Origin of the sequence: Kribbella sp. NPDC051586, assembly GCF_044453965.1 — a bacterium.
Classification (GTDB): domain Bacteria; phylum Actinomycetota; class Actinomycetes; order Propionibacteriales; family Kribbellaceae; genus Kribbella.
Genome location: NZ_JBITDF010000005.1, coordinates 1 through 111,636, shown reverse-complemented (window position 1 = coordinate 111,636; position 111,636 = coordinate 1). Strand labels below are relative to the sequence as shown.

Sequence of the window (111,636 nt, the reverse complement as noted above, 5' to 3'; positions counted from 1 at the left end):
AGTGGTGGCGGCGCAGCGACCGCATCACCCACGTCGGGCCGAAGGCGTTCGGGCTCGCGTGTGAACCACAGTTGCTGGAGGCCTCGTGATTCTGGCTCCTTCGCTGGCGGCGATGCTCGCATCACCCGGCTGGCGCGACGTGGTGGTGCTGGGCGGCGCTGCGGAGCCTGGACCGCGGCTGACCGGGTCTCGGGTGTCGCTGGACGTGTCTGTGCATCCAGAGCCGATGGACAACCAGTTGCTCGTCGTACTGCTGGCGAATGATCACACCGACTGGCGGATCGACGCTCTGATCAGTCGAGCGTCCGCTGCGAAAGCAGGAGCGGTACTGCTGGCCGGCGTGGAGCCCCTAGGGCGCGGAGCGCAGCTGCTGGCCGAGCGGTTGCAGTTGCCGGTCCTGGGCTGTTCAGATCCGCTGGCCGCACACGAGCACCTTCGCCGGGTGACAACCGAGCCGGAGGTAGTGCGGTCGGACCTGGTACTGCGAGCGGTCGCCGCACTGCGCCGTACGAACGGTGACCTGGCCTCGGTACTGCGGACGACGGCAGGCGTACTGGAACGGCCTGTCACGCTTGCGGGCGCTGACGGCGGCACGCTGGCCGGTGAGCCGCTGGAGCCCGAAGAGCGGACCGCGCTGGTCGCTGCGTTGCCGAGGGTGCCGATCGGATGGGCTGCGCCGTACCGGGTGGATCTGTCGAGCGGTGCGGTGCTGATTGCCGTTGCTGTGCTGGGTGTTGGGCCTGTGTGCTGGTTGGTGGCCCGTTTGCCCGCAGTGGTGCCGGCCGAGGTCGCCGCCGTACCTGAGGTGCTGAGTGTGGTCGCACCGGCGGTGGGGGAGCGGTTGGCATTGCGGCGCTTGGAGCTGGAGCGGGATGCGCGGCAACGTACGTCGCTGCTTGGCGAACTGCTCCATGGCGAGCCGTCCGAGGCCACCCGCCGCCGTGCGGTGGATCTGGGGTGGCAGCTCGACGGCTGGCACACGGGCATCCGGATCGGAGCCGACGGCCAGGTAGACGTTGCGGGTCGGCGTACGGACGTGGTGGAGGCGTTCGACGCTGAGGGACTGCAGGCGGTCGTGGTGGAGCAGGGCGACGGGTGGTCCGCGTGGATCACCGCGGTCAGCGAGCCGACTTCGGCGGAGGTGCAGGAGCAGGCCGCGGCCATCCGGCGAGTGCAGCGGCGGCTGGTGCAGACAGTCGACGCGTACGTCGGCGTCGGTCGCGTGCAGGCTGGTCCGAGCGGAATCCCCACCACACTGGCCGAGGCTGGTGACGCCGCTGGTCTGGCGCGTGGTCGGGCCGAGACCGGACGTTTCCTGCACGTTGACAGGCTTGGCCTGGCACAGCTGTTGCTGGCGTGGACGCGGACCGACACGTTCCAGCCGGCTGCACAGGCCCTGCTTGCCCCGATCAAGGACCAGCCCGGCGACCTGGTCACCACACTGGCCGTCTACCTCGACACGGAGTCTTCAGTCGCCGAAACAGCCGCTGTGCTGGGTATCCACCGCAACACCGCAGCCGCCCGAGTCCAGAAGATCCAGCACCTCCTCGGCGTCGACCTCACCAACCCGGACGAGCGCCTCGCACTGCACCTGGCCTCCCGCACTACTCCGTCGGAGTAGGGCCGGAGGTCAAGGTGGGAGGTGGGGCGGAGGCCACACCGGCTACGGCGTCGGCGCGTCCTCGCGTAGTAGGCCGGCCGACTTCAGGTCCGACCACAGCGCAGCGGGGACCTCGGCGCGGCCCAGGGCCGCGTTGGTGTGGACCTCTTCCGGAGTGCGGCAGCCAACCGCGATGCCTGCCACCGCGGGGTGAGCCAGTGGGAACGCGAGTGCCGCGGCCGGGAGCGTCGTGCCGTGCGACTCGCAGATGTCCGCGAGCTTGTTGGCCTTGTCGAGCAGGGACTGCGCCGCGGGCTCGTAGTTGAAGGTCGCCCCGGCCGCCGGCCGCGGCTGCGACAGCAGCCCCGAGTTGAAGATGCCAACGGCAACGACCTTGACGTCGTGCTCCAGACACGCCGGCAGTACGTCGTCGAGACCGTCCGGATCGATCAACGTGTACCGGCCGGCCAGCATGATCACGTCGATGTCGATCTCCTGGACGAACCGGGTCAGCATCGCCGACTGGTTCATCCCGGACCCGATCGCGCCGATCACGCCCTGCTCGCGAAGCTCGATGAGCGTCGGGAACGCCGTCGCGACGGCCTCGTCGTAGTGATCGTCCGGGTCGTGCACGAAGGCGACGTCCAGCCGGTCGGTGCCGATCCGCCGCAGCGAGTCCTCGATGCTTCGCAGTACGCCGTCGCGGCTGAAGTCCCAGCGCCGGCGACGCGTGGTGTCGACCGCGAATCCTTCGTCGTCGGTCGCAGCGTCGGAGGCGTCGTAGATGATCCGTCCGACCTTGCTCGACAGCACGTACCCGTCGCGGGGCTTGTCACGAAGTCCGGCGCCGAGCCGCTCCTCGGCCAGTCCGAGGCCGTAGTGCGGCGCGGTGTCGAAGTACCGCCAGCCTTCGTCCCAGGCCGCGTTCACCGTCGCTACGGCCTCGGCGTCGCTGACCTCGCCGAGCAGGTTGCCCAGCGGCGCACCGCCGAGCCCGATGCGCTGGTCGTCCGGGAAGAGCTTCATGAGCGCGCCGCCGGGAGCCGGAGGTTCTGCATGCCGCCGTCGACCGCGAGCGCCGTACCCGTGGTCGAGCCCGACAACGGGCTGGCCAGGTAGGCGATCGCGTGCGCGACCTCGGCCGCGGACACCAACCGGCCCATCGGCTGGCGGGCTTCGAGCGCTGCCCGCTCGGCCTCCGGGTCGGGTGCGACGTCGAGCAGGCGGCCGACCCACGGTGTGTCCGCCGTACCCGGGTTCACGCAGTTCACCCGGATGCCTTCCCGGACGTGGTCGGCGGCCATCGCCATCGTCAGGGCGAGCACGGCGCCCTTGCTCGCGGAGTACAGCGCGCGGTTCGGCAGGCCGGCGACCGCGGCGATCGAGCAGGTGTTGACGATCGCGGCCGCGTCCGACTTGCGCAGGTGCGGCAGCGCAGCCCGGGTCACGCGGGCGATCCCGACCACGTTCACGTCCAGCACCCGGTGCCACTCGTCGTCGTCGTTCGCGGCGACCGTGCCCTGCGCGCCGATGCCGGCGTTGTTCACCACGATGTCGATCCCGCCGAGCTGCAGCGCCGCGGCGGCGACCGCGTCCCGGATCGAGCCGTCGTCGGTGACGTCCGCGGCGATCCCGGTCAGCGGCGCGCCGGCCTCGGGCTTCAGATCGAACACGACCACCTGGGCGCCGCGGGAGGCGAGCACCGTGGCCGCGGCGAGCCCGATACCCGACGCACCCCCGGTGACGATGGCACGCAGACCGTCGAAGTCGGTCACTTGTTCTCCTTAGTCAGGTCGGTCCAGATCTTGCCACCCGGGTACCGGAAGTCGGTCAGCGTCTCGGCATCCATCTCCGCGCCGAACCCGGGCCGCACCGGTGCCACGTAGTGCCCGTCCCGGATCACCACCGGGTCCAGGAAGTGCTCGTGCAGGTGGTCGACGTACTCGATCACCCGGTCCTGCATCGATCCGCTCACGGCGACGTAGTCGAACATCGACAGGTGCTGGACCAACTCACACAGTCCTACCCCACCCGCGTGCGGGCACACCGGTACGCCGAACTTGGCCGCCAGCAGCAGGATCGCGATGTTCTCGTTCACCCCGGCGACGCGGGCCGAGTCGAGCTGGAGCACCGAGAGCGACCCGGCCTGCAGCATCTGCTTGAAGACCACCCGGTTCTGCACGTGCTCACCGGTCGCGACCTTGATCGGCGCGATCGCCCGCGCGATCGCCGCGTGGCCGAGGATGTCGTCCGGGCTCGTCGGCTCCTCGACCCAGTAGACGTCGTACGGCGCCAGCGCCTCGACCCAGCGGATCGCGTCCGCGACGTCCCAGCGCTGGTTGGCGTCGACCGCGACCCGGATGTCCGGCCCGACCGCCTCGCGGGCCAGCTGCATCCGGCGGATGTCGTCGTCCAGGTTCGCGCCGACCTTGAGCTTGATCTGGGTGAACCCCTCGGCGATCGCCTCGTGGCAGAGCCGGACCAGCTTCGCGTCGTCGTACCCGAGCCAGCCGGGCGTCGTCGTGTACGCCGGGTAGCCGCGCTCGCGCAGTACGGCCTCCCGCTCGGCCCGGCCGGGCTTCGCGGCGCGCAGGATCTCCAGCGCCTCGTCGGGGGTGAGCGCGTCGGTCAGGTACCGGAAGTCGACCAGGTCGACGATCTGCTCCGGCGTCAGGTCGGACAGCAGCTTCCACAGCGGTACGCCGGCGCGCTTGGCGGCCAGGTCCCACACCGCGTTGACGACCGCGCCGATCGCCATGTGCATGACGCCCTTCTCGGGGCCGAGCCAGCGCAGCTGCGAGTCGTGAACCAGCGATTTCCAGAACCCGCCGAGGTCGGCCAGCGTCGCGTCCAGGTCGAGCCCGAGGACGTGATCGCGCAGCGCCTCGATCGCGGTGGCCTCGATGTCGTTGCCACGCCCGATCGTGAACGCGAAGCCGTGCCCCTCCAGCCCGTCGCCGGCGTCGGTGCGGACGATGACGTACGCCGCGGAGTAGTCCGGGTCGGTGTTCATCGCGTCGGACCCGTCCAGGTCGAGTGACGTGGGGAAGCGGACGTCGTACGTCTCGAACTCGGTGAATCGTGGCATCGAGGACCCGATCTGCTGCGGTGGGCGGGACTGTCGAGGTGAATCCTATAGGATATGTGGCGATCGGGACACCTCGTTGCGGATCCCCACGCCATCACAATGAGGCGCTCGACGGCCGGCGCCGCCTGCGCCGCCGGTGGGGTGGTGATTGTGATGGCGTGCAGATCCGCCCGTTACAGTCGGTGCCGTGACGGATCAGCGCGACGGGGTACTCCGCCTGGGCGATCGGACGTTCGGGGCCGGTGAGTTCGCCCTGATGGCGATCATCAACCGGACGCCGGACTCGTTCTTCGACCGCGGGGCGACGTATGCCAGTGACGCGGCGTACGCGGCCATCGACCAGGCCGTCGCCGACGGGGCCGATCTGGTCGACATCGGCGGGGTGAAGGCCGGGTACGGCGAACCCGTCAGCGAGGACGAGGAGCTCCGCCGGACGGTGGACTTCGTGGCCGGTATCCGGGCGCGGCATCCGTCGCTGGTGATCAGCGTGGACACGTACCGCAGCGGGGTCGCCCGCCGGGTCGCCGAGGCCGGCGCGGACCTCCTCAACGACACCTGGGCGGGCGCCGATCCCGACCTGGTTCATGCCGCCGCCGAAGCCGGGGCGGGGCTCGTCTGCAGCCACGTCGGCGGCCTCTCGCCGCGCACCGACCCGCATCGGATGGCGTACGACGACGTGGTCGCGGACGTGATCCGTACGACGACCGCCCTTGCGGACCGCGCGCTCAAGGCCGGGGTGCGGCCGGACGGGATCCTGATCGACCCGACCCACGACTTCGGCAAGAACACACTGCAGTCGCTGGAGCTGACCCGCCGCCTCGACGAGCTCGCCGCGACCGGTTGGCCGGTCCTGGTCGCCGTGTCCAACAAGGACTTCATCGGCGAGACGCTGGAGATGCCGCCGGGACAGCGTGGGAACGGGACGCTGGCAGCGCTGAGCGTCTCGGCCTGGCTGGGTGCGCGGGTGTTCCGCGTCCACGACGTACCGGCCGCTCGCCAGGCACTCGACTTCATCGCCGTACTGCGCGGCACCGCGCAGCCTGCCGGAACCCGAAGGAGCCTGGCCTGATGCGCCGAGTAGACGACCTGTCCGACGAGGAACTGATCGCCGCCTACCAGGTCGAGGACCGGGCGACGCCGCATCTGCGGGCGAACTTCGTCAGCAGCCTGGACGGCGCGGTCGAGATCGACGGGCAGTCGAAGGCGTTGTCGAGCGACTCCGACAGCCGGGTGTTCAGCATGGTCCGGCGGCTGGCGGACGTGGTGCTGGTCGGTGCGGGGACGATCCGCGACGAGGGGTACAACCCGCTGCGGCTGTCGAAGGCGGCGCGGGAGTGGAGGACGGCGGCGGGGCTGACGGAGAACCCGACGCTGGCGATCGTGTCGTCGCGGCTCGAGCTGAGCCCGGTGAACCCGGTGTTCCAGTCCGCCGTACGGCCGATCGTGGTGACCCACGAGGCGTCGCCGATGGACCGGCGGGAGGCGCTGGGGGAGGTCGCGGACCTGATCGTCCTGGGTGCGGCCGAGGTCGAGCTGGCCGCGGTCCTCGAGGAGCTGACTGCGCGGGAGATGCCGCAGGTCCTGTGCGAGGGCGGGCCGCACCTGTTGGGAGCCCTCACCGAGGCGGATCTGGTCGACGAGCTGTGCCTCGCGCTGGCGCCACTGTTGGCCGGCCCGGGCTCCGGCCGCATCACAGCCGGCCTTCCGACCACCCTCACCCGCCGCATGAAGCTCCATACATCCCTGACCGCCGCAGACGACTACCTGTTCTTCCGCTACACCCGAGAGGCGTGATCCGTGCCCGTCATCGCCGCCGCGGTCTGCCCCCACCCCCCACTCCTCATCCCCGAAGTAGCCACCGGCGCAGCCTCCGAGCTGGACGCCCTACGCACCCTCTGCCAGGCCGCCCTCGACCCCCTCGCCACGGCCTCAACAGTCGTGGTCATCGGCTCAACCCCGGCCCCGCCCACCAGCGCCACGTCGGCGCGCTCCGCCTCAACCCCCTCCACCGGCTGGAGCGCCCCCGCGTCCGTCCGTCCCACCACCTATCCCGCCGACGCAGGCGGTTCGTTCGCTGCGTATGGCGCTCCCGGTGTCCGGATCGGCTCCGGCGACCCCGTCCTCCCGCTCTCCTTGGCGGTTGGCGGCTGGCTGCTGGAGCAGTCGAAGGCGGCGGGACTGCCTCGCACATACATCGCCGTACCCACCTCGGCAACTCCCGACGAGTGCATCCGCCTCGGCCGAGAGATTGCTGCAGGCAACGATCGTATCGGCCTCCTGGTCATGGGTGACGGCTCTGCGCGCCGCAGTGAACACTCGCCCGTCCACCTCCACCCCCGCGCCGAGATGTTCGACACCACCGTCGCAACCGCCTTGCAGCACGGCGATCTCGACGTACTCGAAGCCCTCGACCCGGACCTCGCCGCCGAACTGGAAGCCGCCGGCCGCGCCCCCTGGCAAGCACTCGCCGGCGCGCTCGAACGTGCGACGCTCACCCCCGACCTGACCTACCACGCCGCGCCGTACGGCGTCGGCTACCTCGTGGCTTCATTCACCTAGATACTGACCGGGTGACTGAGGAACGTGCGGGGTACCGTCGATCGGTGAAGTCGCCGCGTGGCGAGGCGCGGCGGCGGGAGTTGCTGGACAAGGTCGCGGACGAACTCGGGACCAACGGTCTGGTCGACTTCTCGCTCCGGCGCGCGGCACGGGCGGCGGGTACGACGCACAAGGTGCTGCTGTATCACTTCGACGGCGCCGAAGACCTGCTCACCCAGGCAGTCCTCCAACTCCGCGAGCGACGCATCACCCGCGCACTCGCCGCGGCGACCGAGGGGCCGCACGACCGCTCGCTCGCGGATCGCGTCCGCTCGATGTGGCCCACGCTGATCGGCGAGGAGTCGTGGGTGCTCGACCAGGCGATCGGGCTCGCGATGTACGACGCCCCGCGGTACGCCGGTCTCGCCCGGACGGCCTCGCGTCAGTACCTGCCGACACTGCTGTCCCTGTGCCCGGCGGAATGGCCCGAGCAGCGCCGGCAGGAGGTCGCCGAGCTGATCCTGGCCACGCTGCGCGGGTTCCTGATCGAGTGGCGAACGAGCGGCGATGCGGCCGGGATCGAAGCCGGGCTGGCGGCGCTGACGCGTGCGTTGGAGCGTGAAGAACAAGCCCCGTAAAGCCTCCTGGACAGTTTGCGAACCACGTGGTTCACTTTCATCATGCGCGAGAAAGTGAGCTTCATCAGTGGTGGGGTCGCGTGTGCGGCCTGGCACTACCCGGGGACCAACGGCGGGTGCGTGGTGATGACCGGCGGCTTCGGAGTCACGAAGGAGCCGGGGACGGATCGCTTCGCGGAGCGGTTCAACGCGGCCGGGTTCAGCGTGCTGGCCTTCGACCATCGATGCTTCGGGGAGAGCGGCGGTGAGCCGCGGCAGGTCGCCCGGATCGCCGACCAGCTCGACGACTGGCGGGCCGCGATCGCCTATGCGGCCGCGCTTCCGGCCGTCGAACGGGTCGCCATCTGGTCGTTCTCGCTCCCCGGCGGCTACATCGTCAAACTGGCCTCGGAGGACCTCGGTCTCTCCGCCGCCATCGCCCAGTCCCCGAACGTCGACGGCCCGACCGTCACCCGGAACGCGTCCCGCCACCAGACGCCCGGTGCTGCCCTCCGCCTGATCGGCCGCAGCATCCTCGACTCCCTCGTCGGAGGCGCGCCGAGGCTGGTGGCGTTGTCCGGCCCGCCCGGCACAGTCGCCCTGCTGAACACCCCGGATTCCCTGGACACCAACCGGGCCCTGGATCCTGACAAGCGCTACACCGACTGGCAGCAGGCGATCGCGGCCCGGTCGATCTTCCCCGCGATGTTCTACCGCCCTGCGAAGTACGCACCCCAGGTCCGCGTCCCCTTGATGTACGTCGTCTGCAAGGACGACCAATCAGCCCTCGCAGCTCCCGCTCTGAAGGCCGCTGCCCGAACCCCGGACGCCACAGTCCTGCAGGTCCCCGGCGGGCACTACGCGCCGTTCCTCGACGCCCACGAGCAGGTCGTCGCAGCCGAGCTCGACTTCCTCACCCAGCACCTTTCCGGAAAGAACCAGTCGCCCAGCGCGGAGAAGTCACCGCAAATCGCTAACTAGCCTCGACCGGGACGGCCGGCCACCGCGGCGACGTGCGTGCCAGGTCGTCGCGGCCGGCCGCGCGGAGTTGCTCGACCAGCTCGGCGCGTGCCGCTCGTACGGCGTCGACCGCGGCGTCGGCGCTCTCGTGCGGGCCGGACCAGTTGCACACGGCGTCCCCGGCGTACCAGTCGCCCGACGAGGTACGCCGGGCATGGGCCGCCGCCAGCCGCCCCGCCGGAAGGTCGACGTCGGCGAGCCCGACAACGGCCTCGACCGCCACGACCTCGGCGTCGAGGTCGAGGAGCGGCCGCAGTTCGACCGCGTCGGTCAGCACGAACTCGTACCCCGCCGGCGCCCGCTCGCCCAACCAGGCAAGCGCTTCCTGCGCCGTGTCCTGCAGCGACTGAGCGTTGGACGGATCAGCCAACGTATGCACGCCACACATCCGCGTATGCGTAGGACGCAACTCGTTCTGCCAGAGCCGGACCTGCAACTCTTCCCGCCCCGACAACCGCCGCCCGAGAATCCGAGCCAGCCCCACCACATCAAAGTTCAACTCGTCCGGCGTCCGCTTCACCCCAGCCTCGAAGGGCTCACCGGGCCGGCTCCCACGCGTCGTCCACGGACCCACGTGCCACCGCGCCAGAACAGTCACACCAGAACCCTAAACGCCGTCACTCTCCGCAGTGGACGCGACCACGCCGCCCGGACGAGTGGCGTTCCGGAGCGGTGCCAGGCGCCAACGCCAAGGTGTTCGACGACACCGGGCAGCAGTTCGACAACGGGTGTCACCCCACGCGGGTTTTGTTGCCACCTTCGACTTCAACGTGACGTGATCGGGTCGGACCGTAGGCTGGCCGGGTGGCGTACTCCGTGGGTGGGCTGGCGGATGTGCTGGCTGACTCGGTCAGCTGGCTGTCTGTGCGTACGGCGGACGCGGTGCCCGGGCCGGAGTGGATCTCGTGTGCGGAGCTGATCGCGGAGCAGGAGGCAGGCGGCGATCCGACGTACGAGTGGCGGTCTGCGGCGGCTGCGGACTATGCGCGTGACTATGCGATCGATCCGCCCGAGCAGGTTGCCGCGATGTTCACGCTGATGTGGTACGTCCAGGTGCCCGCACTGGTCGCCGGAGTCGCCAGTGCTGTCACCGGAGTGTCTCCTGCGGTTTCACCGGCTGCCCTGGCGTTCAAGCGACACCCGACCGCGCATTACCCGGCTGAGGTGGCCCTGTTGTCGGACGAGGTCGTACCGCTCGAGACTGCGGCTGCTCAGCTCAAAGCCCATGCCGACGCGTTCTTGGACTCCTACCGTCCCGGCGTGAAGCTGGGGACGTTGCAGCGCTTCGGGGCGGTGGACGACGAGGTGCGGTCGGCGATCCGGCTGCCCGAGGAAGCGCCGTACGCGGACCGCGCCGCGACGGCGTTCGGGGTGTCGCTGGAGCAGAAGCTCCGCACGTCGTGCTGTTACTTCTACGTGCTGCCCAACGTGACCGCCTGCACCACCTGCCCGCGCTTCCGCTGAGCGATTTCGCTCAGAGCGAAACCAGCCTGTCCTGATCCGGCCGGAAACTGTCGGTGGCCTCGGGAAGCATGCTGCGCATGATTCGACACGCACCCCAGATGTCACCGACGGGTAATTCCTGGTCGGTTGTCCAGTTTCGGGTCCGGAGCTAGGTTCGCTGACGTGACCTCGCCCGGTGGTTCTCCGGCGACGACTCCGATCGGCTCCCGGGCCGAAGCGGAGGGGTACGTCGCGATGGTCTGTTTCAAGCACGGTCCACCTCGGTTGTACGGCGTCGAGCTCGAGTGGACTGTGCATCACGCGGATGATCCGCACCGGCCCCTCGACGCCGGTCGACTGAGCAAAGCCCTGGGGCTGCATGCCCCCGCGACCCTGGTGAGAGGCAGTCCGCAACTGCCGCTGAGCCGGGGCGCTCTGGTCACTGTGGAGCCGGGTGGCCAGGTAGAGATCTCGGTGCCGGCATCGGAATCGATTCCCCGGTTGATCGACGACACCGCCGCCGACGCCGCCGAGCTCACGGCTCTCCTTCTCGACGCGGACCTGATTCCGGGCGCCCACGGCCTGGACCCGTTCCGCGCACCCCGCCGCATCCTTACCGTCCCGCGCTACGCGGCGATGGAGCATGCGTTCCAGCGGCTCGGGCCGCACGGCCCGCGGATGATGTGCAGCACCGCCGGCCTGCAGATCTGTCTCGACGCCGGCGAGCAGGACCAGACCGCACTGCGCTGGCGCGCCCTGCACGATCTCGGCCCGGCTCTGGTCGGGCTGTTCGCCAACTCCCGTCGTCGGGGCGGCGCGGACACCGGCTGGGCCTCGGCCCGGACCGAGGCGACCTTCGGGACCTGTGCGCCGTTCACCGAGCCACCGCCGCTCGACGGCGATCCGGCCGCCGCGTGGGCCCGGATGGCGATGGAGGCGCCGGTGCTGTGCCTGCGGCGCGGCGACACGTGGGACGCGCCGACCGGACTGACCTTCGGCGCCTGGGCGGATGGACAGCTGCCCGGCGACAGACCGACGTACGACGACCTGGAGTACCACCTGTCCACGCTGTTCCCGCCGGTTCGGCCGCGCGGGTACCTCGAGGTGCGCTACCTCGACGCGCAGTCGGGGGACGGGTGGATCGCCCCGACCCTGCTGCTCACCGCACTCATGTCCGCTCCGATGGACCAGGTGCTGGCCGCGGCGGAGCCCGCCGCCGGTCGCTGGTTCCCGGCGGCCCGCGAAGGGCTGGAGGACAAGCTGGTCCTGCAGGCCGCGCGAGACGTGGTCGACCTGGGCACCGAGGTGCTCGACCGGACCGGTGCGGATCCCGAACTCACCGCTGCAGTCGCGACCCGGCTGCAGCGCATCGTCGACGACACCCACGGAAGGCGAGCTTCATGAACAGCACTGATGGCCGGACCCAACTGTCCGATCTGTCGCCGGAAGGCCTGCGTACGTTCGTGGGCGAGCAGCTGGAGCGGTCCCGGTCGCGGACCGTGCAGCTGACCGACGCCGTCGACACCGACGACCTGGTCAAGCAGCACTCGAAGCTGATGTCACCACTGGTCTGGGACTACGCACACATCGGGAACCAGGAGGAGCTCTGGCTGGTCCGCGACGTCGGCGGCCGTGAGCCGCTCCGCCAGGACATCGACGAGCTGTACGACGCGTTCGAGCACCCGCGGGCGGAGCGTCCCGCGCTCCCGCTGCTCGGCCCGTCCGAGACCCGCGCCTACGTGACCGAGGTGCGCGACAAGGTCATGGACGTGCTGGACCACGTGAAGTTCGACGCCGGTCGCGAGCTGGTGGACAACGCGTTCGCCTTCGGCATGATCACCCAGCACGAGCAGCAGCACGACGAGACGATGCTGGCGACGCACCAGTTGCGTGCCGGTTCGCCGGTGCTCGATGCGCCCGCGCCTCCGCCCGGACATCAGCCGGCCAGCAAGGAGGTGTTCGTCCCGGGCGGTGTGTTCGAGATGGGTACGTCGATCGAGCCGTGGGCGCTGGACAACGAGCGCCCGGCGCACGCCGTACACGTCGCGCCGTACGTGATCGACACGGTCCCGGTGACGAACGGGGACTACCTGGCCTTCGTGCTCGGCGGCGGGTACCAGGATCCGCAGTGGTGGAGCGAGGCCGGTTGGGCACATGTGCAGAAGGCCTCGCTGGTCGCGCCGCGGTTCTGGTCGTCGGACGACGGCGAGTGGACGCGATTGCGGTTCGGGCACCGGGAGCGGTTGCCGCTGGACGAGCCGGTGATGCACGTCTGCTTCTACGAGGCCCAGGCGTACGCGAAGTGGGCCGGGAAGAGGCTGCCGACCGAGGAGGAGTGGGAGTTCGCGGCGCGGTTCGACCCCGCCAGTGGACGGACGCGGCGGTTCCCGTGGGGCGACGAGTCCCCAGGGCCGCAGCACGCGAACCTCGGGCAACGGCACCTCAGGCCGGCGCCGGTCGGGGCGTATCCGGCAGGTGCGTCGCCGCTGGGCGTCGAGCAGCTGATCGGCGATGTCTGGGAGTGGACGTCGAGCGACTTCCACGGCTACCCCGGGTTCCGCGCGTGGCCGTACGACGAGTACTCGCTGGTGTTCTTCGGTCCCGACTACAAGGTGCTCCGCGGCGGATCGTTCGGCACCGACGAGGTCGTTGCCCGCGGCACCTTCCGGAACTGGGACTACCCGATCCGCCGGCAGATCTTCGCCGGCTTCCGGTGCGCCCGCGACCCGCGACCCGAGGAGCTGCACAGCTGATGTGCCGCCACCTGGCCTACCTCGGCCCGCCGGTCACCCTCGCGTCCCTGGTCCTCGACCCCGACCACTCCCTCTACGAACAGAGCTGGGCCCCCGCCGACATGCGCGGCGGCGGCTCGGTCAACGCCGACGGCTTCGGCCTGGGCTGGTACCCCGAAGGCGACGCCGCCGTGTCCGGCGGCCCGGTGCGCTACCGGCGGAACGTACCGATCTGGACCGACGAGAACCTTCCCGGTCTGGCCGGCTCGATCCGCTCCGGCGCAGTCGTCGCCGCCCTCCGGAACGGGACCGTCAACATGCCGTACGGGCAGGCGGCGGTCGCGCCGTTCATGCTCGGCGACTGGCTGTTCAGCCACAACGGACGGATTCCCGGCTGGCCCGGATCGACCCTCAAGCTGGCCGAGCGACTCCCGGTCTCCGACCTGCTCGAGCTCGAGGCACCGGTCGACTCGGCGTTGCTGTGGGCCCTGATCACCGACCGCCTGTCCGAAGGAGTCCCGCCGGCCGATGCCGTCGCGGCCGTCGTCCAGGAAGTCGAGGCCGCCGCCCCCGGCTCCCGCCTGAACGTCTTGCTGACCGATGGCGAGCAACTGATCGCAACCACCTGGTCCCACTCCTTGCACGTCCGCCGCACCACCGACGCGGTGACCGTCGCCTCCGAACCGTTCGGCCCCGGCACCTGGACCGAAGTACCCGACCACTCACTACTGGTGGCCACCGCCACCACCGTGCACATAACCCCGATGGAAGGACGAGAGTGACCCTCATCGACGTACATCTGACGCCTGACTACGTGGCTCGTGCGCTGCGGGAGGATGTTCGGGCGGGGTTGTCGGCGACGCCCAAGTGGTTGCCGCCGAAGTGGTTCTACGACGCGCGGGGGAGTGAGCTGTTCGAGGAGATCACGCGCCTGCCGGAGTACTACCCGACGCGCGCCGAGCGGGAGATCCTGCACGCGCGGGCCGGTGAGATTGCGGCGATCACCAAGGCGCACACGCTGGTCGAGCTCGGATCCGGGTCGTCGGAGAAGACCCGGCTGCTGCTCGACGGGCTGCGCGACAACGGGACGCTGACCAGCTTCGTGCCGCTGGATGTGTCGGAGTCCGCGTTGCGGGAGGCGGCCGACGCCATCAACGTCGACTACCCGACGCTCGACGTGCACGGCGTGGTCGGCGACTTCACCGCGCACCTGGACAAGCTGCCCGGCGATCCGCCGCGGATCGTCGCCTTCCTCGGCGGCACCATCGGCAACCTGATCCCGGCCGAGCGCGAGACGTTCTACACCTCGATCCGCGACGTCCTCGAGCCCGGCGAGTGGCTGCTCCTTGGCACCGATCTCGTCAAGGACCCGGCCACCCTCGTCGCGGCGTACGACGACTCGGCCGGCGTCACCGCGGAGTTCAACAAGAACGTGCTCCGGGTCATCAACCGGCAGCTCGGCGCGGACTTCGACGTCGACGCGTTCGAGCACGTCGCGATCTGGGACACCGACAACGAGTGGATCGAGATGCACCTGCGGGCCACCCGCGCGATGCAGGTGCTGATCCCGGAGATCCATCTGGAGGTCACGTTCGACGAGGGGGAGGAGCTCAGCACCGAGATCTCCGCCAAGTTCCTCCGCGCGGGCGTCGAGGCCGAACTGGACAAAGCGGGCTTCACGCCGGCCGCGTGGTGGACCGACAGTGAAGCCCGCTTCGCCTTGTCACTCTGGCAAGCAGTGTGACGAAATAGCCATAGAAGAGGGTTACTTGAAGGAAAGAGCAAGGAAAGAACGGAGATTTAGAGAGGTGGCTGGCTCCCGTGACCGACCGCAGGATCGACTGCAGGCGGTCCGCGGCGTCGGTCGGCGCTGGGGATAAGGAAGCGATAGAAGAAAGAAGGCTATTCGGTGCGGTCCGGACGTGAGCCACTCAGTAACCGAAGGTAGCCCGGTGGCTCCAGGCGTGCGGCACCTCTCTTCGGTGCCGGTGGCGTGGGTTGCTGAGTGGTGGCGGTCCGCCTCGGCAGGTCGAAGCGGGGTTGGGGAGGATCTTCTACCGGATTCGGCACATAATCCTCCCCAGGTCCGGTCGTCCATCCAGGGCGTAGGTCCGCGCCGCGGTCGACTGACCGTCACCCACGCCTTCTGCATAACCCTCAAAGAGCAAAAGAACAAAAGGGACGTGGTCGCGGGCGGTGGTCGGTCGGGGGTTTGCCAGCGCCACGTAGGCGCCTGGGCAGGCTGCGGAGCTGCAGGCAGCCCGAGGGTGTCAGCTCTCGAGAACCAGGAAGCTCCGACCGACCTCCTCACGGCGACCGATCACCGGAGCCAGCCACTTCTCTAAATCTCTGTTCTTCCTTTGTTCTTTCCTTCAATAGTCTTCTAGCGTGGCAAACCCCCGGTCGGTTCGCCGGGGGTTTGCCGTCACTCCAAGTATCTCTTCTCTTTTCCTCTACTTACTTCTTTGGCCTTCTAGCCGCCCTGCTTGATCAATCCGTTGATCTTGTCGATGTACGCCGGCAGGTCGGTGATCGGCTTCTTACCGCTCAGGATGGGCTGGTAGTTGGCGGTCGTCAGGTCGCCGACCTGCTGGGCCCACTGGGTGGTGAAGCGGACGCCGACCGTCTTCTCTGCACCGAGGTCGGCCTTGACCGTGTCGGCGACGGTGGGCTGCTGGGCCTTGGTGAGTGCGTCGAAGTAGCTCGTCTGGGCCGGCTTGTACGCCGGCGGCGCCACCGGGGAGGCCGGGAGGACGGCGTCCCACACCTTGGTGTTGATGTACTCGAGCACCTTGTACGTCGCGTCCTGGTCCTTCGTGTACTGCGGCGTGCAGATGCCGACCGAGTCGTACAAGGTGGTCGCCGTCTGCGCCTGCGGGAACGGCGCGAACCCGTACTTGACCTTCGGCTTGTCGGTCTGGAAGCCGGCCGCCAGCCACTGCCCGCCGAACGTCATCGGCACCTTGCCCGCCGAGAACAACGACTGCACGTTGGCCGCGTCGTACCCGGGCGGCGCGACCGACCCGTTCTTGATCGCGGCGACCAGCTTCTCGACGCCTTCCGTGTACTTGTCGTCGGCCTCGGCCTTGGTCGGGTGGTTCACGTTGTCGGTGAACGGCGCGCCGCCGGCCGACACGGAGTACATGCTCATCGTGAACGGCCCGTCGGCGGAGGTCAGCTGGTCGGCGACCAAGCCGTACTTCGCGCCGTTCTTGTTGGCCAGCTTCGCGGCGTCGGCGTACATCTCGTCCCACGTCCAGCCGGCCTTCGGCAACGCCAGACCGGCCGCGGTGAACGCGTCGGCGTTGTACCAGACGCCGTACGTGTTCATCAGCGACGGCAGGCCGCCCATCTGACCGTCCGCCGTCTTCCAGTTGTCCATCGCGGACGACACGAAGTTGTCCGACTTGAAGTCGCCGTCGCCGTTCTTGACCTTGTCGGCCCAGTCGACCAGCAGGCCCTGCGAGGTGTACTGCTGCTCGGTGTCGTTACCGCACCAGAACAGGTCCGGCAGTTTCTTCGCCTGGGTCAACGAGGCGAGCTTGTCGCCGAAGTTGCCGGCCGGGGTGTCGAGCAGCTGGACGGTGATGTTGTCGTCCTTGAAGTCCGCGAGCGCCTTCTTGATCGCGGCGTTGGTCTCGGCCGACTCCCACGTCATCACGGTGACGGTGACCGGGCCGCTGCTCGATCCGCCGCCCGAGTCCGACCCGCTGCAGGCCGTTGCCGCCAGCAACCCGGCACAGGCCAGCGCGGTGACGCCCAATGTCCTCTTCACAAGGATTCTCCTTATTTCTGGTTCGTGCTGCCGAGAGCGCCGAGGCCCTGGATGAAATAGCGCTGCGCGGCGAAGAAGATGATCAGCGGCGGCAGCATGTACAGCAGGTTGGTGGCCATGTAGAAGCTCCAGTCCGGCGTCTTCCCGGCGAACGGGGAGATGAAGGACGCCATCCCCACCGACAACGGCCACTTGCCGGACGAGTACAGGTACACCAGCGGATTGAGGAAGTCGTTCCACGACGCCTGGAACGCGAGGATCGCCATCGTCAGCCAGGCCGGCCGGGTCAGCGGCAGCATCACGCTGACGAAGATCCGCAGGTGCCCGGCGCCGTCGATCTTGGCCGCTTCATCGATGGAATAGGGGATCGCGAGGAAGTACTGCCGAGCCAGGAAGATGAACAGCGGATTCCCGCCGAGGAACGCCGGCACGATCAGCGGCAGCCAGGTGTCGTACCAGCCGATGCTCTTGTACAGCTGGAACAACGGGATCAGCCCGACCACACCCGGCAGCAGCATGCTGCCGACGAACAGGTAGAACCACAGCTTCCGCCCGGGGAACCGCAACCGGGCCAGCGCGTAGCCGGCCATCATCGCGGTCATCACGCCGCCGAGCACGCTGAGCGAGGTGATGATCATCGAGTTCAGGAACAGCCGCGGGAAGTGGATCGCCTGCGGTCCCTTGACGAAGTTGCTCCAGTGGAACTCGTGCGGCAGCAGCCTCGGCGGGATGTCGAACACGGCGGTCCGGCTCTTCAGGCCGATGGTGATCATCCACAGCAGCGGCACCACCATCACCGCGCAGATGAAGAGCGCGACGACGTACCACGACGTCGTACCGAGCACGCGGGGTTTCTTCTTGGTCGCGCTCGCGGCCTGGGTCGCGTCGGGCACGGCGGCTTCAGTCGGAAGTGCTGTCACTGTACGTCCAGAGTGAGGAGAACTTCGCGGTCAGGGCGATCACGGCGATGATGATGATGAACAGCACCCACACCTGTGCGGATGCGTACCCGAGTTGCGGGATCCGGCCCAGGGTGGGGAAGCCGTTGTTGTAGATGGAGAGCATCAGCACGTTGGTGCTGAATCCTGGCCCGCCGCCGGTCAGGATCTTCGGCTGGTTGAACGTCTGCAGCGCCGCGGTGGTCTGCAGGATCACCTGGAGCAGGATGATCGGGCTGATCATCGGCATCGTGATCCGGAAGAACACCGACCACGGTCCGGCCCCGTCGACCCGGGCCGCTTCGTACAGCTCGGTCGGCACCGACTGGAGCGCGGCCAGGAAGATGATCATCGTCCCGCCGACGCCCCACAGCATCACCAGCACGACCGATGGCATCGACATCTTCGGGCTCTGCAGCCAGAGGCTGGTCGGCAGCCCGATCCGGTCCAGCACTGTGTTCAGCAGCCCGACCTGCGGGTCGAGCATGAACTTCCAGAGCGTGATCGTCGCGACCGCGGGCAGCACCACCGGCAGGTATGCGAGCGTCCGGACCACCCGCACCCCGGCGAACCGCTGGTTGCAGAACATCGCCAGCGCCAGCCCGAGGACCAACGACAACGGGACGTACAGCAGCACCAGATAACCGGTCGCCCGCAGCGCCGGCCAGAACGCCGGGTCGGTCGTGAACAACCGCCGGAAGTTGCCCAGACCAACGAAGACCGGATCGGTCAGCCCGTTGTACTTCGTCAGCGCGAGGTAGAACGACCGGACCAGTGGGTACCCCACGAAGACGAAGAACCCGATCATCGCCGGCGCGATGAACAGGTACGCCGCCTTCACGTCGGACCCTGCGTTCCGGCTCATGCCACCCCTGGCCGACCGCCGCGTTTTCACCGGAGACGAACTACTCACCCGACCTCCTGGACGGTAACGTTTCCAACGTTTTACTGTTGGGTGACGATGCCGTGTCGCGAAAAGGAAGTCAACCCCGTGCCCGAAACGTTTCCAACCAAGCCGGAAGTACCCCGGCCGACGATGATCGACGTCGCCCGACGGGCCGGTGTCGGGCTCGGCACGGTGTCGCGCGTGGTGAACGGCGGGCACGGTGTCCGGGACGAGACCGCGCAGCGGGTCCGGGCCGCGATCGACGAGCTCGGGTTCCAGCGCAACGAGGTCGCCCGGGCGCTCCGGCCGGGGAAGAAGTCGACCAGTCTGGCGCTGGTGCTGGGCGACCTGACCAACCCGTTCTACGCGACGATCGCGAAGTCGTCGCTCGAGGTCGCGGGGCAGTCCGGCTTCGCCGTCGTCCTCGGAAGTGTCGACGAGGATCCGGAGGGCGAGAAGCGTGCCATCCAGGAGCTCGTCAGCCGGCAGGTGGCCGGGCTGATGATCGTGCCGGACCAGGGCGATCACGCCTTCCTGCAAGGCGCGGGCGTGCCGGTGGTGTTCGTCGACCGTCCGGCGACGGGTATCGACGCGGACATCGTGATGGTCGACAACGAGGGCGGCGGGCGGCTGGCCGCGGAGCACCTGCTGGCGCAGGGGCACGAGCGGATCGCGATCCTGCTCGCCCCGTCGTACTACACGATCGGACGCCGGCTGCGTGGGTTCCGTCGCGCGCACCGGGCCGCCGGGATCGACGTCGACGAGTCGCTGGTGATCCAGCTGCCCGAGGGCAACGCCGAGGCCGCGGAGAAGGCGACGCACGAGGTGATGCTGCGGCCGGATCCGCCGACCGCGATCTTCGCCTCGACGAACTTCCTCACCGAAGGTGTACTGCGGGCTCTGGGTGAGCTCGGCCGGGAGCCCGCGGTGGTCGGGTTCGACGACTTCCGGCTGGCCGACATGCTGCCGACCCCGGTCACGGTCGTTGCCTCCGACATCGCCGAGCTCGGTCGCAGCGCGGCGCGACTGCTGCTCGATCGCGCGTCGGGCGCGGACACCCGTCCGCCGCAGCGGATCGTGCTGCCGTGCGGGCTGATCGAGCGCGGGTCGGGCGAGCGCCCACCGGATTCTGCTGCCAAGAGAAAGCCTCGATGAGCCGCTGACCGGCTGGCTAGGGTCGGAGCGTGTACTACGAGTCTTTCGGCGCGGGACGTCCGATCTTCTTCCTGCCCAGCTGGGGTGGTGACGGCGGTGAAGGCCGCGACGTCCACGAGCCGGTCTTCGCCGAGCGGTCGGGTTGGCGACGGATCTACGTCGACCCGCCGGGCACCGGTCAGTCGCCGGCCGTCCCGTCGATCACCGACCAGGACGGCATGGTCGCGTCGATCGCTTCCCTGATCGACGACCTCGCCGGTGACGAGCCGTTCGCCCTCGCCGGTACGTCGGCCGGCGGCCTGCACGCCCGGGGCATCGTCAAACGCGACCCGTCCCGCGTCCTCGGATTGTTGCTGCGGGCCCCAGGCATCGTCGTCGACCGCGCCAAGCGCACGCTGCCGACCGGCGAGCACCTCGTCCCGTCACCTGATCGGCAACGTCAGCATCAGTACTACGACGCGGCTGAGGCTGCCGCCGATCTGGCGTTCCTCGCCCGGATCCAGAGCGATGTCTCGACCTATTCACTACGTGAAGACCCCGCCACCCGCTTCGAGCGCCCGACGCTGATCGTGACCGGTCGCCAGGACACCACAGCCGGGTACGCCGACGCGTGGGCGATTCTGGACGACTATCCGCGCGCGACCTTCGCCGTACTGGATCAGGAGGATCACCTGCTGCCCGGGCCCGGACTGGCGACGTACCGCGCCCTGGTGTCGGACTGGCTGGGCAGGATCGATGACATCATCCGGACATAGCAGGTCGGCACCCCTGAGCGCTCGCTATAACTCTCGGCATGGAGCCAAGGTCGACCGTCCCGTGGATCGCTGTGATGGTGGGGATGACGATCGTCGTACTGGCCGATCCGCTCATCGCCGCGAACTGGAAGCTGATCCCTCTCGCGGTACTGGTGGCGGGAGTCGGGGGCTATGCGATCTCCAGCGGAATCAACTGGATATCCGCCGCGTCGCCCCGCGGCGCCGCGACGATGGCGGCCGTGGTGCAGGCAGCGGAGTGCATCGCTATCCAGGTCGCGATGGTCTCCAAGGGCGCGTCCGGGGTGCAGTCCCTGGTGATGGCGTTCGGGCCGTTCATCCTGTTCCGGCTCGTGGTGACGTCGATGGATCTGTTCATCGACGAGTTCACCATGCCCTTGCTGGCAGGGCTGATCGGGGCGGCGGTGTTCGCCTGCGCGGTTCCGCTGATCGCTGCCGGGCATCCCGGTCTGGCGATCTGGACCTGTGTGGGCATCGGCGGCGTGCTCGGCTTCGCGGAGGGGTTGGTGTCGGGTGCTCTGCTGTGGCGGATGATTCCGGAGTCCCGCCGCTGAAGGGTCGAGCACCCGGACACGTGAGGGGCGGAGCGCGCGTCCGGGTGCTCGCGATCAGAAGTTGGGCCAGGCCCAACCGAGGTAGCTGTTGAAGTAGGGCAGCGCGCGGGTTCCGATGGCGCCGCTGACGCTGGTGGCCCAGAAGGTGCCGTCTCCCTTGGCGACTCCGACGTGGCCGTACGGCGCGGCCAGGTCCCAGAACACCAGGGCGCCCTTCGGCGGGTTCAGATCGCCGCGATGCGCGACCCCGCGGGCCACGGCGTCGTTCCAGTCGGCCTTGGCGGAGGCCCAGATCGCGGTTTTGCCGTACGAGTTCTCCGCGGCCATCTCGCAGTACCCCTGGTAGGCGGTCGAGCCGCTGCGGGCGGCGTACCAGGCGATCGCATTGTCGGCGCGCGGGTTGCTGGTGCACAGCGGGGCGATCAGGCCGCTGCTGCCGGTGTTGACGTAGGAGTCGGTGATGTAGCCCTTGCCGGGGATGTGGTCCCAGACCAGGCTGCGGCCGTACTTGCCGGTGACGGGCTCGCCGTAGATCTGGCAGTCGATCTCGACCGGTCCGTTCGGCTGGGTGCCGACCGAGCCGAAGCCGGTCGCGTTGCCGGACCGGATGGCGACTCCTTGGCCGCTGTCGGTGACCACGGTTCCGGTGGCGGCGCTGGCGGTCAGGGTGCCGGTGCCGAGGGCGGCGGTGCCGGCGATCAGGGTGGTGAGGGCGACGCGGGCGGTGATGCGCAAGAGGGCGGTACGCATGATGTTTGTCCTTTTCGCTGGGGCAGTGGCGAAGTGACACTGATTTACAGCGAATCAGGACGGCCCGGCGTTGTCGCAGTAGGCAACGGCCTGCTCACCGCCGTAGCTGGGCGCGCGCCTCGACCTCCTCGGCGTCGAGGTAGGTCATCATCGGCACGCCGGGCGCACAGATCATGAAGACGACGAACTTGCTGGCGATGTCGGTGCGCAGATTGGCGGCCTGGTAGTGGACGACGTCGCCGCCGGGCTCCCAAAACGCCTCGCCGGCCTTGATCGGGTACGGCGCCTCGCCCTCGAGCTCGAACAGGATCTCGCCCTCGAGCACGTACCCGAACACCGGCCCGGAGTGCCGGTGCGGTCCCGATCCGGGATCGCCGGGCGGGACGGTGACGGTGGCGACCATCGCGTGCGAGCCGGGGGCGATCGCGGGCGTCTGGGTGAGCAGAGTGTCGAAGGTGTTGGTCTTCGCCGGTCCGATGATTCCCATGCTTCGACGGTAGGGGCCGGATGGCCGCGGCCCATGGGCCAGTTGAGGGTTGTTTTCCTGGACCAGTTGAGATTCGGAGGGTTACCGTGTAGTCGCGGTACGCAACGATCGGAGTGCGGTGTGAGGCCTGCGCAGCTTCGTCTGGTGATCGGGTCGCGGATGCGTGAGCTCCGGGAGGCTTCCGGCGTACCGCTGAGCCGGGCCGCCGCGGAGTCCGGCTGGGACAAAGGGCACCTGTCCCGGGTCGAGCGCGGCCACACCAAACCCAGCCGCGAGCTCACCGAGTGGTACGACGCCTCGTTCGGCGCCGGCCAGTCGCTCGTCAACCAGCTGATGGAGCTGGATGCCGCCGTACGCGTCGGCCGGGACATCTCCCAGCGAGACCTGCGCCGGCACGTACAGCCGATCCTGCTCGGCGGCTCGGTCCCGATCGACCACCACCCGGAGGACCGTGCCGAGCTGGTCGGGGAGACCATGCCCGATGGCACGCGGGTATGCCGCGACGAGCCGTTCGAGAAGACCTGGGAGATCCGCAACAGCGGGGAGCGTCCGTGGCGCGACCGCTGGCTGACCCGCCAGGGCACGCCAGGTACGCCGGGTTGGCTGCGCTCGCCCGCGCGCGAACGGGTGCCCGACGCCGGACCGGGCGAGGTGGTCGTCGTCCGCATGACGCTGCAGGCTCCCTCCCAGGTCGGCGGCTCCACCGCCTACTTCAAGCTCACCGACGAGGCCGGCCGGCTGTACTACCCCGGCCTGGAGTCCCCGCCCATCTACTGCACGATCTTCACGACCTACGACCCCTAGTCCCGTGGTGAGCTGAGACTGGTAGGTGCAACCTGAGACCCGCTATGTCAGGTCTCAGGCTGCAGCATCAGGTCCGAGGTTGCTGCATCCTGCTCGCCGTGGTGTGGGGGTGGTCGACGGTCCTCCCGCCACTTCTCGGCAATCACGGTCCGGCCGTCGTCGCCGTACTTCTGCGCTCCGTCGAACTCGATGATGAGGTCGTCGTCCACCACGAAGTCGACCCGGCCGATCAGCCGGCCGTCCTGATCGCGGATCTCTACCTGAAGTCTCGGCGCGAGAAGCCCAGCGTTCGCCATCAGCACCCGAAGTCGCGACTCGCCGACCGACTCGCTCAGCCCGTCGGCGAACAGTGCGGCCGTCCGGGCCCGGGGGACACCCGGCCAATGCTTGTGCCGTTCGGTGGCCGCGATCAGTTCCATCGGCCTGACCAGCTGTTCGTGCAGAGCGGCATCGGCCAGCACCACACCGACTTCGTACGACGACACGCAGGCTGTCTCGACGATCGCCCGAGCCGCGGAGCTGGTCGGAAGGCCGTCGACCTCGATGATCTCCTCCGCGTCGACGGGCGACCGGTGAACCAGCACCCGGTCGTCCGAGCGCGTCCGTCCGGCAGGTCGGGTAACGTGGATCCGGCTCAGATCCAGGCCCCAGGTCGGTAGGCCGTGCAGTACGGCGGCCGACTGGTGACTGACGACTGCATCTGGTCCCATTCCGGCGATCACGGCCCTCGTCGTCAGGACGTGCAGGCGTCGCGCCCGATGCCAGGGTGCTTCGTTCGCCGGCCAGCCGCTCGGGTCGACGTACGCATTCCGCGAGAGCCGCAGCCAGTGTCCCTGACGCACCCGGAGCCGCAACTCACCTGGGCTGTATCCCGCCCCGATCGCATCTGCCCGCGAGAACCACCCGCCTTGCCCCGCCGCCACCACTTCCAATCTCCGATTCACATCCACAACATGCCGCTCCCACCACCCCCGCCGTACCCGCAATCCCCGGACCTGTGGACAACCCGCGTGGCTACGTGGGACCTCGAAACGCAACCTGACACCTGAAGTAGCAGGTCTCAGGTTGCCCCTTCAGGGCTCAGCACACCCTGTCGGCGTTAGCGCAACCGCCGGGGGCTGGAGTGGGAGCCGTCGTACTCGGCGTCGATCTCGGCGTCCAGTTCGGCTTTGCGCTTGATCCAGCGTTCGCTGAGGCCTTTGACCTCGGCGCCGATGAAGTCGATGAAGCCCAGGGAGATGCGGATCCGGCGGTGGGCGTCGGTGCCTTCGCCGGAGGCGTCGAGAACCTTGCGGAGCGACTCCGACCAGCGCACCAGCGAGGCGTCCTCGCTCATCATCGTCTCGTACCACGCGTCGTCCTGCACGACGTACACATCGCGCCGGCTGCCCGGCTCACGCTCCCGGGTAGCAAGGCGAAGTTGCAGCAGATAGTTGACCGCGCCGGAGACCGCGGCGGGACTGGCCTGCAGTTGGTCGGACAGCTCGGCGGCAGTCATCCGGCCCGACACGCTGGACAGGATGGCGGCGAAGACCCGGGCCGCCATCCGCGGCCAGCCTGTCTCGGCGAGCAGGTTGCCGAACTGCTCGGTGTACCGCTTGACGGCGTCGTCGTCTCGATGTGCACTCACCGCCCCATCATCCCCTCTGACCTGTCAGGAAGCTGTTAGCAAGATTCACAATCTTCTGAATGAAGTGTATCTTATGAAACATGACATCAGCCATCGTGGTCTCTGGACTGCACAAGTCGTACGGAAGTACGCACGCCCTCGACGGCCTCGACCTCGAGGTCAAGACCGGTGAGGTGCACGGATTCCTCGGCCCGAACGGCGCGGGGAAGTCCACCACCATCCGCGTCCTGCTCGGCCTGTTGCGGGGTGACGCCGGCGATGTCTCCCTGCTCGGTGGCGACCCCTGGCACGACGCCGCCAAGCTGCACCGGCGGCTCGCCTATGTCCCCGGCGACGTCAATCTCTGGCCGAACCTGACCGGTGGCGAGGTGATCGACCTGCTCGGCCGGCTCCGCGGCGGGGTGGACGAGAAGAAGCGCGACGAGCTGCTGCGCCGGTTCGACCTCGACCCGACCAAGAAGGGCCGGACGTACTCCAAGGGCAACCGGCAGAAGGTCGCGCTGGTCGCGGCGCTCGCGTCGGACGTCGAGCTGCTGATCCTGGACGAGCCGACCTCCGGCCTGGACCCGCTGATGGAGGAGGTGTTCCGGCAGTGCATCGAGGACGAGCGCCAGCACGACCGCACCGTGCTGCTGTCGAGCCACATCCTGTCCGAGGTCGAGGCGCTGTGTGACCGGGTCAGCATCATCCGCCGCGGCCAGGTGGTCGAGACCGGCACGCTGTCCGAGCTGCGGCATCTCACCCGTACGTCGATCCACGCCGAGCTGGCCGCATCGCCGAACGGTCTCGCGCAGCTGCCCGGCGTTCACGATCTCGATGTCGAGGGCAACCGGGTTCGCTGCGAGGTGGACACCGCCCAGCTCGACGCGGTGATGCGGCAACTGTCCGCGAGCGGGATCAAGAGCCTGGTCGCGCAGCCGCCGACGCTGGAGGAGTTGTTCCTGCGCCACTACGAGGACGACGCACCGGCTGAGCCCGAGGCGGCTGTGCGATGAACGACTTCGTCGGCACCGGGACGCTGGTGCGGCTCGCGCTGCGCCGGGACCGGCTCCTGATCCCGATCTGGATCGTCGTCTTCGTCATCTCGGCGGCCGGCTCGGCCAAGGCGTCGATCGACCTGTACTCCGACCAGAACGCCCTGGTCGAGGCTGCGCGTACGTCGAACGCGTCGCCGGCGCTCGTCTCGCTCTACGGCCGGATCTTCGACGAGTCCTCGCTCGGGGAGGTCTCGCTGTTCAAGCTCACCGCATTCGGTGCGCTCCTGGTCGGACTGCTGGCCGGCATGCTCGTCGTACGCCACACCCGGACCGAGGAGGAGAACGGTCGCCTCGAGATGCTCAGCGCCGGTGTGCTCGGCCGGTACGCCGCATTGACCGCGGCGTTGATCGTGTCCGCCGGGACCGTGATCGTGCTCGGACTGGTGACTGCGCTCGCGCTGATGGGGAGTGGGCTGGACACGAAGGGTTCGTTCGCCTTCGGACTCATGTGGGCCGCGACCGGACTGGCATTCGCCGGGGTGGCCGCTGTGACCGCACAGGTGACCGAGAGCGGCCGCGCCGCCAACGGGCTGACCGCTGTTGTTCTCGGCGTGTCCTATGTACTGCGAGCGATCGGTGACTCGTCGGCTGACGGTAGTACCCAATGGGTGTCGTGGTTGTCGCCGATCGGGTGGTCGCAACAGGTCCGGGCGTACGCGGGCGACCGGTTCGTCGTACTGCTGATTCCTCTGGTGTTCCTGGCCGTACTGATCGCTGCTGGGACCGCGCTGATCCGGCGGCGCGATCTCGGTGCCGGACTGGTTCCTCCACGTCCCGGTCCGCCGCGGGCAGCCGCATCGCTGCGGTCGCCGGTCGCGCTCGCCTGGCGGTTGCACAGAGGCTCGTTCTACGCGTGGGGCTTCGCTTTCCTGCTGCTCGGACTGCTGGTCGGCAACATCGCCAGCAACGTCGATGGGTTCGTCACCAGCGACAGCGCCAAGGAGATGGTGCAGAAGCTCGGCGGCGTGGAGGGCATCACCGATGCGTTCCTGGCGACGGAGATGGGCGTCATGGGCCTGCTCGCGTCGGCGTTCGGCATCCAGGCGGCGCTCCGGCTCCGCTCGGAGGAGACCGCGCTGCGCGCTGAGCCACTGCTGGCGACCGGCGTGACCAGGTCGCGCTGGCTGGCCAGCCACGTGCTGATGGCGCTGCTTGGTACCGGCGCGCTGATCCTGGTCGCCGGCCTCGGCTCCGGGATCTCGAGTGGTGCATCGCTGGGCAACATGGGCCGCCAGGTACCACGCATGCTCGCGGCGTCCGCCGTACAGCTGCCGGCCATCTGGCTGGTGACGGCGCTGGTGGTCATCCTGTTCGGCTTTGCCCCGAAGCTGGTGACCGGTGGCTGGGCCTTGTACGGCGTGTTCCTGCTGATCGGCCAGTTCGGCGAGATCTTCAACCTGCCGCAATGGATGATCAACCTCAGCCCGTACGGCCACACCCCGCGCCTGCCCGGCGGCGACTTCTCCGTCAGCCCGGTCCTCTGGCTGACCGCGATCGCCGCTGCGCTGACCGTGGCCGGCTTCGCCACCTTCCGCCGCCGAGACATCGGCTGACCTCGGCTGATCCGGACTGCGCTGGTCTGAGGGGTCCAGCGCACCACGGCCCGCCCGGCACCTCACCGGGCGGGCCGTCTTGTCTACGATCGCTGGGTGTTGAGTGAGCGGATGGTCGAGTTCTGGACCGAGCGGCATCTGTGCGTGCTGAGTACCGTCCGGGCGGACGGGACCGTGCATGCCACGCCGGTCGGGGCGACGCTGGACGTGGACGCCGGGTTGGTGAGGGTGATCTGCTCCGGTACGTCGTACAAGGCGCGTACCATCCGGCGACTGGGCGAGGCGTCCGTTGCGGTCACGCAGGTGGACGGTCGCCACTGGAGCACGATCGAGGGGCGTGCGGTGGTGAGCGACGATCCCGCTCGCGTCCACGACGCGGAGCGCCGCTACGCCAAGCGCTACAAGGAACCGCGGGTGAACCCGCAGCGGGTGGTCATCGAGATCACGATCACGAAGGTGCTGGGCAATGCCTGACGCCGTCACGGTGGTGGGCATCGGTGCTGACGGCTGGGAGGGGCTGACCCCGGCTGCGCGCGCCGCTGTCGAGTCATCCGAAGTCCTGATGGGCAGCACGAGGCAGCTCGCCTTGGTCCCTGCCATGGACGCGTCGAGAGTCGCCTGGCCGTCTCCGTTGTCCGAGGCGCTCCCCGGTCTGTTGCGGGAACACCGCGGCCGACGGATCTGCGTACTGGCCAGCGGCGACCCCACCTTCCACGGCATCGGGACGACCCTGGTGCGGCTACTCGGTGCGGACGCCGTGCACGTCATCCCACACCCGTCGAGCGTCTCACTGGCCTGCGCCCGCCTCGGCTGGCCGCAGCATCAGGTGCAGGTGGTGAGCCTGGTGACCAATCCGGTCGAGCGGTTGCACCCACACGTGCAGCCCGGTCGACAGTTGCTCATCCTCAGTCGCGGCGCCCAGACGCCGGCCGAAGTGGCTGCGTTGTTGGATGCCCGTGGCTACGGCTCCAGCGAGTTCACTGTGCTGGAGCAGCTCGGTGGACCTTCTGAACGCATCCGTGCCGCACGGGCCGCCAGTTGGTCGGAGGACGTCGATGCGCTCAACGTTATCGCCGTCGCCTGTCAGGGACCCGCCTTGTCCACGGCGCCCGGCCTACCCGACGACGCCTACGAGAACGACGGTCAGCTCACCAAGCGCGAAGTACGCGCGGTGACTCTGTCCCGACTCGCCCCGGTGCCTGGGCAGTTGTTGTGGGACGTCGGCGGCGGCGCCGGCAGCATCGCGATCGAGTGGTCCCGCCATCACGCGTCCTGCCGGGCGATCGCCGTCGAGCGCGACCCCGACCGAGCCAAGCGCCTGGAACGCAACGCCGCCACGCTCGGCGCCTGGGTGACCGTCGTACAAGGCTCTGCTCCAGCGGCGCTGGACGGTCTCGAGTCGCCGGACGCGATCTTCATCGGCGGGGGAGCGACGGCCGCCGGTATGTTCGACGCCTGCTGGGACGTCCTCAAACCCGGCGGCCGACTGGTGACGAACGGCGTCACGCTGGAAACCGAATCCCTCATCGCCCAGTGGTACAAGGCCCACGGCGGCGACCTCGTCCGACTCGAAGTACACCGAGCGTCCCCCGTCGGCACCATGACCGCCTGGCGCCCCGCCATGCCAGTCACCATCTGGAGCGTAGTGAAGTGACCGTTCACTTCATCGGCGCAGGTCCAGGTGCTGCCGATCTCATCACCGTGCGTGGGCGTGACCTGATCGCGGCCTCGCCGGTCTGTTTGTACGCCGGTGCGCTCGTTCCGGTAGAGCTCCTCGACCATTGCCCGCCCGGCGCGCGCAAGATCGACACCGCCAACCTGAACCTCGACGAGATCGTCGCCGAACTCTCCGCCGCCTCCACCGCAGGCCAGGACGTCGCCCGCCTGCATTCCGGCGACCCCTCCGTCTTCAGCGCGATGGCCGAGCAGATGCGTCGCCTCGATGCTCTCGACATCCCGTACGACGTCACGCCCGGAGTGCCCGCCTACGCAGCCGCCGCGGCAACCCTCGGCCGCGAACTGACCGTCCCCGAGGTCGGCCAGACCGTCATCCTCACCCGCATCGGCGGCAGCGCGAGCGCGATGCCCGCCGGCGAGGACCTCGCGACCCTCGGCGCAAGCCGGGCGACCCTCGTCCTGCATCTCGCCGTCCAGCAGATCGACCGCGTCGTCGAGGAACTGATCCCGAACTACGGCCCCGACTGCCCGGTCGCTGTCGTCGCCCGAGCCTCCCGCGACGACGAACTGATCCTCCGCGGCACCCTCGCCGGTATCGCCGCCCAGGTAAAGTCCGCCGGCATCCGCCGCACCGCCGTCATCATCACCGGAAAGGTGCTCACAGCAACAACTTTCCGGGACAGCCACCTCTACTCACCGGACCGGACCCGCTGAAGATGAACCGCGTCCCGCTCACCGCGACGAACGTGCTCTCGGACGGGCCCGCCGGGGGTCGGCGTACTCGAAGACCTGGGTCGAGCCATGTCTACTCGCGCGACCGGTCGCGATGAGGATCCTCCTCCTCGGCGGCACCGGTGAGGCGCGGGCGCTGGCCGAGCTTCTCGTCGCCGCGGGGATCGATGTCGTCTCGTCGCTGGCCGGCCGCACGGCTGACGCGCGCCTGCCGGCCGGCGAGGTGCGGACGGGCGGGTTCGGCGGCGCCGACGGCCTCGCCGCCTGGCTCCGCGCCCACCCTGTCGACGCGGTCATCGACGCCACACACCCGTTCGCCGCAACCATGACCGCCCATGCAGCCGCCGCAACCCGCGAGACCGCCGTACCCCTCCTCGTCCTCCGCCGCCCCGGCTGGACCCCTGGCCCTCACGACAACTGGCACTGGGCCGACTCCCCATCCGCAGCCGCCGACCTCCTACCTACCCTCGGCTCCCGCCCCTTCTTGACAATCGGCCGCCAAGGCCTCAACGCCTTCGCACCCACTTCCGCGACTACCGGGGAATTGGGTTCGGCGGGGCGGGGGCTCTGGATGCTTGCTCGGTGTGTTGAGGCACCCGAGCCTCGGCCGGCGTGGTGCAGGTTGATCCTCGCTCGCGGTCCGTTTGCGGTCGCGGACGAGTTGGTGCTTCTGCGCGAGCACCGCATCGACGTCCTTGTCACCAAGGACAGCGGTGGGCCGGCGACCTCGGCCAAGCTCGAGGCCGCACGTCAACTTCGTCTCCCGGTGGTCGTGATCCGCCGCCCGCCACTTCCCGCCGACCTCGCGACCGTCGAGTCCGTGGACCAGGCCGTTCAGTGGGTCATACGGCCCACCTAGCGGCCGTCGGGGCGAGGCTCGATAGATTGGCGCCATGGGGATTCAGATCGCGCCCAGCATCCTGGCTGCCGATTTTGCGCGGCTGGCGGATGAGGCTGCTTCGGTGTCGAACGCGGACTGGCTGCACGTCGACGTCATGGACAACCACTTCGTCCCGAATCTGACCCTCGGGATGCCCGTGGTCGAGTCGCTGGCGAAGGCGAGCGACACCCCGCTCGACTGTCACCTGATGATCGAGGACCCGGACCGCTGGGCGCCCGGGTACGTCGAGGCGGGCGCGTCGAGCGTCACCTTCCACATCGAGGCCTGCCGGGCGCCGATCCGGACAGCGCGGGAGATCCGGGCCAAGGGTGCGCGGGCCGCGATGGCGCTCAGGCCCGCGACCCCGATCGAGCCGTACGAAGACCTGCTGGCCGAGCTCGACATGATCCTGATCATGACCGTCGAGCCCGGGTTCGGCGGGCAGAAGTTCCTCGAGGTGTGCGTCCCGAAGATCCGCCGAACCCGCCAACTGCTCGACAAGCACGGCCTGGACCTGTGGATCGAGATCGACGGTGGGGTCTCGGCCGACACCATCGAGCTGTGCGCCGAAGCCGGTGCCGACGTGTTCGTGGCCGGCTCGGCCGTCTACGCCGCCGACGACCCGAACGCGATGGTCGAGCACCTACGCGGTCTCGCCGAGCAAGCCACCGGCCGGTAACTCAGGCCCAGACCCAACCCCAGACCCAGGCGCGGACTCAGGCGCGGACTCAGGCTCGCCGCGCCGCTCCGGCTGAGGTCCTGCTTCGGTCTCCGAACGCTGCTCCGGCGGCACCCGCAGCAGCAACACCATCGACACCCCAGCGAGCACGGCGGCGAGTAGCCAGACATACCGCACACCCAGCCCTTCGATCACCGCACCCGAAACGGCAGCCCCGATCGCCGCACCACCCATCGCCGCGCTGCCCATCCACCCGAACACCTCGGTCCGGGCAACATCCGGCGTCAACGCGCCCAGCCGCTCGTACAGCGCACCGATCGCCGGCGCGAGCGTCAGCCCCGACAACGCCAGCGCGATCCCCAGCGACACCGACGACCAGGTCGCGAACACGCACAACAGCATCCCCACGGTGACCAGCGCGGCCCGCCGCCACAGGTACGACGTACGCCGGCCCGGCAACGCGCCCGCGACCGCGCCGCCGACCAGGCTGCCGAACGCCCAGACGGCCTCGAAGATCCCGGCGATCAACCGCTGACCGTGCTCGTCGGCGAACGCGACGATGCCCAGCGAGATCCCGTTGAACGACGTCACCCACAGCCCGAAGGCGAGGATCAACGGCAACCGATGCCGATGCCAGAGCAACTGCCGCGCAGTCAGCGGCACCTCCGAATGGTGATCGCGGGGGAGCGGTTTGGGTTGTCGGAGCGCATACCACCAGATGAAGACGGCCGACATCGCCGCCGCCAGCAGTACGCCGAGTCGTGGGCTGGCCACGCTGACGGCAGTTGCCCCGAGCATCGGCCCGACCATGAACAGCAACTCCTGCGCCGTCGCATCCACCGAGTACGCCGTCCGCAGCGCCGGACCGTGCACCACCCGCGGCCACGCTGCCCGCAACGTCTGCATCACCGGCGGCACGAGCGCACCGGCGATCACCGCGAGAGCAGGCAGCAATCGGTGCAGCCCGCTCGGCAGCAGCGCGATCGCAAGCAGCGCGACACTCCAGGCAAGCCCGGTCACCAGCAGCACGCCTCGCGGACCTCGCCGATCCGCCGCGCGCGACCACACCGGCCCGGCGATCGCCGTACCGATCGAATACGCACCGGCCACGACACCGGCCCACCGGAACGAACCACTCGCATCCTTGGCGAGGAAGGCGATGGGCACCATCGTCGCGAGCATGGGCAGCCGCGCGAGCAGCGAGGCAACCAGCAGAGGCATCACGCCCTGTGCTCGCCACAACTCTCGGTACCCGGACAGCTCCATGGCCGCATTCTTGCCGCCGCCACCGACAGTTTCCAGGTTCGCGCGGGTCGGGCCACTACGATGAGCCGGTGAGCGAGCACAAACCGGTCGAGAGCTGGCTGACGGACATGGACGGCGTGCTGGTGCACGAGGAGCGCGCCATCCCCGGAGCCGGCGACTTCATCGCCGCCCTGCAGACCTCCGGCCGGAAGTTCCTCGTCCTCACCAACAACTCGATCTTCACGCCGCGCGACCTCCGCGCCCGCCTCCTTGCCGCGGGCATCGACATCCCGGAGGCGGCGATCTGGACCAGCGCGCTCGCCACCGCCCAGTTCCTGGACGACCAGCGCCCGGGCGGCACGGCGTACGTGATCGGCGAGGCCGGCCTGACGACGGCGCTGCACGAGATCGGATACGTGCTGACCGAGCGCAACCCTGACTACGTCGTCCTCGGTGAGACGCGCACGTACTCCTTCGAGGCGATCACCAAGGCGATCCGGCTGATCGCCGACGGCGCGCGATTCCTCGCGACCAACCCCGACCCGACCGGTCCGTCGCAGGAGGGCCCGCTGCCGGCGACCGGTTCGGTGGCCGCGCTGATCACCCGGGCGACGGGTATCGCGCCGTACTTCGTCGGCAAGCCGAATCCGCTGATGATGCGCAGCGCCCTGAATCGGATCGAGGCGCACTCCGAGACCAGCGTCATGATCGGCGACAGGATGGACACCGACATCATCAGCGGTCTCGAAGCGGGTCTGCGGAGCGTGCTGGTGCTGTCCGGCTCGACCGGCGAGCACGAGGTCGAGCGGTTCCCCTACCGCCCGACGCGCATCGTCGAGTCGATCGCCGACCTCGTACCACTGGTGAGCGAGCTGTCCTAGCAGCCTGCCCTGGCAGGCCCGTCCTAGCAGGTCAGGGTGCGGAAGCCGTAGCCCTGCGCCTTGAGCGACTTGAGGATGGCCGGCAGCGCGGCGACGGTCTGACTGCGGTTGCCGCCACCGTCGTGCATGAGGATCACCGAGCCGCTGTGCACGTTCTTCAGCACGCGCTGGACGATCGCCGTCGTACCGGGTTTGGTCCAGTCGCGCGAGTCGACGGTCCACACGACCAGGTCCTTACCCATCGCCTTCGCCCGTTGACGGACCGTCGCGCTCACGCCGCCGTACGGCGGGCGCAGGCAGCCCGGCGTACTGCCGATCTGTGCGCGGATCGCCTGGTCCGTCGACATCACCTGCTGCCGGAAGGCGGTCGCGCCGAGTTTGCGCAGGTCGGCGTGCGTCCAGGTGTGGTTCTCGACGCTGTGGCCGGCGTCGTGGATCCGCTTCGTCAGCTCGGGATGCTTCTGGACGCTCTGGCCGACCTCGAAGAACGTCGCCTTCGCGTCGTACTTGGCCAGGATCTCGAGCACCTTCGGGGTGTACTCGACGTCAGGACCGTCGTCGAAGGTCAGCACGACGTACTTGGTCGGCAGTGGGGTCTTGCTCGGCGTGGCGGCTGCCGGCGCCGCGGCGGGTGGTGCGGGCGTGGCTGGTTTCGCGGGGGACTTGGCGGCCGCGACCACGACCGAGCCGATCACCGCGCTCACCAGCATCATCATCGCCAGACCGATCATCCGGTTACCGGCGCGGGTCAAGCGGACATCCATGCGTCCCCCAGGGCGGTGGGTGGCTCACTCCTCCCGTCCACCATGGGCATGCCGCGGCAGAAAGCCAGCGCCCACGCCGCTGCCCCGTCAACAAGTCACGAATACCGGACGCCGATCAGTGACACCACAACGGATAGAACAGATACCCCCTGGCCTTGAGCGCCTTCAGGATCTTGGGGAGCGCGGCGACGGTCTGGCTGCGATTGCCGCCGCCGTCGTGCATCAGGACGATCGATCCGCTCCGTACCTTCGCGAGCACGCGGCGCACGATCACCGACGTACCCGGACGGCTCCAGTCGGCCGGGTCCACGCTCCACAGCGTGAGCTTCTTGCCAAGCATCGCTGCTCGTTTGGCGACCACCCGGTTCGTCGCGCCGTACGGCGGTCGCAGGCAGCGCGGGGTGTAGCCGGTCTGTGCCCGCAGGTATCGGTCGGTGGTCCGGACCTGGTACTTGAACGCCGGCCAGCTGACCTTCGTGAGGTTCGCATGCGACCAGGAGTGGTTCTGCACGCTGTGGCCGAGTTGGTCGACGCGCCGGGTCAACGCCGGATACCGCTTCACGTTCTGGCCGACCTCGAAGAACGTCGCCCGCACGTGGTAGGCCTGAAGGATCTTCAGGATCTGCGCGGTGTAGCCCGCGCTCGGGCCGTCGTCGAAGCTCAGATAGACCCACTTGGGCTTCGCCACCGCCTGGGTCGTGGCCCGCACCTGCGCCGCCGGCGCGATCGGTGGTGGTGGTTCGGCGCTCACCGCCAGGCCGAGCATCGCGATCAGCCCGACGATGAGCGCCGCCGAGATCGGCAACCGAAGATCTCTCACCATAACCATCCCCCAGCCATGGTCGACCCGGTCCCGGGCCCGTCTCCATAGTGGCCCTCGGCAACGAAATACGCCAGGGGCGATTTTCAGAGGACCTGGGACAGGAACTGCCGCAGTCTCGGTGAATCCGCGTCCGTGAACACCTGCTCCGGTACGCCGGACTCGACCACCACGCCCTGATCCATGAACGCGACCTGGTCCGCGACCTCCCGCGCGAACCCCATCTCGTGCGTGACGACGATCATCGTCATCCCCGCCTGGGCAAGGTCCGCCATCAGAGCGAGCACGCCCTTGACGAGCTCGGGATCGAGCGCGGAGGTTGCCTCGTCGAAGAGCATCACCTCGGGCCTCATCGCGAGGGCCCGCGCGATCGCGACCCGCTGCTGCTGGCCGCCGGACAGGGTCCCGGGCCGCGCACCGGCCTTGGCTGCCAGGCCGACCAGCTCGAGCTGCTCCCGGGCCGCGACCTGCGCGGACTCGGTGTCGAGCTTCTTGATCTTGCGGAGCGGGAGCGTGATGTTGTCGAGCACGGTCCTGTGCGGGAACAGGTTGAAGTGCTGGAACACCATCCCGATCCGGCGCCGCAGTACGTCCGGGTCGCCGCGCAGTACCGACTCGCCGCCGAGCTTCACGTCGCCGGCATCCGGCTCGAGCAGCCGGTTGATCGCGCGCAGCAGCGTCGACTTGCCCGAGCCGGACGGGCCGATCACGCAGGCAGTGTGTCCGGCCGGTACGGCGAGATTCACGCCGCGCAGGACCTTGTTGGTTCCGAAGGCGAGCTCGACGCCCTCGACCTCCAGGCTCGCGGCCTCAATGGTTCGCATGCGCGAGCTCCTCCAGCTTCACATCTTCGGTCTCGGCCGGACGCCCTTCACGTAGCCGCTTGTCGAAGTGGTTCACCAAGTGGGTCAGCGGCACGGTGATGATCAGGTAGAAGATGCCCGCGAGCAGCAGCGGGGAGAGGTTGCCGTTGGTCGCGGCGGCGTCCTGGCCGATGCGGAACAGCTCGCGCTGACTCGCCAGCAGGCCGAGGAAGTACACCAGGCTGGACTCCTTCACCAGCGCGATGAACTGGTTCACGAGCGCCGGCAGCACCCGGCGTACGCCTTGCGGGATGACGACCAGCCGCATCCCGCTGGTGTAGCTGAACCCGAGTGCGCGGGCGGCCTCGAGCTGACCTTTCTCCACGCTCTGGATGCCGGAGCGGAAGATCTCGCCGATGTATGCGGCGGCGATCAGGGAGAGCGCGAGGATGCCCAGCGGGTACGGGTTCGGGCCCCACCAGTGGCGGGTGATCGGGGACAGGCCTTGGCCGATCAGCAGGATCGTCAGGATCGCGGGCAGGCCGCGGAAGATGTCTGTGTAGATCTTCGCCGGCCACCGCAGCCACGGCTTGGCGGACAGGGCGAGGACCGCCACGATCATGCCGAGCACGGTGCCCAGCATGACCGAGGCTGCCGCCAGGATCAGGGTGTTGACCAGTCCTACCTTCAGCATCTCGGGCAGGACCGCCTTCATCGACTCCCAGTCGAGGAAGGTGTCACTCAGGGTGGACCAGACATCCATGCTCAGGCCTTGGGTGCGGTGAACTTCACGCTGCCGGAGCCGGGCTTGAAGTTCGCCGGTACGGCGCGACCCGGGTAGTACTGCTCCACCAGCTTGGTCCAGGTGCCGTCGGCGATCACCTCGTCGAGCGCCTTGTCCACAGCGTCGCGGAGCTTGGCGTTGTCCTTGGCCACCGCGAACGCCATCGGCGCGTCACTCAGCTCCTTGGCGGCCAGGATCACCGTGCCGCCGCCCTGCTCCTTGGCCATCTTCTCGCCGATCTCGGCAGGGGAGACCCACGCGTCCGCCGTACCGGCCTTGAGCTGGCCGAGCGCGGCGTTGTAGTTCGGCACGCGGACCGGGTTGAGGTTCTTGCCGGTCGCGTAGTCGTCCTGGACGGTGCCCTGGACGACGACCACCCGCTTGCCCTGGAGCTGGTCGAACGAGGTGATACCGGAGTTCTTGGTGGTGTTGAGCCCGAGGTAGCCGAAGTCGTAGCCGTTGCTGAAAGCAACCGTCTTCTTCCGGGCCTCGGTGATCGTGATCGACGAACTGCCGAGGTCGAACTGGCCGCCGTTCACCTGCGAGAGCAGCGCGGAGAAGTCGGTGCCGACGAACTCGGGCTTCAGATTCAGCTTGGCGGCCACCGCGGTGATCAGGTCGTTGTCGAACCCGGTGAACTTGCCGTCCTTCACATACACGTTCGGCGGGGCGTCGGTAAGGGTCCCGATCCGCAGCGTGCCGGCCTTCATCAGCCCGAGGTCGGGTCCGCTCGCGGCGTCGTCCTGATCGCTGCCGCAGGCAACCATCGACACCGCGAGAGTGATCGCTCCCGCTACCGCAACAACCCGCTGGAAAGCGCCGAACGCGCGCACAAGCCTCTCCTCACAACGTCAACGAACGCAGGGCGATCCGCCCCGCCGACGCAACCCAACACCAGACTCGGTGGCGGAATTCCACGCCGACAAAGGATGAGACGGACCCGAATGTCTACTCAGCTCGTGTTAACTGGAAGCGCTGCTGGGCGGCTGGTCGCTGCCCGTGCTGTCGCTCAGCCGTGATGTTGCTCATAGTGGGCAAGGGCATCCGCCGTCCTGCCGGTCCCGTACGCCAGCAGTAACTCGGCCAATGCGGGCGACTCCGTCTCGATGGCGATCGCAGCTCGCTGGATCTCGTCGGCCGACGCAACCTCGCGGAGCAGATCCTGGATCGCCCGCACGACGGCCCGGGGCATGGGCCCGTCGTCCCCGCTCATCACCACGCCGGCAGGCAGAGGGGTATGGATGCCGGCCGCAAGAGCCATCTGGGCCGGGCCGGGCGCGCCGAACCCCGACGGCACCTCTCCGTCGGGTAGCCCCGAGGCCACAGCGCCGCCGACCGGCGAGCCACTCGAAGGCCGGCCGTCCCTGCTCAGCTGCCCGGTCGCCCCCGAGGTGGTCAGCCCTCCGGTGGTCGCCCGGATCCGGTCCAGCGAAGACGGAATGTCGTCCGGCCAGATCTCGCTCGCGATCGCGAGGTCGGCCAGCTCCGTCGCCGCCCGCAGCCGTGCCATCACCGCCGGGTTGCCGATCTTCACCCGCTGGGCGCTGACGAGCTGGGACAACATCGGGGCGGACATGCCGATCACCTGCGCGAGCCCGCCCTGCGTCAGCCCGAGTGGACCCAGGATGCGCCGTACTGTGTCTCCGAGCGGCTCGCCGTACAGCTCGATCTGCTGCTGGAGGTTGTGCGCTGTCTGGTCCATCGGTCTGACCCTTCTGTCGGCCATCGCGTCGCGATTGCAAATATCTTCGCACTAGCGAACGCAAATTTCCAGTCGGATCGGACTTGACATTCGCGATCGCAAACTGCAAATGTTTGCGGCAGCGAATCTCACTGGAGGAAACGATGACGACTCACCAGCCACGCCGCCGCCCTGCGGTGTGGGCGCTCCTCGCCATCACACTGACGGCTGTGCTGGCCGGGCTGACCACCGGGACCGCGCTGGCCGATCCCGCGCCGTCGGGCGGCAAGCTTGTCCTGGTGCTCGACTCGTCCGGCTCGATGAAGGAGCCGGCCGGCGACGGGCAGACGAAGATCACCGCCGCCCGGACCGCCCTGACCCAGGTGGTCAGCAAGCTCCCGTCGGCCGCCGAGGTCGGCCTGCGGGTGTACGGCGCGACCGTGTTCAAACGCACCCAGCCCGGTGCCTGCACCGACACCCAGCTGACGGTCCCGATCGGCACGAGCAACCGGCCCCAACTGCAGGCCGCGATCGCGAAGTACAAGCCGTACGGCGAGACACCGATCGGCTACGCGCTCCAGCAGGCGGCCAAGGATCTCGGTCCGGTCGGCCAACGCACCATCGTGCTGGTCTCCGACGGCGAGGCCACCTGCGCGCCGGATCCCTGTGTGGTCGCGCAGTCCATCGCCAAGCAGGGCATCGACCTGAAGATCGACGTCGTCGGGTTCCGCGTCGGCGGCAAGGCACGCAGCCAACTGCAGTGCGTCGCTCGGGAGGGTCGCGGCGACTACTACGACGCCGACTCGACCATCGACCTCGAGGCGGGGTTGGACCGCTTGTCCACGCGGGCCTTCCGCCCGTTCCGCATCTCCGGCACGCCGGTGCAGGGTGGACCGCAGCAGGAAGGCGCGCCGACCCTTGCCCCGGGCCACTACTCGGACACCTTCGGCAACGACCAGACCGCGAAGTACTACCTGATCAAGCGGACGATGGCGAAGTCGACCCTGCGCGCCGGCGTCAGCTTCCGGCGGCCGTCGGGCGGCAGCTTCGTGCTCAAGGCCGAGGTCTTCCTCAAGACGATCGGCGGCGAGAACTGCGGCTGGAGCTATCCGCTCGCGTTCGACGGTGATCAGGGCATCGCCACCGGTGCCGCCTCGAGCTGGACAGGCGACTACCCCAAGGGCTGCAGCACCGACGACCAGTTGGTGCTGACTGTCTCGGCCGGTGACGCCTTCCGCGAGATGAAGGGCGTTCCGTACGAGTTACGCGTGGACGAGGAGCCGCCGGTCGACTCCACCACGAACCTGCCGCCCGAGGCCGACGACCCGACCTGGACTCCGATGCCGGGTGTCACACCGAGCGCGATCATTCCGGGCTCGAGCTTCGCCGACGCTCCGCTCATCACGCCGGGCAGCTTCAAGACCACCCTCATGCCAGGCGAAGTGCAGCTCTACCGGATCAAGGCCGATTGGGGTCAGCGCATCCAGGCGCAGGCGACGGTGCCGAAGCTGGGAGCCGCGACCGCGAAGGCGATCGACGGGATCCGGTACCTCGACATGGGGCTGATCTCACCGCTCGGCGAGGACGTGATCGCCACGTTCGCGAAGCAGGTGCCCGGCAACGTCGGGCGGCGCGGCGTGCTGACCAAGGACGGGGTCGTCAAAGCGAATACGACCAAGGAGGTCCGCTACCTCAACCGCGACGGCGCGAACACCATGGACAAGGGCACTGCGATGCCCGGTGAGTACTACATCGCGCTCTCCGTGACCCGCAAGGACGACGACAAGGCCTTCGCCATCCCGATGACGCTGACCGTCGCCCTCGAAGGCACCGCAGGCACAGGCAAACCGCAGTACGTAGACGGCGCCACTCCGGTCTCCGGCGACTCGATCACACCGACCCCGACCGCGACGCCTTCGCAGTCGTCGGAGACCCCAGGCAGCGGCGACAAGACTGAAGCCGGCGGCCCGGTGGTGGGCGACCCCACTCCGAGCGACGGACCTCCGCTCGCGCTGGTCGCCGGCCTCGGCGGTGGTGGTGTTCTGCTGCTCCTGATCGGGATCCTCGTGGTACTCCGTCTCCGCGCCAGGCCGACCCCTCAGGCAGCTGGCACGTGGCAGCACGGTCAGCACCAGTACCCGAACCAGGCTACGCCGCAGTACCCGAACCAGGGCGGGCATCAGCCACCTCAGCAACCTCCGCATCGCTGACCCAATGCCCGCGGCCCGGATCGCTCGATGATCCGGGGCTGCGCGTCCTTCGCGGTTCGGCGTGGTGCGGCGTCCTGCCGGAGGTGGGCGGTCGGGGCGGTAGGTTCTGGGTGGTGGAGGCGTTTGCTGGGCGGTATCGGCTGATCGACCTCGTCGGGATCGGAGGGATGGGGTCGGTCTGGCGGGCGTGGGACCTGCGGCGCTCGGCGTACGTGGCGGCGAAGGTGCTGGGGCAGCACGATGCGGCGACCTTGCTGCGGTTCGTGCGGGAGCAGTCGTTGCGGATCGAGCACCGGCATGTGGTGGCGCCGCACGGATGGGCGGCGGATGACGACAAGGTCGTGTTCGCGATGGAGCTGGTGCGCGGCGGGTCGGTCGCGACGCTGCTCGGTGATCACGGTCCGCTGCCCGAGTCGTACGTCGCTGTCCTGGTGGATCAGCTGTTGCACGGGTTGTCCGCAGTACATGCGGCACGCGTCGTACATCGCGATGTGAAGCCGGCCAACCTTCTGCTTGACGCCACCGGTACGGGGTGGCCGCACCTGCGTTTGTCGGACTTCGGCGTCGCCGGCCTCCTCGACGAACCGCGCATGACCCGCCACAGCACCGTCCTCGGCACGCCCGGATACCAGGCCCCCGAACAGCTGGCGGGCGCGGACCCCGACCCCCGCCAGGACCTGTACGCCGTCGGCGCCGTCACAGTCGAACTCCTCACCGGCGAACGACCCGGCACAGACGGCAAGCTCCCCGACCTCGACGGAGCTCTGCGGGACTTCGTCCGCCATCTGACGGCAAGGAATCCGTCCGACCGACCCGAGTCCGCCGCCTCCGCCGGCCGACTCCTGGCCGCAACCGGCGCCATACCCCCGCCGGGAACTGATCCGTGGGCCCAGAACCCCGACGCCCCCGAGGTCTTCGATCAACTCCCACCCCTCCCACCGGCCTGGACCCCCACGGGCCCGCAACCCCACCACCACACAGCACCACCCACCACCCCACCCCCCACCGACCGCTACCCACAACCACCCAACCGCGCCGACGCGGCTACACCGGTCGTCGCGCACGGCGGTGCGGCCACGCCAGCACCGGCCCAGGACGGCGCAACCATGTCTGCACCCGGGCAGGGTGCGGCGGCTGTGCCAGCCTCCGGACATGGTGGTGCGGCTGCGCCGGCACACGCGGAGGGCGGTGCGGCTATTCCGGCACCGGAGCAGGACGCGGCGGCTAGGTCTGCGTCCGCGCAGGGCGGTGCGGCTGTGCCGGCGCGGGGAGGTTCGGCTGGGCCGGGTGGTGCGTCTAGGTCGGCATCCAGGCACGGTGCTGAGGCTGCTCCGGCACATGGGCAGGGTGGTGGGGCTGCGTCGGCATCCGAGCACGGTGGTGTGGCTGCGTCGGCACTCGGTCACGGTGGTGCACCCGGGCAGGGTGCGGCTAGGCCGCCATCCGGGCAGGGTGGTACGGCTGCGCTGGCACCCGCGCGGGGAGGTGCGGGTACGTCTGCATCCGCGCACGGTGGTGCGGGTGCATCGGCGCCCGGGCACGGTGGTGCGGCTGCGCCGGCGCCCGCGCGAGGCGGTGGAGTCGCGCCGGTGGCCGCGTCTGGCGGGCCGCAGGACTCGGTGCCGGTTGAGCGCGGCGGCGACGCTACGGCTCCGGCGGCTCCCAAACACCGGCGGGGGTTGTGGGTGGTTGCGGGGGTCTGTTTTGTGGGGGCGGTTGCGTTGTTGGGGAGTGCGGCCTGGTTGCTGTTTCGGTGAGAGGAAATTCACCGGGCGGGTGGGGTTCGGCGTGAAATAATGACGGTGATGGGTTCGACACTTGTCACTGGGGCGAAGGGTGACCGGCTGCGCCTGATGGTCGGCGCGCTCGCGGTCACGACGACGGTCGGGTACGGCGTACTGATCTACGCGTTCAGCGCCCTGCTGGGGCCGATGAGCGCCGAGCTCTCCATCTCCACCACCACTACGGTCGGCGCGTCGACCACCGCGGTACTGGTGAGCGGTCTGATGTCGATCCCGATCGGTCGTCGGCTGGATGTGCGCGGCGGGCGCGGACTGATGTCCAGCGGCTCGGTGCTTGCCACGGTCGCTGTGCTCGGGTGGTCGCAGGTGCAGAACGTCGTGCAGTTGTACGCCGTGTTTGCCGTGATCGGTGTCGCCTGCGCGATGGTGTTGTATCCACCGGCGTTCGCGGTCGTGGTCGCCGTCGCGGAACCAGCCAAGCGGACCAACTCCATCCTCACGATCACGCTCGTCGGTGGGTTGGCCAGTTCGATCTTCCTGCCGCTCACCGGGTACCTCGCCCACGCTCACGGCTGGCGTACCGCGTTGATGATCCTGGCCGGCACCCTCGCCGCGATCACAGTCCCCCTCCACCTCCTCGCCGTACACCCCGGCCCCCCACGCCCGGCCGACAGCCCAGCCGCCAGCACCGGCCGCAGCACCGGCCCCAGCGCGGATCGCAACGCGCGTCCCAGCGCGGACCAGAGCGCAGACCAGAGCGTGGGCCGCGGCGTGGGTCCCAGCGCGGACCAGAGCGCGGATCGCAGCGTGGACCGCGGCGCCCGTCCCAGCGCGGACCAGAGCGCGGATCGCAGCGTGGACCGCGGCGCCCGTCCCAGCGCGGACCAGAGCGCAGGCCCCGGCGTGGGCCGCAGCTCAGGCGGCAGCACAGACCTCGGTGTGAGGCAGGTTGGGTCGCCGAGCAGGGTGCTTCGGGATCCTGGGTTTTGGGTGCTTGCTGGTGCGTTCGTCGTGCACAGTGCTGCGCTGGCGGCGGTCTCGGTCCACCTGGTGCTGTACCTGGTCAGTCTCGGGCATCCGCCGGCGCGGGCGGCGAGTTTGGCGGGGCTGCTCGGTCTGTTGTCGGTGACCGGCCGGTTGGTGACGAGCGTGTCCGCGCGGTGGTTGCCGATGGCGACGATCACCTCGCTGATCTTGTTCGTCCAGGCGATCGCGATCGCCCTGCTGCCGGCCGTCGGACGTCACGTCGGGGGAGCGATCGGGTGTCTGGTGCTGTTCGGGCTCGGGTTCGGGGTGTCGTCGATCGCGACGCCGGCGATTCTGCTCGACCGGTACGGCGCGAGCGGGTTCGGCACGATCGCCGGGATGCTGGGTACGCCGACCACGATCGCGAAGGCGCTCGGGCCGCTCGGCGGCGCGGGGCTGGCCGATGGATTCGGGTACCGGCCGCTCATCCTGGCCGTCGCGGTGGCGTGTGCCGTGGCCGCCGTCGGCCTGGCCTTCACCCGGCGGATCGCGCCGAGCCGGCAGGAGGGGCAGGAACGGACCACGATGTGACCCAGGTCGTGGTGTGGCTTGCGGGGAGAGGCATACTTGAACTACGAGTGAACCCACTCGCGTGCTCCGGGGTCGGTGTAATTCCGAGCCGGCGGTGACAGTCCGCGACCCGGTCGCTGCGGTTTGGCGATCGGTTGACCTGGTGGAATTCCGGGACCGACGGTGAAAGTCCGGATGGGAGGCGCACGCGGTCGGCGGGTGTGCTCTGTTGTCCGGTCGGCAGGGCGTGCGCGAGGTGGCGTACGGCGAAGCCCGGATGGCGGAGCGTGGTCGCCGGTCGTCACGAGACCCCGGTAGTGCGTCCGTGACGACGAGGGACCGAGCAGTGAGTAACGCTTCGCCGATTGATGTCGCGTGGATGCGGCGTGCGGTCGAACTGGCCGCGAAAGGTGTCGGCAGCACCCATCCGAACCCGGTGGTCGGCTGTGTCGTGACCGGCCCGGACGGCCATCCGGTCGGCGAGGGCTTCCATGCCGTTGCCGGTGGCCCGCATGCCGAGGTCGAAGCGCTCCGGATGGCCGGAGAGCGCGCCCGCGGCGGTACGGCGTACGTCACGCTGGAGCCCTGCAACCACACCGGCCGGACCGGCCCGTGCGCGGATGCGCTGATCGAGGCCGGGGTCGCGCGGGTCGTGTACGCCGTACCGGACCCGAATCGCACCGCGGCGGGCGGCGCCGAGAAGCTGACCAGCAAGAACATCGAGGTCGTCGAGGGCGTCCTTCGGGACGAGGCCGAGGCGGTCAACTACGTCTGGCTGCACAGTGTCCGGGCCGGTCGCCCGTTCGTCACCTGGAAGTTCGCGACCACGCTCGACGGTCGCTCCGCGGCGCCGGACCGGTCGAGCAAGTGGATCACCGGCCCGATCGCGCGCGCCGACGTACATCGGCATCGCGCAGAGTGCGACGCGATTGCCGTCGGCACCCAGACCGTGCTGGACGACGACCCTGAGCTGACGGTCCGCGACGAGAACGACGTACCGGCGGCGCGGCAGCCGCTCCGTGTCGTCGTCGGAGACCGGGAGGTCCCACCGGCCGCGCGGGTCCGCAACGACCGCGCGGAGACGTTGCTGCTGCCGACCCATGATCCCGCCGAGGTGCTCCGGCAGCTGGACGACCGGCAGATCCGGCACCTCTGGCTCGAAGGCGGTCCGACGCTGGCCGCCGCGTTCCTGCGCGCCGGCCTGGTCGACCAGATCGTCGCGTACGTCGCCCCGGCCGTGCTCGGCTCCGGGTTCGCCGCGGTCGGCGACCTCGGCGCGGAATCGATCGACCACCTGCGGCGGTTCAAGCTAGCGGACGTCAGCCGCCTCGGTGACGACGTCCGGCTGACCCTGGTCCCTCTGGGAGGAAAGTAGATGTTCACCGGCATCATCGAAGAACTCGGCACGGTCGAGTCCCTGGACCTGCTCGACGGCGACGCGGCTCGGTTGACGATCCGCGGGCCGAAGGTGACGGAGGACGCCGGTCACGGCGACTCGATCGCGGTCAACGGCTGCTGCCTGACGGTGGTCGAGCATGGCGACGGCGTGTTCACCGCGGACGTGATGCGCGAGACACTGCAGCGCACCAGCCTGGGCGGCCTCGACAAGGGCTCGTCGGTCAACCTGGAGCGTGCCGTCACCGCACACGCGCGGCTAGGCGGTCACATCGTGCAGGGGCACGTCGACGGCACCGGCACGATCGCCTCGCGCAGCCCCGGTGAGCACTGGGAAGACGTCCGGGTCGAGACGACGCCCGAGATCCTCAAGTACGTCGCCGAGAAGGGCTCGATCGCGGTCGACGGGGTCTCGCTGACCGTGACCGATGTCGACGACGCGTCCGGGACGTTCGGGATCAGCCTGATCCCGACCACGCTGGAGCTGACCGTGCTCGGGCGGAACAAAGTGGGCGACACCGTCAACCTCGAGGTCGACGTGATCGCGAAGTACGTCGAGAGACTAATTGCTGGAGGCAACAAGTGAACCCGATCGACTGGCTGTTGCACTCCCAGGTGACGATCGCCGGCTCGCCGGTGCTGGTTCGGGAGATCGTCGGCAACGTGTTCGGTCTGGCCAGTGCGCTGTTCGGCATGCGCCGGCTGGTCGCCGCGTGGCCGGTCGGCATCGTCGGCAACGTGCTGCTGTTCACGGTCTTCGTCGGCGGGATCTTCGACACGCCGCAGGACAAGGACCTGTGGGGCCAGGCCGGCCGGCAGGTGTTCTTCGCACTGATCAGCCTGTACGGGTGGTACCGCTGGTACCAGACCCGTCACGGCGGTTCCGCTTCGGCGGTCCAGCCCAAGTGGGCGACGGCGAGGCAACGACTCGAACTGCTCGGCATCGGCGTCGTGATCTACGCGATCGCGTACTTCGTGCTGAAGGCACTCGGCTCGTGGGGACCGCAGTGGGACGCGTGGATCCTGACCGGGTCGATCCTGGCGACGTACGGGATGGCGCGCGGGTTCGTCGAGTTCTGGCTGATCTGGGTCGCGGTCGACGTGGTCGGCGTACCGCTGCTGGTGCAGGCGAAGTTCTATCCGTCGGCGTCGATGTACGTCGTGTACGGACTGTTCTGCATCATCGGATTCGCGTCGTGGTGGAAGATCCAGAACCAGGAGCGGGTTGCTCCGCCGGAACCAGTGGTGGTGGGCTGACATGGGTAACGTCTTGAAACTCGACACGATCGAGCATGCGATCGACGAGATCCGCGCCGGGCGACCGGTGATCGTGGTCGACGACGAGGACCGCGAGAACGAGGGCGACCTGATCTTCGCCGCGTCCAAGGCGACGCCGGAGCTGCTGGCGTTCCTGATCCGGTACAGCTCGGGTGTGGTGTGCGTGCCGATGGAGGGCAGCGAGCTCGACCGGCTCGGGATCCCGTTGATGACGCCGCACAACCGCGAGCGGATGCGGACGGCGTACACGATCTCGGTCGATGCGCGGGACGGGATCAGTACCGGCATCTCGGCGGCCGACCGGGCCCGGACGATCCGGGTGCTGACCGATTCCGCCTCGGAGTCGTACGACCTGGTGCAGCCGGGGCATGTGTTCCCGCTGCGCGGCCGGGAGGGCGGCGTACTCGTGCGGCCCGGGCACACCGAGGCATCGATCGACCTGGCGCGGCTGGCTGGATTGACGCCGGCCGCGGTGATCTCCGAGATGGTGAACGACGACGGGACGATGAAGCGCGGTGCCGAGCTGCGGGCGTTCGCGGACGAGCACGGGCTGGTGCTGGTGTCGATCGACGACCTGATCCGGTACCGGCGTCGTACGGAGTCGCAGATCCAGCGGGTCGCGACCACCACGTTGCCGACGCAGTACGGCGATTTCATTGCCCACGGCTACCGGAACACGGTGGACGGCTCGGAGCAGCTGGCGTTGGTACGCGGCCCGATCGGTGATGGGCCGACGTTGGTGCGGTTGCATTCGGAGTGCTTGACCGGAGACGTGTTCGGTTCGTTGCGGTGCGACTGCGGGCCGCAGCTGGACGAGGCGATGCGGCAGGTCGCTGCCGAGGGCGGCGTGGTGGTTTACCTGCGCGGTCATGAGGGGCGCGGGATCGGGTTGCTGCACAAGCTGCAGGCATACGAGCTGCAGGACGCGGGCCGCGACACGGTCGACGCGAACCTGGATCTCGGGCTGCCGGCCGATGCTCGTGACTATGGCACCGGGGCGCAGATCCTGGCCGACCTCGGGGTGACGTCCGTGCGGCTGCTGACCAACAATCCCGACAAGCTCGCGGGGGTTCAGGGGTACGGCATCGACGTCGTGGAGCGCCGCGGCATCTCCATCGATCCGACCGAGCACAACCTGCGGTACCTGCGGACGAAGCGCGACCGGATGGGTCACCACCTGCCGGGCGGCGTACTCACGGAAGAGAACGGAGCCGGCTGATGTCGGGCAGTGGAGCACCAACCATCGAGGTCCCTCGCGTCGACGGCGCCCGCGTCGCGGTTGTCGCGGCCCAATGGCACCCGAAAGTCACGGACGCTCTGGTCGCCGGGGCGATCCGGGCGCTGGACGACTCCGGGATCAGCGACTACACGGTCATCCGGGTGCCGGGGTCGTTCGAGCTTCCGGTTGCGTCGTTGCATGCGGCCAAGGCCGGGTACGACGCGGTGGTCGCGCTGGGCGTGGTGATCCGGGGGGACACGCCGCACTTCGAGTACGTCTGCCAGGCGGCGACCGAGGGTTTGATGCAGGTCGGCGTGACGACCGGGATCCCCGTCGGCTTCGGCTTACTCACCTGCGACAACGACCCCCAGGCTCTGGACCGAGCCGGCCTCCCCGACAGCCGAGAAGACAAGGGCTACGAAGCAACCCAAGCCGCCCTCTCCACCCTCGCCGCCGTCAGACAACTGAGCTAGCCCCACGCGTCTCCGGGCGACCGGTCGTCTGGTGAACCTCGGACACCCGGTGGGGGCCTGGCACATGGCATGACCTGTCCAAGGCCCCCATCGCCTGTTCAAGGTCAGACGAATCGCTCGCATGGCAAGCACCAGGGAGCGCTGATCACTCCACCCGCGTGTGGTTCATGTGCCAGTTGGTGGTCCAGGACTTGCCGCCGTCGGTGGAGAAGGACTGTTCCCAAGCGGCCTTGTCGGTGCCTCGGGTCCAGAGGAAGCGGACGTCGATCGGTTGGCCGTTGAGGTCGTCGGGGCCCTCGAAGATGCCGGTGTCGCCGCTGAAGGAGCCGATGACGGGCGTCTCCAGGTGGCCGCGTTCGCTGTTGATCCAGTGGATGGACCACGTGTGGGTCGTCGGGTCGTACAGCCGGAACGTCGCGCCACGGAAGCCTTCCGTCGGGTACCAGCCCTCGTCGACGCTGATGGCCCCGTCGAAGTACGTTGTGGCTTGTAGTTCGGCGTCGAACTCGTGCCACTCGAAGGGCTCGCCGAGCACCGGGCGACGCCGGAGGTTGTGGAACGACCACCGCCCGACGAGGAAGTCGAAGTCGTCGGTGACCTTCGGTACGTCGAGCGGCGGCGGAGGATCGGAGCGGCGGGTGAAGTCCATGATCCAGTTGGTTTCCCAGGTCTTGCCGCCGTCGCTGGAGTACGCCTGCTCCCAGTGCGCGGTCTCCTCGGTGATGTCCGACCACTCGTAGCTGCACAGGATCGGGAACCCGTCGAGCGAGTCCTCACCGACGAGCCGGCACGAAGTACCGTCGGCCGACCAGCCGCCGTGCACAGGTGGGTAAAGCTTCATCGTCCGGCTGTCGACCCACCAGATACTCCAGCGGCGAGCCGCCGGGTCGAACACGCGCAGCGAGAGCCCGTACGAGCCCTTCGTCGGGAAGCGCATCTCGTCGATGCTGATCTGCCCGTCGAAGTACGTGTGCGCCGTCGTGGTGCCGTCGTACTCGAGCCACTCGTCGCAACCGGCGAAGGCTTGTTTCAGGGTCCGGTGGTGGACGTCGAAGTACCCGTTGAGGAAGTCGAAGTCGCCGGTGGCTTTGGTCCAGGTCGTCGTGGTCTCCATGCAGCCAAGCGTCCCGGGCATACCTGACAGTCCATGGCAGTGTTCACGGCTAACCTGGTGAGCATGCGTTCGAGCCGGCTGTTGTCGATCCTGTTGTTGCTGCAGACGCGCCGGCAGTTGACCGCGCGTGAGCTCGCGGACGAGCTCGAGGTGTCGCTCCGCACGATCTATCGCGACGTCGAGGCGCTCGCGGCGGCCGGGGTTCCGGTGTACGCCGACCAGGGGCGCGCCGGTGGATATCGGCTCGTCGAGGGGTACCGCACCAAGCTCACCGGGCTGACCGAGCAGGAGGCGGCCGCACTCTTCCTGGTCGGCATGCCGGGCGCGGCGGCGGCGCTCGGGCTGACCGCGGAGACGAGTGCGGCCGAGCTCAAACTGCTCGCCGCCCTCGCGCCCGACCAGCGGGACCGCGCCGGCCGGCTCAAGAACCGCTTCCACCTCGACCTGCCGGCCTGGTACCAGGACGCCGAGGACTCCCCGCATCTGTCGGCCGTCGCCGACGCGGTCCTGCACGACCGCAAGATCCGCGTGCTGTACCGCCGCTGGGAGGAGCCCCGCGAGGTCGAGCGCGTCCTGGAGCCGCACGGCCTGGTCCTGAAGAACGGTGCCTGGTACGTCGTGGCCGCCACCGCGAATGGACTGCGCACGTACCGCGTCTCGAACATCCTCGAACTGACGCCGACCGACGACATCTTCGAGCGCGACCCGGACTTCAATCTGATGCGGTTCTGGCAGAACCACCTCGAAGGCTTCGACCGCGTCCGGTACACCGCCGAGGCCGTCGTACGGGTCTCGGCAGCGCTGGCCGCGAGGATCTACGACATCTCGTTCCCGGGCCTGGTCAAGGCGGTGGCGGCCGCCGAGCCGGCGGCCGACGGGAGTGTCGTGGTGACGATCCCGATCGAGTCGATCACCAACGCGGCGGCGTCGCTGAGCCGGTTCGGTGCCGCGGTGGAGGTGCTCGAGCCGGCCGAACTGCGCACCGAACTCGCGGACCTCGGACGCGCCCTGCACGACCTCTACTCCTGACCCGGCCGGTGGCGCGCATCACGCCGATCTGATCTGTCGCATATCTTATGAATCTCGTACTATATGAGATCAATGGTAGTGCGAGGAGGCGTGGAATGAGGATCACGGTTTTCGGTGCGACCGGTGGAATCGGCGGTCACGTCGTACGGCAGGCGCTCGATGCGGGGCACAAGGTGACCGCCGTGGTGCGGACGTCGTCGACGTTCGAGGTGGACCATCCGTCGCTGGAGGTGGTTCGGGTGGCGGGTCTGGACGCGGCCGAGCCGCTGCGGGAGGCGCTCGACGGGAGCACGGCGGTGGTGTCCGGTGTGGGCGCCCGGAGCCGGAAGGACGGCCCGGTGGCGTCGCGGAGTACGCGATCGATGCTGACGGCAATGGAAGCGGCCGGGGTACGGCGGTTCGTCGCGGTCAGCGCCGCGCCGCTCGGACCGGTCCCGCCGGACGAGAGTTTCCTGAACCGGCGGGTGGTGTACCCGATGATCAACGCGTTCGCGGCCGACGTGTATGCGGATCTCCGGCTGATGGAGACCGCGATCATGAGCAGCGTCGCGGAGTGGACGATCGTGCGCCCGCCGAAGCTCAACAACAAACCGCTGACCGGGCGTTACCGCACCATGGTCGGCGGGACCGTGACGAAGGGGTACCTCGTTTCGCGGGCGGACGTGGCGCACTTGATGCTCGCGGTGCTCGACGACCCGGCGACCATCGATCAGCCGGTTGGGGTGTCGTACTGATGACGCGGTTCGTGCGGTCGGCGAGCCTGCTGTTCAGCGGGCTGTTCGCTGGGTTTCTGGTGTGCGTGCTCGTGCTGGAGAACTCGTTGCGCGGGTACGACGCGGCGGTCTACACGCAGACGCGGTTGGTGGAGCTGGACTCTCTGGACAAGTTGGCCTCGGCAACGTTGATCCCGGCGCTGATCACCACGGCGGTTCTGGTGGTCCGGGCCCGAGGCAACAATCGGCGGCTTGTGTTGGTGGCGTTGGTGTTGCTGGTGGTGGTGTTCGCCACGACGCTGGCGGTCAACCTGCCGATCAACTCGGACCAGGCTGCGTGGTCCGTGCAGAACCCCCCGTCCGACTGGGCGAGCGTCCGCGATGGGTGGCAGGTCGCGCATGCGATCCGTACTGCGGCGGCTGTGGTCGCCTTCGGTCTGCTGATCGTCGCCGGCCAGCGAAAGTCGGTTGGTCGGAGCGGGCGGCTTGGAAATGCCGCAGTACAGGCAGGTGTGCGGTGACTAGGTGAGGTTGCGGATGAGGTCGTGGGGTACGGCGTGGGCGGTGTGGCCGTGATGCCCGGTGGTGGTTCGCGCCATGGTGAGGGAGTTGAGGAGCGCTTCCTCGACTGACTCGGTGACTGCTTGGAACGGGCCGCGGAGGTCGCGGTCCGCGTAGTCCGGTGCGCGGTTCGTGGTGAAGGCGATCGCGTAGTCGCCGCTCCCGGGCGCGAAGTCGGAACCGACCCGCCCCATCGCGAACACCGCTCGCCGCGCCAGCCGCCCCAGTTGGCGGGAGTCGAGCGGCAGATCAGTCGCCACCACGATCATGCAACTGTTGCCATCCGCATCGACAGGCGCTGCGGGAATCGGCCGCCCCAACACAGTGAGCACCCCGGAGAAGTTCGCCTGCACCAAGACCCCAACCGTCTTCCCGGCGAGGGTGCGGGAGGCGGTGCCTATGCCGGCCTTGTAGCCGAGGGCGGTGGTGCCGGTGCCGGCGCCGGCGCAGCCTTCGGTGGGGAGGGCAGGGGAGGCCGAGTCCAGGGCGGCGTGGACGTGGGCGGGGGTGATGGGACGGCGGCGGATGTCGGAGAGGTAGGAGTCGTTGGTTTCGCCGACGATCGGGTTCAGGCTGGTGGCCTTGGGATCGCGGTCGAGGAGCCAGGTCAGCAGGGCGTCGGCGACGCGGAACGTACTCAGCGTGCCGGTGAGCAGGACCGGGGTCTCGATCACGCCGAGTTCGTCGACCTGCGTGGTGCCGATGAGCTTACCGTACCCGTTGCCGACCGCAACGGCCGCCGGAAGCGTCCCGGCATACTCGTCTGGGACGATCGCGGTGACCCCGGTGTGCAGGCCGTCGCCGGTGAGGGTGGTCTGACCGACGCGGACCCCGGGGACGTCGGTGATCGCGTTCAGCGGACCGGTGGGCAGGGTGCCGACGACGACGCCGAGCTCGCGGACTCTCCGGGGATTCTGCATACGGCTATCGTCGGCCACATGCTCCAGCACCTCGCCGGCCGGGTCTGGCTCTACCCGCACGACCCGGACCCCGACGCGATCCGCCCGTCCGTCGCCGTCATCGCGGACGAAGAGGGATCCGTCCTCGTCGACGCCGGCAACAGCCCGGACCAGGCCCGAGCGATCCAAGCGGCGATAGAAGCTGCCGGACTGCCCGCGCCGAAGTGGCTCGTCTACACGCACCACCACTGGGACCACACCTGGGGCGCCTCAGCCTGGGACGACGTCACCGTCATCGCCCACGCGTCAGCGGCCCAAATCCTCACCAACGAAGCGGAAAAGCCGTGGAGCCACCGTTACCTCCACGACCAGGTCGACGCCAACCCCAAACTCGGCCCGAGCTTCCGCGCCCGCGCGCTCGCCGTACCCGACTGGTCCGAGTTCCGGATCGTGCTCCCCGACCAGACCTTCGACGAGACCCTCACACTCCCGACCGGCGTCGTACTGCGTCACGTCGGCGGCAACCACGCCCCGGACTCGCTGATCGTCGTCGCGGACGGTGTCGCGCTGCTCGGCGACGCGTTCTATCCGCCGCCGTACCACCTCCGCACGCCCGACGACACCATCGACTACGCCATGGTCAAGCGGCTGCTGTCCGAGCAGCACGACTGGTACGTCGACGCGCACTCGGCGCCGCGGACGAGATCAGCCGCGCTCGCTGGGGCCTAGTGGCGACCGATCCCCGACGAACCACAGGTGACCGAACGGATCCAGGAACGACCCCTGCCGGTGCGTACCCCACGGCACCTCGTGGTCGCGGACCGGGTCGAAGCTCCCGTCCGCGCCTGCCTCGACGGCACGCTGGACGAAACCGTCCGGATCGTCCACGAACACCTCGACCCGGACCGTCGGAGCGCCGGTCGAAGTAGGCGTTCTCCAGATGTTGTTCCCCGGCTCGCCCAGGAACACCGGGGCGCCGCCGACGCTGAGGCCGATCACGCTGCCCAGGTTCCACAGCTCGACCGCGCCGAGCGCCCGCGCGTACCAGGCCGCGGCGGCCGGAGCGTCGGACACCGCGAGCATCACCGAGATCTGCGTCGGCTCCTCCATGGCTCCAGTATCCGGTCCGCCCACCGGACCTGGATAGCTGGGCCGGGAGCCGGACCCCGTAGGCTTGGCGCGCGATGAAGAGTTTTGAGGAGCTGTTTGCCGAGCTGGGTGAGAAGGCGGCGACGCGGCCGGAGGGTTCCGGGACCGTGGCGGCGCTGGATGCCGGCGTGCACGCGATCGGCAAGAAGCTGGTCGAAGAGGCCGCCGAGTCATGGATGGCAGCGGAGTACGAGGGCAAGGAGCGCGCCGCGGAGGAGCTGTCACAGCTCATCTACCACGCTCAGGTGATGATGCATGCCCTCGGCCTGGACCTCGACGACGTGTACCGACATCTGTAGGAGCGCATCCACAGATCACCGGTTCACAACCCCAGAAAGGGCAGTCGCCATGCTGCGCGTCGCAGTACCGAACAAGGGCTCGCTGAGCGAAGCCGCCACCGAGATGCTCGTCGAGGCCGGCTACAAACAGCGCCGGACCACCAAGGACCTCACCCTCACCGACTCGGCCAACGAGGTCGAGTTCTACTACCTCCGTCCCCGTGACATCGCCGTGTACGTCGGCGAGGGCACCCTCGACGTCGGCATCTCCGGCCGGGACCTGGTGCTCGACTCGCACGCCGACGCGGACGTGATCATGGGCCTCGGGTTCGGATCGTCCACGTTCCGGTTCGCCGGGCGCCCCGGGGTCGCGGACTCGATCAAGGACCTGGCCGGGAAACGCATCGCCACGTCGTACGCCGGGGTCCTCCAGGACCACCTGGCCGAGAACGGCGTCGACGCCTCCGTGGTCCGCCTGGACGGAGCCGTCGAGTCGGCCGTCCAGCTCGGTGTCGCCGACGTGATCGCCGATGTGGTGGAGACCGGTACGACGCTGCGCCAGGCCGGACTCGAGGTGTTCGGGGAGCCGATCCTGAAGTCCGAGGCGGTACTGATCAAGCGGCACGGCGTCGAGAGCCCGCCGAACGGCATCCAGCAGCTGGTCCGCCGGCTCGAGGGCGTCCTGATCGCGCGCAACTACGTGATGATGGACTACGACATCCGCGCCGAAGCCGTCGACGCTGCGACCTCGGTCGCACCCGGCCTGGAGTCGCCGACGATCTCCCCGCTGCACCGGCAGGGCTGGGTCGCCGTCCGGGTGATGGTGCAGCGCGCCGAGGCGCAGCGCCTGATGGACCAGCTGTGGGAGGTGGGCGCCCGTGCCATCCTCACCACAGACATCCACGCCTGCCGGATCTGAAATGTCCGCCGACAGGCTCTTCACCTTCCATCCGCGGATTCTCGCGCTGATGGCCGGGGTGATGGGCCTGTCGCTGCTGGCGGTGTTCGGGGTGATCTGGATCCGGCTGCCGGCCGACGCCAAGGACTCGTTCAGCTGGTTCCAGCGGATCACGTTGCTGGTGTTCTTCGGGGCCGTGTTCTGGATCCTGTACCGGATGACGACGCTGCGGGTCACGGCGTACGCCGACGGGCTGCGGGTCCGGAACGTGTTCAAGACGTACACACTGAGCTGGTCGGAGATCAGCGGCCTGCGGTTCCGGCCGGGCGACGCGTGGCTCCAGCTGTTCGATGCCGATGGCAACCGGATCGGCATCCTCGCGGTCCAGGCCGCGGAGGGATCCCGGGCGAGCCGCGCCGCGAAGGAGCTCGCGGCGGTGGCTCGCGACCACGGCGCCGGAGCTAAACGGCCACCGCGAAGCTAGTCGTGTGGGACTCGCCGGGCTTCAGGACGACCAGGTCCTGACCGGTGACGAACGCGTCCGGCGGACACGTCATCGGCTCGACCGCGAGCGCCGTACGCCCGACCGCCTCGCCGGTGAACAGCTGCATCCAGGGCGTGTCACTGCTCAGCACCGACCGGGCGCCGCTGTCGGGATTGGTCAACGACACGGACCACGAGCCGCCGAGCCCGGTGAAAGCGTGGTCGATCGAGGTCGTCCCGATGACCCGGCCGCCGCTGAAGTCGTACGACGAACCGGCGACCGGCGTGAGACCCACGGGCTGCATGCGCTCCGCGGACACTTCCAGGCGGTCGGCTGCGGCGAACTCGAGGACGCACTCGTCGATGGGACGTCCGACGCTGAGATACGGATGTGCTCCATAGCCGTAGGGCGCTGACGTCCCACCGACGTTGGTAGCAGTGGCGGTGACGGTCAGGTGGTCGGTCAGGCGGTATTCGAGCCGGAGGTCGAGCTGGTGGGGGTAGCCGGGCTGGCCGTGGAGGCGGTGGCCGGCGACCAGCGCGGCGGGATCCGAGCCGTCGTCGACCCGGAGCCAGTTGGCCCAGCGGGTCAGACCGTGGATGGCGTTCGAGCGGGCGGGCTCGGTCAGGTACAGCTGCTGCTCGGTGCCCTCGAACGTGTAGCGCCCGTCGGTGATGCGGTTCGGCCACGGGAACAGGTGCTGGCCGATGCCCGCATGCGCGGCCTCGTCCTCGCCGTACCCGAGCAGGACCGGGCGGCCGTCGTACGTGAGCCCGCGCAGCCCACCCCCGACGCTCACCACCGTCGCCTCGTACCCGCCGCCGCGGAGGACCCACTGCTCACCCGATGGCAAAACATTCATGGCCCAATCCTCTCCGACCCTGTCCATTCGGGGCGAACCCGTTCGTGGTCATGCTGTAAACACGCTCACAGGAGGTACGACGTGAAGTACATGCTGCTGATCAACGCCGCGGAGCTCGACTCGGCGAACGCGCCGGTCGGATGCGAGCCCGAGGACTGGATGCGGTTCGACAAGGAGATCACCGACTCCGGGGTGGTGGTCGCGTCCGAGTCGCTCGCCGATCTGGTCACCGCGACGCGCGTCCAGGTCGCTAACGACGGCAAGCGGACGGTGACGGACGGTCCGTTCGCGGAGACCCGCGAGGTGCTCGGCGGGTTCTACGTGATCGACGTACCGGATCTGGATGTCGCGCTCGACTGGGCCGCGAAGTGCCCTGGGTCGCGGGCCGGCGGGTCGGTCGTGGTCCGGCCGGTCGCGGAGTTCTGAGGGTGGACCAGGTCGAGGCAGTGTTCCGGGAGGAGCGCGGCCGGCTGCTGGCAGCGCTCGCCCGGCGGTTCGGGGACCTCGACCTGGCCGAGGAGGTCACGTCGGAGGCGATCGAGGCGGCACTGGTGCGATGGCCCGTCGACGGCGTACCGCCGAACCCGGGTGGCTGGCTGATGACGACCGCCCGGCGCAAGGCGGTCGACCGGCTCCGGCGCGACCAGGTGTACGCCGCCAAGCTCGCCGTCCTGCAGATCGACATGGACCGCGCCGCGCCGCAAGCGACCGGGGACGAGCTGCCGGACGAGCGACTGCAGCTGTTCTTCACCTGCGCCCATCCCGCGCTCGCTGCCGAGGACCGTGGTGCGCTGACGCTGCGTTGCCTGGCCGGTCTGACCACGCCCGAGGTCGCGCGGGCGTTTCTCGTCCCGACCGCGACGATGGCGAAGCGGATCGTCCGGGCGAAGCAGAAGATCCGGGACGCGCGGATCCCGTTCCGCGTCCCCGGCCCGGACGAGCTGCCGGAGCGGCTGCCCGGCGTACTGCAGGTCGTCTACTCGGTCTTCACCGAGGGGTACGCCGCGAGCTCGGGGCCGTACCTGCAACGGCTCGACCTCGCCGAGGAAGCGATCCGGCTGGCCCGGATCCTGCACCGGCTGCTCCCTACCGAGCGCGAGGTGACCGGCCTGCTCGCCCTGATGCTGGTGGTCCACGCCCGCCGCGACGCCCGCACCGGGGCTCAGGGCGGCATCGTGTTGCTCGAGGATCAGGACCGTCGCCGCTGGGACCACGAGCTGATCGCCGAGGGCCGCGACCTGGTCGTCACCGCGCTCACGGGCGGGGCCGGACCGTACGCCGTACAGGCCGCGATCGCCGCGCTCCACGACGAGGCCGCCACCTTCGCCGCCACCGACTGGGCCCAGATCGTCGCGCTGTACGACGTACTGGTGGAGCTCGACCCGTCGCCGGTGGTCGCGCTCAACCGGGCCGCCGCAGTGGCGATGCGCGACGGAGCCGAGGCCGGGCTCGCCCTTCTCGACGAGCTCGCCGGCGAACTGCGGCTGCGCGACTACCACCCGTTCGCGCTGGCCCGGGCCGACCTGCTGCACCGGCTCGGACGTTTGCCCGAGGCAACCGCGGCGTACGGGCGGGCGCTCGAGCTGGCCGGATCCGAGCCGGAGCGCGCGCAGGCCCGTGACCGGCTGGCGTCGATGCAGCAGACTGAGCGCCATGGAGACCGTTTATGAAGCGGCGGGTGGGTCCGAGGGCATGCGGCGGCTGGCACAGGCCTGGCACGAGCGCGTGATGGCCGACGAGGTCGTCAGCCACGCGTTCCACGGTGAGGTCGAGCCCGACCACATCGCGCGGCTGGCGGCGTACTGGACCGAGGCGCTCGGCGGGCCGCAGGCCTACACCGGGGTGTACGGCGACGAGGCGTACGTCGAGCGGCGGCACAGCGGCAACGGCGAGCACGACGAGATGAACCGGCTCGCGATCGAACGCTTCGACGAGGCGATGACCGACAGCGGCCTCACCGATCCGAAGCTCCGCCAGGTCCTGCACGACTACTTCGCCTGGGCGACGTTCACCACGATGTACCACCGCAACCCGGGCGACATCGCCGACGATCTGACCGTCCCACGCTGGTCCTGGGACGGCCTGGAAACGTGACCGACCGCCTGTCGAGACTCGCCCGCAGCTGGGACGAGGCGGCCGAGGGCTACGAGCAGTACTTCGTGCCACGCTTCGCGCCGTGGGTGCGGGCCGCGGTCGAAGCCCTGCATACCATACCGTTTGGTATGGTCCTCGTGCCCTGCTGCGGGACCTTCCCCGAGCTCGAGCTGCTCGCTCCGCGGTTCCCCGACCGGCGGATCGTCGGCATCGACCTGTCCGCCGAGATGGTTCGCCTGGCCGGCCTTCGCGCCGCCGGGCGCCGGCTCGTCGAGGTGGTTCAGGGCGACGCCGCTGGGCTGGATCCCGCCTGGTCCGCGGCTGCGGTCGTGTCCGTCTTCGGACTCCAGCAGTTGCCTGATCCACCCGCCGCGATCCGGTCCTGGTACGACGCGCTTCGGCCGGGCGGCCGGCTCTGTGTCGTCTACTGGCCCGAGTTCGCCGAGGAGACCGGTCCGTTCGCGCTCTTGGACGAGCAGATGGACGGCCGGCGCGACCGCTCGTGGGAGGACGCGCTGGTCCCGGCGCTCGACGGTGCCGTGGTCGAGCGGGACGAGCTGGTGTCGTACCGGATGGCGCATCCCAGCGCGGCGGCCTACTTCGATGCGGCCGACCGTTCCGGGCCGCTCCGTGCTACCGCGTTGGCGCGTGGCGACGAGTACATCGCGGAGCTGCGGGCGAGCTACCTGGCGAAGGCACCCGCGGGGGAGTGGGTCCACCATCCGCAGGCGCGCTTGATCTCCGCTACGAAGCCGCTGAGTCGTGCGGAGGTAGTGCCACCGACTTTGTGACGAGCTCCAAGGCGGGGTCGAAAGGGACGGACGGGTCGCCGTCGACGATCACGTGGGCGCGTGAGCGGGTGGCCTGCTCGGCGAAGTGGTCGCGCTCCCAGCGCATCCACTCCAGCCAGTGGTCGCGGAGGGGCTCACCGTCGCGCTCGATGCCACGATGCAGGCGGACCTCGTTCGACGTCTCGACCCACAGGCGGAGTGATTGCCAGTGTGCCGCGTCGCGGTCGCAGGCGGTGACACCTTCGACGATCAGCAGGTCCACAGTGCTCGGTACGACGTGGAGCTCGGCATACGCGCCGACGTACCAGTCGTAGCGGCGGTACCGGCCCTCGCGGCCGTCGGCGAGCCGTTGCAGCACGTGGTCGCGGAGCAGACCGAATCCACGTTCGGCTCCGGTCCAGCCGTCGTACAGGTCGTCCATGTGGATGACGTAGGTGTTCAGGTCGCGGGCCTCGGCCCGGGCCTGCAGGTGGGCGGCGACGGTGGTCTTGCCGGAACCGGCAGGGCCGTCGATGCCGATCAGCCGGGTCCGGCCCAGTTGAGGCGAGCCGGCCTGGACGTTGTCGAGCAGCAGGTCGATGGTCAGGGGTGAACCGTGGTCAGCGGTCTTCTCAGTTGATTCCATGGCGCTTCAGGATGTCCTCGATCTCGTCGAACTCCGACGAATCCTGCTGCTTCGCCTTCCCCTTTGACGGCTTGGCAGCTTTTGCGGTGGTGGCCGAGGCGGGTTCGGGACCCGTCGCGGTCAGCTCACCCGCGGGCGAGGCGGGCTTCTTCTGTGCCTTCTGTGACTTCTCGGCCTTCTGGTTCCCGCCGCGGCCCCGGGCTACACCCGAGACGACGTACAGCACCACCGAGACGCCGAACAGCGCGACTCCGGCCCAGACGGTCGGGGAGAAGATCAGATGGGTGATCCAGCTCACCGTCGAGCGGACGACATCCCAGACCAGCTCCAGCAGACCGGTCAGGTACAGCGAGACCGGCAGCAGGGACCAGGCCACACCGCGCGTGCCGGCCGCCACCCCGCGTCGCCGCCAGGCGAACCACGAGCCGATCAGACCGAGCAGCGTGAGGCCTACGCAGAACGGCAGCAGCGTCAAATCGTTGAAGTCAGGCACATACCCAGGCTCGCACAGTTGGCCTGCGAACCAAGAGGGGAACAGCCCTGACGCACCCCTGAAACCCGCGCTCCGGATCCCCAGGCCATCACAATCTGCCCCTGCACCCCGGCCTGAGCGCGCCCCGGCCCGTCCGGCGTGATTGTGATGGCCTGGGGATCCGGACTCCCACCACTCACCAACCAGGCGGCATGGCCCTGCAGCCCTCCGAGCTGAGCGGGCCGGGGCCGATGCGGGTGGGGTTGGTGAGTGGTGGCGGTCCGGGTCCGGCGAGAATGGCGGCATGCAACCAGAGCGGCGGCTGGCCTTCACCGGGTTCGACAACGACGACGGGACGGCGGATCCGGCGCTGGCGAGTGCGCTCGCGGAGGGTGACGGCGGCGCGGTGCTGGCGGCGCTGACCCGGGCGCGGTTGCTGGTGCCCGTGGTGGCGATGCTCGGCGAGGTCGAGTTCGACGAGAACGGGCTGGCCCACGACAAGACCTCGGACATGGCCGTCGCGTTGCTCCAGGGGCAGGACGGCCGGAACGCGCTGCTCGCGTTCACCAGCACCGAGAGTTTGGCCCGGTGGAGCCCGGAGGCCCGCCCGATGCCGGCTCAGGCGCCATTGGTGGCGACCGCGGCGATCCAGGAAGGCGCGGCCGCGATCGTGCTGGACATCGCCGGCCCGGCCGCGGGCGTGATCGAGACCGACGACGTACGCCGCTTGGCCGCCGGCCTCCAGGTCATCCGCCTGGAAGACGGCAGCCACGCGTGGATCGAATCAGCCGACGGGTGAGCTCAGGGCGTCCATCGGCTTGGCGCGCATCGCGATCCGGCCGGTGATCGCCGTGGTCGGCAGTACCAGCAGGAGGACGACCACGACCCACGCGACCAGGATCCACACCGGACCCGAAGGGATCGGCCAGCCGCGGGTCGCCATCGCGATCGGCAGCACCGTGAACGCCGCCGTGACCAGCCCGCTCACCAGCCCGAGCGCCGCGATCAGCAGGCCCTCGAGCCCGAGCATCCGCGACACCTCACGCCGCGTCGACCCGGTCAGTCGCTGCAGCCCGAACTCCCGGCGCCGGTCCAGCACCGCCACCGCGATCGTATTGACCGAAGCGATCGCGGTGTACGCGACCGCGATCGCGGCCAGTAGGTAGCCGATCCACGCGTCGACGCCGAGTCCGGTGTCCAGGCCATCGGCGAGCAGTTCGCGTCCGCCGATCGCCGTACCCGGCCACTTGGAGAGGTCCAGGTGCAGCTTGCCGGTGGTCTTGAGAACCAGCTGATCCGGCAGTCCGGTCGTGGTGTGGGCGGCCAGTAGCTGGGCGGGGAGAAGGAGCGGCTGGTAGCCGGACGGACCTTCGACCAGAGCGACCACCTTGACCTTGACCAGGGAGCCGTCGCCCAGCCGCACCCCGATCTCCGAGCCGACGTCGACCTTGAGCTTCTTCGCCGTACCCGGGGGCAGCGCGATGGTGTTGCCGGTCAGGTCGTCGAGCGAACCCTTCTTCACTTTGTCCTTGTAGATCGGGCCGCTCAGGCCGAGCAGGGGCCAGGCGTCGCTGGTGTGGGAGGTGTCGTACGGCTCCTCGATCCAGCCCTTGCTGCGGACGAGTTCGGACGACGCGGTGACGCCGGGGAGGGAGCTCGCGGCCTGGGTCAGCGAGGCGGGGATGCCGCCGGTGATGACGACGTCGCCGGACAGGTTGCTGGTGAAGGCTTCGACGGCTGCCTTCTGCTGGGTGGTCTGCGAGTAGATGTTGCCTAGGGCAATCGCCGTGGCGATCGTGATCGGGACGAGGATCGCGCCGAACTGGACCGCGCGGATCCGCAGGTTGATCACCGCGAGGACTCCGCTCGTACCGCGCTTCTCGACGAGTCGGGTGATGCGGGGAACGAGTGCTCGCTGGATGACCAGCGGGGCAAGGATCGCGACGGCGATCGAACCGGTCAGGCCTGCGGGTCCGCCGATCGCTGCTGCGTTGGTGGGGCCCATGAATGGCGTCGACAGCGCGATCGCCACCGTGGCGCCGGCGAAGATCAGGCCGATGATGATCCGGATGCGGCTGAGGGCGACGTTCGGTACGGCGGCCTCGGCGAGGGCCTGGATCGGGCGGATCCGGGCGGCCCGTCCGGCGGCGAATCCGACCGTCACCCGCAGTACGGCGAACGTGAGGATCGCGGCGCCTGCGAACGGGAGCGGCCCCTGGTCGAACCGCAGCTGCGACGGGACGACGCCGCCGTCGGCCAGCATCCCGAAGATCCACGTGCCTGCGAACCGGCCGCAGAGCAGGCCGAGGATAAGCCCGAGTATGCCGACCACCATGGTCTCCGCGATGACCATCTTGCCGACTTGGCGTGGTGTCGCGCCGCTTGCCCGCAGCAACGCCAGCTCGCGGCGACGTTGCCGGACCGAGAGACCGATCGTCGCCGAGACCACGAGCGCCATCACCACGGCCACCATCCCACCGAAGACGCCGGACATGATGATCAACGGCAGACTCGTAGCAATCCCCTGGAACTCCGCAACACCGCGATCGTCGCCCGTGTAGGCCTTCACGCCTTGCGGCAACTCAAGCCGCTTGGCCAACTCGCGAGCCGACGTACCGTCCGCCGGGAATACGCCGATCGCATCCACACCCGCCGGCACATCCGCGTCAGCGAAGAACACCGCCGGCACGTCAATCTGCCGCTGAGCCACCGCAACCCCAGCCAGCACGAACCTCCGCGGCTCACCACTCACGACGACAGTCACCCGGTCCCCGGGCTTGGCCGACCCGGCCAGCCGCCGGTCCAGCACAACCTGTCCGGCACGCGGAGCACTCCCGCCGGTCAACTCGTAGGGCGTCAGCGCCGCCGCCGACCAACCGTGACCCGCCAGCTCCATACCAAACGGTATGGTATGGGCGCCTTCGGGATCCTCCGCGCCGGCCGCCGGCAGACCAGCGGTCGCACCGGCAGTCGGCTCACCAGCAGTCGGCTCACCTGCAGTCGGCTCATCAGCAGTTGGCTCACCACCAGCCGGCTCACCAGCGGGAGTTGGGGCGGCGGTCGGCTCGCCGGGAGTCGGTTCGCCGGTAGCTGTTAGTACGGCGGCCGGGAACGACCTGTCGGCGATCGCCTTTGCCACGCCCGGTGTGCCGGCGAGCTTGGCGACCAACGCGGCGTCTACGCGGTGGCGCTCGGGGAAGGCGGCGGAGCCGCTGCCGTTGGGAGGGTGGTACGCCGGGTCGCCGGCCACGATGATCGGCGCGGCGGCGAGGCGTTGGGGTGGGGCGTTGAGGCGTAGGCCGGTTTCGAGGAGGCCGCCGGCGGCGCTCAGCAGGGCGCCACCGAGGAGGACGGCGACGAAGATCGCGAGGAAGGCGGCCGTGCGGTACCGCAGCGTGGTGACGGCGAGGCGGAACATGTCAGTTCTCCGTAGGTGAGAAGCGGCCGGCGCTCAGCAGCGCGAGCTCCGCGGCGACGGCCTCGGCGGTAGGGTGGGCGGTTTCGGACACGATCCGGCCGTCGACCAGGAACACGACGCGATCGGCGTACGACGCGGCGACCGGGTCGTGGGTGACCATCACGATCGTCTGGCCGAGTTCGCGGGACTGATCACGCAGGAGCGTCAGCACCTCGAGCGCCGTCGTCGTATCGAGCGCCCCGGTCGGCTCGTCCGCGAACGTGATCGCCGTACGACCGGCCAGCGCCCGGGCGATCGCCACCCGCTGCTGCTGACCACCCGACAGCTCACTCGGCCGGTGCTTGGTCCGCGAATCGAGCCCGACCCGCCGGATCACCTCCGTCACCCACGCGTCGTCGGGCGATTTCCCGGCCAGCGTCAGCGGGAGTACGACGTTCTGCCGCACGGTGAGCGCCGGCATCAGATTGAAGGACTGGAAAACGAAGGCGACGGCCTCGCGACGCAACTCCGTCAGCGCCGTCTCGTCGAGTCCACGAAGCGACCGCCCGGCCAACTCGACGTCACCGGAGGTCGGGACGTCGAGCCCGGCCGCGCAGTGCAGCAGCGTGCTCTTGCCGGACCCGGACGGCCCCATCACCGCGGTGAACGTCCCGGTCCGGAAGCCGTAGGTGACACCGGCCAGCGCGTCGACCGCGCCGGGCCCGGTGCCGTACACCTTGCGTACGTCGGTCAGCTGGACGCTCACGGCGTCACCAGTACGTCGGACTTGCGGTGGTACGACTCGTTCGTCCACCAGAGGATCGCGACGACCGCGCCGAGGCCGAGGTCCGACCAGAGCCACCACGGTCCGTCGAAGTGACCGAACATCGCCAGCGCCACCCAGATCACGAACTGCACCACGCAGGTGACCAGCCACACGCCGGTCACGGCTCGCAGCGCCGTCGTCAGGCCGCGGGGCGGGGCCGCGTCGGCGACACCGGTCATGATCCTGCGGAGCTCGCCGCGGGTCTGGGCCGTGAGCAGCTGCAACTGCCGGTCGCTCGCCTGCGACGGAGTGAGTACGGCCTGCCGGACGGCGCTGTCGAGCTTGGCGACGGCGGCGCGGCGGTCGGCGTCGGTCAAGTGGATCTGGTCGGGCGTCAGGAGGGGTTCGAGCAGCGTGTTCATGGTGGGTTCCTTCCAGGAGGTCGATGTGAAAAAGCGTAGGGGTTGAACAGTTTCGTCCGCCCGGTGCTCAGGACCCGTCCCGAGGTGGTGCTAACACCCCTTTTCGGCGCGATCCGCCCGCTGCGCGTCCGGCGTGCGTCAGGATGGAGACATGACCGAGGATCGCGGGGAGCTACCGCCGGGGCTCGCCCTGTCCTGGGGTGTGCTGCCGGTCCAGCGGCGCGGGCCGAAGCCGGCGTTGTCGATCGACCAGATCGTGGCCACCGGCGTCGAGTTCGGCGATCGGGACGGGTTCGAGGCGATCTCGTTGCAGCGGATCGCGGCGCACCTAGGCGTCACCACCAACGCGATGTACCGCTACGTCCGGTCCAAGGAAGAGCTGATCGTGCTGGTGAACGACAAAGCGGTCGGCCTGCCGCCGGAGCTGCCGTCCGGCTGGCGGCCGGCGGCGATCGCCTGGGTGAACGCCCAGGTCAAGCTGTACGCCGAGCGTCCCTGGCTCCTCGACGTGCCGATCCGCGGCGCGCCGGTCACGCCGAACCAGTTGCGCTGGGTGGAGGCGATGCTCACGGCCCTGGCCGGGACGGGGCTCAGCCAGCACGACAACCTCGGCTGTCTGGTGCTGCTCAGCGGATACGTGCGGAGCTACGCCGGCCTCGCCCGGCAGCTCGGCTCGAGTGCGGACGCTCCCGTACAGGCAGAGCAGGTCGGGCGGTTCCTGGTGCCGCGGCTGATGGAGGGCGGCTATCCGACGCTGACATCGGTGTACCTCAACCAGGAGTACGAGGACGGCCTGGACGACGACCTCGACTTCGGACTGGCGCGGATCCTCGACGGGATCGACGTACTCATCGCCAAGCGGTAACGCCGCGCAAACAGCCTGCCGGATCGGATCTCAGTGGTCATCGATCACGGCCGCGATCCACCTCGGCAACTACGACCCGACTCCCGGCGCGAACGTCAACCAGGAACTGCGCCAAGTGCTCACGAGCTAGGGCAGGACGATCCGCACCGGGCCTGCTGCGCGGGCCTCGACCCAACGCAGGTGGAATTCGCTGCCGGGGGCAACTTCCGGGCGGCGCGCCGGCTGGGTGCGGAGGTTGGCCGGCGCGGTCAGTGTGGTGGCGGCCGGTTGCGCAGGTGCGCCGTTCGCCTTGACGTCGGCGATCAGCTCGGCGAGGGCCCGGGCGGCGGGCTTGCGCTGGTGGTCGACCGTGAAAAGGCCCAGGTCGTACTCACGGTCCGGGAAGTCCAGCAGGCTCCGGTCGATGTCGTGCGACGACCACCACGTCACGCCGTACAGCGCAGGGTTCGGCAGGACGGTCTCGACGGTACGGCGGGTGAATTCGGCCTGCAGATCCGCGGGGATGTCCGGCCCCGGTACGCCGATCTCCTGCAGCCACACGGGTCGTTGCGGGTCGAGCGAGGTGGCCCTCGCGAGCTCGACGAGGTAGTCGGCGTGGGTGAGCGTGGCTGGTCCGAGGGGACCGTCCACTCGTGAGACCCCGTTGAAAACCCACGAGTGGACAGTGCTCAGGTCACCCAGATCCACGGCGTCAACGGGGTGGAACGGGTGGTCGGCCTTGTACCAGGCGTCGTCGAACACGGAATGCAACGCGAGCACGTCCGGCGCTGCCTTCTTCAGCGTGGTCAGCAGATCCTGCGCCCACGTGGTCGACGCATCCGGTGTGGTCGAGCTGTCGGGCCAGAGGTTGTTGACCTCGTTTCCGAGCGTGATCGCGAAGACGTTCGGCTTCGTCGCGACCGCGCGGGCCACGGTGTCGACGTACGTCGTGAGGCCCTCGCGGACCGTCGGCTCCTCGAACAGGCTGCTCTTGTGCCACGTCAGCACCCACGAAGGGAGGAAGTCGAAGCTGGACAGGTGTCCCTGGATCAGGTCGACCGCGACGGTGAGCCCGTGCTCGGCAGCGGCGTCGACGGTGTCGAGGAGATCCGCGATCGCGCGCTCGCGGATGATCGCGCGGTTCGGCTGGATCCACGGCCAGACCGGGAAGATCCGGACATGGTCCAGCCCGATCCCGGCCAGGTCGGCGAAGTCCCGCCGGACCGCGGCGCCGTCGTAGTCCAGCCAGCTGTAGAACCATCCCGCCGAGGGGACGTAGTTGGCGCCAAACCTGACGGGATCCGAGGACATGCCGAGGATGCTAAATCGGTTTAGGCCGTCAGGGCAACCGAGGCGTCCGGATCAGGCCGGGGAGCCGCCGGGGGAGCGGTCGACTCGCGGACGGTGAGGACCGGGTCGGAGGTGCGGCGGTTGACGACGGCGGCGGGGTCGGCGATGACTTCGAGGAGGACCTCGGCGGCCTGCCGGCCGAAGTCGAAGGTGTCGCGGGACAACGCCGTCAGGGCCGGGTGCATCAGCTGGGTGAGGATCGAGTCGTCGAACGCGACGATCGAGAGATCGCTGGGCACCGACACACCCATCTCCATCGCGACGCCCAGGCCGGCGACCGCCATCACGTCGCTGTCGTAGACGATCGCGGTCGGACGCTCCGGCTGGGACAGCAGCTTGCGCGTGATCGCGGCTCCTTCGGCGTCGCTGAAGTCCGTGGTCAGCGACGGCGCGTCGAGCAGTCCGAGGCGTGGGGCGGCGTCGCGGAGGGCCCGGATGCGGCGCTGGGTGTGCTGGAAGTTCGGCGTACCGGCGACGTGGGCGATCCGGCGGTGACCGAGCGCGGCCAGGTACTCGACGATCGACAGCATCGCGTCCCGGTCGTCGGCCCAGACCGACGCGAGCGCCCCTTTGCCGCCGCGTCCGCCGATCACCACGGCGGGCAGTTCGAGCGCTTTCAGCTCGTCGATCCGCGGGTCCTTGACGGTCAGGTCGACCAGGATCACGCCGTCGACCCGGTGCTCGGAGGCCCAGCGCCGGTACACCTCGATCTCGGCCGCGGTGTCCTCGACGATCAGCAGCTGCAGCGAGATCGACTCCGCGGACAGTCCCGACTGCACCCCGGACAGCAGGTGCGCGAAGAACGGCTCCACCCCGAGCGTCCGGGCCGGCCGCGCGATCACCATCCCGACCGAGTCGACCCTCGACGCGCCGAGCGCCCGCGCTGCGCTGTGCGGCCGCCAGCTCATCTGCTCGGCGATCTTCAGGATCCGCTCCCGGGTCGCGTCGCTGACCCCGGGCCGCCCGTTCAGCGCGAACGAGACCGCGCCCTTGGACACCCCGGCCCGGGTCGCGATGTCGGCGATCGTCGGTCTGGCCACGTGGTTCCCCTCTCACCCTTGACAGCGGATTCTACGATCCCCGATAGTGCAGGAGCTATACCGGTTTATCAAACCCAGGAGATTCCATGCGTAGACGCCGTCTGGCGCCGGTGGCCGCCCTTGCCGCCGCCGCTCTCACTCTGGCAGGTTGCGGCCTCGGATCCTCAGACTCCGGCAGCGGTGGCGCCAAGCCGACCGTCGACGCGAATGCGCAGGTGACCGGTGAGGTCAGCTTCCAGACCTGGGCGCTGAAGCCGAAGTTCACCTCGTACGTCGAGGGCGTGATCAAGGCGTTCGAGGCGAAGTACCCGGGCACGCACGTGACCTGGCTGGACCAGCCCGGCGACGGTTACGACAAGAAGGTGCTGAGCCAGGCCTCGGCCGGCCAGCTCCCGGACGTGACGAACCTGCCGCCCGACTTCGCGCTGAGCCTGGCCAAGCAGGACATGCTGCTCGACGTCGCTGCCGCCGACCCGAAGATCAAGGACGAGTACGTCGAGGGCGGCGTACAGGCGTACCAGTACCAGGGGATGGACGGGACCTTCGGCTACCCGTGGTACCTGAACACCGACATCGACTACTGGAACGCGACCAAGTTCGCCGCGGCCGGCCTGGACGCGAAGAACCCGCCGAAGACGTTCGACGAGTTGCTCGCGGCCGCCAAGGTCATGCACGACAAGACCGGCGGCAAGGAGTACCTGATGAGCCGCCTGCCGGGCATCGGTGACTTCACCAACGCCGGCATCAAGATCCTGTCCGACGACGGCAAGAAGTTCACGTTCAACACCCCCGAGGCCGCCGCGCTGCTGGACAAGTACCGCGACGCGTACAAGGCCGGCTACATGCCGCGCGACATCCTCACCCAGGAGTACCTGGGCAACTCCAAGCTCTTCACCCAGAACAAGGTCGCCTGGACCACCGGCGGCGGCAACGCGATCCAGGACTTCCAGAAGGACAACCCGTCGCTGAAGGGCAAGGTCGTCCCGTCGCCCGCGCTCGACACCCCGCCGCTGTACGTGCAGGGGCTGTCGGTCTCGGCCAAGACCAAGAACCAGGCGGCCGCGATCGCGCTGGCACGGTTCGTCACCAACGCCGAGAACCAGGCCGCGTTCGCGAAGATCGTCAACATCTTCCCGTCCACCAAGGCCTCGGCCCAGGACCCGTACTTCTCCAAGAGCGACGGCACCCCGGAGAGTGACGCGAAGGTGCTGGCGTTCCAGTCGCTGGCCAAGGCGAAGGTGCTCCAGCCGCCGGTGATCAGTGGTGCGACCAACGACTTCATCGGGCAGCAGATCTCGCTGGCGATCTCCGGCAAGATCACGTCCCAGGCGGCCCTCGACGCGGCGGTGGCGAAGGCCAACCAGCTCCTCACCCAGTAATGCGGTATCACCGTTGGTTCACCCCGTGGGTGCTGGTGATCCCAGCACTCGCGTGGTTGCTCGTCTTCAACCTGTGGCCGTCGATCAACACCGTCATCCTGTCGTTCACGAACGCCAGGCCGATCGGCGGCGGCACCTTCGTCGGGCTGAAGAACTTCGAGACCCTGCTGCACGACGAGCAGTTGCGCTGGGCGCTGCTGAACAGCGTCATCTACATGGTGGTCTGCCTGCCGTTCCTGACCGTCCTGCCGTTGCTGCTCGCCGTACTGGTGGAGAAGAAGCTGCCCGGTATCACGTTCTTCCGGACCGCGTTCTACACCCCGGTGGTGGCGTCGGCGGTCGTCGTGGCGCTGATCTGGCAGTGGATCCTGGACGACCGCGGGCTCGTCAACGGGCTGGCCGAGAAGCTCGGGGTCATCTCCGGGCCGTTGCCGTTCCTGTCCGACCAGTGGCTGTTGTTGCTGAGCGCAATCAGCCTGACGGTCTGGAAGGGGCTGGGGTACTACATGATCATCTACCTGGCCGCCCTCGGGAACGTCGGGCGTGAGCTGCACGAGGCGGCGGCGGTCGACGGGGCCGGGCCGTTCCGGCGGTTCGTGCACATCACCATCCCCGGCGTCCGGGGGACGATGATCCTGATCTCGATCCTGATCTCGGTGTCGGCGCTGCGGGTGTTCTCGGAGCTGTTCATCCTGAGCGGCGGCAAGGGCGGTCCGGGCGGCCGGGACAACTCGGTGGTGATGCTGATCCAGCAGTACAGCCAGGGCTTCGAGGGCAACCTCGGCTACGCGTCGGCGTTGTCGATCGTGCTGTTCTTCGTCACCGTCGTACCGATGCTCGTGCTGGCCAGGCTGAACCGCAGAGGAGCCGAGGCATGACGACCGTGACCGATCCGGTGCGTCCGGTGGACACGCCCTCGAGGGACACCCCGCCCGGCCGCCGGAAGGGATCCTTCGGGTTCAACTCGGTGTCGCCGCGGGAGAAGGTGGTCCGCTACCTGTTGCTGGCGTTCGTGCTGCTGATCACGATCGGGCCGTTCCTGTGGCAGTTGTCGACGTCGCTGAAGGGGTCCGGGGAGGACATCTACACCCGGATCCCGCGGCTGCTGCCCTCGCAGCCGACGTTCGCCCACTACAAGGAAGTCACCGACACGATCCCGGTCTGGGACTACGCGCGGAACTCGCTCGTGGTCGCCGTACTGGTTGTCGGCGGCAACGTGATCGGGGCGTCGCTGGCCGGGTTCGCGATCTCGCGGTTGCGGTTCCGGGGCCGCAAGATCGTGCTCGGGCTGTTCCTGGCGACGCTGGTGCTGCCGGGGGAGGTGACGATCATCTCGCAGTACGTGACGGTGCGGGAGTTCGGGCTGGCGAACACGCTGTTCGGTGTCGCGCTGCCCGGCATGATCGGCGCGCTGAACGTGCTGCTGATGTACAACGCGTTCCGGGCGTTGCCGTTGGAGGTCGATCAGGCCGCGATCGTCGACGGTGCGAACGCATGGCAGCGGTTCGTGTACGTCGGTCTGCCGTCCGTGCGCGGGACGATCAGCGTGATCGCGATCTTCGCCTTCATCGGCGCGTGGGACGACTTCCTCTGGCCGCTGATCGTGCTCACCGACCCGGACAAGTACACGCTGACCGTCGGCCTGCAGTACCTGTCCGGCACCTTCAGCAACAACCCCCGCCTGATCGCCGCCGGCACGATGATCGCCTTCATCCCGATCGTGATCGTGTTCGCGACGCTGCAGCGGTTCTTCTTCAAGGGGGTCGAAGAAGGCGCCGTCAAGGGATAGCAGAACCGGCTCCGACCCTTGCAGAGGCCGGAGCCGGTTGCCGTTGGCGGACTACCGCACGAGCACGATCGAGTTGATCGGCGTGAAGTCGTACGACGCGTACGCGCCGGTGAAGCGGTGCACCGGGTAGCAGTTCGTCCCGTTGTAGCCCTTGCAGATCTGGAACCCCGCCCCGCCGGTCTGGCTGTTGATCAGCACCTTGTAGCCGATGACGTTCGACAGGTTGTGGGCGCCGTAGCTGTACCAGATGTTCTTGCTCTGGATGCTGCCGTTCGGCTCCTGCAGGCAGACGGCGCCTGACGGGCAGGCCGTTGCCGTGCCGGTGGTCGCCGCGTTGGCGGTCGGCGCGAGCGCCAGGCCCGTACCGATCACAGCAGCAGCGATTCCGGCGGCAGTCATCGCGATCTTGCGCATGGTGTCATCCCCTCCGAGTGGTGGTCTCCGGTTGGAGACCGCACATCGAAAGTAGGAGACTTCCGGACCGCCGTGGGGCCCTCGAGGGCCATTTCGGCCTGGGCCGAAACGGGTTGCGATCAGTTCATCCGGGTCTCGGCGAAGTCGAGCCAGCGGGTGGTGTCGGTGGGGGTGTGGTGACGGATCGACCAGTCGACCATGCGCAGGCTCATGTGCGCCCAGTACAGCCGCAGTACGGCGGGGGCCAAAGCGTTGTCGAGCAGGTCGTCGAACCAGTCGAGGGGCAGCCGCGACTCCGCATCGAACCGTAGCGTGACCAGGCCGAACAGCCGATCTCCGCGCCCGATGCCGTCCCAGTCGACGATGCCGGTCAGCTCGCCGTGCTCGTCTACCAGCACGTTCCCGGTGTGGAAGTCGAGGTGGACCAGGTCGTCGCCGGTCATCCCGCTCGGCTCGTCGCGGCCGACCTCGCGGACCCAGTCGAGCAGTCGTCGCGTGCGAGCGTCGTACCGCTGCAGGGACTCGTGCAGGCAGAAGCCCGGTCCGCTCTCGAGCAGGTACATCGACGGGACCGGTAGGTCGGCGGCCAGACCCGCGAAGCGATCGGTCAGCGCGATCATCGACTCGAGCAGCGCGCGGTCGACCACCTGCGGCGGCCGCCCCGGCAGGCGGTCCTGGACGACACCGACCCCGCCGGTCACCTCGGTGAGCAGCTGGTACTGCGGCACCGGCAGCCCGTCCGATCGCGCCGCATCCAGGACTCTCGCCGTACGCCGCAAGTCGTCGAGAGACCCGAACCCGCGCGTGAGGACGCCCTCCCGCCCGTCGGGCCACCGGACGAACCCGGCGCCGACCTGCCCAGCGGCTGCCCGCCCCATGAACGTCAGGCCGGCGCCGGACCGCTCGTTCACCTCGACGAGCAACTGCTCGGCATCCAGCTTCGGGACCGGACCAGGGATCTCGTCGGTAGACACGGTTGCCGACCGTACCGGCCGTACCCCAACCGCACCACAGCATTCGACGAACTTGTTCGTAACGAACATGTTCGTTAGGCTGGCGATATGGACGAACCCAGGAGCAGGCGGGAGCGGCCGGCCAAGGAGGCGCTGACGCGTCGCGGGATCGTGGCGGCCGCGGTCGAGGTGATGCGGACCGAGGGCCTCGGCCGAGTCACGATGCGGCGGCTGGCCAAGGAGCTCGACACCGGGCCGGCCTCGCTGTACGTCTACTTCCGCAACACCGCCCAGCTGCACGGCGCCGTGCTCGACGAGCTGCTCGGCGCGGTGGACCTCTCGCCGGTCGACGCGGACGGCGATTGGCGAGCGCGGCTCGAGGCGGTGCTGGCGTCGTACACGCTGGTGCTGTTCGAGTATCCGAGCCTCGCGCAATCGGCCGTGACCGCACGGCCGGCGGGGGCGAACTACCTCCGCTTGGTGGAGTCGGTGCTCGCCCTGCTCGACGAGGGCGGCGTTCCACCGCGACAGGCGTCCTGGGGGATCGACCTGCTGCTGCAACTGGCCACTGCCACCGCCGCCGAGCACGCGGGCGGCGACGACCCGGAGGAGTGGAACGCGGTGGCCGACGCATTGCGTGCGGTCCAGCCGGAGACGCATCCGCGGATCGCGGCCCTGGGGGAGGACCTGCTGAGCGGTGCCGGACCGGACCGGACCTCGTGGGGCATCCGTGTGCTGATCAACGGAGTGCTGGCCACTCCACGCATAGAAGGAGAGACAGCATGATCGCGATCATCGGCGCCGGTCTGGGCGGTCTGACCCTGGCCCGCATCCTGCACGTCAACGGCATCGAGGCCGTCGTCTACGAAGCCGACCCCTCACCGACCGCCCGCACCCAGGGCGGCATGCTCGACATCCACGAGGACTCCGGCCAGCAGGCCCTGCGCGCAGCGGGGCTGTACGACGACTTCGTCCGGCTCATCCTGCCGGGCGGCGAGTCGATGAGGATCTACGACCAGCACGCCGTACTGCGCCTGTCGCACGACCACGAGGGCAGTGGCCGGCCGGAGGTGCATCGCCGCGACCTACGCGACCTGCTCCTCAACAGCCTGCCGGACGGCATGATCCGCTGGGGCTCGAAGGTCGTCGACGTGTCCGACGGACGCGAGGTGCGGCTGGCCGACGGGAGCAGCTTCACCGCCGACCTGCTCGTCGGCGCGGACGGTGCGTGGTCCAAGGTCCGGCCGCTGGTCTCCGCTGCGACCCCGGCGTACCTGGGCCTGTCGTTCGCGGAGGTGAATCTGCTCGACCCCGACGAGCGGCACCCGGAGAGCGCGGCGCTGATCGGCGGCGGCATGATGATGGCGCTCGGCGACGGCCGCGGTTTCCTCGCTCACCGTGAGCCCGACCGCTTGCACGTGTACGCGGCCGTGCGGATGGACGCGGAATGGCCGGCCGGTGACATCAGCAAGGAGGCTCTCCTGGCCGAGTTCAAGGGCTGGGACGACCGCTTCCTCCGGCTGGTGCAGGACGCCGACGGGGAGCTGACGCCGCGGGCGATCCACGCCCTGCCGGTCGGTCACCGGTGGAGCCGGGTCCCCGGCGTCACGCTTCTCGGCGACGCCGCCCATCTGATGTCGCCGTTCGCCGGCGAAGGCGCCAACCTGGCCATGCAGGACGGAGCCGAGTTGGCTGCCGCCCTGCTGGCCGGGCCGGACACCGACACCGCCCTGGCGGCGTACGAGTCGGCGCTCTTCCCGCGGGCCCAGGCCTCGGCCGCCGAGTCCGCGGCGAACCTCGAGATCTCCTTCGCGCCCGACGCCCCCGCCGGCATCCTCGACTTCTTCGCCGGTATGGGCTGACCGCCTAGCCGCGGCCGGAGGCGGCCGGGTAGACGGCGCCGGTGTACTTCTCGCCGGGGCCCTGGCCGGGCTCGTCCTGGATGGTGCTGGCTTCGCGGAAGGCGAGTTGGAGCGAGCGGAGACCGTCCTTCAAGGGCGCGGCGTGGTGGTGGCCGAGCGACGGCGCGGCGGCGTCCAGCAGGCCCGCGAGGGAGTCGATCAGCGAGCGGGCCTCGTCGAGGTCCTTGTGGTCGGGGAGGTCGGCGGCCAGGCCCAGGTTGACGGCGGCGGCGCTCATCAGGTGAAGTGCGGCGGTCGAGATGATCTCTACGGCAGGGACCTCGGCGATGTCGCGGGACGCGGTCGAAAGGGGGCCGGGCTCTGAAGTGGCATCTGCGTCGGTCATGCTGCTACTCTTACACGGCGACCGACCCGGTCTGTTGGTGACCCCTGAGTGGAATATTCAAGGGCTGCCGGTGGTTCGAGTCTAAGCGGAGGGCCACCTCCCACCCAGTCGATGAACAGTCGGCGGGTCCCGGTCAACGCTGAGACATTCTGGAGGACATCCGGAGCATCACAGCGGTTGTACGGCGTACCACCCGGAGGGGTTGGGGCGTCGTCGATCTGGGAATTGGGCCTTCGTGCGATCGCACGAGGGCCTTCGTGTTTTTCCAGCAGGTTTACGAGGGCTCGCGGATGTTCGCGAGGTGGCACAAGTACTAGTTCAATCCAGGAGGACCCATCACCACTGATTTGCGCGTCAACGAGCGCATCCGCGTTCCCGAGGTGCGACTGGTCGGACCGAACGGTGAGCAGGTTGGCATCGTCCGGATCGAGGACGCACTGCGGCTGGCCCAGGAGGCCGATCTCGACCTGGTCGAGGTCGCGGCAACCGCCCGGCCTCCGGTCTGCAAGTTGATGGATTTCGGCAAGTACAAGTACGAGACCGCGCAGAAGGCGCGCGAGTCACGCCGGAACCAGACCAACACCATCATCAAAGAGATGAAGCTGCGGCCGAAGATCGACCCGCACGACTACGAGACCAAGAAGGGTCACGTGGTCCGGTTCCTGAAGGCCGGGGACAAGGTCAAGATCACCATCATGTTCCGCGGACGTGAGCAGTCCCGGCCCGAGCTCGGGTTCCGGTTGCTGCAGCGGCTGGCCGAAGACGTGACCGAGCTCGGCTTCGTCGAGTCCTCGCCGCGCCAGGACGGCCGGAACATGATCATGGTGCTCGGACCGCACAAGAAGAAGTCCGAGGCGCGCGTGGACGTTGAAGCCGAGAAGGCGCAGCGCAAGCTCGACCGGGAGGCCGAGGAGCAGGCGGAGCGCGCGGAGCGCGCCGAGCAGGCCCAGGCCCACGAGGCCGAACGCGCCGCCGGCGTCACGAAGAAGCCGAAGGGTCCGGCCGACAACCTCGACCCGGAGTGACGTAACGCTCCGGCCGCCGAGGCAGCCGGAGCCGGTCACACCGAAGTTCGAGTCAACGAAAATAATCAGGAGCACAACAGCCATGCCGAAGATGAAGACCCACTCGGGGATGAAGAAGCGCGTCCGGATCACCGGCACGGGCAAGGTTCGCCGCGAGCAGACCGGTATCCGCCACCTCGCCGAGGCGAAGTCGTCCAAGCGCAAGCGGCGCCTGAGCGGCACCACCGAGGTCGCGCCCGCGTTCGCGAAGAAGGCCAAGAAGCTTCTCGGCATCTGAGCGGCACTCTCAACCCCCCGAACATCCCCGCCGAGTGGGTCACCTCTCTTCGGCGCAGAAATACAAGGAGTAACACCTCATGGCACGCGTGAAGCGGGCAGTCAACGCCCACAAGAAGCGTCGTACCGTACTGGAGCAGGCCAGCGGTTACCGCGGCCAGCGCTCGCGGCTGTACCGCAAGGCCAAGGAGCAGGTCACCCACTCGCTCGTCTACGCCTACCGTGACCGCAAGGCGCGCAAGGGCGACTTCCGCAAGCTGTGGATCCAGCGGATCAACGCCGCGGTCCGGGCCGAGGACCTGACCTACAACCGCTTCATCCAGGGCCTGCGCCTGGCCGAGGTCGAGGTCGACCGCAAGATCCTGGCCGACCTGGCTGTGAACGACCCGGCCGCGTTCTCCGCGCTCGTGCAGGTGGCCAAGGCCGCCCTGCCGACCGACGTGAACGCGCCGAAGGCCGACGTCTCCGCGGCCTGAGCACCACCCCGTACAACACAGTGGCGAGCCCTGGTCTGCTGACCGCACAGTCCGTGCGGATCAAGCAGGCCCGGCGGCTCGCCACTCGTGCGTTCCGGCGCAAGACCGGCCGGTTCCTGGTCGAGGGCCCGCAAGCCGTCCGGGAAGCGCTCGAGCACCGCGAGCTCGTCGTCGAGGTGTACGCCGAGCCCGAGGTTGCGGCCCGTCACCGCGACCTCCGCGACCTCGCCGCGGCGGCCGGCGTCGCGTGGTTCGAGGTCAACCGTGCCGCCGTCGAGGCGTTGAGCGAGACCGTCACCTCGCAGGGCGTCGTCGCCGTATGCTCCCTCGTCACGGTGCCGTTCACGCCGGCCGGCAAGCTGATCGCGGCCGGCGTGCAGGTCCGTGACCCCGGCAACGTCGGCACCCTGATCCGGACGGCGGACGCCGCCGGCGCCGATGCCGTAGTACTGTCCGCGGAGTCTGTCGACCCGCACAACCCGAAGGCGGTCCGGGCCAGCGTCGGCAGCATCTTCCACGTGCCCATCGCCACGGACGTCGACATCGTCCCGGCCATCCAGTCGTGGCGTGACCAGGGCCTGCAGGTGCTCGCGGCCGACGGGTACGGCGCCAGCGACCTCGACACCTGCATCGACGACGGCACCCTCGCCAAACCCACCGTCTGGCTCTTCGGCAACGAGGCCCATGGCCTTCCCGACGGCATCAACGCCGTCGTGGACCGCTCGGTGAAGGTCCCCATCTACGGCCGCGCCGAGTCGCTCAACCTCGCGACGGCTGCCGCCGTCTGCTTGTACGCATCCGCCCGAGCGCAACGCCGATGACATTCGACCTGCCGGGGCGGTTCTGGCGAGGCAACCTGCACACGCACACGAACCTCTCGGACGGCGCTCTGTCGCCGGCTGAGACCGCGCAGGTGTACCGCGCGGCGGGATACGACTTCGTGGCGATCACGGACCACTTCCGGCCGGAGTACGGCTACCCGGTGACGGACACCCGTGGCCTTCGGTCGGACGGGTTCACCACGCTGATCGGCGCCGAGCTGCACGCCCCACGCACCGAGGCCGGACAGGCGTGGCACATCGTGGCGGTCGGGCTGCCCCTGGATTTCGCGACGCCAGGAGAGAATGAGACCGGTCCGGAGCTGGCGCGACGAGCACGGGAGGCGGGGGCTTTCATCGGGATGGCCCATCCCGCGGCCTCGCTACTGACTGCGGCTGACGCCGAGAGTCTCGACGCGGCCCACTCGGTCGAGGTGTACAACGCACTCTCCGACCGCGAGAACCGCGGCGACAGCTGGCACCTCGCCGACGTCCTCCTGAACCGCGGACACCGTCTGACGACGTACGCCGCCGACGACGCCCACCTGCAACCCAAGGACCCGCCTCCGTGCCGAGCCTGGGTCCACGTCCGCGCCGAAACCCTCGCCCCGGACGCACTGCTCACCGCCCTGAAGGCCGGCCATTTCTACTCCAGCACCGGCCCCGAGCTGTACGCCGTACGCATCGAGGGCGAAAGGATCGTCGTTCGCTGCTCGCCCGCGACAAAGATCCTGCTGAGTGGCGGCAAGCCCGGCGCAGAGTTTGCCCAAGGCATCGATCTGACCGAGGGCTCGCTTCCGTTGGCGATGTTCCGCGGCACGCACTGCCGCGTCACCGTCGAGGACGCCGGCGGCGGCCGCGCCTGGACCAACCCGATCCACCTGCCGCGCTGATTGACGGCTCCAGGGTCGGCGTGTCAGCGTTGGGGCAGCGCGCGCCAGGGCGCCTCCTCTCCGCGGCAAGCACCGAGTGCACCTGGAACGAAAAGCAGGACCACATCGGCCGGTGAACCCTTCGGGACGGCCTGATTCAGCGGAGCGGGCTGTTCTGGAAGGACCGTTGATGTCGACTACGCCGCTGCCCGCGAAGGCCAGTCTCAGCCAGTTGCGCGCCCGGGCCAAGGAGCTGCGCAAGGCGGTCGCCAAGGGGCGGCCCGACGCGATCGAGCGCGTCCGCGCCCACCACCCGTCGTACGACCTGGCGAGCTTCACCCTGCGGGACGCCCAGCTGACCATCGCCCGCGAGTACGGGTCGGCCGGCTGGCCGGAACTGATGGAGAAGGTGGCCACCGAGCTGGTGGAGGGCCGCGAGCTGCACCGGTACTTCGGTGTCGAGCTCAACAACGAGACCTGGGACCTCCTCGAGCAGATCGACGAGACGAGCCCCTTGGAAGACCAGGAGCGGCTGCTGTACGGCGCGTACGCCGCCTGTCTGCACTGGCTGGAAGCCGGCAACGAGGCGAATCATGCTCGCGGAGAGCATCTGATCGCGCGGGTCGCCCTGCGCATCGGACGCGTCGACGCCGGGCTGCAGCATGCGCGGCGCTGTCTCGAACTGGTGGAGACGCACCCCGAGCAGATGGGCGACTGGGACGAGCCGTTCGCCCGCGAGGCGCTGGCCCGGGCACTGGCGGCGACTGGCCGAACAGCTGCCGCCCGCGGTGAGTTGGAGCGGGCTCGCGAACTGACGAAGCTCGTGGCGAGCGAAGGCGACCGGAAGGTGCTGGTCGAGGAGCTCGCCAAGGAGCCGTGGTTCGGGCTTACTTCTTGACCCGGGCCTGCAGGCCGTCGAGGAGCGCATCGAGGCCGAAGACGAAGTTCTCGGTGAGCTCGCCGTCCAGGTCCGTCGCGGTCCGGCGGCGGACCGACTCCTGCATCTGCGGGTAGCCGCCCGAGACGGACTGGGCCTGCTCCAGCATCTCGCTCACCCAGCTCTCCTCGGAGCGGCCGGACTTCCGGACCATCTCGCGGGTCGCGACCTCGGCGCTGACCGTGCCGAGCACGTACGACATCACGCTGCCCATGGCCAGATCGACCTCGTGCGGTGTGACGAACCCGGCCGCTCCGAACAGCACCAGACCACGCTCGCCGAGCGACATCGCGTGCGGCCCGATGCTCGGCCGGGTGTACATCACCTCGGGCAGCCACGGATGCCGCAGTACGGCGGACCGCAGGCTGTGCCCGAACAGCAGCGCCCCGCTCCGCCACCCGGCCAGCTCCGGTTCGGGTACGTCGATCTCCGCCCAGACCTCGTCGATCAACAGGTCGACGAGGTCGTCCTTGGTCGGCACGTGCCAGTAGAGGCTGGTCGCGCCGGACCCGAGCCGCGCGGCGAGCTTGCGCATGCTCAGGCCGGCGACGCCCTCCTGGTCGAGGACGAGCATCGCGGTCTTCACGATCTGCTCCCGGCTGAGCGTCTCGCGCGCGGGTGCGGCCGCCCGTTGCCGGGTCCAGATCGTTTCCCTCATGTGCCCATCCTACTAACCACTCGCACACTGTACGAGAGTGTCGTACAGTGTGCGAGTGACTAGTACACCGTTCGAGTCTGCCGAGACGCCCGCTGATCCGTCCGCTGATCCGTCCGCAGCGACCGGGCACCCGCGTCGCTGGTGGATCCTGCTGATCCTGTGCCTGAGCCTGATGGTCCTGGTCGTCGACAACACCGTCCTCAACCTGGCGATCCCGTCGCTGATGCGCGACCTGGGCGCGACGCCCGCGGACATCCAGTGGGTGATCGACGCCTACATCCTGGCGTTCGCGGGACTGCTGCTGACCGCCGGAAGCCTGTCCGACCGGTTCGGCCGGCGGAAGATGCTGCTCCTCGGCCTGGTGACCTTCGGCGTGGCCTCGCTGCTGGCGACCCTGGCCGACAACCCGTGGCAGCTGATCGCCTGCCGCTTCCTGATGGGCGTCGGCGGGTCGCTGCTGATGCCGAGCACGCTGTCACTGCTGTTCACGGTGTTCCCGCCGGAGGAGCAGCGCAAGGCGATGGCCGGCTGGTCGATGGTCGCGATGCTCGGCGTGGTGGCCGGCCCGACTGTCGGCGGCGTGCTGCTGAACCACTTCTGGTGGGGCTCGATCTTCCTGCTGAACGTGCCGATCGCCGCCCTCGCGATCATCGGGACGCTCGCCCTGATCCCGGAGTCGAAGGGCCCGGCGCGCGACGTCGACCCGGTCGGCGCGGTGCTGACGATCGTCGGCATGGCATCGATCGTGTGGGCGATCGTGTCGATCCCCGCCCACGGCTGGGGCTCCGCCCGGGTGCTTGGTGGTCTCGCTGTCGGTGTGATCGCGCTGACCGCGTTCGCGCTGTGGGAGAAGCGGAGCGAGCATCCGATGGTGCCGCTCGCCCTGTTCCGGGATCGCCGGTTCAGTGGGACGAGCTTCTCGATCGTGCTGCTGTCGTTCACCGCGGGCGGATTGCTGCTGGCGTTGACGCAGTACCTGCAGTTCGTGCTCGGGTACAGCCCGTTGAAGGCCGGGCTGGCGCTGATTCCGTACGCCGTCGCGGCGGCAGTGTTCAACGGTCTCGGCGCCGCGCTGGGCAAGAAGGTCGCGGACCGGACGCTGATCTGTCTCGGTCTGCTGATCATCGCGGGCAGCTTCGGCATCCTGACGCAGGTGTCCGACTCGACCGGGTACGGCCTGCTGATCATCGGGCTGCTGGTGATGGGCATCGGCGGTGGCCTGGCCGGACCGGCGGCGTACACGCTCCTGATGCAGGCCGTTCCGGCGGAGCACCGCGGCGTGGGGTCGGCGATGAACGACACCGTCCAGCAGACCGGCGCCGCACTGTCGGTCGCCGTACTGGGGAGTGTCCTCGCCGCGGCGTACTCGTCGGCGCTGCCGGACTCTGTCCCGGAAGCGGCCCGGAAGTCGATCGCGGACACGCTCGCGCTCGGCCCCGATTTCTTCAAGGCCGCCAAGCACGCCTTCACCGACGCGATGTCCATTTCCATGACAGTTGGTGCGATCGGAGCAGTCGCGGGTGCGGTCGTCGCGCTCGTCCTGCTGCCTCGCGGCGCGACCAAGGTGCCGGATTCCACCCCGGCAGTCGACGACGTGATGCACTGAGATCGGACGCTGACACCGGGCGCTGACACTGAGCGCTGACACGATGACCGCATGCTGCGGGGGAGCGATGCCCAGGGAACCGTCAACCTGATGCTCTCCTGCACGCTGGCGCTGATCCCGACAGCCGTCGTCACCTTCGCGATCGGCTGGCGGAGATCACACCGGTTCGTACTGAAATGGGCGCAGGCCGCCGGCGTCGTCGCCACGATCCTGGCCCTCGGGTACGTCGTGGCCGCGGCGGCCTGCCTCATCCTGGAAGACCGTGCGGCAGGACCGTCGGAGTACCCGATCTTCCTCCTGCCGGTCGGCCTCGGCGCCCTGCTGGCCGCCCTGGCGGTCCTCGGCACCATCGTCCGGGGCAGGCACAAGCTGGGCTGAGCCGGCTCTCATCCACAGCGAGAAGATCGGACCGTCCGGGGAGGGTGCGACGACTGCATCTTCTTGGGTATGGAGAGCATGGAGTCGTTCGCGGAGTTGCGTCGACGGCAGGCGGGAGCGTTCAGTCGGGAACAGGCGATTGCGCACGGGATCACCGACAAGACGATGGAGGGACGGTGCCGGGCGCGACAGTTGCAGCGGGTCCATTCAGGCGTCTACGCCGACTTCACCGGACCGCTGCTCTGGGACACCCGGATGTGGGCCGCGTGGCTGTCCTGTGGGCCGGGCGCGGCGCTGACCGGCGCGACCGCGCTCCGCGCCAACGGTGTCGGCGGGGACCGGGACGACCGGATTCATGTCGCAGTACCGCACTCCCGGCGGGTCGGTGGGCGGTCCGGGGTTGTCGTCTCTCGGCATCGTGACCTGCCCTCCCTCGTGCACTCTGCTCGCGAACCGCCGGCGCTTCGGCTGGAGCCCGCGCTGCTGATCGCAGCCACGGCGGAAAAGGACGTCTCCCGGCGGGCCGCGGTGTTGTTCGATGCTTGCCGGCAGCGCCGGACCACGCCGGCTCGGTTGCTGGCCGAGTTGGACCTGCTCCCGATGCTGCCGGGCCGCCGGGTCCTCCAGCGGATCCTGGCGGAGGCGGCCGAAGGTGTGCAGTCGTTCCTCGAGCAGACGTACCTTTGTCGTGTCGAGCGGGCCCATGGTCTGCCACGGGCCCGGCGGCAGGTCCGCGCCTCGGACGGCGGTTCGGTCGTCTATCGCGATTCGGAGTACACGCCGTACGGCGTGATCGTCGAGCTCGACGGCCGCGCGGGTCATGCCGACCCGATCAGTCGCTGGCGTGACATGACCAGGGACAACGCCGCCGTGACCACCGGCAAGGTGACGCTGTGCTTCGGATACCAGATAGTCGGCGAGCCATGCCTGGCGGCGTCCCAGGTAGCCGCGCCCCTCCACCTCCACGGCTGGCCCAACCACCCCCACCCCTGCTCCCCTTCCTGCCCCCTCCCTCCCGCCTAGCAAGGTTGGGGAGGATCCTGGCCCAAATCGGGAGCAAGATCCTCCCCGACCTGATCTTGTGGGGGAGGGGGTTGTGGACAGCCGATTCACGGTCTTGGGGTTGGGGTTTCTAGACTGCAATTCGCAGAAGTTCCGAATTGAGAGCGAGCCATGTCCGGTCCCAACACTGATTACGACCCGGTCGAAGTGACGCCGCTGCATGCCGAAGAGGTGGAGCGGACCCGCGACGAGGCGCTGACGGCGTTTACCAAGGCGGCCGACCTGGCCGCCCTGCAGGAGGCCAAGTCCACCCATCTCGGCGACAAATCGCCGATCGTGCTGGCCAACCGGGAGATCGGCGCGCTGCCGCCGCAGGCCCGCAAGGAAGCCGGTCAGCGGATCGGCGCGGCCCGGAAGGCGATCAACGAGGGCTTCGCGTCCCGGCTGGCCGTTCTCGAGGCCGAGCACGAGGAGCAGATGCTGGCCACCGAGCGGGTCGACGTCACGCTGCCGTGGCACACTCCCCAGCTCGGCGCCCGGCACCCGCTGTCGCTGATCTCCGAGCAGGTCGCGGACGTCTTCACCGCGCTCGGCTGGGACGTCGCGGAGGGGCCCGAGGTCGAGGCCGAGTGGCTCAACTTCGATGCCCTGAACTTCCAGCCCGACCACCCGGCGCGACAGATGCAGGACACCTTCTTCGTCGAGCCGGCCGGCTCCGGCAAGGTGCTGCGGACGCACACGTCACCGGTGCAGGCGCGGTCGATGCTGTCCCGCAAGCCGCCGATCTACGTGATCTGCCCGGGCCGGGTGTTCCGCACCGACGAGCTCGACGCCACGCACACGCCGGTCTTCTACCAGGTCGAGGGCCTGGTGGTGGACGAAGGCATCACGCTCGCGCATCTCAAGGGCACGCTCGACCACTTCGTCGTCTCGATGTTCGGCGAGGGCCTCGAAGCGCGCCTCCGGCCGAACTTCTTCCCCTTCACCGAGCCGTCGGCCGAGGTGGACCTGAAATGCTTCGTCTGCCGCGGCGCGTCCGTCGGCAACCCCGACCGCCCGTGCCGCACCTGTGGCAGCGAGGGCTGGATCGAGTGGGGCGGCTGCGGCGTGGTGAATCCGCGCGTCCTGCAGGCCAACGGCATCGACACCGATCGGTACTCCGGCTTCGCCTTCGGCATGGGCCTGGAGCGGACGCTGATGTTCCGCAACGGGGTCGAGGACATGCGGGACATGGTCGAGGGTGACGTGCGGTTCAGCCGCCAGTTCGGGATGGAGATCTGATGCGGGTCCCACTGTCATGGCTTCGTGAGTACGTCGACCTCCCGGCCGGGGTCACCGGCCGCGACGTCGCGGAGAAGCTGATCCGGGCCGGCCTCGAGGTCGAGACCGTCGACGAGTCCGACCTGACCGGGCCGCTCGTGGTCGGCAAGGTGCTCACGTTCGAGGACGAGCCGCAGAAGAACGGCAAGACGATCCGCTGGTGCTCGCTCGACATCGGCAAGGACGAGCCGCAGTGGGTCGTCTGCGGCGCGCACAACTTCGCGGTCGGCGATCTCGTGGTCGTCGTGCTGCCGGGTGCGGTGCTGCCCGGCGGGTTCGCGATCTCGGCCCGGAAGACGTACGGCCATGTCTCCAACGGGATGATCTGCTCGAGCGCGGAGCTCGGTCTGGGCGACGACGGCACGCACGGCATCGTCGTACTCGAGCCGGGCGAGGCCACGCCGGGCGATGACGCGATCGAGTTGCTGGCGCTGGCCGACGACGTGCTCGACATCGCGGTCACGCCGGATCGCGGGTACTGCCTGTCGATCCGTGGCGTCGCGCGCGAGGCAGCGACGGCGTACGGCGTTGCGCTGAAGGACCCGGCGGAGCTGACGCTGGACGGCTCCGGCGACAGCGGTTACCCGGTGCGGGTGGACGACGCCGAGGCGTGCAGCGTGTTCGTCACGCGGACGGTGACCGGGATCGACGCGAAGGCGTTGTCGCCGCGGTGGATGCAGAAGCGGCTGCTCGCGTCCGGGATGCGGCCGATCTCGATCGGGGTCGACGTCGCGAACTACGTGATGCTCGAGGTCGGTCAGCCGATCCACACCTACGACAAGGCGCGCCTGTCCGGCGAGATCGTCGTACGGCGGGCCAACGCCGGCGAGAAGCTGATGACGCTGGACGACCAGACCCGTGAGCTGGACGTCGAGGACCTGCTCATCACCGACGACTCCGGCGCGATCGGTGTCGCCGGGGTGATGGGCGGCGCGTCGACGGAGATCTCCGACGCGACGACGGACGTGGTGATCGAGGCCGCGCATTTCCACCCGATCGTGATCGCGCGGGCGTCGCGCCGGCACAAGCTGTCGTCGGAGGCGTCACGCCGGTTCGAGCGCGAGGTCGACCCCCGCCTTCCGAGGTACGCCGCCCAACGCGTCGCCGACCTCCTCCACGAGCACGCCGGCGGCACCATCCTCCCGGCCGAGACGGTCGTCGACACCCACCCGTCGCCGGCCCCGGTCACCCTCCGAGCCGACCACTCGGCGCGGGTGGCGGGCGCTCCGATCACGCTCGAGGAAACCGTTCGTCATCTGCAGTCTGTGGGTTGCACGGTGGAGGCCGCTCCGGCGGATGCGGTTGCTGCCCCGTTGGCTGCCGGTGTTCACGCTCCGACGTTGACCGAGGTCGGCACCACCACGATCGGCTCCACGCAGATCGAGGGTGATGATCTGCTCACCGTGACGCCGCCGTCGTGGCGGCCGGATCTGCGGGATCCCAATGACTTTGCCGAAGAGGCCATTCGGTTGTTCGGGTTCGACAACGTGCCTTCGATCCTGCCGGCTGCTCCGGGCGGGCAGGGGCTCACCGTTCCGCAGAAGCGGCGGCGGAAGATGGCCACCGCGCTGGTTGGTGCCGGGCTGACCGAAGTGGTGTCGTACCCGTTCACGGGTGAGGCCGACTTCGACGCGATGGGGTTCCCGGCCGACGACGTACGGCGTAGGACGGTCAAGCTCGTCAACCCGATCTCCGACGAGGAGCCGTCGATGCAGACGTCTCTCCTCGCGACCCTGCTGCGGACCGCCGAGCGCAACGTCGGCCGTGGTGCGACCGACCTGGCGATCTTCCAGACCGGCCTGGTCTTCCTCCCCAAGGCGGAGACCAAGCCCGCGCCGCTCCCGTCGGTCGCGCACCGACCGAGCGACGCCGAGGTCCAGTCCCTGTACGACGCTCTCCCGGACCAGCCGCTGCACGTCGGCGTCGTGCTGACCGGCTCGCTGACCCCGACCGGGTGGTGGGGCAAGGGCCGCCCGGCCGGTTGGGCCGACGCGGTGCAGATCGCCCGCCTGATCGCGTCCGCGGTCGGCGTCGAGCCGGTCGTGACAAACGTCGAGCTCGCGCCGTGGCACCCCGGCCGCTGTGCTCAGTTCGCCATCGACGGCCCCGATGGCAAGGTCGTCGGTCACGCGGGCGAGCTGCACCCGAAGGTCTGCCAGGCGTTCGGTCTGCCGGCCCGTTCCAGCGCGGTCGAGCTCGATCTCGACGCCCTGATCGCGGCCGGTCCCGAGTCGATCTCGGCGCGTCCCTTCTCGTCGTACCCGGTGGCCAAGGAGGACGTGGCGCTGATCGTCGCGGCCGACGTGTCCGCGGCGGACGTGCAGACTGCGCTGGCCGAGGGCGCGGGCGAACTGCTGGAGTCGGTCCGGCTGTTCGACGTGTACACCGGCGAGCAGATCGGCGAAGGCAAGAAGTCGCTCGCGTTCGCGCTGCGCTTCCGGGCTCCGGACCGGACCCTGAAGGAGAACGAGGTCGCCGACGCCCGGCAGGCCGCCGTCCAGGTCACCGTCGACCGCTTCAACGCCGTCCAACGGGTCGGTTGAAGTCATGAGTGGCCATCACCCCAGGGTGGCGGTGGCGGCGCCGAACGAGGCCGCCGCCGAGGCCGGGGTGCGGGTGGCCGCCGAGGGTGGCAACGCAGTGGATGCCGCCATCGCGGCCACCCTGGTCACGATGGTGAACGAGATCGGCGTGGTGTCGCCGGCCTCGGGCGGGTTCGTCACGTTGCAGGTCGCGGGTGGTGACGCGGTCACCATCGACGGCTGGGTGGAGATGCCCGGCCGCGGCCTGCCGAGCGACCGGTTCGGCCAGGGCGTCTGGGACATCACCACCGACTACGGCGGCGGGACGACGACCACCGTCGGCCACGGCTCGGTCGCCACGCCCGGCGGGATGAAGGCCCTCGACCTGGCCCACCGGCGAGCGGGCAAGGCGCCGTGGCGTGAGGTCGTCCAGCCCGCGATCGACGTCGCCCGCAACGGCTTCCCGCTGAGCCGGACGTCGGGGTACTACCTGGGCTTCACCCACGAGATCATCTTCGGCTGGCACCAACCCAGCCACGGTGTCGTCCACGACGAGGACGGCGAGGTGATCAAGGCCGGCAGCACGGTCGTGATCCCCGAGCTCGCCGAGGCGCTCGAGCTGATCGCCCGCGAGGGCGCCGAGACGATGTACACCGGCAAGCTCGCCCAGCTCCTGATCCGCGACATGTCCGCGAACGACGGCATCCTCACCGCCGAGGACCTCGCCGCGTACGAGGCCGTCGTCCGCCCGGCCCTGGTCGTCAAGCAGAACGGCTGGCGTCTGGCCACCAACCCGCCGCCGGCCGTCGGGGGAGTCGCGGCCGCCGCGATGCTCGCGCTGCTCGACGGCGTACCGGCCGACGGCAGCTGGAACCAGTCCGAGCTGGAGCGGCTCGTCGACGTGCAGCACGCAGTGCTCGGCCGACGACTCGCCGAGCTCGACGAAGAAGATGTACGCCGTCTCGAAGGCCAGAAGCTGCTCGACCTGGCCGCGGCCGGCGACCTGCGAGCGCTGACCTCACCGAGCACGGCGACGGTGTCGGTCGTCGACGACGAAGGCGATGCGTGCGCGATCACCGTCTCGTCCGGCTACGGCTCCGGCGTACTCACCCCAGGCACCGGCATCTGGCTGAACAACGCCCTCGGTGAGCAGGAGCTCCTGCACGGCGGTCCGCACAGCCTCGCCCCGGGCACCCGCCTGACCTCGAACATGGCGCCGAGCGTCGCCCGCCGCGAGAGCGACGGCGCCGTGCTCGCGATCAGCTCACCCGGTTCGGACCGGATCCCGACCGCGCTCGCCCAGGTCTACGCCCTCTACACCCATGGCGGCCTGTCGCTCCGCGAAGCCGTCGAGCACCCCCGCCTGCACGTCCGCGTCCGCGAGGACATCGTCGTCGACTACGAGGACGACCTACCGGTCTCCGGCTCGACGGCGCTGCCGACCCGTCCGATGCCGCCGCACTCCATGTACTTCGGCGGCGTCGCGGCCGCCTTCTGGGACCCGACCGACGGCCTGCTCGCCGTCGGCGACCCACGGCGCACCGGCGCGGTGGCGATCTCCCCGTAAGCGCACTAGTAAGGTCAGCCACCTCATACCCGAAAGGTGACCCGATGCGGGACCCCCACCCCGAGCTCTCCGTCGTCGTACCGATGTACGACGAGGAGGAGGTGCTGCCGATCTTCTTCGAGCGGATGCACCCGCTGCTCGACGGTCTGGGGATCACCTACGAGCTGCTTGTCGTCGACGACGGCAGCCGGGACGGGACGGCGGCCCTGCTGCTCGCCGCCGCCGAGGACTGGCCGCAGCTCCGGGTGGTCCGCCTGCTCCGCAACAGCGGTCACCAGGCTGCCCAGTCGGCCGGCTTCCGCCGCGCACGGGGCCAGTATGTCGTCACCATCGACGCCGACCTCCAGGATCCACCGGAGGTCATCGCCGAGTTCCTCCAGACGGTCGAGGACCAGGACGTCGACGTCGTGTACGGCGTCCGCTCCGACCGCTCGAGCGACTCCTGGGCGAAGCGGACCAGCGCACGGCTGTACTACCGCCTCATGTGCCGGCTGGTCGGCAAGGACATCCCGTTCGACGCGGCCGACTTCCGGCTGGTGACGCGTCGCGTGGTGGACGCGGTGAACGCGTTGCCGGACGACGGGCGCGTCTTCCGCCTGGTGATCCCGTGGCTCGGCTTCCCGAGCGCCGAGGTGCGGTACGTCCGCGCCGAGCGGGCCGCCGGCACCACGAAGTACAACTTCTCCAAGATGCTGCGGCTCGCGTTCGACAGCGTGACCGCGTTCTCCGCGGCGCCGCTGCGGCTGGCGACCTGGCTGGGGCTCCTCGGCGGTGCGATGTCCGGCCTGTTCGTCGTCGGTGCGCTGGTGATCAAGCTGACCGGCCGCAGCATCCCCGGCTGGACGTCGACCGTTCTCGCGGTCAGCGTGATCGGCGCGATCCAGTTGCTGTGTCTCGGGCTGCTGGGTGAGTACGTCGCGCGCCTGTTCCAGTCGAGTCAGCGCAGACCGCAGTTCCTCGTCGGCTACGACAGCCTCGGCGACCACGGCCATCAGGAGCCCCTGCATCAGCATCCCCAGCATCAAAGTCCGCAGCATCAAAGTCCGCAGCATCAAAGTCCGCAGCATCACAGGGCCTCGTCTGACACATGAAGCGGTTTCTTCCGTGGCTGCTGCCGATCCTGGTGGCGGCCGGCGGGTTCGTTTCGCTGGGCGACGTCGGACCGGGTCCGCTCGTCAAGTACAGCGCGTACTTCGCCTTGGCGATCGCGCTCCCCGGGACGCTACTGCTCCGCGCGGTCTGGCGCAGTACCGGTAACTGGGCCGAGGACCTCGGCCTCGGCTCGGTCGTCGGGGCGACCTGGCAGCTGATCGGCTGGGCGATCTTCACCGCGCTCGGCTGGCAACGCTGGTTGATCGTCTGGCCGGCGCTCGTCCTGGCCGGCTTCGCCATCTTCGGCCGCAGGTATTGGCGGATCGCAGACCCCGCACCGCTGCCGGTCGCGTGGACCTGGGGACTGGCTGTCTCCGCAGCGGTGATGATGGGCGCGGCGACGTTCGGCGTGATGGCGTACCACCCGATGCCGCCGAACGGCGAGGCGTACTACCCGGACCTCCTCTACCACCTGTCGATGGTGAACGAGCTGACCCGATCGCTGCCGCCCGAGATCCCGCAGGTGGTGGGGGAGCGGCTCGAGTACCACTGGTTCGCGAACGCCGACATGGCCGCCGCGGTCGACACGACCCGGCTGACTCCGACGGTCGTGCTGTTCCGGCTGTGGGTCCTGCCGTGGCTCGTTGTTTCACTGCTCGTCTGCGCGACGCTGGCACGCACCGTCAGCCGCACGTGGTGGACCGGCGTACTCGCGGCCCTGGCGTTGGCTGCGCCGCAGCTGTTCCTACTGATCGACACAAGCGTGAACCTGGCGCCACCGGTCAGTCTGCTCAGTCCGTCGCAGACGTTCGGGATGGTCGCCGGTGTCGCGGTCGCTGTGTTCCTGATCGAGCTGCTGTTCAAGGGCGGCAGCAGATGGCTCTGGCTGCTCATCGTGCCGGTCGCAGTCGTCGGCGGCGGGTCAAAGCCCACTGTGCTGCCCTTGCTGGTCGCGGCGGTCGGCCTTGCCGCCCTCTACCTGCTGGTCACGACGAGACGACTTCCGTTGCGACTGATCGGTACGACGGCCGTACTGCTCCTGGCAGGTGCACTGACCTTCCTGACAGTCGCCGGAAGCACCAGCGGATCGCGACTGCAGTTCCTCGCCGTACTGAAGTCGCTGCCCGTCTACGCGGCGGCGACCCGAGACACCACCCAACCAGGTGCCGGCGGACTGATCCTCCCGGCGCTCGCGCACGGCCATGTGATCGGCACGCTGAGCCTGCTGCTCGGTCTCCTGCTGACTCTGCAGGCGATGTCCTGGGCGGGGTTCGGCGTCGTCGGTCGCAAGGATCCGGTCGCGTGGTTCCTGCTCGGCGCGATGATCGCGGGCTGGGCCGGCTACTTGTTGATCGACCATCCGTCGGTGAGCGAGTCGTACTTCGTCTACACCGCCGCGCCGTTCAGCTTGGCCGGCGCCGGATGGTTCGCGGCGACCAGCGCGCGGGCCGCCCGTCGGCCGATCCCGATAGCGATCGCCGCCTTCGCGCTCTCGATCGTGTACGGCGGTCTGCTCGTCTGGGCCCGTGGTGTGCCGGCGGCCTCGACCGGCCGGCAGCTGTGGTTGAGCACGCGGATGTTGCTCGTCGTCCTCGGCCTCACGCTCGTACTGGTCGCCGCGTGGCGGTTGTTCTTCCGGCAGGCGGGTGGCGGCATGTTCGTCGTCCTCGTGCTGTTGTCGACGGCACCGATCAGCTCGTTCCTGCAGAGCGCCGTACGAGGAGACACCGAGAAGGCGCCGACCTATCGGGCCGCGCGATGGTGGGTCTACCCGGATGAAGCCGAGGCGGCGCTCTGGCTGGAGCAGAACTCCGCACCGACCGATGTCGTTGCGACCAACACGTGGTGCCGCCCCGCCGGTTCCACTGCGCCGGGCTGCGATACGCGTGGCTATGTCATCAGCGGGATCGCCGGCCGTCGCACGCTGATCGAGGGCTGGGCGTACACGAACCAGGCGATGGCCGAGCAAGGCGACGGCGGCCGCCGCTACACCGAGCAGCCGTCGCCGTGGCCGGACCGCGTCTCCCTCACCAACCAGGCCCTCACCGCACCGACCCCCGAAGTACTGCGACGGATGCGCGACGAGTACGGCGTCCGTTGGCTGTACGCCGACGCGCGCAACGGGCCGATCTCGCCCGCCCTCGACCAGCTCGCCGTACGCCGACACAGCATCGGCAAGGTCGTGATCTACGAACTCGGAGAGTGATTCTCCCGTAACATTGGGTCCGCGCAGACCGTTACGTCTACGCAGGTCCGCCCGCCCGCGGCCGATGCACTTCGGCACCCTGATTGCTCGGGAGGGCGGGACACATGCGGGCTACCCGACCGGGGGCCATTCTCCTTGCCACCGGCCTGTTGAGCCTGGGCACAGCCACTGTCACCGCCGACGCCTACGAGGTGCCGGCCACGCCGTTCACCGAAGGCGCGACCGCGGTCATGCCTTCGGGACTGCGCCAGACGATCACGGCGAGCGGCCGGACCGGGCTCGGCGATCCGACCACGGCGGGCTTCCGCGGCATCGGCCCGACCACCTACCAGCCCGCGATCGGCAAGGACGACCCGGCGCAGGACGTCGTGGTGAACACCGGCGACTGCGCGTCCACCGGCGGCTGCGCCGATCGCGGCACGGTGACCATCGCGTTCTCCCAGCCCGTGCGCAACCCGGTCCTGCACCTCGGCGGCATCGGCGGCTCTGCCACGCGGACCGTGAGCGGCAAGCCGACCGCCCAGTCCGAGTTGCACTCGATCCTCAAGCTGACCACGGCCGGACTCAGCCTGACGAAGCTTGGTCAGGGCAACAACCTCGCCGTCACCAGCGACTCGATCACCGCCGCCAACCCCGACGCCGGCCCGAACTGCGTGAACACCAAGTCCCCGGCCGGACTCGACACCTCCGCGACCGCTGCCTGCGGCTCGATCCGGCTGAACGGCATCGTCACCAAGCTCACCTTCGCCGTCACCGCCCAGTTCACCAAGCACCCGAAGCTGCCCGCCATGAACACCACGACCTCCGGCGACGCGTTCTCGATCGTCGCGTCCACCGCCGAGGACTTCGGCGATGCCCCGGCGTCGTTCGGCCCAGCGTGGTCGGTGCTGAGCGACGTACAGCTCGGGAAGGATGTCACCGAGGACAACGCCGACGTAGCGAACGGCACCACCGGGCCGGCCACACCGGATCAGGCCGACGATGGTGTTGTCTTCAAACCGCTTCGCACCAACCAGACGACGTACTCCGCCGACCTGCAGCTCGCCGATGCATCGAAGGCCGGCCGTGCGTGCGCGTGGATCGATCTCAACGGCAACGGCACCTTCGAAGCGGCCGAACGAGCCTGCGCCCCCTTCGCTGCCAAGCAGACGGCCGTCACGCTGAGATGGTCGGAGCTCGCGCCCAAGGCCGGCGCGTCGTACGCGCGAGTGCGGGTCGGCTACAACGAAGGACAGGTCGAGAAGCCGACCGGGGCCGCGGACTCGGGCGAGGTCGAGGACTATCCCTTCGCCATCACGCCGCCGCCCCCGCCGGTCCTGACCGACGACCTCGCGACGGCTGCCTTCAACACGGCGGTCATCGTCCCGGTCCTCGCCAACGACAAGCCCGGAGACCCCTCGACGCCGCTGGCGCCTGCGACGCTGTGCCTGGTCGACGGCGGCAAGTGCGTCGAGATGGTGAACGTGGTCGGTCAGGCGAAGTACGTCGCCGAGCCCGACGGCACGGTCCGCGTCGAGCCGGTGCCCGGGTTCGTCGGCCCGGCCAAGCCAGTCGCCTACCGCGTTGCCGACAGCAACGGCATCACCGCCACCGCCAACCTCACCGTGACCGTGTCGCTCCCGGATCGCCCGGTCGCCGTTGCCGACACCGCGACCACCCCGCAGAACGTGAGTATCTCCCTCAAACCCCTGGCGAACGACAAGACGGCCGCGGGCGTGCAGTTCGTGCCCGGTTCGGTCGTACTGCGCGATCCGGCCGACGCCACCTTCAAGAAGCAGGTGGTGATCGCCGGCGAGGGTGAGTACGTCGTGAAGCCGGACGGTGGCGTGGACTTCGTCCCGCAGCCGCAGTTCACCGGAGTCGGCACGTCGATCGGCTACCGCGTCACCGACACCACCCACCAGACCGCCGAGTCGACGCTCGCGGTGACCGTCTCACCGGTGACGCCGACGGCCAACGGCGACTCGGTCTCGACCGCGTTCGACACCGACGTCGTCGTACCCGTGCTCGACAACGACCTGCCGGGCTCGCCGGACGCACCGCTCGTGCCGACCGCGCTGCGCCTCGTGGACCCGGTCAGCAGGCAACTTGTGGACAAGGTGACGATCGCGCAGCAGGGCACCTATCTGGTCGCTGCCGGCGAGGTGGCGTTCCAGCCGGTGCACGGGTTCAAGGGCGTCGGCACGACGTTGACCTACCAGGTCCTCGACAAGAACGGTACGGCGGCGCGCGCCGAGCTCACCGTCTCGGTCGGCGCTCCCGGTCCGCCGGTGGCCAACCCGGACACGATCACCACTCTCCAGGGCCGGTCGGTGCTGGTCGGCGTACTCGACAACGACAAGCCCGGCCCGACCGGTGCGGCCCTGACGCCGAGCAGCGTGCGGCTGCTCGCGCTGTCCGACGGGGATCCGCTGACGACCCTCGTCGTCACCGGCCAGGGCAAGTACACGGTCAAGCCCGACGGCGAGGTGCTGTTCGAGCCGCTGCCGACGTTCAGTGGCACCGCGACAGCCATCCCCTATCAGGTTGCTGACAGCAACGATGCGGTAGGGCAGTCGACGCTGACCGTGCGGGTGACGAAGGTGCAACCCGATGCGTCCGACGACACCGCGAGTACGGCGTACGACACGGACGCAACCGTGCCGGTGCTGGCGAACGATGACGCGGGCGACCCATCGGTGCCGCTGGTGCCGAGCAGCGTGCGGCTGATCGACCCGAACACGAAGGAACCGAAGGCCACCGTCGTGGTCGCCGGTCAGGCGACGTACACGACCACGCCGGAGGGCAAGGTCGTCGTCGACCCGATGCCCAAGTTCACTGGTGCCGCGGCGCCGATCACCTACCGCGTCTCGGACGTGAACGGTACGACGACCACGGCAACGCTGACCGTCACAGTCGCCAAGCCGCCCGCACCGACCGCCGCGCCTGACACCGCGACCGGCAAGCAGAACCTCCCGCTGCGCATCAAGCCCCTGGACAACGACACGGCCGGCCGTGGGTCCGGGCTGGATCCGCTCAGCCTCACTCTGCTGGATCCGGCGGACGGATCGCTGAAGAAGCTGGTGAAGATCCCGGGACAGGCCGACTACCAGGTCAATCCGGACGGCACGGTCACCGTCGACCCGCTGCCAGGATTCACCGGTACGGTGACCAAGGTGACGTACCGGGTCTCCGACTGGTTCGGTCAGACGGCGCGGTCGACGATGACGGTCACGATCACACCGGTTACCCCGGTTGCGGCCGACGACACCGCGCGGACGCCGTACGGCAAGACGGTGACGGTCAAGGTGCTGGCGAACGACAAGCCGGGCGACCCGTCGGCGCCGCTGGTGCCGGGCAGCCTGCAGCTCGTCGACCCGGCCGACGGGTTGCCGAGGGCAACGGTAACGATCCCGAACGAGGGCGCGTACACGGCGACCGGGGGAGTGGTCCGGTTCGATCCGAGCGCCACGTTCCGTGGTCCGGGTACGCCGTTGACGTACGAGGTGGCCGATAGCAACGGGACCAGGGCGACGGCTCGGCTGACTGTCACAGTCGGCAAACCGCCGGTGGCGATCGCCGACGCTGCCTCCACCCTGCAGAACGTGACCGTGACGGTGAACGTTCTGTCCAACGACGTACCAGGCACCGACGCGACGCTCGACCATGGTTCGGTCGGACTGCTCGACGGGACGGAGTATGTCAAGAAGGTGACGGTTGCCAAGCAGGGGACGTACAGCGTGCTGCCGAGCGGCGCGATCGAGTTCGATCCGTTGCCGGCGTTCCAGGGCAAGGCGGTCGCGATCCAGTACCGGGTCGCGGACTCCGACGGCAACCACGCCGCCACCACGCTGAGCATGGCCGTGACGCCGGTCCGGCCGATCGCCGTCGGCGACTCCGCGATCACGCCGTACGGCCATGCGATCGCGGTGAAGGTGCTCGCGAACGACCAGGCGGGTGATCCGTCGGCGCCGCTCGTCCCGTCGAGTCTGGTGCTCAAGGACGCGGCCGGGCACTACGGCAAGGCGATGACGCGGGCCGGTGAGGGAAGCTATCGCGCCGGCGACGACGGGACGATCACCTTCACGCCGGTGAAGGGGTTCCAGGGCGTGACGACGCCGGCGACGTACCGGATTGCCGACGGCAACGGGACGACCGCGGAAGGTCTGCTGCTGTTGACCGTGGGCAAGGGCCCGACGGCGGTGGCGGATGCTTCAGAGACCAAGCAGAACGTGACGGTGACGGCGGATCCGCTCGCGAACGACGAGCCAGGGACAGGCGCGCAGCTCGATCGGACCAGCGTGCAGGTCTACGGCGGTACATGGAGTAGCAAGGCGGTTGTCCCGGGCCAGGGCGTGTTCACGGTGGCCGCCGGGAAGATCGTGTTCGATCCGGAGCCGGCCTACCGCGGTGTCGTCTCGGTCGGCTATCGGGTCACGGACACCACTGGGAACAAGGCGAGTGCGTCGGTCACGGTGACGGTCGCTCCGGTGACGCCGGTGATCGCGGACGACACCGCGACGACGCCGTACGGGACTGCGGTGACTGTCGACGTACTCGCGAACGACAAGCCTGGTGATGCCAGTGCGCCGTTGGGCGGCGTACGGCTGGTGGATCAGGCGACCGGGGATCCGGTGAGCACGCTGGCGGTGCCGGGGGAGGGGACGTTCACGGTGCAGCCGACCGGCGCGGTCCAGTTCTCACCGGTCGACGGGTTTGCCGGGGTGACGGTCCCGGTCGGGTATCAGGTTGCCGACCGCAACGGGACGCTTGGCGACGGGACGTTGACGATCACGGTGCAGGCTCGGCCGGTCGCAGTGCCGGACGTTGCGCAGACCAAGCAGCACGTTGCGGTGACGGTCGATCCGCTCTCCAATGACAAGCCGGGACCGGGCGCGACGCTCGACCCGGACTCGTTGCTCCTGGTCGGGCCGGCCGGCGCGTTGGTCGATCGGGTGACGGTCGCCGGCCAGGGCACGTACGTCGTTGCCGGCGGCAAGGTCGCCTTCAGTCCGATTGCCTCCTTCACAGGCAGCGCGAGGCCGACGGCGTACGAGGTGAAGGACACGCACCAGAACACGGCCCGCGCGACCATCACCGTCGCGGTCACGCCGGTGCGACCGGTCGTTGTCGACGACAACGCAAAGACGGCCTTCGGTACGGCGGTCGAGGTGAATGTCCTGGGCAACGACAAACCCGGTGACCCGTCCGCTCCGCTCCGCCCGGATTCCGTCGTGGTCCGGGACCCGGTGGACGGCAAGGAGAAGAAGTCCGTGACCGTGCCACACGAAGGTGCTTACGCGGTCGGCGCGGACGGCGCGATCACCTACACGCCGGCCAAGGACTTCATCGGTACGACGCGATCCCTGGCGTACCGCGTGACCGACGCCAACGGCACGTCCGACACCGCGTTGCTCGACGTGACCGTCGCCGGACCGTTGCTCGCCAAGGCAGTGCCGGACACGGCGACCGGCACACCGGGCAACCCGGTCGCGGTGAACCCGCTGCTCAACGACAGCGGCGCGATCAAACCGAGCTCAGTTTGCCTGCGCACTGCCACCGGCACCTGCGCGAAGAGCGTCACCGATGGTGCAGGCACCTGGTCCGTCGCCGACGACGGCACGGTCACCCTCAAACCGGCCGCAGCCTTCACCGGCACCGCGAAAGCGACCTACCAGATCGGCGAAGCCACCGCACCGGTCAAGGTCACCGTCGGCGCCCAGCCCACGGAAGACGTCCGCACAACCAGCGGCGACGAACTCCCACCCACCGGCGGCCCACCCGCGATCGTCCTCACCCTCGGCACGCTCCTCGCAGCCCTGGGCGCCGCCCTCCTCGCCCTCGCCCGGACCCGCCGCTGACGTCGGCAGGTCGACAGGTAGTGCACCGGCGAGACGCCGTACGCGCAGGCTCAGGTGCACTAATCGCCGCCCGACACCTCCTGTCGAGATGCAGATCTAGAGGTCCTGGACCAGCATGAGTTCGTCGCGGTAGTCGTCCGGGGCGACGCGGATCGCGCGGGGGTGGGTGCCGACGACGCGGTACCCGAGCGGGCCGTAGAACTTCTCCAGGCCGAGTCCGTCGCGGATCGTCAGCTGGAGTTGCTCGAGCCCCAGGTCCACCGCCGACCCGCGCAACCCTGCCATCAGCACGCGGCCGGCGCCGTTGCCCTGGTGCTCGGGGTGGACCATCACCCGCAATACGGTGCGCCAATGCGCGTTCAGCGCGCTGCCCGACGTCACGAGTAGGCCCATCCCGACGTACCGCTCGCCGTTGTGGAGCACGCCGAGCAGGTCCAGCCCGGCCGCGACCCGGCCGAGTGCGCCGTCGAGGTTCTCGGCGATCTGCCCGACCGGTGCCGGCGGCGTGTACCCGACCGCGCCGCCCGCGTTCGTGGCCGCGACCCAGGTGTCCAACAGGTCCGCGCGCAAGCCCGGATCGAGTGCCTCGTCCGAGTCGACCAGCAAGTACTTCACCGCACCTCCATCTGCGACTGAGTTGCAGATAGTCTACGGCTCAGTGGATGTGCTCCAGCTTGTCCGGGTTCCGGATCAGGTACAGCTCGTTGATCAGCCCGTCCTCGGTCTTCAGGAATGCGACCGTGTCCGGCACCTCGCCGTCGTACGCGATATAGGCGATCTCACCGTTCAGCGTCCCCATCCGGACCTCGAAGCCCGGGTTCTCCGCGAGCACGGCGAACAGCCAGCGCGCGATCTTGTCCGCGCCCTGGATCGGCCGGAGCGCCGCCTTCTTCTTGCCGCCGCCGTCGCTGACCAGTACGGCGTCCGGCGCGAGCAACGCGACCACCTGGTCGAAGTCGCCGGACCCGGCCGCCTGCATGAACCGCATCGTCACCTCGTCGTGGCGCGCCTTGTCCACGTGGTGCCGCGGCTGTCGCGCGTGGACGTGCTCGCGGGCGCGATGGGCGAGCTGCCGTACGGCGCTCTCGGACCGGCCGAGCGTGTCCGCGATCTCGTCGTACGGCAGGTCGAACACCTCACGCAGTACGAAGGTGGCCCGCTCGAGCGGGGACAGCGTCTCGAGTACGACGAGCATCGCCATGCTGACCGAGTCCGCCAGCTCGACCGCGGCCTCCGGGTCGTCGTCGGTCGCGAGCGGCTCGGGCAGCCACGGCCCGACGTACTGCTCCCGCCGGGCCTTCTGCTCGCGCAGCCGGTTGAGGGCCAGCCGAGTGGTGATGCGGATCAGGTACGCGCGGGTGTCGCGCACCTCGTCGTGGTCGACCCCGGTCCAGCGCAGCCACGCCTCCTGGACCACGTCCTCCGCGTCGCTCACGCTCCCGACCACCCGGTACGCCGCCCCGATCAGGACGGACCGGTGTTCGGCGAACTCGCGGGCGAGTTGGTCTTCGGTCATCTGACCGGCCTCAGCTCGCAAGTCTCCTTGAAGCCCTGGCTGGTCAGGCCGAGGGCGGCGTTCGTCCGCGAGCGGTAGTTCTCCAGCGAGATGACCGAGGTGAGCTCGACCAGTTGCTCCTCGCTGAGGTCCGCGCGCAACCGCTCGACCTGCTCATCGGTGACCTCCGGCGGGGTCGCCGTCATCGCCTCGGCGTAGTCCATCACCGCGCGCTCCAGATCCGAGTAGACGTCGCTGTCCCGCCACCTTGGCACATCCCGCAGCTTGGCCTGCTCGACACCCTGGTGATGGAACTCCCAGTAGCCGAAATCCATGCACCAACTGCACCCGATCTCCCCCGAGGTCACCATCACCGCGAGGGCCTTCAGCCCCGGCTCCACCGTGTTCCAGCGAGCCGCGGACCCCTCCAGCATCAGCATCGACACCAGCACCCGCCGGTTGTGCAACGCCGCCTTCCCGGGATCCAGTACCTCTCCGTACTTCCGCCGGCTGCCCCACTCCGCCAGCCGGACGAACCATCCCCGCCGATGCTCCAACCCGATCCGCGCCATCTCGCCCTCCAGAATCCGTCGTCACTCCCCAAGACACGCGCCACCACACCCCGCGTGACATGACCCGCGTCACAACCCGAGACCGGCTCCCTCTCTCCCCCGCCCCGAGCGGAGCGAGGGGCGGGGCTCTTTCATCCACACCGCGAACTCGGTTGGATATTCATCCGGTTAATGGCATACTCATTCACATGAGTGTGAAGGTTGCGGTGGCCGGTGCCAGTGGGTACGCGGGCGGCGAGCTGCTCCGGCTGCTGAGCAGCCACCCCGAGGTGGAGATCGGCGCCCTGACCGCAGGCGGGAACGCCGGTACGGCGCTCGGCGTGCACCACCCGCACCTCGTGCCGCTGGCCGGGCGCATCCTGGTCGAGACCACGGCGGAGAGTCTCGCCGGTCACGACGTGGTGTTCCTGGCCCTGCCGCACGGACAGTCCGCCGGAATCGCCGAGCAGCTCGGCGAGGACGTCACCGTGATCGACTGCGGCGCGGACTTCCGGCTGACCGAGGCCGAGGCGTGGATCGAGTTCTACGGCGGCGAGCACGCCGGCTCGTGGCCGTACGGGCTTCCGGAGCTCCCCGGTCAGCGGGACAAGCTCCGCGGGTCGCACCGAGTCGCCGTGCCGGGTTGTTACCCGACTGTCTCCACGCTCGCCCTGCTTCCCGCCGTGCAGCACGGTCTCGTCGACTCCACCCAGTTGGTGGTGGTCGCAGTCAGCGGTACGTCGGGCGCGGGCAAGGCACCGAAGGCGCATCTGCTCGGCGCCGAGGTGATGGGCTCCGCGTCGGCGTACGGCGTCGGCGGGGTGCACCGGCACACGCCGGAGATCGAGCAGAACCTCACGCCGTACGCCGATCAGCCGGTGAGCGTCTCGTTCACGCCGGTGCTCGTGCCGATGGCCCGCGGCATCCTCGCCACCTGCAGCGCACCGCTTGCCGATGGCACCGACCTGGCCGCGCTCCGGCAGGCCTATGACGATGCCTACCGCAACGAGCCGTTCGTGCACGTGCTGCCCGAGGGGCAGTGGCCGCAGACGCAGGCCACCCTCGGCGCGAACACCGTGCAGATCCAGATCGCCCTCGACCAGCGCACCGGCCGCGCCGTCGTCGTGGCCGCGATGGACAACCTCACCAAGGGCACCGCCGGCGGAGCCGTGCAGTGCATGAACCTGGCCATCGGTCTCGACGAGACCACGGCCCTGCCCCTCGTAGGAGTAGCACCGTGACCCTTGCCGTCACTCCCGCCACCCAAGTCGATCGGAGCGCCGGAGTGACCGCGCCGGCCGGCTTCCGCGCGGCCGGGGTGATCGCCGGGATCAAACCAGCCGGTACGCCGGACCTCACCGTCGTGGTCAACGACGGCCCGCACGACGTCGCCGCCGGCGTCTTCACCACGAACAAGGTGAAGGCCGCGCCGGTGCTCTGGTCGCAGCAGGTGCTGACCGCCGGTGCGTTGAAGGCCGTCGTACTGAACTCCGGCGGCGCGAACGCGTGCACCGGCCCGGAAGGTTTCCAGGACACGCACAAGACCGCGGAGAAGCTGGCCGACGTGCTCGGCGTCGGCGCTGCGCAAATCGGTGTGTGCTCGACCGGACTGATCGGCGAACGCCTCCCGATGGACAAGCTGATTCCCGGCATCGAGACCGCGGTCGGCGCCCTGGGCGCGACGACCGGGCACGACCTGTCCGCCGCGACCGCCGTGATGACGACCGACAACGTGCCGAAGCTCGGCGTACTGCGGCATCCGGACGGCTGGAGCATCGGCGGGTTCGCGAAGGGCGCCGGGATGTGCGCGCCGAACATGGCGACGATGCTCAGCGTCATCACCACCGACGCCGCACTCGACCAGCCGCACCTCGACCACGCCCTGCGGAACGCGGTCGCCAAGACGTTCAACCGGCTCGACGTCGACGGGGGAACGTCGACCAACGACACGGTGCTCCTGCTCAGCTCGGGCGCATCCGGTGTGAGCGTCACGCCCGAGGCCTTCGAGGCCGCCCTGACCGTGCTGGCTGCTGACCTGGTGAAGCAGTTGCAGGCCGACGCCGAGGGTGTCACGAAGCACATCAGCATCACCGTGCAGGGCGCCGCGACCGAGGCCGAGGCGCTGGCCGCCGCGAAGATCGTTGCCGAGGACAACCTCTGCAAGACGGCGTTCTTCGCCTCCGACCCGAACTGGGGCCGGATCGCGATGGCGGTCGGCAACGCGCCCACCGCGTTCGACCCGTCGCTGCTCGACATCACCCTGAACGGGGCCGCCATCTGTGTCGCCGGCGGCAAGGGCGTCGACCGCTCCGAGGCGGACCTCAGCGGCCTCGAGATCGACGTGCTGATCGACCTGCACGCCGGCCCGGCGTCCGCGACCGTGCTGACCACCGACCTGTCCCACGCCTACGTCGAAGAGAACTCGGCTTACTCGTCATGAACAGTCACGCCGACGCGGTCGAGAAGGCCGCCGTACTGACCGAAGCCTTGCCTTGGCTGAAGGAGTTCCACGGCAAGACGGTCGTCGTGAAGTACGGCGGGAACGCCATGGTCGACGACAAGCTCAAGCAGGCGTTCGCGTCCGACATCGTCTTCCTCCGGTACGCCGGGGTGCGGGTCGTCGTCGTCCACGGCGGCGGGCCGCAGATCAGCGACATGCTCGGGCGGCTCGGCATCGACAGCGAGTTCCGCGGCGGCCTGCGGGTCACCACGCCGGAGGCGATGGATGTCGTCGGCATGGTCCTGGTCGGCAAGGTCGGCCGCGAGCTGGTCGGTCTGCTGAACGCCCACGGCCCGTTCGCGGTCGGCATGTCCGGTGAGGACGCGGGCCTGTTCACCGCCGAACGCCGTACGGCGCTCGTCGACGGCGAATCTGTCGACATCGGCCTGGTCGGCGATGTCGTCGACGTCCGGCCGGAGGCGGTGATCGACCTGATCGACGCCGGCCGGATCCCGGTGGTGTCGACGATCGCGCCGGACGAGGACGGCCAGGCGCACAACGTCAACGCCGACACAGCGGCCGCCGCGCTCGCGGTCGCGCTCGGCGCGGAGAAGCTCGTCGTGCTCACCGATGTCGCCGGGCTCTACCGGAACTGGCCGGACAGCGACGAGATCATCACGCAGATCGACGCGGCCGAGCTGGCCGAGTTGCTGCCGTCGCTCGCGTCCGGCATGGTGCCGAAGATGGAAGCCTGCCTGCGCGCGGTCCAGTCGGGCGTGTCCCGCGCGACCGTGATCGACGGCCGTGTCCCGCACTCGCTGCTGCTCGAGATCTTCACCGACGCCGGAAGTGGAACCCAGGTGATTCCCTCATGACCGACCTTGTCACTGTCGACGGCTCGCAGGCGGCCCTGACCGAGCGCTACAGCGGCGCGCTGATGAACACCTTCGGCGCTCCGAAGCGCGTGCTCGTCCGCGGCGAGGGCGCGTACCTGTGGGATGCCGACGGCAACAAGTACCTCGACCTGCTCGGCGGGCTCGCGGTGAACTGCCTCGGTCACGCGCACCCGTTCGTGGTGTCCGCGGTGACGTCGCAGCTGGCCACCCTCGGGCACGTCTCGAACTTCTTCGCCTCCGCGCCGCAGATCGCGCTGGCCGAGAAACTGCTCGGTCTCTTCGATGCCCCGGGCAAGGTGTTCTTCACGAACTCCGGCACCGAGGCGAACGAGGCGGCGTTCAAGATCACCCGGCGGACCGGCCGCACCAAGATCATCTCGACCGTCGGCGCGTTCCACGGGCGATCCATGGGCGCGCTCGCGGTGACCTGGAAGCCCGCGTACCGCGAGACGTTCGCGCCGCTGCCCGGCGACGTGGAGTTCGTCCCGTACGGCGACGCCGATGCGCTGGCGGCAGCCGTCGACGACGAGACGGCGGCCGTCGTGCTCGAGCCGATCCAGGGCGAGAACGGCGTCGTCGTACCGCCGGCCGGATACCTGCAGGCGGCGCGCCGGATCACGGCGGAGCACGGCGCGCTGCTGTGGCTCGACGAGATCCAGACCGGGATCGGCCGGACCGGGACGTGGTTCGCCTTCGAGCCCGAGGGCATCACGCCGGACATCGTGACGGTGGCGAAGGGGCTCGGCGCGGGGATCCCGATCGGTGCGTGCATCGGTCTGGGCGCGGCCGCGGACCTGCTGCAGCCGGGCAACCACGGTACGACGTTCGGCGGCAACCCGGTCGCGGCGATCGCCGGCCTGGCGGTGCTGACCGTGATCGAGCGGGACGGCCTGCTCGACCAGGTGAATGCCGTCGGCAACCACCTCGCGTCGTCGATGATCGCGCTCGACCATCCGTTGATCGCCGGCGTCCGCGGCCGCGGGATGCTGCTGGCGATCGAGTTGACCCAGCCGGTGTCGGACCAGGTCGCGGCGCTGGCTTTGGAGGCCGGGTTCGTGATCAACAATCCGATTCCGAACGCGTTGCGGCTGGCGCCGCCGTACATCCTGAGCAAGGCTGACGTGGACAGTTTCGTCGCGGCCCTTCCCGGGCTGCTCGACCAGGTGGAGGCGTGACGGTGCCCAGGCATTTCCTTCGTGACGACGACCTCTCACCGGTCGAGCAGGACGAAGTCCTGACGCTGGCCGCGCAGCTGGCGGGGGACCGGCACGGGCACAAGCCGCTGAGCGGGCCGAAGACGGTGGCGGTGATCTTCGACAAGACCTCGACCCGGACCCGCATATCGTTCGCGGTCGGGATCTCCGAGCTCGGCGGCGTACCGCTGATCATCGACGCGCAGACCTCGCAGCTGGGCCGCGGCGAACCGATCGCGGACACGGCCAAGGTGCTGGACCGGCAGGTCGCGGCGATCGTCTGGCGCACGTTCGGCCAATCGCGCATCGAGGAGATGGCGGCGGCGTCGTCGGTGCCGGTCATCAACGCATTGACCGACGAGTTCCACCCGTGCCAGATCCTGGCCGACCTGCAGACGGTGCGGCAGCACAAGGGCTCGACGGCAGGGTTGAAGCTGGTCTATCTGGGCGACGGCGCGAACAACATGGCGCACTCGTACCTGCTCGGCGGCGCGACCGCCGGCATGCACGTCGTCGTCGGGTCGCCCGCGGAGTACCAGCCGGATCCCGCGATCCTGGCGCGCGCCGGTGAGATCGCCGCGTCGACCGGGGGATCGGTGGCGTGGACGTCGGATGCGATCGCGGCGGCCGACGGAGCGGATGTGCTCGCCACCGACACGTGGGTGTCGATGGGGCAGGAGGACGAGGCCGCGTCGCGCGAGGCGCCGTTCGTGCCGTACGCCGTGACCGAGCAGTTGCTCTCCAAGGCCAAGCCGGATGCGATCGTGCTGCACTGCCTGCCCGCGTACCGTGGCAAGGAGATCGAGGCGGCCGTGATCGACGGCCCGCAGTCGGTCGTCTGGGACGAAGCCGAGAACCGGCTGCACGCGCAGAAGGCGCTGCTGTCGTGGCTGCTGGCAAGGAGTTTCGGGGCATGAGCGTCGCCGTACCGACTACGAAGACTGCGCGTCAGCAACGGATCGTCGATCTGCTCGGGCGGCAGCCGGTGCGGTCGCAGACCGAGCTGGCTGATCTGCTCGCTGCGTCCGGCCTCGTTGTCGGGCAGGCGACGCTGTCGCGGGACCTGGTCGAGATCGGTGCGGTGAAGGTTCGCGATTCGTCCGGCCTGCTCGTGTACGCCGTACCGGGTGAAGGCGGTGACCGTACGCCGCGAGCCGGTGAGGCCGCTGCCTTCGAGGCGCGCCTGGCCCGAGTGGCGTCCGAGCTGCTGGTGTCGGCCGAGGGCAGCGCCAACCTGGTGATCCTGCGAACCCCGCCGGGGGCGGCTCAGTACTTCGCGTCGGCGATCGACCACGTGGGACTGGACGACGTCCTCGGCACCATCGCCGGCGACGACACCGTGATGGTCGTGTCGCGCAACCCGGTCGGCGGCGAGGCTCTCGCCGCCCGCTTCCTCAGCCTCGCCCAGCGGGCCGAGGGCCGGGCCGAGCGATTGAAAGACCTGACCGATGACTGATTTGAGGACGTGTTCGTGAGTTCAGGAGAAAGCGCCGCTCTGTGGGGTGGGCGGTTCGCGGGTGGCCCGGCCGATGCGCTGGCGGCGCTGAGCAAGTCGACGGATTTCGACTGGCGACTGGCGCCGTACGACATCGCCGGGTCGAAGGCGCACGCCAAGGTGCTGCACCGCGCGGGCCTGCTGACCGACGAGGACCTGGCCGCGATGCTTGCCGGTCTCGACGGGCTGCTCGAGGACGTGCTGTCCGGGAAGTTCCTGCCGGCTGAGGCTGACGAAGACGTGCACACCGCGCTGGAGCACGGCTTGCTCGACCGGCTCGGCGCCGAGCTGGGTGGTCGGCTGCGCGCCGGGCGCTCGCGGAACGACCAGGTCGCGACGCTGTTCAAGAGCTACCTGCGGGAGCACGGCCGGATCGTCGGCCGGCAGGTGCTGGAGCAGATCAACGCTTTGGCTGATCAGGCCTCGCAGCATCTGGGTGTGGCGATGCCCGGCCGGACGCACCTGCAGCACGCGCAGCCGGTCCTGCTGTCACATCATCTGCTCGCGCACGCCTGGCCGTTGATCCGGGACCTCGATCGGCTGGCCGACTGGGACGCGCGCGTCGCCGCGGATTCGCCGTACGGCTCGGGTGCGTTGGCCGGGAGCTCGCTGGGCCTGGACCCGGTGTTCGTCGCTCGGGAGCTGGGGTTCACGAACTCGTCGGCGAACTCGATCGACGGGACCTCGTCGCGGGACTTCGTCGCGGAGTTCGCGTTCATCACCGCGCAGATCGGCGTCGACCTGTCCCGCCAGGCCGAGGAGGTGATCATCTGGGCGACGAAGGAGTTCGGTTTCGTCGAGCTGGACGACGCGTTCTCGACCGGGTCGAGCATCATGCCGCAGAAGAAGAACCCGGACATCGCCGAGCTCGCCCGCGGCAAGGCCGGCCGCCTGATCGGCAACCTGAGCGGGCTGCTGGCGACGCTGAAGGCGCAGCCGCTGGCCTACAACCGGGACCTGCAGGAGGACAAGGAGCCGGTCTTCGACTCGATCGACACGCTCGAGGTGCTGCTGCCCGCGTTCACCGGGATGATCCGGACGCTCCGGTTCAACACCGCCCGGTTGGAGGAGCTGGCACCGCAGGGCTTCTCCCTGGCGACCGACATCGCCGAGTGGCTGGTCCGGCAGAAGGTGCCGTTCCGCGTCGCGCACGAGCTGGCCGGCGCCTGCGTCCAAGCCTGCGAGAAACGCGGCATCGAGCTCTGGGATCTGTCCGACGAGGACCTCGCCGCCATCTCGCCCCACCTCACCCCCGAGGTCCGCACGGTCCTCACCGTCGAAGGCTCCCTCAACTCCCGCAACACCCGGGGCGGCACAGCCCAACCCCAGGTAGAGGCCCAGCTGAACGAACTCCGCACCCGCCTCACCGAACACAGCACCCGCCTCGCCTAACCATCCCGCCCGGGCCTACAGCAACCCTGCCGGGCGAGCCGGCCGGAGGACCGGCTTGCGCGGCGGTCGCTTAAGGTGCTGCGCATGCGTCGGTCGTTTCTTGAAGGTCCTGTGCTGGAAGTGGCGCCGAAGCTGCTCGGCATGCTGGTCAGCAGCACGACCGACGAGGGCACCGTCGTCGCGCGTCTCACCGAGGTCGAGGCGTACGACGGCCCGAACGACCCGGGCTCGCACGCCTACCGCGGTGAAACCGCCCGCAACGCCGTCATGTTCGGACCGCCGGGCTTCCTGTACGTGTACTTCACCTACGGCATGCACTACTGCATGAACGTCGTCGTCGGCCCATCCGGCAAACCGTCGGCCGTCCTCCTCCGCGCCGGCGAGATCGTCGAAGGCGTCGAACTGGCCCGCGCCCGCCGCGGCCAGCCGGCCGTCGAGAAGGGCGCCTTCAATCAAGCCGGCGTCAGGCAGGGCCCGGTGATCAAGCGCCCCAAGGTCAACCCCGACCGCGATCTCGCCCGCGGCCCGGCCCGCCTCTGTGTTGCCCTCGGCATCGGACGCGAAGGCAACGGCACCGACCTGTTCGCCAAGGACTCACCGATCCAGCTGGTCGCCGGCCCCGGCTTCGACGGCGAACCGTCCACCGGACCGCGGGTCGGCCTCCGCGACGCGGCCGACCGGGCTTGGCGTTTCTGGATCCCGAACGACCCGACCGTCTCGCCGTACCGCCCGCACGTCCCGAAGCGCCGGGCCTAACCCTTCGCCAGCTCGAGCACATAGTCGAGCTGCGGAAGTCCGTGCTCGACCTCCGGGTCCGGGAACAGCCCCACGTGGTGCACACCCGCGGCCTCCAGCGCGTCCACATGCGCAGCCGCGTCGTCGAGCGTCCCGATCGCACCGATCTGCGTCCACCAGTCCGTCGGCATCCCCACCAGCCCCTCGACGCCGGACTGGTCGAACAGCTTCTTCATGTCGTCGAAGAACGGCAGCGCGGTCACGCCCGGATGGCTGTCGCCGATCCGCCAGCCGAGCCACGGCGCAGTCCATTCGTACGCCGTCTTCCGGTCGTCCCGAACGCACATCGCGGCGAACACCGCGACCACGAACCCCTCGGGCGATCCGGCGTACTCCACCGACTGACGCACGTACGCCGGGGTCGCCGGCTCCGCGAGCACGACACCACCCGCGACGCGGCCGGCCAGCGCCATCGACTTCGGGCCCATCACGCCGAGCAGGATCGGTGGTGGGGTGACCGGCGGCGCGTCCAGCTTCACGTCCTTCAGGTACACCGCCTTGCCCTCGAAGCTGACCTCCTCACCGGCGAGCAACCGGGTGACCGTCGTAGTGACTTCCTCGAGAGTTGTCAGCGGCGACTTCGGCCGGACGCCCATCTGCTTCATCCACGACTGCACGCCATGGCCGATCCCGGGCAGGAACCTCCCCGGCCCGAGCGCCTCCAGCGTCGCGAACTCCATCGCGGTGACCGCCGCCGTGCGAGCCACCGCCGGCGCGATGCCGAGCCCGACCTTCAGCCGCTCGGTCGACGTCAGTGCGGCCGAGACCAGCGACGGACCGGCCGTGTAGAAGCAGTCCTCGATGATCCACAGCTCGTCCGCGCCACCACGGTCGAGGCGCCGGGCCACGTCGGTGACCAGGGCGGCCGGGAAGGTACGCGGGAAGCACATTCCGATAGCGGTCATGGGGAGAACCTAGGAGACGGCGCCGACAGTTCGTGAACTGCGGGTCAAAGCTTGTCGCCGCGCGCGAGGCAGGACGACTAGGGGACCGTGCTCCGGGTAGGTTTCTGGTATGGCCCGTCCGCACTACGCGTCCCGTCTCGAGGACTGGTTCAACGTCGGGGTGCAGGCCGTGTTGCGGCGTCGTGGCTGGCAGGAGCGGATCATCCCGCAGGTCGGCTACGGCAACACCGAGTTCGTCCGGGTGCTGGCCCGGGTAGTACTGGGCCGCGACCCCCGCAACCAGCCGCGGTACGACGAGGACCAGATAATGCGCGGCTGGCGGGTGTTCGTCACCGCGCCGGCGACCAAGGTCCTGGTGTCGGTCACCATCAACGGGCGGACGTACGACGCTGTCACCGACCGCGGCGGGTTCATCGACCTGACCGTTCCGGAGGTGCTGCCGGCGGGGTGGCACGAGATCAGGCTCGGCGTCCACGGCGAGCGGCAGGCCCGGGCGCGGATCTTCGTACCGGATCCGGACGCGAGGTTCGGACTCGTCAGCGACATCGACGACACGGTCATCCTGACGATGCTGCCGCGTCCGATGATCGCGGCCTGGAATACGTTCGTCCGCGACGAGCAGGCGCGCCGCGTCGTACCAGGAATGGCAGGGCTGTACGACGAACTGCTGGCCGACCACCCCGGTGCGCCGATGTTCTACCTGTCGACCGGAGCGTGGAACACCGCTCCGACGCTGACCCGCTTCTTCGCCCGGCACGGGTACCCGCCAGGCCCGTTGCTGATGACGGACTGGGGACCGACGAACACGGGCTGGTTCCGCAGCGGTCAGGAGCACAAGCGGACCGCGCTACGCCGGCTGGCTCGTGAGTTCCCCAACGTGCGCTGGGTGCTGATCGGCGACGACGGCCAGCACGACCCCCAGCTGTACGGCGACTTCGCGCAGACGCATCCGGACCATGTGCTCGCCATCGGCATCCGCCAGCTCACTCCGGCCGAGCAGGTGCTGTCACACGGTCTGCCCGTACCGAACCAGGACCCGGGTGCTCACGATCCGCACCGGCCGACCGCGGTCACGGTCCAGGGGCCGGACGGACATGCGCTGCGTCCGCAGCTCCGTGCTGTGCTGACACGTCCGGAACCCACCTGAGCGTCCGTCGGCCCGCGTACAGGACACTAGAGGTGACCGACGTACGCGAGGAGAGACCAAGTGACCGAACGCCGCACCCAGGTACTGGACGACCTGGAGAGCCGTGGCCTGATTGCCCACTCCACCGATCCGGACGCGCTTCGGGCCTCGATGGCAGCGGGACCGATCACCTCCTATGTCGGCTTCGACCCCACCGCGCCCAGTCTGCACATGGGCAACCTGCTGCAGTTGCTCACGCTGCGGCGACTCCAGCTGGCCGGCCACAACCCGATCGGGCTCGTCGGTGGCGCCACCGGACTGATCGGTGACCCCAAGGAGACGTCGGAGCGGGTGCTGAACCCGAAGGACGTCGTCCACGAGTGGGTCGAGAAGGTCCGCGCCCAGGTGGAGAAGTTCGTCGACTTCGACGAGTCGCTGCCGAACCCGGCCCGCATGGTCAACAACTACGACTGGACCAAGGACCTGAACACCCTGGACTTCCTCCGCGACATTGGGAAGCACTTCCCAGTGAACCGGATGCTCGGCCGGGAGGTGGTGAAGGCCCGGCTGGAGCAGGGGATCAGCTACACCGAGTTCAGCTACGTGCTGCTGCAGTCGCTGGACTTCCTGGAGCTCTACCGGCGGCACAACTGCACTCTGCAGACCGGCGGCAGTGACCAGTGGGGGAACCTGACGGCCGGCGTCGAGCTGATCCGCCGCAGCGAGTCAGGCAAGGCGCACGCGTTGGCCACCCCGTTGGTGACCAAGGCCGACGGGACCAAGTTCGGGAAGACCGAGTCCGGGACAGTGTGGCTGGACCGGGAGCTGACGTCGCCGTACGCGTTCTACCAGTTCTGGTTCAACAGCGATGACCGCGACGTGATGCAGCTGGTGCAGTTCTACACGTTCCGTACGCCGGAGGAGACGGCTGCACTCGAGCAGGCGACTGCGGAGCGCCCACAGGCCCGCGAGGCGCAACGGGTGCTCGCGGAGGACGTGACGACGCTGGTGCACGGCGCTGACGAGACCAGACGAGTGCAAGAGGCGTCGAAGGCGCTGTTCGGCCAGGGGGAGTTGGCGTCGCTCGACGGCTCCACGCTGGTCGCTGCACTACGGGAAGCACCCCATGTGGAGCTGGGCGCCGGTGAACCGATGCCGACGTACGGCGACCTCCTGGTGAAGTCCGGTCTGGTGGCCAGCAAGTCGGCTGCGCGGCGGACGGTGGCCGAAGGCGGCGGGTACCTGAACAACGAGAAGGTGAAGGACGCGGAGTACGTGCCTGGCACGGACGACTTGTTGCCGGGTGGAGTCCTGGTGCTGCGACGAGGGAAGCGTTCATTTGCAGGGGTTCTGGCCTCGCCGGCGCGGGACTGACGGTTGACGTGCAGTCGCTGAGCAGTCGGTGTGTGGGGGTGGTCTCCACTCCCACATCCGGGTTGCCGAAGGCAAATTACAGGCCTGTGATTCAGCACACCGGGAACCGATTTGACCGGCTACCTGCGGGCCACGTAATGTTCTTCTTGTTGGAGCGAGGCGCGGGACGCGAAAGCGGCCGGTCGCTCCGAACCCCCCAAGGCTAGCTGAGCCGAACCGTGTCGTCTGACCCGGGGCGGTAGCTTGGATGCGGGTGGAAGATCAGAAAAATTGGGTCTTGACTCGGTGGATCTGATCCGGTAAAGTAACGCAGGTTGCCCCGGGAGCCTGGCCGAAAGGTCAAGCTGCGGTGTGCGTCCGATTCTTGAGAACTCAACAGCGTGCCGAAAGTCAATGCCGAAAGATGCATTAACCCCGTGCATGGGCTTCGGATGATCTGCTGCCAGGGCCTTTTTGGAAGGTTTTGGTGGGTGGTTGTTTGTTGTCTGTGTTCGGATTCCTTTGAAATTTATACGGATGACAAGCCAGTAATTGGTTGTTTCTGATTCAAAGGATCGCTTTTCCGATTGTCGGCTCACCGGTTTTGCCGGTTTGTCATAGTTTTCAACGGAGAGTTTGATCCTGGCTCAG

The 111,636-nt window shown here is 69.1% G+C and carries 112 protein-coding genes and 1 riboswitch (1 of these 113 only partly in view); of the genes, 75 read left to right on the top strand and 37 right to left on the bottom strand.

What is annotated here, in order from left to right; all coding sequences use genetic code 11:
• Positions 1-89, top strand: partial view of a DUF917 domain-containing protein gene (locus ACIA58_RS34060; RefSeq protein WP_396407955.1) — the final stretch only. It extends 982 nt beyond the left edge of the window; the window shows 89 of its 1,071 coding nt (coding positions 983-1,071); the start codon falls outside the window, past its left edge; its stop codon occupies positions 87-89.
• Positions 86-1,621, top strand: coding sequence for a PucR family transcriptional regulator (locus ACIA58_RS34055; protein WP_396407954.1), 1,536 nt, complete (start codon positions 86-88; stop codon positions 1,619-1,621). Before ACIA58_RS34060 ends, ACIA58_RS34055 begins: the two co-directional genes overlap by 4 nt.
• A gap of 42 nt (positions 1,622-1,663) precedes the next feature.
• On the opposite strand, the gene ACIA58_RS34050 is transcribed toward ACIA58_RS34055, so the two are convergent.
• From ACIA58_RS34050 to ACIA58_RS34040, 3 genes are read right to left on the bottom strand one after another with little or no spacing between them, the layout of a single operon-like run.
• Positions 1,664-2,626: an aldo/keto reductase gene (locus ACIA58_RS34050; RefSeq protein ID WP_396407953.1), complete on the bottom strand. Its 963-nt coding sequence runs from the start codon at positions 2,624-2,626 to the stop codon at positions 1,664-1,666.
• A complete protein-coding gene (locus tag ACIA58_RS34045; RefSeq protein WP_396407952.1) occupies positions 2,623-3,375 on the bottom strand; it encodes an SDR family NAD(P)-dependent oxidoreductase in 753 nt (250 codons plus the stop codon). The genes ACIA58_RS34050 and ACIA58_RS34045 overlap by 4 nt, the downstream gene beginning before the upstream one ends.
• Positions 3,372-4,688 carry an L-fuconate dehydratase gene (locus ACIA58_RS34040; RefSeq protein ID WP_396407951.1) on the bottom strand — a complete coding sequence of 439 codons (1,317 nt, stop codon included), beginning with the start codon at positions 4,686-4,688 and terminating at the stop codon, positions 3,372-3,374. The genes ACIA58_RS34045 and ACIA58_RS34040 overlap by 4 nt, the downstream gene beginning before the upstream one ends.
• A gap of 256 nt (positions 4,689-4,944) precedes the next feature.
• On the opposite strand from ACIA58_RS34040, the gene folP reads away from it, so the two are divergent.
• The 5 genes from folP to ACIA58_RS34015 are packed head-to-tail and all read left to right on the top strand — an operon-like array spanning position 4,945 to position 8,824.
• Complete coding sequence (gene folP / locus ACIA58_RS34035) at positions 4,945-5,757, top strand: dihydropteroate synthase (RefSeq protein ID WP_396408709.1); 813 nt, start codon at positions 4,945-4,947, stop codon at positions 5,755-5,757.
• Positions 5,757-6,482: a pyrimidine reductase family protein gene (locus tag ACIA58_RS34030; protein ID WP_396407950.1), complete on the top strand. Its 726-nt coding sequence runs from the start codon at positions 5,757-5,759 to the stop codon at positions 6,480-6,482. Before folP ends, ACIA58_RS34030 begins: the two co-directional genes overlap by 1 nt.
• A 3-nt stretch (positions 6,483-6,485) precedes the next feature.
• Positions 6,486-7,247 (top strand): class III extradiol dioxygenase subunit B-like domain-containing protein, encoded by a 762-nt coding sequence (locus ACIA58_RS34025; RefSeq protein ID WP_396407949.1) that lies wholly within the window; start codon positions 6,486-6,488, stop codon positions 7,245-7,247.
• A gap of 11 nt (positions 7,248-7,258) precedes the next feature.
• Positions 7,259-7,864, top strand: a complete 606-nt coding sequence (locus ACIA58_RS34020) for a hypothetical protein (protein ID WP_396407948.1) — start codon at positions 7,259-7,261, stop codon at positions 7,862-7,864.
• Between the two features lie 42 nt (positions 7,865-7,906).
• Entirely contained in the window at positions 7,907-8,824 is a 918-nt protein-coding gene (locus ACIA58_RS34015; protein WP_396407947.1) for an alpha/beta hydrolase, read from the top strand.
• Here ACIA58_RS34015 and ACIA58_RS34010 read toward each other — a convergent pair.
• Positions 8,817-9,461: a hypothetical protein gene (locus ACIA58_RS34010; RefSeq protein ID WP_396407946.1), complete on the bottom strand. Its 645-nt coding sequence runs from the start codon at positions 9,459-9,461 to the stop codon at positions 8,817-8,819. The genes ACIA58_RS34015 and ACIA58_RS34010 overlap by 8 nt on opposite strands.
• Positions 9,462-9,667: 206 nt before the next feature.
• Between ACIA58_RS34010 and ACIA58_RS34005 the strand changes: the two genes are divergently transcribed.
• The 5 genes from ACIA58_RS34005 (at position 9,668) to egtD (ending at position 14,782) form a co-directional block, all read left to right on the top strand.
• Complete coding sequence (locus tag ACIA58_RS34005) at positions 9,668-10,327, top strand: (2Fe-2S)-binding protein (RefSeq protein ID WP_396407945.1); 660 nt, start codon at positions 9,668-9,670, stop codon at positions 10,325-10,327.
• Positions 10,328-10,489: 162 nt separating this feature from the next.
• Positions 10,490-11,710, top strand: a complete 1,221-nt coding sequence (locus tag ACIA58_RS34000; RefSeq protein WP_396407944.1) for a glutamate-cysteine ligase family protein — start codon at positions 10,490-10,492, stop codon at positions 11,708-11,710.
• Positions 11,707-13,059, top strand: a complete 1,353-nt coding sequence (gene egtB / locus ACIA58_RS33995) for an ergothioneine biosynthesis protein EgtB (RefSeq protein ID WP_396407943.1) — start codon at positions 11,707-11,709, stop codon at positions 13,057-13,059. Before ACIA58_RS34000 ends, egtB begins: the two co-directional genes overlap by 4 nt.
• On the top strand, positions 13,059-13,820 hold the full coding sequence (egtC, locus tag ACIA58_RS33990) for an ergothioneine biosynthesis protein EgtC (RefSeq protein ID WP_396407942.1): 762 nt from the start codon (positions 13,059-13,061) through the stop codon (positions 13,818-13,820). Before egtB ends, egtC begins: the two co-directional genes overlap by 1 nt.
• On the top strand, positions 13,817-14,782 hold the full coding sequence (gene egtD, locus ACIA58_RS33985) for an L-histidine N(alpha)-methyltransferase (protein WP_396407941.1): 966 nt from the start codon (positions 13,817-13,819) through the stop codon (positions 14,780-14,782). Before egtC ends, egtD begins: the two co-directional genes overlap by 4 nt.
• Before the next feature lie 729 nt (positions 14,783-15,511).
• Here egtD and ACIA58_RS33980 read toward each other — a convergent pair.
• The 3 genes from ACIA58_RS33980 to ACIA58_RS33970 are packed head-to-tail and all read right to left on the bottom strand — an operon-like array spanning position 15,512 to position 18,616.
• The gene (locus ACIA58_RS33980) at positions 15,512-16,813 is read right to left on the bottom strand and encodes an extracellular solute-binding protein (protein ID WP_396407940.1); all 1,302 of its coding nucleotides are present in this window, start codon (positions 16,811-16,813) and stop codon (positions 15,512-15,514) included.
• An 11-nt stretch (positions 16,814-16,824) separates the two neighbouring features.
• The gene (locus tag ACIA58_RS33975; protein ID WP_396407939.1) at positions 16,825-17,706 is read right to left on the bottom strand and encodes a carbohydrate ABC transporter permease; all 882 of its coding nucleotides are present in this window, start codon (positions 17,704-17,706) and stop codon (positions 16,825-16,827) included.
• Between the two features lie 7 nt (positions 17,707-17,713).
• Positions 17,714-18,616: a carbohydrate ABC transporter permease gene (locus ACIA58_RS33970; protein WP_396407938.1), complete on the bottom strand. Its 903-nt coding sequence runs from the start codon at positions 18,614-18,616 to the stop codon at positions 17,714-17,716.
• Between the two features lie 126 nt (positions 18,617-18,742).
• On the opposite strand from ACIA58_RS33970, the gene ACIA58_RS33965 reads away from it, so the two are divergent.
• From ACIA58_RS33965 to ACIA58_RS33955, 3 genes are read left to right on the top strand one after another with little or no spacing between them, the layout of a single operon-like run.
• Positions 18,743-19,792 (top strand): LacI family DNA-binding transcriptional regulator, encoded by a 1,050-nt coding sequence (locus tag ACIA58_RS33965; RefSeq protein ID WP_396407937.1) that lies wholly within the window; start codon positions 18,743-18,745, stop codon positions 19,790-19,792.
• Positions 19,793-19,821: 29 nt separating this feature from the next.
• Positions 19,822-20,547 carry an alpha/beta fold hydrolase gene (locus ACIA58_RS33960; protein WP_396407936.1) on the top strand — a complete coding sequence of 242 codons (726 nt, stop codon included), beginning with the start codon at positions 19,822-19,824 and terminating at the stop codon, positions 20,545-20,547.
• 38 nt (positions 20,548-20,585) lie between these two features.
• Positions 20,586-21,119: a hypothetical protein gene (locus ACIA58_RS33955; protein ID WP_396407935.1), complete on the top strand. Its 534-nt coding sequence runs from the start codon at positions 20,586-20,588 to the stop codon at positions 21,117-21,119.
• A gap of 54 nt (positions 21,120-21,173) precedes the next feature.
• Here ACIA58_RS33955 and ACIA58_RS33950 read toward each other — a convergent pair whose 3' ends face one another.
• Both ACIA58_RS33950 and ACIA58_RS33945 read right to left on the bottom strand, forming a co-directional pair.
• Positions 21,174-21,869: a CHAP domain-containing protein gene (locus ACIA58_RS33950; RefSeq protein WP_396407934.1), complete on the bottom strand. Its 696-nt coding sequence runs from the start codon at positions 21,867-21,869 to the stop codon at positions 21,174-21,176.
• Between the two features lie 94 nt (positions 21,870-21,963).
• The gene (locus ACIA58_RS33945; RefSeq protein ID WP_396407933.1) at positions 21,964-22,356 is read right to left on the bottom strand and encodes a cupin domain-containing protein; all 393 of its coding nucleotides are present in this window, start codon (positions 22,354-22,356) and stop codon (positions 21,964-21,966) included.
• A gap of 120 nt (positions 22,357-22,476) precedes the next feature.
• On the opposite strand from ACIA58_RS33945, the gene ACIA58_RS33940 reads away from it, so the two are divergent.
• Positions 22,477-23,160 (top strand): NBR1-Ig-like domain-containing protein, encoded by a 684-nt coding sequence (locus ACIA58_RS33940; protein WP_396407932.1) that lies wholly within the window; start codon positions 22,477-22,479, stop codon positions 23,158-23,160.
• Positions 23,161-23,207: 47 nt separating this feature from the next.
• Here ACIA58_RS33940 and ACIA58_RS33935 read toward each other — a convergent pair whose 3' ends face one another.
• Together ACIA58_RS33935 and ACIA58_RS33930 are read right to left on the bottom strand one after the other, a co-directional pair.
• On the bottom strand, positions 23,208-24,104 hold the full coding sequence (locus ACIA58_RS33935) for a type IV toxin-antitoxin system AbiEi family antitoxin domain-containing protein (RefSeq protein WP_396407931.1): 897 nt from the start codon (positions 24,102-24,104) through the stop codon (positions 23,208-23,210).
• A 155-nt stretch (positions 24,105-24,259) separates the two neighbouring features.
• Positions 24,260-24,790 carry a GbsR/MarR family transcriptional regulator gene (locus ACIA58_RS33930; protein WP_396407930.1) on the bottom strand — a complete coding sequence of 177 codons (531 nt, stop codon included), beginning with the start codon at positions 24,788-24,790 and terminating at the stop codon, positions 24,260-24,262.
• An 80-nt stretch (positions 24,791-24,870) separates the two neighbouring features.
• Between ACIA58_RS33930 and ACIA58_RS33925 the strand changes: the two genes are divergently transcribed.
• From ACIA58_RS33925 to rpe, 7 genes are all read left to right on the top strand, one after another.
• Entirely contained in the window at positions 24,871-25,785 is a 915-nt protein-coding gene (locus ACIA58_RS33925; RefSeq protein WP_396407929.1) for an ATP-binding cassette domain-containing protein, read from the top strand.
• Positions 25,782-27,380 carry an ABC transporter permease gene (locus tag ACIA58_RS33920; RefSeq protein ID WP_396407928.1) on the top strand — a complete coding sequence of 533 codons (1,599 nt, stop codon included), beginning with the start codon at positions 25,782-25,784 and terminating at the stop codon, positions 27,378-27,380. Before ACIA58_RS33925 ends, ACIA58_RS33920 begins: the two co-directional genes overlap by 4 nt.
• 96 nt (positions 27,381-27,476) lie before the next feature.
• Positions 27,477-27,854: a PPOX class F420-dependent oxidoreductase gene (locus tag ACIA58_RS33915; protein ID WP_396407927.1), complete on the top strand. Its 378-nt coding sequence runs from the start codon at positions 27,477-27,479 to the stop codon at positions 27,852-27,854.
• Positions 27,847-29,034 (top strand): precorrin-6y C5,15-methyltransferase (decarboxylating) subunit CbiE, encoded by a 1,188-nt coding sequence (gene cbiE / locus ACIA58_RS33910; protein WP_396407926.1) that lies wholly within the window; start codon positions 27,847-27,849, stop codon positions 29,032-29,034. The genes ACIA58_RS33915 and cbiE overlap by 8 nt, the downstream gene beginning before the upstream one ends.
• Positions 29,031-29,771: a precorrin-4 C(11)-methyltransferase gene (cobM, locus tag ACIA58_RS33905; protein ID WP_396407925.1), complete on the top strand. Its 741-nt coding sequence runs from the start codon at positions 29,031-29,033 to the stop codon at positions 29,769-29,771. Before cbiE ends, cobM begins: the two co-directional genes overlap by 4 nt.
• A 112-nt stretch (positions 29,772-29,883) precedes the next feature.
• A complete protein-coding gene (locus ACIA58_RS33900) occupies positions 29,884-30,648 on the top strand; it encodes a cobalt-precorrin-6A reductase (RefSeq protein ID WP_396407924.1) in 765 nt (254 codons plus the stop codon).
• Positions 30,649-30,682: 34 nt separating this feature from the next.
• A complete protein-coding gene (gene rpe / locus ACIA58_RS33895) occupies positions 30,683-31,348 on the top strand; it encodes a ribulose-phosphate 3-epimerase (protein ID WP_396407923.1) in 666 nt (221 codons plus the stop codon).
• Here the strand turns inward: rpe and ACIA58_RS33890 are convergent.
• Positions 31,313-32,614 carry an MFS transporter gene (locus ACIA58_RS33890; RefSeq protein ID WP_396407922.1) on the bottom strand — a complete coding sequence of 434 codons (1,302 nt, stop codon included), beginning with the start codon at positions 32,612-32,614 and terminating at the stop codon, positions 31,313-31,315. The genes rpe and ACIA58_RS33890 overlap by 36 nt on opposite strands.
• Before the next feature lie 107 nt (positions 32,615-32,721).
• On the opposite strand from ACIA58_RS33890, the gene ACIA58_RS33885 reads away from it, so the two are divergent.
• A complete protein-coding gene (locus tag ACIA58_RS33885; RefSeq protein ID WP_396408708.1) occupies positions 32,722-33,474 on the top strand; it encodes an HAD-IIA family hydrolase in 753 nt (250 codons plus the stop codon).
• Between the two features lie 23 nt (positions 33,475-33,497).
• Here the strand turns inward: ACIA58_RS33885 and ACIA58_RS33880 are convergent, their stop codons facing one another.
• The 6 genes from ACIA58_RS33880 to ACIA58_RS33855 all read right to left on the bottom strand — a co-directional run bounded on the left by ACIA58_RS33880 (position 33,498) and on the right by ACIA58_RS33855 (position 38,347).
• The gene (locus tag ACIA58_RS33880; protein WP_396407921.1) at positions 33,498-34,238 is read right to left on the bottom strand and encodes a polysaccharide deacetylase family protein; all 741 of its coding nucleotides are present in this window, start codon (positions 34,236-34,238) and stop codon (positions 33,498-33,500) included.
• Between the two features lie 115 nt (positions 34,239-34,353).
• Positions 34,354-35,061, bottom strand: coding sequence for a polysaccharide deacetylase family protein (locus ACIA58_RS33875; RefSeq protein ID WP_396407920.1), 708 nt, complete (start codon positions 35,059-35,061; stop codon positions 34,354-34,356).
• Positions 35,062-35,144: 83 nt separating this feature from the next.
• Positions 35,145-35,882, bottom strand: coding sequence for an amino acid ABC transporter ATP-binding protein (locus tag ACIA58_RS33870; protein ID WP_396407919.1), 738 nt, complete (start codon positions 35,880-35,882; stop codon positions 35,145-35,147).
• Entirely contained in the window at positions 35,869-36,624 is a 756-nt protein-coding gene (locus ACIA58_RS33865) for an amino acid ABC transporter permease (RefSeq protein WP_396407918.1), read from the bottom strand. The genes ACIA58_RS33870 and ACIA58_RS33865 overlap by 14 nt, the downstream gene beginning before the upstream one ends.
• 2 nt (positions 36,625-36,626) lie before the next feature.
• Positions 36,627-37,478, bottom strand: a complete 852-nt coding sequence (locus ACIA58_RS33860; RefSeq protein ID WP_396407917.1) for a substrate-binding periplasmic protein — start codon at positions 37,476-37,478, stop codon at positions 36,627-36,629.
• 176 nt (positions 37,479-37,654) lie between these two features.
• Positions 37,655-38,347, bottom strand: coding sequence for a DNA-binding protein (locus tag ACIA58_RS33855; RefSeq protein WP_396407916.1), 693 nt, complete (start codon positions 38,345-38,347; stop codon positions 37,655-37,657).
• A 143-nt stretch (positions 38,348-38,490) separates the two neighbouring features.
• On the opposite strand from ACIA58_RS33855, the gene ACIA58_RS33850 reads away from it, so the two are divergent.
• The 8 genes from ACIA58_RS33850 (at position 38,491) to ribH (ending at position 48,179) form a co-directional block, all read left to right on the top strand.
• Entirely contained in the window at positions 38,491-40,536 is a 2,046-nt protein-coding gene (locus ACIA58_RS33850) for a VWA domain-containing protein (RefSeq protein WP_396407915.1), read from the top strand.
• Positions 40,537-40,649: 113 nt separating this feature from the next.
• Positions 40,650-42,293 carry a protein kinase gene (locus tag ACIA58_RS33845; RefSeq protein ID WP_396407914.1) on the top strand — a complete coding sequence of 548 codons (1,644 nt, stop codon included), beginning with the start codon at positions 40,650-40,652 and terminating at the stop codon, positions 42,291-42,293.
• Between the two features lie 48 nt (positions 42,294-42,341).
• A complete protein-coding gene (locus tag ACIA58_RS33840; RefSeq protein ID WP_396407913.1) occupies positions 42,342-43,835 on the top strand; it encodes an MFS transporter in 1,494 nt (497 codons plus the stop codon).
• Between the two features lie 57 nt (positions 43,836-43,892).
• A riboswitch (FMN riboswitch) is annotated at positions 43,893-44,026 on the top strand.
• A gap of 134 nt (positions 44,027-44,160) precedes the next feature.
• Positions 44,161-45,189, top strand: a complete 1,029-nt coding sequence (gene ribD / locus ACIA58_RS33835) for a bifunctional diaminohydroxyphosphoribosylaminopyrimidine deaminase/5-amino-6-(5-phosphoribosylamino)uracil reductase RibD (RefSeq protein WP_396407912.1) — start codon at positions 44,161-44,163, stop codon at positions 45,187-45,189.
• The gene (locus ACIA58_RS33830; protein ID WP_396407911.1) at positions 45,190-45,795 is read left to right on the top strand and encodes a riboflavin synthase; all 606 of its coding nucleotides are present in this window, start codon (positions 45,190-45,192) and stop codon (positions 45,793-45,795) included. It abuts the gene before it with no gap.
• Entirely contained in the window at positions 45,792-46,466 is a 675-nt protein-coding gene (gene pnuC, locus ACIA58_RS33825; RefSeq protein ID WP_396407910.1) for a nicotinamide riboside transporter PnuC, read from the top strand. Before ACIA58_RS33830 ends, pnuC begins: the two co-directional genes overlap by 4 nt.
• A 1-nt stretch (position 46,467) precedes the next feature.
• Positions 46,468-47,706: a bifunctional 3,4-dihydroxy-2-butanone-4-phosphate synthase/GTP cyclohydrolase II gene (locus ACIA58_RS33820; RefSeq protein WP_396407909.1), complete on the top strand. Its 1,239-nt coding sequence runs from the start codon at positions 46,468-46,470 to the stop codon at positions 47,704-47,706.
• Complete coding sequence (gene ribH / locus ACIA58_RS33815) at positions 47,706-48,179, top strand: 6,7-dimethyl-8-ribityllumazine synthase (protein ID WP_396407908.1); 474 nt, start codon at positions 47,706-47,708, stop codon at positions 48,177-48,179. The genes ACIA58_RS33820 and ribH overlap by 1 nt, the downstream gene beginning before the upstream one ends.
• A gap of 145 nt (positions 48,180-48,324) precedes the next feature.
• Here the strand turns inward: ribH and ACIA58_RS33810 are convergent, their stop codons facing one another.
• The gene (locus ACIA58_RS33810; protein WP_396407907.1) at positions 48,325-49,293 is read right to left on the bottom strand and encodes a hypothetical protein; all 969 of its coding nucleotides are present in this window, start codon (positions 49,291-49,293) and stop codon (positions 48,325-48,327) included.
• A gap of 63 nt (positions 49,294-49,356) precedes the next feature.
• Between ACIA58_RS33810 and ACIA58_RS33805 the strand changes: the two genes are divergently transcribed.
• The 3 genes from ACIA58_RS33805 to ACIA58_RS33795 all read left to right on the top strand — a co-directional run bounded on the left by ACIA58_RS33805 (position 49,357) and on the right by ACIA58_RS33795 (position 51,556).
• A complete protein-coding gene (locus tag ACIA58_RS33805) occupies positions 49,357-50,322 on the top strand; it encodes a helix-turn-helix transcriptional regulator (protein ID WP_396407906.1) in 966 nt (321 codons plus the stop codon).
• A gap of 95 nt (positions 50,323-50,417) precedes the next feature.
• The gene (locus ACIA58_RS33800) at positions 50,418-51,056 is read left to right on the top strand and encodes an NAD(P)-dependent oxidoreductase (protein ID WP_396407905.1); all 639 of its coding nucleotides are present in this window, start codon (positions 50,418-50,420) and stop codon (positions 51,054-51,056) included.
• Complete coding sequence (locus ACIA58_RS33795) at positions 51,056-51,556, top strand: anthrone oxygenase family protein (protein WP_396407904.1); 501 nt, start codon at positions 51,056-51,058, stop codon at positions 51,554-51,556. Before ACIA58_RS33800 ends, ACIA58_RS33795 begins: the two co-directional genes overlap by 1 nt.
• Here ACIA58_RS33795 and ACIA58_RS33790 read toward each other — a convergent pair whose 3' ends face one another.
• Positions 51,557-52,516, bottom strand: coding sequence for a P1 family peptidase (locus ACIA58_RS33790; protein WP_396407903.1), 960 nt, complete (start codon positions 52,514-52,516; stop codon positions 51,557-51,559).
• A gap of 18 nt (positions 52,517-52,534) precedes the next feature.
• Here ACIA58_RS33790 and ACIA58_RS33785 point away from each other — a divergent pair, with 18 nt between their 5' ends.
• On the top strand, positions 52,535-53,224 hold the full coding sequence (locus ACIA58_RS33785) for an MBL fold metallo-hydrolase (RefSeq protein WP_396407902.1): 690 nt from the start codon (positions 52,535-52,537) through the stop codon (positions 53,222-53,224).
• On the opposite strand, the gene ACIA58_RS33780 is transcribed toward ACIA58_RS33785, so the two are convergent.
• On the bottom strand, positions 53,201-53,605 hold the full coding sequence (locus ACIA58_RS33780) for a VOC family protein (RefSeq protein ID WP_396407901.1): 405 nt from the start codon (positions 53,603-53,605) through the stop codon (positions 53,201-53,203). The two genes, ACIA58_RS33785 and ACIA58_RS33780, sit on opposite strands and share 24 nt — an antisense overlap.
• 74 nt (positions 53,606-53,679) lie before the next feature.
• Between ACIA58_RS33780 and ACIA58_RS33775 the strand changes: the two genes are divergently transcribed.
• The 3 genes from ACIA58_RS33775 to ACIA58_RS33765 are packed head-to-tail and all read left to right on the top strand — an operon-like array spanning position 53,680 to position 55,304.
• Entirely contained in the window at positions 53,680-53,943 is a 264-nt protein-coding gene (locus tag ACIA58_RS33775; protein ID WP_396407900.1) for a phosphoribosyl-ATP diphosphatase, read from the top strand.
• A gap of 49 nt (positions 53,944-53,992) precedes the next feature.
• Positions 53,993-54,841, top strand: coding sequence for an ATP phosphoribosyltransferase (hisG, locus tag ACIA58_RS33770; protein ID WP_396407899.1), 849 nt, complete (start codon positions 53,993-53,995; stop codon positions 54,839-54,841).
• Between the two features lies 1 nt (position 54,842).
• Positions 54,843-55,304 carry a PH domain-containing protein gene (locus tag ACIA58_RS33765; protein WP_396407898.1) on the top strand — a complete coding sequence of 154 codons (462 nt, stop codon included), beginning with the start codon at positions 54,843-54,845 and terminating at the stop codon, positions 55,302-55,304.
• Here the strand turns inward: ACIA58_RS33765 and ACIA58_RS33760 are convergent.
• The gene (locus ACIA58_RS33760; RefSeq protein ID WP_396407897.1) at positions 55,282-56,166 is read right to left on the bottom strand and encodes an aldose 1-epimerase family protein; all 885 of its coding nucleotides are present in this window, start codon (positions 56,164-56,166) and stop codon (positions 55,282-55,284) included. The genes ACIA58_RS33765 and ACIA58_RS33760 overlap by 23 nt on opposite strands.
• Positions 56,167-56,256: 90 nt before the next feature.
• Here ACIA58_RS33760 and ACIA58_RS33755 point away from each other — a divergent pair, with 90 nt between their 5' ends.
• Genes ACIA58_RS33755 through ACIA58_RS33740 form a run of 4 tightly spaced genes read left to right on the top strand, consistent with a single transcriptional unit; the run spans position 56,257 to position 59,051 of the window.
• Positions 56,257-56,592, top strand: a complete 336-nt coding sequence (locus ACIA58_RS33755; protein WP_396408707.1) for a YciI family protein — start codon at positions 56,257-56,259, stop codon at positions 56,590-56,592.
• 2 nt (positions 56,593-56,594) lie between these two features.
• Complete coding sequence (locus tag ACIA58_RS33750; protein WP_396407896.1) at positions 56,595-57,836, top strand: RNA polymerase sigma factor; 1,242 nt, start codon at positions 56,595-56,597, stop codon at positions 57,834-57,836.
• The gene (locus tag ACIA58_RS33745; protein WP_396407895.1) at positions 57,820-58,260 is read left to right on the top strand and encodes an oxidoreductase; all 441 of its coding nucleotides are present in this window, start codon (positions 57,820-57,822) and stop codon (positions 58,258-58,260) included. The genes ACIA58_RS33750 and ACIA58_RS33745 overlap by 17 nt, the downstream gene beginning before the upstream one ends.
• The gene (locus ACIA58_RS33740; RefSeq protein ID WP_396407894.1) at positions 58,257-59,051 is read left to right on the top strand and encodes a class I SAM-dependent methyltransferase; all 795 of its coding nucleotides are present in this window, start codon (positions 58,257-58,259) and stop codon (positions 59,049-59,051) included. The genes ACIA58_RS33745 and ACIA58_RS33740 overlap by 4 nt, the downstream gene beginning before the upstream one ends.
• On the opposite strand, the gene ACIA58_RS33735 is transcribed toward ACIA58_RS33740, so the two are convergent.
• Both ACIA58_RS33735 and ACIA58_RS33730 read right to left on the bottom strand, forming a co-directional pair.
• A complete protein-coding gene (locus ACIA58_RS33735) occupies positions 59,005-59,676 on the bottom strand; it encodes a uridine kinase (protein ID WP_396407893.1) in 672 nt (223 codons plus the stop codon). The two genes, ACIA58_RS33740 and ACIA58_RS33735, sit on opposite strands and share 47 nt — an antisense overlap.
• The gene (locus tag ACIA58_RS33730) at positions 59,663-60,169 is read right to left on the bottom strand and encodes a hypothetical protein (RefSeq protein WP_396407892.1); all 507 of its coding nucleotides are present in this window, start codon (positions 60,167-60,169) and stop codon (positions 59,663-59,665) included. Before ACIA58_RS33730 ends, ACIA58_RS33735 begins: the two co-directional genes overlap by 14 nt.
• A 283-nt stretch (positions 60,170-60,452) precedes the next feature.
• Between ACIA58_RS33730 and ACIA58_RS33725 the strand changes: the two genes are divergently transcribed.
• Entirely contained in the window at positions 60,453-60,947 is a 495-nt protein-coding gene (locus tag ACIA58_RS33725; protein WP_396407891.1) for an SseB family protein, read from the top strand.
• On the opposite strand, the gene ACIA58_RS33720 is transcribed toward ACIA58_RS33725, so the two are convergent.
• The 3 genes from ACIA58_RS33720 to ACIA58_RS33710 are packed head-to-tail and all read right to left on the bottom strand — an operon-like array spanning position 60,933 to position 64,733.
• Entirely contained in the window at positions 60,933-63,566 is a 2,634-nt protein-coding gene (locus ACIA58_RS33720; protein WP_396407890.1) for an FtsX-like permease family protein, read from the bottom strand. The genes ACIA58_RS33725 and ACIA58_RS33720 overlap by 15 nt on opposite strands.
• Position 63,567: 1 nt before the next feature.
• A complete protein-coding gene (locus ACIA58_RS33715; protein WP_396407889.1) occupies positions 63,568-64,311 on the bottom strand; it encodes an ABC transporter ATP-binding protein in 744 nt (247 codons plus the stop codon).
• Positions 64,308-64,733, bottom strand: a complete 426-nt coding sequence (locus tag ACIA58_RS33710) for a DUF1707 domain-containing protein (protein ID WP_396407888.1) — start codon at positions 64,731-64,733, stop codon at positions 64,308-64,310. The genes ACIA58_RS33715 and ACIA58_RS33710 overlap by 4 nt, the downstream gene beginning before the upstream one ends.
• A 151-nt stretch (positions 64,734-64,884) precedes the next feature.
• Here ACIA58_RS33710 and ACIA58_RS33705 point away from each other — a divergent pair, with 151 nt between their 5' ends.
• Positions 64,885-65,598, top strand: coding sequence for a TetR/AcrR family transcriptional regulator (locus ACIA58_RS33705; RefSeq protein WP_396407887.1), 714 nt, complete (start codon positions 64,885-64,887; stop codon positions 65,596-65,598).
• Between the two features lie 126 nt (positions 65,599-65,724).
• Here the strand turns inward: ACIA58_RS33705 and ACIA58_RS33700 are convergent, their stop codons facing one another.
• Both ACIA58_RS33700 and ACIA58_RS33695 read right to left on the bottom strand, forming a co-directional pair.
• On the bottom strand, positions 65,725-66,888 hold the full coding sequence (locus tag ACIA58_RS33700) for a glycosyl hydrolase (RefSeq protein ID WP_396407886.1): 1,164 nt from the start codon (positions 66,886-66,888) through the stop codon (positions 65,725-65,727).
• Between the two features lie 20 nt (positions 66,889-66,908).
• Positions 66,909-67,967, bottom strand: a complete 1,059-nt coding sequence (locus ACIA58_RS33695; protein ID WP_396407885.1) for a LacI family DNA-binding transcriptional regulator — start codon at positions 67,965-67,967, stop codon at positions 66,909-66,911.
• A gap of 86 nt (positions 67,968-68,053) precedes the next feature.
• Between ACIA58_RS33695 and ACIA58_RS33690 the strand changes: the two genes are divergently transcribed.
• The 3 genes from ACIA58_RS33690 to ACIA58_RS33680 are packed head-to-tail and all read left to right on the top strand — an operon-like array spanning position 68,054 to position 71,135.
• Positions 68,054-69,346 (top strand): ABC transporter substrate-binding protein, encoded by a 1,293-nt coding sequence (locus ACIA58_RS33690; RefSeq protein ID WP_396407884.1) that lies wholly within the window; start codon positions 68,054-68,056, stop codon positions 69,344-69,346.
• Complete coding sequence (locus tag ACIA58_RS33685; protein WP_396407883.1) at positions 69,346-70,224, top strand: carbohydrate ABC transporter permease; 879 nt, start codon at positions 69,346-69,348, stop codon at positions 70,222-70,224. Before ACIA58_RS33690 ends, ACIA58_RS33685 begins: the two co-directional genes overlap by 1 nt.
• Entirely contained in the window at positions 70,221-71,135 is a 915-nt protein-coding gene (locus tag ACIA58_RS33680) for a carbohydrate ABC transporter permease (protein ID WP_396407882.1), read from the top strand. Before ACIA58_RS33685 ends, ACIA58_RS33680 begins: the two co-directional genes overlap by 4 nt.
• Before the next feature lie 51 nt (positions 71,136-71,186).
• On the opposite strand, the gene ACIA58_RS33675 is transcribed toward ACIA58_RS33680, so the two are convergent.
• The gene (locus ACIA58_RS33675) at positions 71,187-71,549 is read right to left on the bottom strand and encodes a hypothetical protein (RefSeq protein WP_396407881.1); all 363 of its coding nucleotides are present in this window, start codon (positions 71,547-71,549) and stop codon (positions 71,187-71,189) included.
• Positions 71,550-71,668: 119 nt separating this feature from the next.
• Positions 71,669-72,523, bottom strand: a complete 855-nt coding sequence (locus tag ACIA58_RS33670; protein ID WP_396407880.1) for a phosphotransferase enzyme family protein — start codon at positions 72,521-72,523, stop codon at positions 71,669-71,671.
• 87 nt (positions 72,524-72,610) lie between these two features.
• On the opposite strand from ACIA58_RS33670, the gene ACIA58_RS33665 reads away from it, so the two are divergent.
• Together ACIA58_RS33665 and ACIA58_RS33660 are read left to right on the top strand one after the other, a co-directional pair.
• Positions 72,611-73,288 (top strand): TetR/AcrR family transcriptional regulator, encoded by a 678-nt coding sequence (locus tag ACIA58_RS33665; RefSeq protein ID WP_396407879.1) that lies wholly within the window; start codon positions 72,611-72,613, stop codon positions 73,286-73,288.
• Positions 73,285-74,364 (top strand): FAD-dependent oxidoreductase, encoded by a 1,080-nt coding sequence (locus tag ACIA58_RS33660; RefSeq protein WP_396407878.1) that lies wholly within the window; start codon positions 73,285-73,287, stop codon positions 74,362-74,364. The genes ACIA58_RS33665 and ACIA58_RS33660 overlap by 4 nt, the downstream gene beginning before the upstream one ends.
• Before the next feature lie 4 nt (positions 74,365-74,368).
• Here ACIA58_RS33660 and ACIA58_RS33655 read toward each other — a convergent pair whose 3' ends face one another.
• On the bottom strand, positions 74,369-74,749 hold the full coding sequence (locus ACIA58_RS33655) for a DUF1844 domain-containing protein (RefSeq protein WP_396407877.1): 381 nt from the start codon (positions 74,747-74,749) through the stop codon (positions 74,369-74,371).
• Between the two features lie 347 nt (positions 74,750-75,096).
• Here ACIA58_RS33655 and infC point away from each other — a divergent pair, with 347 nt between their 5' ends.
• The 6 genes from infC (at position 75,097) to ACIA58_RS33625 (ending at position 79,114) form a co-directional block, all read left to right on the top strand.
• A complete protein-coding gene (gene infC, locus ACIA58_RS33650) occupies positions 75,097-75,774 on the top strand; it encodes a translation initiation factor IF-3 (RefSeq protein ID WP_396407876.1) in 678 nt (225 codons plus the stop codon).
• Positions 75,775-75,856: 82 nt separating this feature from the next.
• Positions 75,857-76,051 carry a 50S ribosomal protein L35 gene (gene rpmI, locus ACIA58_RS33645; RefSeq protein ID WP_396407875.1) on the top strand — a complete coding sequence of 65 codons (195 nt, stop codon included), beginning with the start codon at positions 75,857-75,859 and terminating at the stop codon, positions 76,049-76,051.
• A gap of 79 nt (positions 76,052-76,130) precedes the next feature.
• Positions 76,131-76,526 carry a 50S ribosomal protein L20 gene (gene rplT, locus ACIA58_RS33640; protein WP_396407874.1) on the top strand — a complete coding sequence of 132 codons (396 nt, stop codon included), beginning with the start codon at positions 76,131-76,133 and terminating at the stop codon, positions 76,524-76,526.
• 20 nt (positions 76,527-76,546) lie between these two features.
• Positions 76,547-77,347 carry a TrmH family RNA methyltransferase gene (locus tag ACIA58_RS33635; RefSeq protein WP_396407873.1) on the top strand — a complete coding sequence of 267 codons (801 nt, stop codon included), beginning with the start codon at positions 76,547-76,549 and terminating at the stop codon, positions 77,345-77,347.
• Entirely contained in the window at positions 77,344-78,237 is an 894-nt protein-coding gene (locus ACIA58_RS33630) for a CehA/McbA family metallohydrolase (protein ID WP_396407872.1), read from the top strand. Before ACIA58_RS33635 ends, ACIA58_RS33630 begins: the two co-directional genes overlap by 4 nt.
• A 169-nt stretch (positions 78,238-78,406) precedes the next feature.
• On the top strand, positions 78,407-79,114 hold the full coding sequence (locus ACIA58_RS33625) for a hypothetical protein (RefSeq protein WP_396407871.1): 708 nt from the start codon (positions 78,407-78,409) through the stop codon (positions 79,112-79,114).
• Here the strand turns inward: ACIA58_RS33625 and ACIA58_RS33620 are convergent.
• Positions 79,104-79,811 carry a TetR/AcrR family transcriptional regulator gene (locus tag ACIA58_RS33620; protein ID WP_396407870.1) on the bottom strand — a complete coding sequence of 236 codons (708 nt, stop codon included), beginning with the start codon at positions 79,809-79,811 and terminating at the stop codon, positions 79,104-79,106. The two genes, ACIA58_RS33625 and ACIA58_RS33620, sit on opposite strands and share 11 nt — an antisense overlap.
• Positions 79,812-79,866: 55 nt before the next feature.
• Between ACIA58_RS33620 and ACIA58_RS33615 the strand changes: the two genes are divergently transcribed.
• From ACIA58_RS33615 to ACIA58_RS33575, 9 genes are all read left to right on the top strand, one after another.
• Positions 79,867-81,417 carry an MFS transporter gene (locus tag ACIA58_RS33615; RefSeq protein WP_396407869.1) on the top strand — a complete coding sequence of 517 codons (1,551 nt, stop codon included), beginning with the start codon at positions 79,867-79,869 and terminating at the stop codon, positions 81,415-81,417.
• A 51-nt stretch (positions 81,418-81,468) separates the two neighbouring features.
• Positions 81,469-81,795, top strand: a complete 327-nt coding sequence (locus tag ACIA58_RS33610) for a hypothetical protein (protein ID WP_396407868.1) — start codon at positions 81,469-81,471, stop codon at positions 81,793-81,795.
• 69 nt (positions 81,796-81,864) lie between these two features.
• A complete protein-coding gene (locus ACIA58_RS33605; RefSeq protein ID WP_396407867.1) occupies positions 81,865-82,818 on the top strand; it encodes a type IV toxin-antitoxin system AbiEi family antitoxin domain-containing protein in 954 nt (317 codons plus the stop codon).
• A gap of 150 nt (positions 82,819-82,968) precedes the next feature.
• Positions 82,969-84,078 carry a phenylalanine--tRNA ligase subunit alpha gene (pheS, locus tag ACIA58_RS33600; RefSeq protein ID WP_396407866.1) on the top strand — a complete coding sequence of 370 codons (1,110 nt, stop codon included), beginning with the start codon at positions 82,969-82,971 and terminating at the stop codon, positions 84,076-84,078.
• Positions 84,078-86,660, top strand: coding sequence for a phenylalanine--tRNA ligase subunit beta (locus ACIA58_RS33595; RefSeq protein WP_396407865.1), 2,583 nt, complete (start codon positions 84,078-84,080; stop codon positions 86,658-86,660). Before pheS ends, ACIA58_RS33595 begins: the two co-directional genes overlap by 1 nt.
• A 4-nt stretch (positions 86,661-86,664) precedes the next feature.
• Positions 86,665-88,206: a gamma-glutamyltransferase gene (locus tag ACIA58_RS33590; RefSeq protein ID WP_396407864.1), complete on the top strand. Its 1,542-nt coding sequence runs from the start codon at positions 86,665-86,667 to the stop codon at positions 88,204-88,206.
• A gap of 44 nt (positions 88,207-88,250) precedes the next feature.
• Complete coding sequence (locus tag ACIA58_RS33585; protein WP_396407863.1) at positions 88,251-89,297, top strand: glycosyltransferase; 1,047 nt, start codon at positions 88,251-88,253, stop codon at positions 89,295-89,297.
• Positions 89,294-91,504, top strand: a complete 2,211-nt coding sequence (locus tag ACIA58_RS33580; RefSeq protein ID WP_396407862.1) for a hypothetical protein — start codon at positions 89,294-89,296, stop codon at positions 91,502-91,504. The genes ACIA58_RS33585 and ACIA58_RS33580 overlap by 4 nt, the downstream gene beginning before the upstream one ends.
• Before the next feature lie 104 nt (positions 91,505-91,608).
• Entirely contained in the window at positions 91,609-97,344 is a 5,736-nt protein-coding gene (locus ACIA58_RS33575; protein WP_396407861.1) for an Ig-like domain-containing protein, read from the top strand.
• A gap of 96 nt (positions 97,345-97,440) precedes the next feature.
• Here the strand turns inward: ACIA58_RS33575 and ACIA58_RS33570 are convergent, their stop codons facing one another.
• Genes ACIA58_RS33570 through ACIA58_RS33560 form a run of 3 tightly spaced genes read right to left on the bottom strand, consistent with a single transcriptional unit; the run spans position 97,441 to position 99,411 of the window.
• Complete coding sequence (locus tag ACIA58_RS33570) at positions 97,441-97,959, bottom strand: GNAT family N-acetyltransferase (protein ID WP_396407860.1); 519 nt, start codon at positions 97,957-97,959, stop codon at positions 97,441-97,443.
• Positions 97,960-97,999: 40 nt separating this feature from the next.
• Positions 98,000-98,860 (bottom strand): RNA polymerase sigma-70 factor, encoded by an 861-nt coding sequence (locus ACIA58_RS33565; protein ID WP_396407859.1) that lies wholly within the window; start codon positions 98,858-98,860, stop codon positions 98,000-98,002.
• Complete coding sequence (locus tag ACIA58_RS33560) at positions 98,857-99,411, bottom strand: carboxymuconolactone decarboxylase family protein (RefSeq protein ID WP_396407858.1); 555 nt, start codon at positions 99,409-99,411, stop codon at positions 98,857-98,859. Before ACIA58_RS33560 ends, ACIA58_RS33565 begins: the two co-directional genes overlap by 4 nt.
• A gap of 188 nt (positions 99,412-99,599) precedes the next feature.
• Between ACIA58_RS33560 and argC the strand changes: the two genes are divergently transcribed.
• The 8 genes from argC to ACIA58_RS33520 all read left to right on the top strand — a co-directional run bounded on the left by argC (position 99,600) and on the right by ACIA58_RS33520 (position 107,562).
• Positions 99,600-100,631, top strand: coding sequence for an N-acetyl-gamma-glutamyl-phosphate reductase (argC, locus tag ACIA58_RS33555; protein ID WP_396407857.1), 1,032 nt, complete (start codon positions 99,600-99,602; stop codon positions 100,629-100,631).
• Positions 100,628-101,830, top strand: a complete 1,203-nt coding sequence (gene argJ, locus ACIA58_RS33550; RefSeq protein WP_396407856.1) for a bifunctional glutamate N-acetyltransferase/amino-acid acetyltransferase ArgJ — start codon at positions 100,628-100,630, stop codon at positions 101,828-101,830. Before argC ends, argJ begins: the two co-directional genes overlap by 4 nt.
• Entirely contained in the window at positions 101,827-102,705 is an 879-nt protein-coding gene (gene argB / locus ACIA58_RS33545) for an acetylglutamate kinase (protein ID WP_396407855.1), read from the top strand. The genes argJ and argB overlap by 4 nt, the downstream gene beginning before the upstream one ends.
• On the top strand, positions 102,702-103,901 hold the full coding sequence (locus tag ACIA58_RS33540) for an acetylornithine transaminase (RefSeq protein ID WP_396407854.1): 1,200 nt from the start codon (positions 102,702-102,704) through the stop codon (positions 103,899-103,901). The genes argB and ACIA58_RS33540 overlap by 4 nt, the downstream gene beginning before the upstream one ends.
• A 2-nt stretch (positions 103,902-103,903) precedes the next feature.
• Positions 103,904-104,836, top strand: coding sequence for an ornithine carbamoyltransferase (argF, locus tag ACIA58_RS33535; RefSeq protein WP_396408706.1), 933 nt, complete (start codon positions 103,904-103,906; stop codon positions 104,834-104,836).
• A complete protein-coding gene (locus tag ACIA58_RS33530; protein ID WP_396407853.1) occupies positions 104,833-105,375 on the top strand; it encodes an arginine repressor in 543 nt (180 codons plus the stop codon). Before argF ends, ACIA58_RS33530 begins: the two co-directional genes overlap by 4 nt.
• 15 nt (positions 105,376-105,390) lie before the next feature.
• On the top strand, positions 105,391-106,806 hold the full coding sequence (gene argH / locus ACIA58_RS33525) for an argininosuccinate lyase (protein WP_396407852.1): 1,416 nt from the start codon (positions 105,391-105,393) through the stop codon (positions 106,804-106,806).
• An 84-nt stretch (positions 106,807-106,890) separates the two neighbouring features.
• Positions 106,891-107,562 carry a DNA-3-methyladenine glycosylase gene (locus tag ACIA58_RS33520; RefSeq protein ID WP_396407851.1) on the top strand — a complete coding sequence of 224 codons (672 nt, stop codon included), beginning with the start codon at positions 106,891-106,893 and terminating at the stop codon, positions 107,560-107,562.
• Here the strand turns inward: ACIA58_RS33520 and ACIA58_RS33515 are convergent.
• Positions 107,559-108,506 carry an LLM class flavin-dependent oxidoreductase gene (locus ACIA58_RS33515; RefSeq protein WP_396407850.1) on the bottom strand — a complete coding sequence of 316 codons (948 nt, stop codon included), beginning with the start codon at positions 108,504-108,506 and terminating at the stop codon, positions 107,559-107,561. The genes ACIA58_RS33520 and ACIA58_RS33515 overlap by 4 nt on opposite strands.
• 109 nt (positions 108,507-108,615) lie before the next feature.
• On the opposite strand from ACIA58_RS33515, the gene ACIA58_RS33510 reads away from it, so the two are divergent.
• A complete protein-coding gene (locus ACIA58_RS33510; RefSeq protein WP_396407849.1) occupies positions 108,616-109,653 on the top strand; it encodes an App1 family protein in 1,038 nt (345 codons plus the stop codon).
• A 60-nt stretch (positions 109,654-109,713) separates the two neighbouring features.
• Entirely contained in the window at positions 109,714-111,006 is a 1,293-nt protein-coding gene (gene tyrS, locus ACIA58_RS33505) for a tyrosine--tRNA ligase (RefSeq protein ID WP_396407848.1), read from the top strand.
• The last annotated feature ends 630 nt before the right edge of the window (positions 111,007-111,636 follow it).

Bases quoted from the DNA above. Each gene is read 5' to 3' on its own strand.
- ACIA58_RS34050 (WP_396407953.1), bottom strand. From the start codon at position 2,626: ATGAAGCTCTTCCCGGACGACCAGCGCATCGGGCTCGGCGGTGCGCCG.
- ACIA58_RS34040 (WP_396407951.1), bottom strand. From the start codon at position 4,688: ATGCCACGATTCACCGAGTTCGAGACGTACGACGTCCGCTTCCCCACG.
- folP (WP_396408709.1), top strand. From the start codon at position 4,945: ATGGCGATCATCAACCGGACGCCGGACTCGTTCTTCGACCGCGGGGCG.
- ACIA58_RS34030 (WP_396407950.1), top strand. From the start codon at position 5,757: ATGCGCCGAGTAGACGACCTGTCCGACGAGGAACTGATCGCCGCCTAC.
- ACIA58_RS34015 (WP_396407947.1), top strand. From the start codon at position 7,907: ATGCGCGAGAAAGTGAGCTTCATCAGTGGTGGGGTCGCGTGTGCGGCC.
- egtB (WP_396407943.1), top strand. From the start codon at position 11,707: ATGAACAGCACTGATGGCCGGACCCAACTGTCCGATCTGTCGCCGGAA.
- egtC (WP_396407942.1), top strand. From the start codon at position 13,059: ATGTGCCGCCACCTGGCCTACCTCGGCCCGCCGGTCACCCTCGCGTCC.
- ACIA58_RS33970 (WP_396407938.1), bottom strand. From the start codon at position 18,616: ATGAGCCGGAACGCAGGGTCCGACGTGAAGGCGGCGTACCTGTTCATC.
- ACIA58_RS33955 (WP_396407935.1), top strand. From the start codon at position 20,586: ATGGAGCCAAGGTCGACCGTCCCGTGGATCGCTGTGATGGTGGGGATG.
- ACIA58_RS33950 (WP_396407934.1), bottom strand. From the start codon at position 21,869: ATGCGTACCGCCCTCTTGCGCATCACCGCCCGCGTCGCCCTCACCACC.
- ACIA58_RS33945 (WP_396407933.1), bottom strand. From the start codon at position 22,356: ATGGGAATCATCGGACCGGCGAAGACCAACACCTTCGACACTCTGCTC.
- ACIA58_RS33925 (WP_396407929.1), top strand. From the start codon at position 24,871: ATGACATCAGCCATCGTGGTCTCTGGACTGCACAAGTCGTACGGAAGT.
- ACIA58_RS33920 (WP_396407928.1), top strand. From the start codon at position 25,782: ATGAACGACTTCGTCGGCACCGGGACGCTGGTGCGGCTCGCGCTGCGC.
- cbiE (WP_396407926.1), top strand. From the start codon at position 27,847: ATGCCTGACGCCGTCACGGTGGTGGGCATCGGTGCTGACGGCTGGGAG.
- ACIA58_RS33900 (WP_396407924.1), top strand. From the start codon at position 29,884: ATGAGGATCCTCCTCCTCGGCGGCACCGGTGAGGCGCGGGCGCTGGCC.
- rpe (WP_396407923.1), top strand. From the start codon at position 30,683: ATGGGGATTCAGATCGCGCCCAGCATCCTGGCTGCCGATTTTGCGCGG.
- ACIA58_RS33890 (WP_396407922.1), bottom strand. From the start codon at position 32,614: ATGGAGCTGTCCGGGTACCGAGAGTTGTGGCGAGCACAGGGCGTGATG.
- ACIA58_RS33885 (WP_396408708.1), top strand. From the start codon at position 32,722: ATGGACGGCGTGCTGGTGCACGAGGAGCGCGCCATCCCCGGAGCCGGC.
- ACIA58_RS33880 (WP_396407921.1), bottom strand. From the start codon at position 34,238: ATGGATGTCCGCTTGACCCGCGCCGGTAACCGGATGATCGGTCTGGCG.
- ACIA58_RS33875 (WP_396407920.1), bottom strand. From the start codon at position 35,061: ATGGTGAGAGATCTTCGGTTGCCGATCTCGGCGGCGCTCATCGTCGGG.
- ACIA58_RS33870 (WP_396407919.1), bottom strand. From the start codon at position 35,882: ATGCGAACCATTGAGGCCGCGAGCCTGGAGGTCGAGGGCGTCGAGCTC.
- ACIA58_RS33865 (WP_396407918.1), bottom strand. From the start codon at position 36,624: ATGGATGTCTGGTCCACCCTGAGTGACACCTTCCTCGACTGGGAGTCG.
- ACIA58_RS33855 (WP_396407916.1), bottom strand. From the start codon at position 38,347: ATGGACCAGACAGCGCACAACCTCCAGCAGCAGATCGAGCTGTACGGC.
- ACIA58_RS33850 (WP_396407915.1), top strand. From the start codon at position 38,491: ATGACGACTCACCAGCCACGCCGCCGCCCTGCGGTGTGGGCGCTCCTC.
- ACIA58_RS33840 (WP_396407913.1), top strand. From the start codon at position 42,342: ATGGGTTCGACACTTGTCACTGGGGCGAAGGGTGACCGGCTGCGCCTG.
- ACIA58_RS33830 (WP_396407911.1), top strand. From the start codon at position 45,190: ATGTTCACCGGCATCATCGAAGAACTCGGCACGGTCGAGTCCCTGGAC.
- ACIA58_RS33820 (WP_396407909.1), top strand. From the start codon at position 46,468: ATGGGTAACGTCTTGAAACTCGACACGATCGAGCATGCGATCGACGAG.
- ribH (WP_396407908.1), top strand. From the start codon at position 47,706: ATGTCGGGCAGTGGAGCACCAACCATCGAGGTCCCTCGCGTCGACGGC.
- ACIA58_RS33810 (WP_396407907.1), bottom strand. From the start codon at position 49,293: ATGGAGACCACGACGACCTGGACCAAAGCCACCGGCGACTTCGACTTC.
- ACIA58_RS33805 (WP_396407906.1), top strand. From the start codon at position 49,357: ATGCGTTCGAGCCGGCTGTTGTCGATCCTGTTGTTGCTGCAGACGCGC.
- ACIA58_RS33800 (WP_396407905.1), top strand. From the start codon at position 50,418: ATGAGGATCACGGTTTTCGGTGCGACCGGTGGAATCGGCGGTCACGTC.
- ACIA58_RS33795 (WP_396407904.1), top strand. From the start codon at position 51,056: ATGACGCGGTTCGTGCGGTCGGCGAGCCTGCTGTTCAGCGGGCTGTTC.
- ACIA58_RS33790 (WP_396407903.1), bottom strand. From the start codon at position 52,516: ATGCAGAATCCCCGGAGAGTCCGCGAGCTCGGCGTCGTCGTCGGCACC.
- ACIA58_RS33785 (WP_396407902.1), top strand. From the start codon at position 52,535: ATGCTCCAGCACCTCGCCGGCCGGGTCTGGCTCTACCCGCACGACCCG.
- ACIA58_RS33780 (WP_396407901.1), bottom strand. From the start codon at position 53,605: ATGGAGGAGCCGACGCAGATCTCGGTGATGCTCGCGGTGTCCGACGCT.
- ACIA58_RS33775 (WP_396407900.1), top strand. From the start codon at position 53,680: ATGAAGAGTTTTGAGGAGCTGTTTGCCGAGCTGGGTGAGAAGGCGGCG.
- hisG (WP_396407899.1), top strand. From the start codon at position 53,993: ATGCTGCGCGTCGCAGTACCGAACAAGGGCTCGCTGAGCGAAGCCGCC.
- ACIA58_RS33765 (WP_396407898.1), top strand. From the start codon at position 54,843: ATGTCCGCCGACAGGCTCTTCACCTTCCATCCGCGGATTCTCGCGCTG.
- ACIA58_RS33760 (WP_396407897.1), bottom strand. From the start codon at position 56,166: ATGAATGTTTTGCCATCGGGTGAGCAGTGGGTCCTCCGCGGCGGCGGG.
- ACIA58_RS33755 (WP_396408707.1), top strand. From the start codon at position 56,257: ATGCTGCTGATCAACGCCGCGGAGCTCGACTCGGCGAACGCGCCGGTC.
- ACIA58_RS33745 (WP_396407895.1), top strand. From the start codon at position 57,820: ATGGAGACCGTTTATGAAGCGGCGGGTGGGTCCGAGGGCATGCGGCGG.
- ACIA58_RS33735 (WP_396407893.1), bottom strand. From the start codon at position 59,676: ATGGAATCAACTGAGAAGACCGCTGACCACGGTTCACCCCTGACCATC.
- ACIA58_RS33725 (WP_396407891.1), top strand. From the start codon at position 60,453: ATGCAACCAGAGCGGCGGCTGGCCTTCACCGGGTTCGACAACGACGAC.
- ACIA58_RS33720 (WP_396407890.1), bottom strand. From the start codon at position 63,566: ATGTTCCGCCTCGCCGTCACCACGCTGCGGTACCGCACGGCCGCCTTC.
- ACIA58_RS33710 (WP_396407888.1), bottom strand. From the start codon at position 64,733: ATGAACACGCTGCTCGAACCCCTCCTGACGCCCGACCAGATCCACTTG.
- ACIA58_RS33705 (WP_396407887.1), top strand. From the start codon at position 64,885: ATGACCGAGGATCGCGGGGAGCTACCGCCGGGGCTCGCCCTGTCCTGG.
- ACIA58_RS33700 (WP_396407886.1), bottom strand. From the start codon at position 66,888: ATGTCCTCGGATCCCGTCAGGTTTGGCGCCAACTACGTCCCCTCGGCG.
- ACIA58_RS33690 (WP_396407884.1), top strand. From the start codon at position 68,054: ATGCGTAGACGCCGTCTGGCGCCGGTGGCCGCCCTTGCCGCCGCCGCT.
- ACIA58_RS33685 (WP_396407883.1), top strand. From the start codon at position 69,346: ATGCGGTATCACCGTTGGTTCACCCCGTGGGTGCTGGTGATCCCAGCA.
- ACIA58_RS33680 (WP_396407882.1), top strand. From the start codon at position 70,221: ATGACGACCGTGACCGATCCGGTGCGTCCGGTGGACACGCCCTCGAGG.
- ACIA58_RS33675 (WP_396407881.1), bottom strand. From the start codon at position 71,549: ATGCGCAAGATCGCGATGACTGCCGCCGGAATCGCTGCTGCTGTGATC.
- ACIA58_RS33665 (WP_396407879.1), top strand. From the start codon at position 72,611: ATGGACGAACCCAGGAGCAGGCGGGAGCGGCCGGCCAAGGAGGCGCTG.
- ACIA58_RS33660 (WP_396407878.1), top strand. From the start codon at position 73,285: ATGATCGCGATCATCGGCGCCGGTCTGGGCGGTCTGACCCTGGCCCGC.
- ACIA58_RS33655 (WP_396407877.1), bottom strand. From the start codon at position 74,749: ATGACCGACGCAGATGCCACTTCAGAGCCCGGCCCCCTTTCGACCGCG.
- rpmI (WP_396407875.1), top strand. From the start codon at position 75,857: ATGCCGAAGATGAAGACCCACTCGGGGATGAAGAAGCGCGTCCGGATC.
- rplT (WP_396407874.1), top strand. From the start codon at position 76,131: ATGGCACGCGTGAAGCGGGCAGTCAACGCCCACAAGAAGCGTCGTACC.
- ACIA58_RS33630 (WP_396407872.1), top strand. From the start codon at position 77,344: ATGACATTCGACCTGCCGGGGCGGTTCTGGCGAGGCAACCTGCACACG.
- ACIA58_RS33625 (WP_396407871.1), top strand. From the start codon at position 78,407: ATGTCGACTACGCCGCTGCCCGCGAAGGCCAGTCTCAGCCAGTTGCGC.
- ACIA58_RS33620 (WP_396407870.1), bottom strand. From the start codon at position 79,811: ATGAGGGAAACGATCTGGACCCGGCAACGGGCGGCCGCACCCGCGCGC.
- ACIA58_RS33610 (WP_396407868.1), top strand. From the start codon at position 81,469: ATGCTGCGGGGGAGCGATGCCCAGGGAACCGTCAACCTGATGCTCTCC.
- ACIA58_RS33605 (WP_396407867.1), top strand. From the start codon at position 81,865: ATGGAGAGCATGGAGTCGTTCGCGGAGTTGCGTCGACGGCAGGCGGGA.
- pheS (WP_396407866.1), top strand. From the start codon at position 82,969: ATGTCCGGTCCCAACACTGATTACGACCCGGTCGAAGTGACGCCGCTG.
- ACIA58_RS33595 (WP_396407865.1), top strand. From the start codon at position 84,078: ATGCGGGTCCCACTGTCATGGCTTCGTGAGTACGTCGACCTCCCGGCC.
- ACIA58_RS33590 (WP_396407864.1), top strand. From the start codon at position 86,665: ATGAGTGGCCATCACCCCAGGGTGGCGGTGGCGGCGCCGAACGAGGCC.
- ACIA58_RS33585 (WP_396407863.1), top strand. From the start codon at position 88,251: ATGCGGGACCCCCACCCCGAGCTCTCCGTCGTCGTACCGATGTACGAC.
- ACIA58_RS33580 (WP_396407862.1), top strand. From the start codon at position 89,294: ATGAAGCGGTTTCTTCCGTGGCTGCTGCCGATCCTGGTGGCGGCCGGC.
- ACIA58_RS33575 (WP_396407861.1), top strand. From the start codon at position 91,609: ATGCGGGCTACCCGACCGGGGGCCATTCTCCTTGCCACCGGCCTGTTG.
- ACIA58_RS33565 (WP_396407859.1), bottom strand. From the start codon at position 98,860: ATGACCGAAGACCAACTCGCCCGCGAGTTCGCCGAACACCGGTCCGTC.
- ACIA58_RS33560 (WP_396407858.1), bottom strand. From the start codon at position 99,411: ATGGCGCGGATCGGGTTGGAGCATCGGCGGGGATGGTTCGTCCGGCTG.
- argC (WP_396407857.1), top strand. From the start codon at position 99,600: ATGAGTGTGAAGGTTGCGGTGGCCGGTGCCAGTGGGTACGCGGGCGGC.
- argB (WP_396407855.1), top strand. From the start codon at position 101,827: ATGAACAGTCACGCCGACGCGGTCGAGAAGGCCGCCGTACTGACCGAA.
- ACIA58_RS33540 (WP_396407854.1), top strand. From the start codon at position 102,702: ATGACCGACCTTGTCACTGTCGACGGCTCGCAGGCGGCCCTGACCGAG.
- ACIA58_RS33530 (WP_396407853.1), top strand. From the start codon at position 104,833: ATGAGCGTCGCCGTACCGACTACGAAGACTGCGCGTCAGCAACGGATC.
- ACIA58_RS33520 (WP_396407851.1), top strand. From the start codon at position 106,891: ATGCGTCGGTCGTTTCTTGAAGGTCCTGTGCTGGAAGTGGCGCCGAAG.
- ACIA58_RS33515 (WP_396407850.1), bottom strand. From the start codon at position 108,506: ATGACCGCTATCGGAATGTGCTTCCCGCGTACCTTCCCGGCCGCCCTG.
- ACIA58_RS33510 (WP_396407849.1), top strand. From the start codon at position 108,616: ATGGCCCGTCCGCACTACGCGTCCCGTCTCGAGGACTGGTTCAACGTC.